We start from the raw sequence: 115343 nt of genomic DNA on the forward strand, positions 1-115343 counted from the left end.
TTACTGAATATTGAGTTTGATTTCCACCCGTCCAACTCATATGTTTAAACGTATGTGTTACATCATAAGCAAAGAATGAGAGCTTTCTTGCTCTATGATAGAAAGCACGAGATCCATTATAAATTGATTTCAAGCTCCTATTTTCCTGCATTTTTTCACGGATGAATTTTTTAAGCATTGTTTAACCTGAGTATCTTAACTAGTTTTGCTGGTAGAACAGATGCCAGCCATTGTTTTTCTTGCAATGAAAAAACACCTGTAAAATAAATCACAACAAAGAAAAAAAGGCCTGAAGAAAAACCCACTAGCAAATCATACGAAACCATAAATGATGTGACTATGTAACCAAAGAGTAATGCAAGAAGCATTGCATTCAATATTTTTAACAGGCCATGATATTCAAACGCTTTCAACGCGTACTCACTTCTAGCCAATAATACATAGCAAGTAATCGACCAAATTAATTCACTAACTCCAAATGCAATTGCGACGCCCACTGCTCCATGTTCACGACCTAAATAAATAGCAATTGGTAAGCCCAGAACACTTAATGCTGTGGCATACAAAGGAGCCCACGATGTTTCTTTGGCCAAACAATACATCGAGAGAGTCGCATGCATGGCGATCGGCAATAGTCCCAACACAATCAAGGAGAGCACCATCCCCGCAGCAGGATAATTACCAGCAGAAACCTTTGATAAAATAAAATCCCCTGAAAAAAACAAACCGCAAAAAATAGGTGCGATAAAGATCCAATTGATCTTTACTAAAAAACTTAACAGCGCTGGGAGGATTTTATCTGAGTCTTCCTTTTTTGATGCTGCGACAAATATTGGTCGAAAAACTCCAGCAAGAATATTAGCCGGAATATAACGTTGCACGACTGCCGCTAAAGAATATGCAAAACCAAAGACCGCCAATGCATTTGCGCCAACCAATCCCGCCAATGTTATTTTTAGCGCATCAGGTCCATATGTTATTCCTAGCAACTGAGCGATAAATGCGGGCAATGCAAACTGTAACATTCTTTTATATGCAATACGTTCATCATTTGAAGCATATTTTGTAGATGAAGCCAACATAATTGCCAGCATCGTAATCGAAACCAAAGCGCCAACTAAAGTTACTCCAACCTCGATATATACAACATTTTGAATATTAAGCTCGCCTTGTAATGCAATAAAACCTATTGCTACCAGCCTTAAAACCGTCCGAATTATTAATGAAATCTGACTCCGCCCCTGGCAGAGCATAGAGTCAAATATAGACTCTATATAGCGAGCCAGACCTTCACCCACGATGATAGCAGCAACAAAAATCCCTAATTTTTCAGAAATATTGTTATTAGGAAATACAAATTTAAATATGCTCGGAAAAAAGGCCAACACACTTGCGACTGCAAGCAATGTCATTATTCTTAACACTACAAAAGATACGACAGGTCCGTGAGCTACTGTGATGCCATTGCTTAATTCACTAGCACTGATATAACGATATGCAGCCTGCAAAAGTCCTAAATTGCTAGCTAAAATTGCGATTTCAGCCACTGCCCAAATTGCAAAATAGATAGCATATTCTTGGGGCTGCAATAATCTAGATAAGAAGACCAAAACTAATAAACCACCAACTGCAGATATAGGGCGGGCAATTAGCATTGACAACATACTTTGTCTAACACGTTGTGTTGTTGCTTTAGTCACAAAAATATCACTAGGTTAATTTAAGCTAAAAGTACTTTTCCCATAAACAAAATTTCTTTTCTCATCTGGTAAAGCACGATACAAATCATTTATGAATTTTTTCTGTACTTCATACTCAGCTACTTTATCCGAACCCAGTGTAGAAACTCGAAACAACAATCCATCAGGTATTTGCCCACGCAAACCATATTTTAATTGGGCTAGCTTCCCTTCAACGCCGGTTGCGATTAAATAATCACCAACTGTAATCCAATAAGTAATTGGCTCAATCCTTGCTGCATTTTTAGCGACAAGCCGTATGGCATCCATTTTTCTTTCATTAATTTGAAATGTGGCTGGTATTTTTTGTTCTACAGTAAAGCCTTGAGCTGGATAACATACCTCTGGCCTATGAACTGAATTACTATCACCCTGGTCTTTGCCATAGGCGATGACCATCATGATTCTTTCACCTTTTTTATTAACATAAGTTCTACTTATCGTTTCAGAATATACTTTATTAAGTGTTGCTTGCATTTCGGCAGGAACCTCAATTACCACCTGATTTGGCTCAACTTTCCATTCTGCAAATTGTTCCGGAATCAATTTCTGAAAATCAATGCTCCTGTTATCCGCTATTTTTTGATACGGTATCAGTTTATAAGCAAGTAATGCAGTCCCCAGCATCATCACCATAAGCAACAACTGCGTCATTGACTTTTTCTTCATTTTTTTTCAGCCTTGTTTCTCATAAAAACGCCTAGTAAGGCATCTAACAGGAACATTCCGATTAGGGCAATTGCAAATAAAGCCATCCCCGCAAAATCATGGATAAATCCTTGCCCGGCTGCATCACCAAAATGAAATGTGACTAAAATTAAAGTCATTACACGAATAATATTGGCGGCAAATGCCATCGGCAAAATAGCTAAAATTAATAAGGTATTACGAATTCGATTGCTGTGATTAGTAATGAAAACGTATAAAGAGCCAACTGCCAGCAAGCTAAACATTGAGTGCATACCTGAGCAAGCATCAGCTACGAGCAATTGATATTGCCCCACTGTAATCAATACCCCACTTCGCGCAACTGGATAGCCAGCGGCATAGAGGACAACCTCTGCAATATGTGAGACTTGCCCCTTTAACGCACCAGTCAAAGCATCTACAACAAATCCTGGCAGTGGAATTAAAAAAAGCATAAATACGAGTGCAAACCAACCCACACTAATCGCACGCCAGCCTTTATTTAGGAGCAGTAAACCAATTACTAGTGGAATGAAAGATCCAATTTCCAACATTAAAATTGCTTGCGATCTGCCTAATATGTAGGCCAGCAAGGCAGGAATAATTACCCAGAAGGCTGCAAATAATTGTGGTTTATTTTCTAACTCAAATAGTTGATCTTTTACCTGCCAAAATAGCCAGAGCACAATTGCCAAAATAATTGGCCCATGTGCTTGATCATCGGTTTGCCACAATCCAATTGATAGACTATAGATAGTTGGTATCACTAATGCTAATAAGCCAAACAATATTAGGATATTCTGTTTCAAAAAAACGGCCAAATCGAATTGGCCATTTTCTGTTGCCGCCTGCAAATTTTGCATACTAATCTTCCTGAGCTAATACGCAACCTAGGATTTTGGCATTTGCAGACTCTATTTGCGTTTTTGCCAACTCCAAACCCTTTATTGGTGTTTTATTGCGTCCGGCCACTAAAATTGCACCTTTAACTCGCGAGGCTACCATTTGTGCATCAGCGGCGTCTTTTAATGCTGAAGTGCTATAAATCACAATATCGTATGCCTGCGCTAAATCGCGTGCTATTTGGCTAAATGTATCGCGAGATAATAATTCTTGTGGGTTTGGTGCTTTCGTGCCCGCACTTAGAATAGATAAGTCTCGGAAGTCAGTAATGCGCTGCACAGAGTCCAAACCGGCACGACCCGCTAATATGTCGCTCAGTCCTTTTCGATTTTCTATGCCAAACAGCTCATGCTGTGTTGCTTCACGCAGATTGGCATCGACCAGCAAAGTACGCTCACCTAATTGTGAAAATACAATGGCCAAGTTTGCAGCAAGTAAATCACTGCTGTTTTTCGCATCATAAGATGCCAATGCTATTGATTTATTACCACTCTCAATCCAACGTAAAACAATTTGACTTCGCAAACTGCGTAGCGCTTCAACCTGAGAATCGAAGGGTGAGTATGCGGCTACAAGCTTTTCGCTAACTTTACTTTGACCAGATACAAGGTAGGGGTATTCAAATTGTTGTGCTAAGACGTCTTGTATATCTTGCTCAGAAATATATCCGAGCTTGATTGCAGCTTCACCGAAGCGTATGCCAGTTTCTTTTTGCAGCAACAATACTTTTTCGGCTTGATTTACAGTTAATTTGTCATTATCAAGCAATTGCTGGCCGATATTGCCTTTGGCCATTTGCGTGATCGTGGTATTTACGTTGGCGTTCATGCTTGCGCTCCTACAGTGCGCCCAAATTTGGTTTTCTTGCTGATTTGCGGTGGCAATAAATCTGCCAAGACCGGCAATCCAAGCATATTTTCAATATCGTCTTTCGAGCGCACTCGGCGATCGATCAATTCAGCCAGCATTGCAAAGCCAATTGCAAGTAGTGCCCCCACAAATACTGCGAGCACTAAATTGAGCAAGGTTTTGGGGCTAGATTTCTTCAGTGGCGCAGTAGCTGATTTGATAATGGCAATATTGCTTTGATTTGATCGACTTTCTAGCATTGTTTGGCTGAAACGCTGCAATGCCTGATCGTAGCTACGCTGCGCATTATCGACGTTACGCTGCAGTACATCGAGCGCTGCACGTTGCGACTTTAACTCCAGCACTTTCTCTTTCTGTGCTTTAAGCGCTTCTTGTAAAGAGGCTTGGCGTGACGCTGAATTACCAGCCACGCTATTGAGGCCACCAGCATATTGAGACATCAGTTCATTAAGCTGGCTTTTTGTCGCATTGAGTTCCGCTAAAGCCTGTTGATTATGTGGATGGTTTGGGCCATTTTTTTCAGACAGCTCTTTATACTTGGCTTCTTGAACTGAAAGTTGGCCTTTAAGCTGTTGAATCAATGGGTTATTTAATACATCAGGCGCACCACTACCACCACGAGCACGCGATTGAGCATCGTAGGTTTGCGCTTGTGCGCCAACTAATTGGCTAGATAATTCATTTAGACGTTGATTTTCAATATCGAGACGTTCATCAGCACCGACAATGCCGTTTTCCTGCTGATATTGGGATAATTTGTTTTGCGCTTTTTCTAAATTAGCCTGCAAAGATTTTAGTTGCTCTTGGAAAAAGGCATTATTTTGTTGTGCGGCAGCGGCTTTGATGTCGACGGTAGTCCGGATATAGGCTTGTGTGAACGCATTTGCGAGTGCCGCGGCGAAATTGGGATCTGTGGCAGTATATTCAAGGTTAATTACATTACTTTCACGACTTGGTTTGACATCCAAACCCTTTAATAATGATTCCGCAAACCAATTTCGGATATCGCCACGTCCTTCTGTCGCTTCCTGAAATTGTGCTTGCGCCTCAGGCAATTGCGTTAACCCCAAAGTATCGACAACTTTCAGCGCCGCATTCTGGCTGCTAATCATGTCGACTTGTGTCGCCATAAAGCTGGGCGCCATATAGCCAGCCACTTGCTGACCCGTTACCGGATCTGCTGCCTTGATATCAATCGCTAAAGTCGCTTCGGCAGTATATTGCTTTGGCAATAGCAGGCTAACAATCAAAGTTGTGAGCAGTACGGTCGCAAAAACCGCCAATGCGATCCATTTGCGTGCGCGCAAGATATTTAGGAATTGTTCAAAAGTCATTTCTTATATCGCTCTAGTTAAATTAGCGCTTGGATTAAATCGCTCGACTTCATTTCACTGGGTATACAGCCAAAGATCTTTCAAAATAAGACTTTCACGCAAATACCCACCTACACATCAATTCTAAAGACCGAATAAAAGCAGAGCCAGAAACTCTGGTCTCTGCATTTAGCGGGGTATAAGACTTAGAACAGACTTTCCTGCACAAACACCGTATCGTTCTCTCGCAGTAAGTCCGTTAATTTTGCATCGGTCTTTTCTAACTTACCGTCTGCATCTACTCGGTGGATTTCTACACTGCGTTTTGCTGCACGATTATTAAAACCGCCGGCAACTGCCAAAGCTTGCATCACAGTCATTTTTGGCTCGAGCTTGAATGCACCAGGGCGATTAACTTCGCCATATACATACATCTGCTTGGCTCGTGGCACAAACAAGGTGTCACCATTTAAAATGCGGATGGTACGCTTTTCTGGATTTGCTAACTGAGTAAGTAAACTGAGTTGAAACTCCAGTTTTTCTTCGCCTCGTAACACAACAACAGTATCGCCCCCCATCGGGTTAATACCGCCAGCAATCGCAAGCAAATCAATTAAATCAGTAGAGCTATCTAGTGCATAACGGCCAGGTTTATTCACCTCACCCAAAACAGCAACGCGCTGACTGCGATATTGCACAATCAATACATTGACGTTTGGCTTTTTAATAAAGCCACCCGCGCTCAGTTTCTTGCTAATTAATGATTCTGCTTCGGTGTAATCCAGCCCAGCTAATTTAACTTCGCCAATGAGAGGGAAAGCTAAAGAACCCTCATTATTGAGTTGTACTTCGGTCGTCAGATCTGGATGATCATAAACCTGAATCTTGACGACATCACCCGCGCCCAATACGTACTCCCCTTTCGGCGCAGCCAAAACTAAAGTACTAATCATGGTTAAGAAGCAAAACCATAAAGCTACACCAAAAGATTTGCGCATTATTTCAACCCTTTCAAACCTGCTTTAAGACTTTCATCCGTCGCCGAGCCTGCTTCTGCATTTGGTTTAGGTGCTTGTGCCGTTTCAGATGCAAAACGCTGTAAATATTCAATCTTAGCTGCACCTTTCAATGCTTTCATTTTTGCCTCAGCTTGCGTTTGGGCTTCGTTATTACCTAAATAACGTTTAATCATTGGCTCTGCTTCTTTTGGTGCTATTGGAGCTGGTACTGTCGCTTTCAATTGCAACAAGACCATTTTGTCACCTTCTTGCAGCGCCAAAATATCACCCATATTCATCGCAGCAAATTTTGGCAGCATAGCCATTGGCAATTGTTCAGCTGCACGTGCAGTTTCATTGGTAGTGAACTGAATATGCGCGGCATCCAAGGCGGATTTAACTTGTGCTGCCGTTGTTGCGGTATCTAGTGATTTTGCTACGGCATCATTGTATGAGGCTTTGTCGAGTACAAATGTGACAAATTCATAATTTTTACGCTCGGCAAATAACGCGGGGTTTTTTGCATAAAAATCATCAATGGCTGATTTTGATGGCTCAGTTGGTTTTCCGATTACACGCTCAGCCGCAGCTTGAGCCAGAATTTGTCGTTTCGCATTTTCAATGGCTTGCAATACATTGGGCTCGCGATCTAATTTAAGTTCAGAAGCCTTTTGTACTAATAATTCTTGATCAATGAGTTGATCTAGTACTTGTTGTTTTTGCGAGGCTTGTGCATTTGGAATTTGGCCCAAGACAAAATTCAACTGATGCACGGTAATTTCTGCATCATTTACTTTAGCCAATACTTGGCTTGGCGATTTTTTTTCATCTTTGTCATTACATGCAGTCAATGAACATGCAATCAGTACAGCAAGAACCAGTGGTTTTACATTCATTGTGATCATCCTAATTTAAAATGCATTCCGATCGCGGAACATCATTGTTGCAGTTTGCCAAATTATCTTTACGTCCAACCAAACAGACCAATTGCGTAAATAATCAAGATCGTATTCAACCCGGCGCTGCATTTTTTCCAGTGTATCAGTTTCACCGCGGTAGCCGTTCACTTGCGCCCAACCGGTAATACCCGGTCTAACTTTATGCCGAATCATATAACCACGAATCAACTGTCGATATTGCTCATTATGTGCATTTGCATGTGGGCGAGGACCGACAATACTCATTTTGCCTTCAAGCACATTGATAAACTGTGGTAATTCATCCAATGACGTTTTGCGAATAAACCCACCAATCGGCGTTAAACGGCTGTCGTTTCTCGTGGCTTGGGTTACTTTATCCCCGTCTTCCATGACTTTCATCGACCGGAATTTATACACCAACACACTTTGACCATCTTCGCCATAGCGTCTTTGCTTAAAGAATACAGGCCCTTTCGAAGTGATTTTTACCGCAATAGCGACCGCCAACAATATTGGCCAGATCAAGCTCAAGATAAACAAGGACAAAATAATGTCAGTGATTCGCTTCACGACACCATTCATACCTAAAAATGGACTTTCACAAATCGCAACTACCGGCACCCCGGCCACATTGTCAAAGCGCGCATTAATGAGGTCAAAGACAAATAAGTCAGGAACAAAATAAATCGACACCGTACTATCTTGCAATTGCTCCAACAAATCGACTACCCGCGGCTGAGCCGTCATCGGTAAAGAGATATAAATTTGCTGAATATTATGTGCCTTGACATAGCTATTAACTTCTTTTAACCCACCAAGCAATTTGCCTTTTTGCACATTCGGTAAACGATCTTCCGTACGGTCGTCAAAAAAGCCGACAAAATCCATTTTTAGGAATGGATGCTCCTGCATATTTTTTGCCAACACCAATCCTGGTTGGTTGGCTCCAATAATGATTACTTTCTTTGCATCTGCTCGTTTATCGCCATCGGGCCTGAGCACTAACCACCGAAACATAGCATGCGTAACCAATAGCGATACTGGCGCAACCACAAACCAAGTCAGGATAAATGGTGGGTAAAAATAATCATCAAATCCCGATAGTCGCCCGAGCAAAGTAAGGCTAACAACCACAGCTAACCATTCGAGTGAAAATCGCCCAACCCCCAGCAAAGGGCGTGAATATCCAGGCACAAAAAGGAAAACACCATCCAACAATAATGCTGTTAGCAAAAAAGCAAATGCAGCGAGCAGTAATTCATGTCCATCAGTAGCAATCTGAAACGGCACGCTTAAAGCATACAAACATGCGACAACCAAAATCGGGTCTAAAAAGAGCTTAAAAAAACTAACCATGGGCGCAGCGTTCGAGAACTCTCGAAAGCGATCCCCCAATAAGCTAGGGCGCTCAATATAATTGTCAAATAACCCAATTTCTGTTGCTTTCATCAAATGGGTGTGATCATCTTGATGCACGTTTATTTCGCTTTTTTCAACTGTCGGGTTAATAAGATAGTTACTCCCATCGCCATCAGCGCCAACGTTTCAGGTTCTGGCACAGGGGTAACTGGTGCTACCGGCTTTTCAACACTTGGCGGAATTACACTTACAGGTGGAATTGTGATCACAGGAGGAACGATCACTGCGGGCGGAACAGCGCCCCCCGGCGTGCTCGGAACAACTCCGAGAGCTCGTGAATTAAAGCTTGATATTTGACGCCCTATTCCTTGTGCAAATGGTAAAGAATCATGCATCGAAATAGTTCGTGCCGTTTGATATTGCCCACCTAATCCCTGCGTCACATTTGTAAACACTTGTTCAATGGCCGTTACGCCATTACGCTGGTTACCACCTAATACCCGAATCAGTGGATCGTTCAGCTCAGTAACAGGCTGACTAATTGCAGCAAAGGCTGAATTAGCAATAATTAGACTTAAAATACAACTTATCGTCTTCATAATAATCCCCTCTTAATAGTCATAGCGCACAAATACACCTGCTTGCGCATCATCGTAATCATCAAGGCCTTTATCCACATTGCTTGTTATATATTGGAAATAAGGATTGATAGATACACTACGTATTGGTCGATATGCTGCACTTAATCTCGTGGTGTTGTAATTTTGCTTACGTCCATTAATGCCTAGAGTACTTTCTCTTTCTTGTTGACGATAATTAAAATTAAATAACCATGACAATTTTTCGGTCATAGCCCATCCGCTAGAGAAATAAGCAGTGCGCTCTAGATTGCGCCCAGCACCATCATTAAATTGCTCAAAGTTTTGACCAACGCCAGCACTTACTTTTGTCTTATCGGTAATCTGCCAATTAAAACCTATATCGCCTTGTGGTTTTGACTCGGTTGAAGCCGTATCTGCTTTTGATTTCCAGCTACTTAATCCAGCATTCGCAGTGAGATTCAAGTTAGCAGTTACAGGCCACAGCAGCGACAAGCGCGTATTTTGCTCATGATATCCGCGTTTATCGGCGGGCAAAAATAAGTTTCTGAGATAGCTATAGTCTTGCCATTGGTGAATCAGACTAATCACCGAGCCTTTATCGGTATTAAACCGCACACCCAGTCCGTAATTGACAACCCTTGCATCTTGATATTTCAAATCACTATGTGTTTGTTCATCGTAACCAATATTTGCAAGCAAAGCCCAGTTGCTACTAAATAGCCAATTTCCATTCCAGCTCGCACTATTATCGTTAATCATGTCGATGATCCCATTACGGACATCTTCAAACGAATTCATGCTGTAACTGGCGCGCGCATTCAAATCACCAGAAAACTGACTGCCAACCTGCCATTTCCAGCCTAATTGGCCATTCCAAGAGGTGTAATTAAGCTCATCAAACTTCAAATATTGCTGCCTAGCTGCATTAGCTGCGACATACAAAACTTGGCGCGAAAGCGGCACATCAATGCGCCCGCCCACAGATGCAACTATGCTTGAATCACCACGCTGCCCATATTCACGGGTGATGCTATTGCTAGAGCTATTTGGTAGCAAAAATACATTGTCGTCATATCGATAATCAATTGCGGCATTCAACTTTAAGGTGTCGTCTGCATCATAAGCCGCAAAGCAGAAGGATGTGACCATCGCGGTGAATAGCCACAACTGGTTTATCGATAACGATGCTTTCAACACAAAATCTCACTTACACATAACATACGAACAAAAAAACAAAAGCTGACGTAGCCAACTCATCCAATTCGCATGCATTCTATCATCACTGAGATTAAAGTGCTGCTACAACAAAAAAACAGTATATAGGCACATACTTATACAGTTTTTTCTGGATTTAGCCCCAAAAAATAGGCTCAACCATTAAATTGACCTTAAACTTCGCACAAACATCCTTACTCACAGCTTCCGATAACAACTTCACCTGTTGTTGCGTTGCATCCCCCAGATTCACCATCACTAGCGCTTGCCGTTGAAACATCGCAACAGAGCCCAATGCACGGCCCTTCCAACCTGACTGCTCAATCAACCAGGCTGCTGCTAGCTTATAAGTTTCTTCACTCACCTTGTACTTGACGAGTGCAGGATATTGCTCGACCAACTCACCTACAAGTTCCTGGCTCACAATTGGATTTTGGAAAAAACTGCCCGCATTGCCAATTTCTGCTGGATTAGGAAGTTTCTGTAACCGGATTTGGCTAATCACGGTTGAGATATTTTTGGCAGTGGCTTGCAAGCTCTGTCTTTCCAATTCCTGTGCGACATCGCCATAATTGGTTTTAGCTTCGTACCGCTTCCTCAACTGAAACGTCACGGCAGTAATGCACCAGTCGCCATAACCTTCATGCTTGAAAACGCTATCTCGATAAGCGAAACAGCACTCTTCCCTAGCAAATTCTTTTTGCGCACCAGTTTTTAGATGAATCGCAGTTAATGAATGAAATACATCCTTAATTTCAATACCATAGGCACCGATATTTTGGACTGGAGATGCCCCTACAGTCCCTGGGATCAATGATAGATTTTCGAGCCCCCCCCAACCTTGCTCCAAGGTCCATTGCACAAACTCATGCCAGTTCTCACCTGCAGCCGCGGTGATATACCAATATTCTTCATCTTCATGAGTGAGCTGTCGCCCTTTGAGGTCCATTTTCAGCACCAGCCCATGAACCAGCTCGGGCAGAATGAGATTGGATCCGCCTCCCAAAATCGACCATTTGAATTGATTTAGTTTTGGGTCAGCAATGCAGTCAAGCAACTGCTGAGGCTGTTCGATCGATATGAAATACTCGGCAACTGATTGCAGGCCAAAAGTATTTAAGGAGGTCAGTGGATAGTGTGATTGGATTTGTGGCATGAGTCGCATGCAAGTGATCGGCAAAACGACATTATCTACTAGCTATTTAGGCTTTGGAAGAAAATATACCCCAATCCCGTATACAATCAAGAAGCACTTAATTACTTGATTTCATGGCAATACATCAAGGCCGATTACCTAGATTCCAGCGTGCGCAATACCATTTAGTCTCTTCTGGCCCCACTTCGACCAAAACACTACCAAATTTCGACAACCAGCGAGGATAAGGACCAGCCAATGCCACGAAGCTCACACCTAGTCTCGTTTCAATATTTTTTTTAACTTCAGCCAGTGGCTTCTTAATTAAGGCACCGACCATCAAAGCGCCCGAGTCGGGTAAGTTTACAAAGACCTCTTCCGCCGGATTACCGGCCAAATCGGCCTTTTGTGCATTAAACCATTCAGCCTCACCCCAAGTTCGTACTGGCTGATTCAGATATTGTCGAAAGTAATTGCGCCAGAATTCGGTGGACCATTCGCTGCGGCAAACCAGCGCATTTTCTACCTTATCGCCAAAATGACTTGGGAGTGCAGCAGAAACTGCAGGCATAAAAAAAGCCACCAGCGAGCCGAGTAAAATCAGTGATTTCAATCGATTCATTGGTGGCTCCTCACATCAGTTTAAATTTATAGGGTTTAAACCAATGATGCGTGCTTAGCCGCTATTACGCAAACCTGCTGACACGCCATTAATTGTCAAATGCACGGCGTGGCGCAATTCTTCGCTGTCATCGCCCGCGCGAATGCGTTTTAGCAATTCAACTTGCAAGTGATTGAGCGGGTCCAGATAAGGCAAACGATTATCCAAGCTGCGTGCCAACATCGGGTTATCGCCCAACAGTTTTTCATGACCAGTAATGGCCAATACCGCATCGACCGAACGCTGCCATTCATCTTTAATGCGACCAAAAATGCGTTTAGCCACATCTTGATCTTGCACCAATTCTGAATAACGAGCTGCGATTGCAATATCCGATTTAGCCAACACCATTTCCATATTAGAAATGGTGGTCTGGAAGAACGGCCATGTTTTGTACAAGTGATTGAGGGTTTGCAAACCTTCATCACCCGCCTCAGCCAGATACTCGCTAATGGCCGCACCAAAACCATACCAACCTGGCAACATCAGACGACACTGCGACCATGAGAATACCCATGGAATCGCGCGCAAATCGGAAATGCTGCTGGTGTTTTTACGCGCAGACGGGCGAGAACCAATATTAAGGTTTGGAATCTCTTTGATCGGCGTTGCTTCAAGGAAATACGTAATAAAGTCAGGCGTCGCGTACACCAAGTCACGATAGAAACGATAAGCCGCGTTCGACAACCGCTCCATCAAAGCGCGACGTGGCATTGGATCGGTATCGTAGGGCACAGGGAAGCTGGCATCCAAAGTGGCAGCCACCAAGATTTCCAAGTTACGGCGACCGACTTCGCGATCCGCATACTTGGCTGTGATCACTTCACCTTGCTCGGTAATCCGAATCTGGCCATTCACTGAGCCCAGCGGCTGAGCCAAGATGGCGTCATAAGCAGGGCCACCACCGCGACCAACAGTACCACCGCGACCATGGAACAGGCGCAGTTTAATGCCCGCAGTTTTGAACACTTCAACCAAGGTCAACTCTGCTTTGTAGAGCTCCCAGTTTGAAGTCAAATAGCCACCGTCTTTATTCGAATCCGAATAACCCAACATTACTTCTTGCACATCCCCACGGCAAGTCAGCAATTGACGCCATTGTGGAATCGCAAACAATGCGGTCATGATCTCGCCACTGGCGCGTAAATCACCTGTGGTTTCGAACAAAGGAATGATATTGACTTTGCTACGTACGGTTGGCGCCAATGACACCAGACCCACATCGTTCAGCAAGACCGCCACTTCCAACATATCCGAAACTGATGCACAGTTGGAAATGATGTAGTTTGGCAATACCGCTTCACCGTAGCGCGCTTGAATTTCAGCCGCCGCCTTCAAGATATCCAGCTCTTGCTGAACATCTGGGCTGTATGAAACATCGTGCGGGCAAATCAGTGGACGTGGACTTGCCAATTCGCGCAGCAACACCACGCGACGGCTGTTTTCATCCAGCGACATGTATTCTTCAAGGCCTGCACGATTGAATAACTCGCTGATCATTTTTTCATGCAAACCAGCAAACTGGCGCATATCGATCGGAGCAAGGAAGAAACCAAATACCGACACAGCACGTTGCAGACGACGCAGACGACCACCGGCCAATTTAGCAGCGCCATGCGCTTTCAATGAACGAGCAATAATGGCCAAATCGGCTGCAAGTTGCTCTGCATTGTCGTACGGCTGAGCATGAGCCACATCACGCAATTGGTGATGGAAAGTGCCGATCTGAATCGCAGTTGCGAAAATACGCGACGTAATTGCTGTCACAGCCAAGCGATATGGCTCTTCAGTTTTACGCACTACATCATCAGTTGCAGTCGCTGCCAGCGCTGACAGATCTTGATCGACCTGAACCAAGCGTGTCGACATCGACAACTCGCTTTCGAGCTTCAAACATTGCTGATAGTAGTAATCAAGCGCAACACCTGCTTGGCGCGATACGGCATAGCGCATAACGTCAGCAGTCACAAATGGATTGCCATCACGGTCACCGCCGATCCAGCTACCGACTTGAATAAAATTGGGCAATGAAACTTGTTCGCCAGTCATTTCAGACAGGCGATCTTCCATATCTTGATACAGACGTGGAATCTCATGCAGGAAGGTATTACGGAAATAAGTTGCGCCGTTCTCGATCTCATCTTGTACGGTCAGCTTCACAGTACGAACTTCACGCGTCTGCCACAAAGTGAGCATGACACGTTCCATCGCCTCTTGATTGGCGGCGATTTCTTCTGGCGTCATTTGACTACGATCGCGCTGAGTCAGCAAATCAGCCAATGCACGGTGACATTCCAAAATCGTCTTGCGCTTTACTTCTGTTGGGTGCGCAGTCATTACTGGCGCAATCAATGTATCAGCCAACATCGCCAACATTTCTGATGGTTTTACATTGCGCTCAGACAATGTCTCGAGTACGGCAGCAATACTGCCACGTTGCGGTTTTGAACCCGCAATTTTGTGTACGCGACGACGGCGATTATGGTGCAAATCCTCTGCTATATTGGATAAGTGCGAGAAATAGCTAAATGCACGCACCAAAGCCATCGTGGTGGGCATATCCAAAATAGATAAAGAGCGCGCTAACGCCTTACCTGCTTCAGGGTCATGAGCCTGAACGTAGCGAAATGCAAGCTCACGGATCGATTCGATCTGCTCAGCAGTGGCCGAACCGGCCTGTTCGCGAATAGTGTCAGACAACAAGGCGGCGAGTAGGTCCAAATCACGCTTAAGCGGAAGATCCTTTTCAGCAAGAGGTTCGATCACAGACATGGCAATCCAATTTCGGCAAATTCAAGACGGAAAAATTTTGAGCATTCTACCAAAAACTCACAATCTCTGCCGCTGATTCAAGCAGAAACTTTCAACGGAAAATTTCATGGCTCGTTACCCTTTTAATTTGCTCAATGTTTTTGCTGAAAAAGCGCAAGCTGGCGACCCATTAGTCGTCTTCGATTTGGCGCAATGGCCCGACGAACACACCATGCAAATGCTGGCTTACCAGATGAATGGCAGCGAAACTGCCTTTGTAGAGCGATCAAGCGGAAAAACTCGCTTTTTTCATCCGCAATATGAACTCCCCTTTTCAGGCAAAGGGCTTTTGGGCGCAGCCGCCGTTTGTTTTACGCACCATATCAGCCCACAAATTCAGTTGCATTGCGCAACGGGTAGCTATCAGCTCAATCAACATTCCGATGGCATTACCTTAGTAAGCTCGGCAGGTCGAACTCGACCCGCATCCAGAGGGCAAGTCGAAATCGCACATGCACTGGGTATCGATGCACGTGAAATTCTCTCACCTCTGCAATTTGTCGACACCGGTGTCGAGCAGCTATTGGTGCAAGTTAAATCTCGCCAAACAGTACTCCAAGCCCATCCTCATCCAGCGTTACTGGCCGAATATGCAGAAAGCCCCAAACAAAATCCTCAAGCGGTGATTTGGAACGCCGATAACGACTTAATTACGCTGCGTAGCTTTGTTGCGGATCATTTTGGAATTTATGAAGATTTTGGCGCGGGCTCCGCGGCACTAAATTTAGGCAGCGCATATCTGGCACAAGGTGGGCGTTTACCCTTCAATATCAGGATCGAACAAGGCCACACCATACAAAGATTAATTAGCCGCCTATCCGTGATTTATCTACAAATTGATACAAAGCTGGATTTACATCTAAAGGGCAAAGTGATGCTTTTAGGGGCGGGAGAACTCACAACATAAGACAAATCTAATATTAAATAGTACCTTTCATAACAATCTTGAACTCTCGCTTGTTTGCCGCAGGAGCAATAAACATGTCATTAAAATTAAAAGCTTGGGCACTCTCTATCGGTGTCTTAATTGCACTCATTGCCGTCATGTTTGTGGGTTTAGGCACCATGCGCGAGATGAGCGCCAAAGACAATCGCGCCCGCATTGAACAATTGATGACCAGTACCTACCTCACCATTGTTCAACTTGAGAATATGGCCGCCAGTGGCAAGATTCCAGAAGACCAAGCCAAAGCCATTGCCACCCAGATTTTGCGCGAAAATAAATATCACAAATCTGAGTATGTCTATGTCACCGACGAAAAATTAAATTTTGTCGCCACCCCGCTCGACCCTCAATTGCACGGCACCAGCTTTAATGAATTTAAAGACTCGAAAGGCGGCAGCGTCGGCGCACTCGCTGTTGCGGCTCTGCAAAAATCTGGCGGCGCACTCACAGAATACCCTTGGACATCCGAGCGCGATGGCAAAGTGGTGGAACTGCTTTCAGTAGCGCAAAAAACGCCGCGCTGGGGTTGGATTGTTGGCAACGGTGTGAGCCAAGCCGAAGCGGATGCTCGCTTCTGGAGCGCAGCTCGCTGGGAAGTTATGATCTGTTTAGCCGTGGCAGCCATTGTGGCCTTCTTTATGCTCACCACCGTGCGTCGCATCCTCAAAGATTTGGGAGGCGAACCAGCTGAAGTACTTAAATTAGTGCAAGCGGTTGCCGACGGTAATTTGCAAGAAAGTCGTGAGCTTTCTAGCGCTTCACCTCAGAGTATCTATGGATCAGTCTTGCGGATGCGTGAATCATTGCGCAGCGTCTTAACCCAGCTTTCACAAGCCGTGACGACCTTACACCACACCAGCGATGACATCGTTTCGCGTGCGCAAGACAGCAACCGTCTGATCGAGGCGCAAGGTCACGCCGCCACGCGTATTGCACAAACCGCCGAGCATTTTGCTGAACAAACTCGCTCAGCAGCCGAACAAGCAACGACCGCGCGCCAGCAAAGCGAATCGGCCACACAGATTTCAGCCAAAGGCTTGAATGTCATTTCATCCGCAGTCAATCGGTTTGCCGATATTGAATTGGCCGTGGGCGATACACAAAGCAGTATTGATGATCTTGCTGATCGCGTAGCCAGTATTTCCGCCGTCATTGCGGTGATTCGCGATGTAGCCGATCAAACCAATTTGCTCGCGCTTAACGCCGCCATTGAAGCGGCACGCGCGGGGGATATGGGCCGTGGCTTTGCGGTAGTTGCCGATGAAGTTCGCAAACTCGCAGAACGTACCAGTGCCGCCACGCAAGAAATTGGCCAAACGATCACTGCAGTACAAGGCAGTGGTCAGAACGCCAAAAGCCGCATGGATGACATGTTTGTGCAATTGAAAGAAGGGATACGCCAAGCAAAAGAAGGTGGCGAAGCAGTTAAAGCGATTAGACATGAAACCGAGGCCACTTCCGTTGTAGTGGGCGCCATTGGTAATGCCCTATCCGAGCAAGTCGGAGCCAGCATGCAAATTCGCAATGATGTGGACGAAGTGGCTCAATCATCCAGCGGCACGATGTCCGCAGCCCAAGGCACGGTGGGTGCTGCGCAATCGATTAAATCTGTGTCCAGCCAGCTAGGCAGCTTGGTCCAGAAATTTAAACTATAAATTGCAGCATCATCTCTTCTGAAAAAAGCCTGCTGTTATAGCAGGCTTTTTTATTGCGGGGGACATTCCCCCGACTAAATACTCCCCCACCGTATACAATCAAGATTATATTTAATAATAAATCTCAGAGATATACCCGCCAAATAAAAAAGCCACGGCAAGATTACCGTGGCTTTCCCTATCCAGCTTCAACGTGATCCGAATATTGACTTAGTTTTTGATATTGGACACGTCGGTTGAGTTACCCACTACTGCTTCAGGTGGCAATGAACTTGGTTGCAAGACCCAATTGCGTGCTATTTCATAGAAAATCGTCAATAACACTGGGCCAATAAACACGCCCAACATACCAAAGGCCAGAGCGCCACCCAACACACCAAACAAGATCAGAATAAATGGCAGGTTGCTACCTTTACCAATCAGTATGGGTTTAATCACATTATCGGCTGAGCTCACGACAATTAACATCCACGCCGCCAAAAAGATTGACCAACCCACATCACCTTGATGATACAACCAAGCCGCTGCAGGCAAACCCAACAAAACAGGCCCACCCGGCAACAAAGCCATAATGAAGCTGGCAAAACCCAAGGACATCGCATTGGGGACACCCGCAATGACATATGCAATCCATGAAAGCAGCGCTTGCGCTACCGCGGTGCCCAAAAAACCATAGACTACGCCTTTGGTGGAATTCACTGACACCGCTAAGAGTTCGGTACTTCGCTCACCCGCAACCCGCTCCATCAGCCCCCGTACCCACTCGCGAATATGTTCACCATCTTGATAAATGAAAAATGCGATGAAAAGACTCATCAGCATCATCACCATGCCACCGCCGACTTGCCCCGCCAAAAAGATAACCCACTCGGTAACTGGACCAATAAAGCCACGGATCATCGCCATGGTTTTTGCATCATGTGCCCCCAAACCGACCCAGAACTCATTGACCTTTTCACCAACCAAAGGCAGGCCCGTTAACCAATCTGGCAGCGCAGGCCATCCAGCATCAAAGCTAGAACGCACTTGGTTAATAAAGTTGACACCCACATTTGCAAAATCGCTCGCTGCAATAATCACAGGCAGCAAAATAAATAAGCACAAGGTGAGCAACATTAAAATTGCCGCCAAAGCTCGGCGGCCGTTTAACTTTTCAACCAAATACAAATAGGGTTTCCAAGTACTCAGCACCAATATAGCGGCCCATAAACTGGCGGCCAAAAAGGGCTTCATGATAGAAAAAACTGTTAAACACAGTAAAAAGATAGCCCCCAGCGCCACCAGAGGCTCGATCAAATCGGAAGTTTTCAGTTTCATTGGGATGATTACAGCTAGAGAATTAGGTAGGCAGAGAATAGCGGAAAAAAAGGAATGCAAGGTGACAAACCGAGCTTGCAAAGTAATTAAGCCACATTAGAAATCAATCAGCAGAAGTCAGCGGCCTTGCCCTGCGCTCATTTTGGCCCGATACACCAAAAGCCCCATCATTTGCGATATATCCAGACGCACTTGCGGAGAATCCACCCGGCCAAAGCGATCAGAAAGTGCCTCGTGCACTTCGCAAGATAAATTAAACAACATGGGTTTTTCTGCCTCAGGGGCGCGGCTGAGATACAAATTAATTTCATCGACAATCTGATCTGCCAGCTCTTCTGGATAGGTCGCATTGGACGTCAAAATACGATCCAATAATCGAACCCCAATCACACCCAAACTTAATAATTGTATGGCCATAACCTAGCTCCAAGCCGCAGAAACCTTATAGTTCAATGTAGTGAGCAAAGCCTGATTTGGCACAACCATCCGTCTAACGGTAAAGCCATATTAGCCCCCATATAAGGTGTTTTGTTTAGCGACATGTCCCCTCGTTTGCCCTACAGTGCATGCTGCATTGCATCATTCAAGGACAGGACTTATGTGTGGAATCGTTGGCGCAGTATCAACCCGCAATGTTGTACCCATGCTCATCGAGGGCTTATCTCGCCTTGAGTATCGGGGCTATGATTCTAGCGGCATTGCCTTGGTGCTCAATCAAGCTAACAGCCCCGAATTTGAACGTGTTCGCGTGGCTGGGCGAGTCGCCGATCTGAACGCCAAGACCACCAATTCCACAGGACAAATTGGAATAGCCCATACTCGCTGGGCAACGCATGGTGCGCCCAATGAAGCCAATGCCCATCCGCATTTAGGCGGCAACGAGATCATGGTGGTGCATAACGGCATCATCGAGAATTTCGCCGACATCAAAAATGAACTCATTGCATTAGGCTATACATTCACGTCCGAAACAGACACCGAAGTCATTGCGCACCTGATTGCATATCAGCAAACACAGACCCCAACTTTTCTCGCCGCAGTTCAGGCCAGCATTCGGCAATTGCATGGTGCTTTTGCCATTGGTGTATTAAGCCTACAAAATCCAACTCAAGTAATTTGTGCCCGACAAGGCAGCCCGCTGGTCATTGGCTTGGGGTTTCAAGAGTTCTTTTTTGCCTCGGATATCGCGGCACTGCTCCCATTGACGCAAAAAATGATCTACCTCGAAGAAGGTGATATTGCGCTCCTGGATTATCAAAAAATACAGATTTGGGATAACACCGGCCTTGCCGTGATTCGCCAACCACGCATGCTCGATGTCTGTGCCGATTCGGCCGAGCTTGGCCCGTATCGGCATTACATGCAGAAAGAAATTTTCGAGCAGCCCACTGCAATTGCCAACACAATCAATCAAGCGCTAAGCCAAGGTTTTAACCCCGATCAATTTGGTGAACAAGCCCAGCAAATTTTACAGCAAGCCACCGCAATCCGAATCATCGCCTGCGGCACCAGCTACCACGCAGGGCTAGTCGCCAGATACTGGATAGAGGCATATACCGGTATGCCAGTCAGTGTGGATATTGCAAGCGAATACCGGTATAGCAACGGCCTAGAGCAACGTGGCACTTTGATCATCGCCATCTCGCAATCAGGCGAAACCGCCGATCTTCTGGCCGCGATCCGAAACGCCAAAGAACGCGGCGAAGTTAAAATTCTTGCCCTTTGCAACGTCGCCCACTCCACCTTAACCCGCGAAGCAGATCTGAGCATTTTGACCCAAGCAGGCATAGAGATTGGCGTAGCCTCAACCAAAGCCTTCACCACCCAACTTGCCGCACTGTATGTATTTGCCGGCTGCCTTGCCCAAGCACGATCCAGTTTAAGCGACGAAAAGCTTGCTGAATTGGCCAACTGGCTACCGCGGCTGCCCGCCATGATTAGCGCAGCACTCAGTCAAGAAAGTGAAATTGAAGGCTGGGCGCAAGCACTGAGCCACCACGCACATACGCTCTACCTAGGCCGCAACACCTTATTTCCGATCGCGCTGGAAGGCGCACTCAAACTCAAGGAAATTGCCTACATTCATGCCGAAGGCTATGCCGCAGGCGAATTGAAGCACGGCCCGCTCGCCCTCGTTGATGAAAATATGCCCGTCATCGTCTGCGCTGCCAACGACGCTTTATTTGAAAAACTCATGTCAAATCTACGTGAAGTTGAGGCGCGTGGTGGACAGATTTATCTGATCGCAGAACCGGGGTGCGAAGCGGCATTACCCTATGTAAAATCAGCCATCTTCTTACCCCTCAACACGGGTCCGCTGGCACCGATTGTATTTACTATTCCGCTCCAACTCTTGGCCTATCACACCGCCCACCGCAAAGGCACCGATGTGGACAAACCCCGCAATCTAGCCAAATCGGTCACGGTTGAATAGTTGGTATGGTAATTATTCCGACTATTGTGGGAGAACAAAATAGTTCTAAAATACACAAAATAATTCTAAATTATGACAACAAAGATCTAAAATACACAAAATAGTTGTAAATTCAGAGAGTCCAGCTATGCTAATGAAAAGCGTACTGGACTTTTTCATGTCGAAATCTCAACAAGCACTAACAGAGCTTCAGATAGCTCGCAGGATTAAAGACGGACGAGGCCAAGGATTTTGTCAAAACTATAAGCCTTGGCTATTTGTTCAAGATGTCCCATCACAGGGTAGATCGCACCGGGTTTTTTCCCAAAAAACAGGTCGTGTGCATCACCTACTATCAGACCTAGAGCTTGCGGTGTTGAGGCGCACTGAATATTGACCAGCAAACTGCGGTTTTGCGCAGTGAATTTTGACCAGGGTAACTAATCTCCAAGCTCATTCATCGAGCAAGGATTTTGAGGTGATTACCATGGCCACATTTGCTAAAGTTCGCCGCATGTATTTTCGCGACCAACTCTCGATCAGCGAGATTGCACGGCGCACCAGCTTAACGCGCAATACCATCAAGAAATGGCTACGTACCGACTCAGCTACCGAGCCGCGCTATCGACGCAAGTCTAGCCAAACCAAGCTGTCTCCCTTTATTCCTCAACTCGTTAAAGCATTACAAACCGATCTACATCGCCCCAAACGAGACCGGCGTACTGCCAAGGTATTGTTCCAGGAGCTAGTGACTGCGGGCTTTGGCGGCGATTACTCCCGAGTCACTGCGTTTATTCGTCACTGGCGCACGCAAACGATGGGGCATCACTTGAAGTCTGCATTTGTGCCACTGCGCTTTGCCTTGGGCGAGGCATTTCAGTTCGATTGGAGCGAAGAGCATGCATTCATTGGTGGTATTCATCGCAAAGTCTTGCTGGCCCACATGAAGCTGTGCGCGAGTCGCGCTTTTGCATTGATGGCGTATCCTAGCCAAAGCCATGAAATGCTGTTTGATGCGCATACTCGCGCCTTTCAGATGTTAGGGGGCGTGCCGCTGCGAGGGATTTACGACAACATGAAGACGGCAGTCGACAAGGTGCTGCCCGGCAAGGAACGCATCATCAACGCCCGCTTTCATGCGATGACTGCCCATTATCTGTTTGATACTGAGTTTTGCAATGTCGCCTCCGGCTGGGAGAAAGGTATTGTCGAGAAGAATGTACAAGACCGGCGCCGACACATCTGGCAAGCCGCATTGGCGCTCAAATTCGCGAGCTTTGACGAGCTCAATGCTTGGCTTGAGCAACAATGTCAGTTGGCTTGGCAGCAATTGCGTCACCCAGAGTATCCTGAGCTCACATTAGCCGAATTACGCCAAGATGAGCAGCTTCACATGATGCCATTTCCAGGTGCATTTGATGGTTACACCGAAGTCTTGGCGCGGGTATCAAGTACGTGTCTGATTACCTTCCAGCGCAATCGCTATTCAGTACCGTGTCATTGGGCCAATCAAATGGTGAGTGTGCGGCTATATCCCAGCCGTCTGGTTATCTATGCCGACCAGCAAGTGATCGCAGAGCATGTACGCAGCTTTGAGCGCAGTCAGACGTTTTATCACTGGCAACACTATCTTCCTTTGCTCGAGCAAAAGCCTGGCGCGTTGCGCAACGGAGCTCCGTTCAATGAAATGCCCGCAGATTTGCGGCAACTACAACAGCGCTTATTGCGCCATAAAGGCGGAGATCGCATCATGGCCAAGGTCTTGGGTTGTGTACCCAAATACGGCTTAGAAACCGTTCAGGTCGCCGTCGCGTTGATGCTTGAAACGGGCAAAGTCAGTGCTGAGCATGTCCTGAATGTGCTGGCCAGACTGCATGAAGCACCTCGGCCAGATGCCCTTGAAGTGGCATTGGCGCTGAATGAGCCACCACTGGCAGATAGCCAGCGCTACGATCAATTGCATCAAGGGTTGGGGGTGTCATGATGAAGTTGGATATTCAAGCCGAACTGAAGCGGCTCAAGCTGCATGGTATGGCCGCCACTTACGCTGAGCTGCAGCAAGCCAGCAGCAGTGGCACGATGGACATCCTCGATGCCAACCTCACGCAACTGATCGATGCGGAACATGCCGACCGACACGTACGCTCCATCAGCTATCAGATGCATTCGGCTCGTTTCCCGCATCATCGGGATCTCGCGGGCTTTGATTTTAGCCAGTCGAAAGTCGATGAACGTTTGATTCGTGTGTTGGCACAGGGTGAATACGTTCAGGCGGCACACAATATCGTCCTGATTGGTGGTACAGGAACCGGTAAAACCCACCTCGCCACTGCGCTGGGTGTTCATGGCATCCAGCAACATAGTTTGCGGGTTCGTTTCTATTCCACGTTGGAATTGGTCAGCCGATTAGAGCAAGAGAAAAGCAAAGGCAAGTTGGCCTATAGCTTAATGCATATGGATGTGGTCATTCTGGATGAGCTGGGCTATTTGCCATTCTCACAAGCGGGTGGCGCATTGCTGTTTCATTTGCTGAGTAAGCTGTACGAGCGCACCAGTGTGATTATCACGACGAATCTGACCTTTGCAGAATGGCCCACGGTCTTTGGCGACGCCAAACTCACCACGGCTTTACTCGATCGACTGACCCATCATTGCCACATTATTGAAACGGGGAATGAATCGTGGCGATTTAAGCAAAGCAGTGCGAATGCAAAATTGAAGATTCAAGAGCGAGAAAGACAAAAAGAACAGTTGCCCGAACGTGGGGAGTTGTTCTGAAGAAGTAGTAAAAAGCAGCAAAAGCCGATAGGCTAAAGAGGGTCGTACACGAGGGTGTACGGCAAAAATGCCTGGTCAAAATTCAACGCGCACAGCTGGTCAATATTCAGTGCGCCTCAACAGGTATCGTTCTTTATGGGCTTCAACCAACAGTGTTTTTTCTCGGTTACTCAGCTTCTGCGGATCAACGCCCAAGCCTTTTTCCAGAATTTCATTGGCAGTTTTCAAAATATCTCGTTCGAGTTGAAACTGTCGCAGGTCGCTTTGTAGTGTTTCGAGCTGGAGCTTTACTTGATCTGGCGAAGAATTGTCGCTGAGTTTCATGGATGCAGGGGTCTCATGACCGAGTAACTGGTTTTTCCAGTTGTACAGCGTCACTCTGCAGACCCCTAATTTCTCAGCAATCGCCTGAGCACTCCCATTTCGAGCGCAAAGTGCCATAACCCCAGCTTGCTTCATTGAATCGGAGTAACTGATTTGTTTAAAGCCGCCAAGAATCCTTTTTCTGGACTCAGGAAATACTTCGCCAATCCAATCGCTTAATACGCTACGACAGGGATAGCCCAGTGCGTGAATGGTGCTCGCAATGCATTGACCATGCATGCGGTAATGCTCAACAGCGACCTTTTTCTGCGTTTGCGAGTATCTTGGTTTCCTGCATGCATAGCCCGCTGGCAAGTCGAGCATTTGTTCGTATTCCCGATACCAGCCTTTCAAGGCATTCTTGGTTGGATAACCCAGCTGGCGTAAAGTTGGCCCGACGCGTTTTCCAAGTTGAATGTATAGCTGAACGGCACGCAATCTATCCTCGTACGAATACATGAACTACCTCCTGGTAGTCCAAGATTTTATCCGCAGCTCCGGTGGGTCAGATTTCAATCGGCGCGAACACAGTCAGCACACTGGGCTTTTTTACAAACACATACACCCAAACACATACACCACCACAGTACCTTCATTGGATTCAATAACTACAGTGCATTAAAGAATATACCCCAATTTACTGCATTTCCTGCACGCAAAGCGCAAAGCAAAAAGCCCAGCTCGTTTGAGCTGGGCTTTCTTTAGGGGAGTCTGGCAATGACCTACTTTCACACGGGCTATCCGCACTATCATCGGCGCTGAGGCGTTTCACTGTCCTGTTCGGGATGGGAAGGAGTGGGACCACCTCGCTATGGTCACCAGACAAAACTGGGTGAATAACTGCTTACCCCATTGGGTTTGCAATCACTCGAAATCAATAGAAGAAGTAATTTTTACTCTTAATCATTGGGTCGATTATACCATCAGTCGCTTAACGCGTCTCAGGTTATAGGATCAAGCCTCACGGGCAATTAGTATCGGTTAGCTTAACGCATTACTGCGCTTCCACACCCGACCTATCAACGTCCTGGTCTCGAACGATCCTTTAGAGGTCTTAAAGACCTAGGGAAGTCTCATCTTGAGGCTAGTTTCGCGCTTAGATGCTTTCAGCGCTTATCTATTCCCGACTTAGCTACCCGGCAATGCCACTGGCGTGACAACCGGTACACCAGAGGTCAGTCCACTCCGGTCCTCTCGTACTAGGAGCAGCCCCCCTCAAACTTCCAACGCCCACTGCAGATAGGGACCAAACTGTCTCACGACGTTTTGAACCCAGCTCACGTACCACTTTAAATGGCGAACAGCCATACCCTTGGGACCGGCTACAGCCCCAGGATGTGATGAGCCGACATCGAGGTGCCAAACTCCGCCGTCGATGTGAACTCTTGGGCGGAATCAGCCTGTTATCCCCGGAGTACCTTTTATCCGTTGAGCGATGGCCCTTCCATTCAGAACCACCGGATCACTATGTCCTGCTTTCGCACCTGCTCGACTTGTCGGTCTCGCAGTTAAGCCGCCTTTTGCCATTACACTATCAGTACGATGTCCGACCGTACCTAGGCGACCTTCGAGCTCCTCCGTTACAATTTGGGAGGAGACCGCCCCAGTCAAACTGCCTACCATGCACGGTCCCCGATCCGGATAACGGACCAAGGTTAGAACCTCAAAGGGGTCAGGGTGGTATTTCAAGGACGGCTCCACTGAAACTAGCGTTCCAGCTTCAAAGCCTCCCACCTATCCTACACAAACCACTTCAAAGTCCAATGCAAAGCTACAGTAAAGGTTCACGGGGTCTTTCCGTCTAGCAGCGGGGAGATTGCATCTTCACAAACACTTCAACTTCGCTGAGTCTCGGGAGGAGACAGTAGGGCCATCGTTACGCCATTCGTGCGGGTCGGAACTTACCCGACAAGGAATTTCGCTACCTTAGGACCGTTATAGTTACGGCCGCCGTTTACTGGGACTTCAATCAAGAGCTTGCACCCCATCATTTAATCTTCCAGCACCGGGCAGGCGTCACACCGTATACATCCACTTTCGTGTTAGCACAGTGCTGTGTTTTTGATAAACAGTCGCAGCCCTCATTTCTCTGCGGCCTCATTGGGCTCCGGTTGTACACCTTCACCTACTAGAGGCACACCTTCTCCCGAAGTTACGGTGTCAATTTGCCGAGTTCCTTCTCCCGAGTTCTCTCAAGCACCTTAGAATACTCTTCCTACCCACCTGTGTCGGTTTGCGGTACGGTTCAATATAAGCTGAAGCTTAGTGGCTTTTCTTGGAAGCAGGGTATCGCTCACTTCGTCTACAAGTAGACTCGTCATCACGCCTCAGTGTTAAAGCAGCCCGGATTTGCCTAAGCCACACACCTACACGCTTAAACCAACTCTTCCAACCGTTGGCTGAGGTAACCTTCTCCGTCCCCACATCGCACTTATACCAAGTACAGGAATATTAACCTGTTTCCCATCGACTACGCATTTCTGCCTCGCCTTAGGGGCCGACTCACCCTGCGCCGATGAACGTTGCGCAGGAAACCTTGGGTTTTCGGTGAGGGGGCTTTTCACCCCCTTTATCGCTACTCATGTCAGCATTCGCACTTCTGATACCTCCAGCATCCTTCTCAAGACACCTTCACAGGCTTACAGAACGCTCCTCTACCATATGTACATCGTACATATCCGCGTCTTCGGTTATCAATTTGAGCCCCGTTACATCTTCCGCGCAGGACGACTCGACCAGTGAGCTATTACGCTTTCTTTAAATGATGGCTGCTTCTAAGCCAACATCCTGGCTGTCTATGCCTTCCCACCTCGTTTTCCACTTAATTGATCATTTGGGACCTTAGACGGCGGTCTGGGTTGTTTCCCTCTTGTCCCAGGACGTTAGCACCCCAGGACTGTCTCCCATGCTCGCACTTGACGGTATTCAGAGTTTGCCATGGTTTGGTAAGTCGCGATGACCCCCTAGCCATAACAGTGCTTTACCCCCGTCAGTGATACATGAGGCACTACCTAAATAGTTTTCGAGGAGAACCAGCTATTTCCAAGTTTGTTTAGCCTTTCACCCCTATCCACAGCTCATCCCCTAACTTTGCAACGTTAGTGGGTTCGGACCTCCAGTGCGTGTTACCGCACCTTCATCCTGGCCATGGATAGATCACTTGGTTTCGGGTCTACGCCCAGCAACTATGCGCCCTATTCGGACTCGGTTTCCCTACGCCTCCCCTATTTGGTTAAGCTTGCTACTGAACGTAAGTCGCTGACCCATTATACAAAAGGTACGCAGTCACGGAACAAGTCCGCTCCCACTGTTTGTATGCATCCGGTTTCAGGTTCTATTTCACTCCCCTCCCGGGGTTCTTTTCGCCTTTCCCTCACGGTACTGGTTCACTATCGGTCGATGATGAGTATTTAGCCTTGGAGGATGGTCCCCCCATCTTCAAACAGGATTTCTCGTGTCCCGCCCTACTTGTCGTACGCTTAGTACCACAATTGTGTTTTCATATACGGGGCTATCACCCACTATGGCCGGACTTTCCATTCCGTTCTATTAACACGACTGCTATCACGTACAGGCTCTTCCCATTTCGCTCGCCACTACTTTGGGAATCTCGGTTGATTTCTTTTCCTGCGGTTACTTAGATGTTTCAGTTCACCGCGTTCGCTTCACATGACCTATGTATTCAGTCAAGGATGACCCAAAAGGGCCGGGTTTCCCCATTCGGAAATCGTGGGATCAAAGCACTTTGCCAGCTCCCCCACGCTTATCGCAGGCTATCACGTCCTTCGTCGCCTATCATCGCCAAGGCATCCACCAGATGCACTTATTCGCTTGATCCTATAACCTCAAACACGTTTTACCGTACTCTTGGTCAGAGTTTCGTATTTACGACTTGTTGAATAGTTTCTCACGCTATTCAACGGCTGACTTTTACATCAGCAGATACAATCAACCCAATTTATTACTGTAAAAACAAGTCACCCTGTTTTCACATTGTTTAATTAGGAGATATTACTTCTTCTATTTTGTTAAAGAACGATACAGATGTCTTTCGACATTCCGATTTAAGAAACCAGAACAAAATCAACAACCCGAATCCCAACTACTGATCCGTCTATTGACTGAATTCTAAATTCTTGACAGTGACTTTTTTGCTGCACCACTGTTTGCACAGTGCTCGCCGCAAGGTGTGGTGGAGGATGACGGGATCGAACCGACGACCCCCTGCTTGCAAAGCAGGTGCTCTCCCAACTGAGCTAATCCCCCAATCTGGCATTACTAAGCTGTTTCCACTTACTAGGTAAGTGGTGGGTCAAGCTGGAATCGAACCAGCGACCCCCGCCTTATCAAGACGGTGCTCTAACCGACTGAGCTACTGACCCAGCTTTTGTCTTCACTAGATCAACCCTAACTTCGAGATTACCTTAGATAATCTACGCCGCCAGAGCGACTGACCCAGCTTCCAACCAAGTCCGTAACCCTGAGATCAATTGCTTCATCTCGCAGTTACTTTCTCTGTATCTTCAAATTCTACAGCCGATGAGTGTGAGTACTTGACCCGCAGGTCTTTCTCTTGAAAGGAGGTGATCCAGCCGCAGGTTCCCCTACGGCTACCTTGTTACGACTTCACCCCAGTCATGAATCCCACCGTGGTAAGCGGCCCCCCTAAGGTTAGCCTACCTACTTCTGGTGAAACCCACTCCCATGGTGTGACGGGCGGTGTGTACAAGGCCCGGGAACGTATTCACCGCGACATGCTGATCCGCGATTACTAGCGATTCCGACTTCATGCACTCGAGTTGCAGAGTGCAATCCGGACTACGATCGGTTTTGTGAGATTGGCACCCCCTCGCGGGTTAGCGACCCTCTGTACCGACCATTGTATGACGTGTGAAGCCCTGGTCATAAGGGCCATGAGGACTTGACGTCATCCCCACCTTCCTCCGGTTTGTCACCGGCAGTCCCATTAAAGTGCTCAACTAAATGGTAGCAACTAATGGCAAGGGTTGCGCTCGTTGCGGGACTTAACCCAACATCTCACGACACGAGCTGACGACAGCCATGCAGCACCTGTGTTACGGCTCCCGAAGGCACTCCTCGATCTCTCAAGGATTCCGTACATGTCAAGACCAGGTAAGGTTTTTCGCGTTGCATCGAATTAATCCACATCATCCACCGCTTGTGCGGGCCCCCGTCAATTCCTTTGAGTTTTAGTCTTGCGACCGTACTCCCCAGGCGGTCAACTTCACGCGTTAGCTGCGTTACTAAGCTCCGAAAAGCCCAACAACTAGTTGACATCGTTTAGGGCGTGGACTACCAGGGTATCTAATCCTGTTTGCTCCCCACGCTTTCGTGCATGAGTGTCAGTATCAGCCCAGGGGGTTGCCTTCGCCATCGGTGTTCCTCCACATCTCTACGCATTTCACTGCTACACGTGGAATTCCACCCCCCTCTGCCGTACTCTAGTTAGCCAGTTCACAATGCAATTCCCAAGTTGAGCTCGGGGATTTCACATCGTGCTTAACAAACCACCTGCGCACGCTTTACGCCCAGTAATTCCGATTAACGCTTGGACCCTACGTATTACCGCGGCTGCTGGCACGTAGTTAGCCGGTCCTTATTCTTCTGGTACTCTCATCCCCGGTGGGTATTAGCCACAAGGATTTGCTCCCAGACAAAAGCGCTTTACAACCCGAAGGCCTTCTTCACGCACGCGGCATTGCTGGATCAGGCTTGCGCCCATTGTCCAAGATTCCCCACTGCTGCCTCCCGTAGGAGTCTGGACCGTGTCTCAGTTCCAGTGTGGCGGATCGTCCTCTAAGACCCGCTACTGATCGTCGCCTTGGTGAGCCTTTACCTCACCAACTAGCTAATCAGCCATCGGCCGCTCCAATAACAAGAGGTCTTGCGATCCCCCTCTTTCCCCCGTAGGGCGTATGCGGTATTAGCTATCCTTTCGGATAGTTATCCCCCATTACTGGGTACGTTCCGATGTATTACTCACCCGTTCGCCACTCGCCACCAGACCGAAGTCCGTGCTGCCGTTCGACTTGCATGTGTAAAGCATGCCGCCAGCGTTCAATCTGAGCCAGGATCAAACTCTTTCGTTTAATCGCTATGCTATTTTTACTACTTGGCTTGTACTTCAATACTCAAAAGAACATCCGAGTTTGAACCGAAGTTCAGACTACAAATATTACTTTTTCAATTGAGTGCAAGCACTTGTTTCGACTTACGAATCAAGCACTCACACTCATCGGCTGTATATTGTTAAAGATCGATCTGAGACTGCAGAAACATCACTTCGTTTCGCTGCGTCATCAGCAGAGAGGCCGAACTATACCCACCGCCTCGAAACCCGTCAACACCTATCGACGAATAAAACCCAACAAAGGCGCTAAGTGGTTGATCTGATTAGCAACCCAGATTGAAACATTTTTGCCGCAAACGCAAGAACCGCGTCTGCAGCACCAGCGGATTCGGTTAGAAATCGAGAAATAGAAGCAAAGGAGCGGTAGAAAACGCACGAAAGGCATGAAAACAGCGAAATCAACACCCCGAAAAGCACACAGCCCGCTAACGCAGGCTGTGTTTATATATGAGAACGCAATTTGGCATCACCGTTTAATCGTGGGAATCAGCGCATACAAGCTCCCATTTAGCATTGCGGCACGACCAGTGCACCAATTTAAATTGCCACCATTGATGAGCGATCTCTTGCATTGCTAAGCAAGATAACGCTGCTCCAAATGCTGCTTAAAATAAACTGGGTTAAGCGCCTCGCCCGTCGCTCGTACTATGAGTTCGCCAGTGTCCCAGCGGCTGGCCTGCGTCCAAATATTTGCTTTCAGCCAATCGAAAATCGGCGCCAAATTCCCCGCTGCGATTTGCTGATCCAAGTCTGGATGCAGCTTGCGGATCATCGCAAAATATTGTGCCGCGTACATTGCACCGAGTGTGTAACTGGGAAAATAGCCAAAACTACCGTCAGTCCAATGAATATCCTGCATGCAACCATTTTTGAAATTATCTTTGGTATCAACGCCTAAATACGCCTGCATTTTTTCATCCCAAAGTGCAGGAATATCATCGGCCTCGATCTCGCCATTAATGAGTGCCCGCTCGATTTCATAGCGCAAAATGACATGCGCCGGATAGGTCAGCTCGTCAGCATCAACGCGGATATAGTCGGGTTTCACACGGGTGTAAATTTTGGCCAAATTATCAGCACTGAACGCTGCTTGCGCGCCAAAGTACTGTTGCACCAAAGGCTGAATCAGCGCCAAAAAAGCTGGGCTGCGACCCAATTGCATTTCAAACGACAGACTTTGGCTTTCATGAATCGCCATTGAACGCGCCCGACCTACGGGCAAATGCACCGTGTCGCGCGGCAAATTTTGCTCATAGCGCGCATGCCCCGTTTCATGCACGATACCCATCATGCTTTGCGTAAAGTCATCTTCGGTATAGCGTGTCGTGATGCGAACATCTTCGGGCACGCCACCGCAAAACGGGTGATGCGACACATCCAGTCGGCCACCATCAAAATCAAAACCCAGTAACTTCATCACTTCCAGCCCTAACTCTCGCTGGGCGGCGATCGCAAATGGGCCTTGTGCGGGAATGAGGGTTTCCTGCGCCTGCTTGGCCATCGCCTGCTGAATTAGGCCTGGGAGCCACTGCTTCACGTCACCAAAAATCCGATCCAACTCGGCACACGTCATGCCGGGCTCATATTTGTTCATCAGCGCTTCATAGGGAGACAAGCCTGTTTGCTCGCTCAGCAATTGCGCTTCTTCACGCGACAAACGCACTACTTCGCGGAAATTGGCTAGAAAACCATCCCAATCATTATTCGCGCGTTGCGTACGCCATTGGTGCGAGCAATGCGATCCAGCCAATGTTTTTGCCTCCACCAAACTTGCGGGTAGTAAATTGGCGAGCTCCCACTGGCGCTTCATCTCGCGCAAGCTGACCTGCTCAGCATCCGTTAAGTACTCACCCGCTGCGGCTGTCATCGCCACGGCCAACAGGGGATCAGTCAAGGTGTTGTGAACCAATACACCCAACTCAGCCATTGCCGCACCGCGCGCATCATTGCCACCTGCAGGCATCATCGCGGCCTGATCCCAGCCCGCTAGCGCCAGCAAATGCTCATAGCGATAAATGCGGGTAAAAATGGCTAACACCGTTTGATAGGCAGTCTGACTCATCACAACACTCTATATATTCATTAGCGATAGCACGATAATGCCAGCCTAGGCAGTAAATGCAATGGTGTTTATCCACGACATAAAAAAAGCCCTGCATGCACAGGGCTTTTTAATCTCAAATGAAGGCAGGATTATTCCCACTCGATCGTTGCAGGTGGTTTGCCTGACACATCGTAAACCACGCGGTTGATGCCGCGTACTTCATTGATGATGCGGTTAGACACTTTACCAAGCAGATCGTATGGCAACTCGGCCCATTTAGCGGTCATAAAGTCGCTAGTTACAACGGCGCGCAGTGCTACTACATAGTCATAAGTCCGGCCATCGCCCATCACGCCGACTGATTTAACTGGCAAGAACACGACAAACGCCTGGCTAGTCAGCTCGTACCAAGTTTTACCGCTCTTCTCATCCACGGCTGCGCGCAGCTCTTCGATAAAGATCGCATCCGCCAAACGCAGCAAGTCAGCGTAGTCTTTTTTCACTTCGCCGAGAATACGCACGCCAAGGCCTGGGCCTGGGAATGGATGACGATAAACCAGTTGCGGTGCCAGACCCAATGCCACGCCCAATTCGCGCACTTCGTCTTTGAACAACTCGCGCAGTGGCTCAAGCAGGCTCAACTTCATCGTTTCTGGCAAGCCGCCCACATTGTGGTGGCTCTTGATCGCGTGCGCTTTGCCGGTTTTGGCGCCAGCAGACTCAATCACATCGGGATAAATCGTGCCTTGTGCCAACCATTTGGCTTGTGGCAGCTTGGCTGATTCGGCTTGGAATACTTCAACGAATTCGCGGCCGATGATTTTGCGTTTTGCTTCTGGATCAGTCACGCCGGACAAGTGGCCCATGAACTGCTCGGTGGCATCAACGTGAATCACGCGTACGCCCAAATGCTCGGCGAAGGTTTCCATCACTTGCTTGCCTTCATTCAGACGCAGCAAGCCATTATCAACAAACACACAAGTCAATTGATCGCCAATCGCGCGGTGAATCAGCGCGGCAGCAACAGATGAATCGACACCACCCGATAAACCCAGAATCACTTCATCACTACCAACTTGCTCGCGGATTTTAGCCACGGCTTGGTCGATGTAGTTCGGCATCGTCCAGCTTGGGGTCGCGCCGCAAATATCGAGCACGAAATGATTAATCATTTCGCGGCCTTTGATCGTGTGCGTTACTTCTGGGTGATATTGCACGGCGTAGAAATTACGCGTGGTATCGGCCATCGCCGCGATCGGGCAAGACGCGTTGCTGGCGATGACTTCAAAGCCTGCGGGCATCGCAGTGACTTTGTCACCGTGGCTCATCCACACTTCAAGGCATACTTTGTCGCCATGAATGCGGTCAGCCAAACCTTTAAACAATGGATTGGTGTTGTTGACTTCGATTTCGGCGAAGCCAAATTCGCGCACTTTGCCGGCTTCAACTTTGCCGCCCAAGCTTTGCGCCATCCATTGCATGCCGTAGCAAATCCCCATGACGGGAATGCCCAGCTCAAACAAGGCTGGGTCAGCTTGGTAATCAGACTCGTACACCGAGTTTGGGCCGCCGGACAAGATAATGCCCTTGGGGTTAAATTCTTTGATGAAGTCGAGCGACACGTCGAACGAGTGCAGTTCACAGTAAACATGCGCTTCACGAACGCGGCGGGCGATCAGCTGCGTCACTTGCGAGCCGAAATCAAGAATCAGAATCTTATCCATACCGTATTAATCCAGTGGGTTGGCGGTAAAACGCGACATTTTACCGTGCTATCGAATTCGAGGCGAGTAGCTTGCTACTAGCGGCAGAAGCTGCAAAACAACTTACTGGGTATTGCCATACAGATCAATCAATAAAAGGATTTGCTGGCAATACCCATTAAATTGCTATTTTTCTAAAACACTGCGAATCACCGCATCGAGCACAGGAACCGCTTTTGGCGCTTCAGGATGGTTCAAAATCGCCACCACCGCCCAATTGCGCCCCTTGCTGTCTTTCACATAACCCGCCGCGGCACGCACATCGCGCAAAGTGCCGGTTTTGATATGCGCCATACCTGCTTGGCCTTTGGCTGTTAGTCGTTTTTTCATCGTGCCGTCCACCCCAACAATCGGTAGCGAACTAATATATTCAGCGGCAAACGGGCCGCGCCACGCGTTAGCGAGTAAGTCGGCCAAATGGCGTGCGCTCACTTGCTCTTTGCGCGATAAGCCAGCGCCATTTTCCAATACCAATTCCGGCCAGTTGAGTCCTGCCGCTTGCAAACCAGCACGGATCGCCTCGGCGCCTTTTTCATCGGTATTGGGCGCGGTTTTCCCAAGCTGCGCACCAAGGGTCAGATAGAGCTGACGCGCCATCAGATTATTGCTGTATTTATTAATATCGCGAATATTGCTCACCATATCGGTCGAGCGCGATGACGCCAAGGTCAGCGCTTTTGCCGGCGTTACACCGTCTTGCGTTTGACCCGAGCCTTTACCGCCGATCTGGTACCACATATACCAAAACAGCGCGGCGGTGTAATTGCGGGCATTGAGCACGGGCACATAACGCTCGGCCTTGCATCCTGCGGGCATTTCACCGACATACTGCAAAATATATTCCACGCCATTGACTTGCCCAGGGCGCTGTTGCACGCGTTTGGCCCAAGTAGCGCAATTGCCCTCACCCAGCGCCAGCTGATTACTCACGCGAACCTGATTGAGCGGCGGCTCGGCGGTCAAGATCACGCGCTCACCGGTGGAATCAAAGCTAATGCGTTGCGTGCGAAAATTAGTCATGAGCGCATCAGGCTCAACCATAAACGCGCGCTCGGTTTCGCCGTCATCGTCATATTCACCCAAAGTCGTGCTGCGCTGGAAATAGCTACCATCCAGCACCAGCGGGCCGCGAATCTCCTCTACACCCGCGGCTTTCAGATCGCGCACCCACAGCCACATCCGCTCCAGCGTGATTTTCGGGTCACCACTACCGCGCAAATAAATTGGCCCATTGAGCACGCCTTTCACTGGCGGCGCGTCGGCGAGTAAATCAGTTTGCCATTGCCAAGCGGGGCCTAATAAATTGAGCCCCGCCCACGTGGTGACCAGTTTCATCGTCGAAGCCGGATTGCGCGGCTGATCGGCCAAATGAAATTGCGCCGTGCCAGCGCCATCGAGCGGCACAATCGCCACACTCAAGGCTTCGCTGGGCAAACCCAGTGACTTCAGGCTTTGCTTAACCGACTCAGGCAACTCTGCCTGCGCCAAGGGGATCGCGTGTAGCGCGAAAACAGCACTCGCCAATAAGGCGCGCAGCGGGGAAAATTTGCGATTCATATTGGTCTTCATCACTGATCGGGTTAAGACTGCGGGGTATTGTTGGCCGCTTGGCGCGCTTTCCACGCCATATGTGCGACACGATAAGCATTTAAATCTTCGGCGTACACGTCAAAAATACAGGGCACGCAACCGCTCGTGCAGCAAGCTTCCAGTGGCGGCTCAATCGGCGCTTGTGGCTCGGGATCATCGGCCGGCGTGGATAAATCGGGCAAATCTTCGGCGTGTGACATCTTTTCTAAATCCATCTTAAATCCATCTCAAATCGATCGGTTGGAATCGCGAATCTGTTAGAATCGCGAAATGGCCTATCAAGTACTCGCGCGCAAATGGCGCCCCAAAACGTTTGCCCAGCTCGTTGGGCAAGAGCATGTGATCAAAGCACTGGCAAATGCGTTTGCCAGCGAGCGACTGCACCATGCGTATTTGCTCACTGGCACCCGCGGCGTGGGTAAAACCACCATCGCGCGGATTATGGCCAAGGCGCTCAATTGCGAAACCGGCATTACATCAACGCCGTGTGGCGTTTGCTCGGCGTGTACGCAGATTGACGCGGGCCGCTTTGTCGACCTGCTCGAGATCGACGCGGCGTCGAACACCGGCATCGATAATATCCGCGAAGTCTTGGACAACGCGCAATATTCGCCCACCGCCGGGCGCTTCAAAGTGTACATCATCGACGAGGTGCACATGCTTTCCAAATCAGCATTCAACGCGATGCTGAAGACCTTGGAAGAGCCGCCTAGCCACGTCAAATTTATCTTGGCAACAACCGATCCACAAAAAGTACCAATCACGGTACTGAGCCGTTGCCTGCAGTTTTCGCTGCGCCAGATGACGCCGCAGCAAGTCACCGGCCATCTGCATAAAGTCCTAGAAGCCGAGCAAGTACAATTTGAGCCACTGGCGCTTAATCTGCTCGGCCACGCAGCCAATGGCTCGATGCGCGATGCGCTCTCGCTGCTCGATCAAGCCATCGCACACGGCGCGGGTCAGGTGGAAGAGTCTGGCGTGCGCGCGATGCTTGGCGCGGTGGATCAAAGTTATTTATTCGATTTACTTGATGCGCTCGCTGCGCACGATGGCCCACGTCTGCTGCACACCGCCGACGCGATTGCCTCGCGCGGCTTGTCGTATGAAGCTGCACTACATGAGCTAGCCAATGTGCTGCATCAGGTGGCGCTGACTCAAGCTGTGCCAAACGCATTGGCAGATGATCTGCCACAACGCGGCCAGATTGTCGCCGCGGCGCAAGCACTCAGCCCGGAAGATACCCAGCTGTATTACCAAATCGCCCTGCACGGCCGTCGTGATTTACCTTTGGCACCGGATGAATACGCAGGCTTTACGATGACGCTGCTGCGAATGCTGGCCTTTGCTCCGGCGAAGCCGGAGCAAATTGCTGGAGCTGTCACTCCGGCCAAGCCAGAGCAAATCACCGGAACGACCACTCCGGCGAAAACAGAGCAAAACTCTGGAGTGATCGCCCCTCCGGCTAATTCCGCACAAGCCCTCAGCAATATCGCACCAGCGCAAGCCGAGCAAATCACAGCAACACCTGCTGCGTCTACTTCCCCCGCAGGAGCTATCACGCCGGGAAAGCCTGAGCAGATCGCGGCCAGCCCTGCGCGGCTTGAATCAGCGAGCGTGGTGCAAATGGCACCATCGGCAACAGAACCAGCACCAGCACCAGCTCAGCCTAGCAACACGGCCCCCGCAGTTGAATCTGCTTCCGCTTACGATGATTTAGAGCCACCACCGTGGCATAGCGAAGCGGCCGAGGCCATTTATCAAGCGAGCGAACCTGCTGCACAGTACGTTTCTGAGCCTGCCCCGACCGCGCCGCACACAGAACCGGCACCAAGTATTGCTACGCCGAGCCAGAGTAAACCAGTTACGCCATTCAATGGCGACTGGCGCGCTTTGGTAGTGCAACTCAAGCTGGGCGCGGCAGGTATGTTGGCGCAGAACGCAGAGCTATTGAGCTATAGCGATATACGTTTCGATTTACAAGTTGCCGAAGCACATCGCGCCGTCGCCACTCGCGATTATCAAGATAAACTGCGCCTAGCGCTCTCCGAACATTTTGGTCGCGACATTGAGGTGAACGTCAATATCGGCACGATTCAGGGCGAAACCCCTGCGGTCATGCTGGTGCGCGAAAATGCAGCGCGGCAGGAAGTCGCCGTGGCGGCGATTCAAAATGACCCATTTATTCAAACCCTCGTTCGGGATTTTGGCGGCACCATCGACGCAGCGTCGATTAAACCGCTGTAACCGATCATCAACCACAAAGGAAAAAGTATGTTCAATAAAGGCGGTTTGGGTGGCTTGATGAAGCAAGCCCAGCAAATGCAAGAAAACATGAAAAAAGCGCAAGATGAGCTGGCCACAGTTGAAGTGGAAGGCCAATCGGGGGCCGGTCTGGTGAAAATCACCATCACCTGCGCCAACGTGGTAAAACGCGTTGCGATCGACGATAGCCTGTTGTCGGACGACAAAGACATGTTGGAAGACCTGATTGCAGCGGCATTTAACGACGCATTGCGCAAAGCCGAAGCAACCAGCCAAGAAAAAATGGGCGCGTTGACGGCAGGACTACCATTACCACCTGGCATGAAACTGCCCTTCTAATTCCGAGGTCTGCGCCCTACGCATATTGCAGTCGGGCGGAGCTCGAAATCCTCATGGACTTCAGTCCATTGCGGTTTCTGCGCTCCGTCCTCCTACACTCTGTGTGGGCTCGCCACTCGGAAACTGTGTAGATACACACCGCAGTATCACATCACAGATCAATTGCGAATTACTCTTCAAGGCAATACCCCATGAGCACACCCCGTTCGCTGAATAATCTGATTGAAGCCTTGCGCGTCCTACCCGGCGTTGGTCCCAAATCAGCGACGCGAATGGCGTTTCATCTGGTGCAGCGCGATCAAGACGGCGCTGGCCGTTTGGCGCAATCGCTGGTCGAAGCGCTGGGCACACTCAAACATTGCCGCCACTGCAATACCTTTACCGAGGCCGATGTTTGCGATATTTGCTCGGACGAGCAACGCAATCATGCCCTGCTCTGCGTCGTCGAGATGCCGACCGACCTGATGTCGATCGAACACACGCGCAGTTTTGAAGGCTTGTATTTTGTCTTGATGGGTCGCCTCTCGCCGCTCGATGGCATCGGCCCCAAAGACATCGCACTCGCGCAATTACTCAAACGCGCCAGCGATGGGATTGTTGAAGAAGTCGTGCTAGCGACCAATTTCACGACTGAGGGCGAAGCGACTGCCCATTACCTAGCCGAAATGCTGCGCGCACGCGGACTCAAAGTCAGCCGCATCGCCCGCGGCCTGCCCGTCGGCGGCGAGCTCGAACATGTAGATCCAGGCACATTAGCGCAAGCGCTGATTGAACGGCGTGGTTTGTAGTCATCGAATAAGTCATCAAGCCCATTGTGTTGTATGCAGCTCAAACGAGCCACCCCATCCATACGGCACAAACGCATTCTGTGCCGATTAAAGCGCTCATATAAAAAAACCGCATTGCGAACAATGCGGTTTTTTTAGATTACGGCTTGAGCGCGCTTAATCGCGGCTGTTACCAGAGAAAGCCATCAGCAGGTTGAGCAAGCTGGTGAACAGATTGTAAATGTTCAGGTACAGGCTCAAGGTGGCCGAAATGTAATTGGTTTCGCCACCATTCACGATGCGACTGACATCAAACAGGATAAAGCCAGAAAACAGCAATACCGCTACGGCAGAGATGGTCAGCGACAGCGCAGGAATGGCGAAGAAAATATTCGCGATCGCAGCCAGCAGCACAATCACCAGACCGATCATCAAGAATTTACCCATAAAGGAAAAATCTTTCTTGGTCACGGTGGCGATGGTGGCCAAGGTAAAGAAGATCGCAGCAGTACCCACTGCGGCAATACCGATCAACTCGGCACCGTTGCTAAATTTGAGCGCGACTTGCAGGATTTGGCTCAGCCACAGACCCATAAAACCAGTCCAAGCGAGCAAAATCGCAACGCCTGCGCCTGATTCTTTGGTTTTTTCAATGGCGTAAAACGCGCCAAAGCTTACCGCCATAAACACGATAAAACCCATCATCGGGCTCATCGCAAATTTCATCGAGATACCCAAAATGGCACCCGCTGCTGTTGGCAACATTGACAGCGCCAACAGGAAATAGGTGTTGCGCAACACGCGGTTGCGTTCAACGGCCAGCGTCGTGCTACCGTAGCTTGCTGGATTGTATTGCATGATCAGACTCTCCTAGACTTTTATCATCGGCTTGCGCCATGCCACTAAGATGCGGGGAAATGAGAAAAGTTTCAAGTCATCGCGGCTAAATTGACAATATTCTCAAGCTTTTGCCATGCCTCATTCAAACACCGGCGCAAACGCCTGCTCGATGGCAGCCAGATCTAATGACTCAATACTTGCTTCGCGCCAGCGGTGTGGCTGATTGCGATCAAATAGCGTGGCGTAAATACCCGCTTGGAAATCACCATAACGCAGTGCACAGGCAGCCATTTGCGTTTCCAATGCCACCGTTTCAGCCAGCGTTTTATCAGCGCAGATGTCTTGCAAGCGCCAGCTAAGGTACAAGGATGTGGGCGAGGCTTTGTGCATACGTTGGGCCACATGCCCTAAATAATCGCAGGTATGACCTGCAAGATCTTTTAAATATTGAACTGCAGATAGATACCCACCACTGGCAGCTAGCTCAAACTCGCCCTGATGGGATAAAAGTTGGGGCTCGATGGCACAGCTCGGCACCGCAATGGACGACAGATATTGAGCCAATCGCTGATGATCCGCCGTGTCACCTTGCCAATCTAAGCCCGCCAGCTCCAACAGCGTCTGGTGCCGGCGCTCATCGGGCAAGAGCCATTGCGCCGCGCCCAATGCTAGCGCGTCTGCCGCGTTCATCGCAGCCCCCGAGAGAGCCAAAAAGCGGCCAGCGCTCCCCATTTGCGGTAGCCACCAACTGGCGGCCACATCGGGAAATAGCCCAATACCCGTTTCTGGCATGGCCAAACGGCTTGTTGGGGTCACGATGCGATGACTCGCGGCTGAAAATAAGCCCCATCCGCCGCCCATCACAATGCCGTGCCCCCACGCCAGCACCGGCTTGGGATATTCGCGGATCGTTTGGCAGAGGCGGTATTCTTCGGCAAAAAAAGCATCGCCTTCGCCGATGGCCCCAGCGCTGGTCATCGCGTGATACAGCGCTTTCAAATCACCGCCGGCACAAAACCCGCGTTCACCCGCACCAATCAAGACGATCGCGACCAACTGCGCATCATGCTCCCACGCGGCGAGGGCGGCGGCCATTTGTCGCACCATCGCCAAATTTTGGGCGTTAATCCGCTCGGGCGCGCTCAGCGCCAAACAGCCAATCTGCGCCCCGCAGCTCGTATTGATGGTTGAAACATGAACGGTCATTCACGACTCCTGCCGAAAGGATATGCGGGCATTTAGCCTGATCCGGCCAAGGCGCAGCAAGCAGTAATTTCCTTTATAGCGGCTGTAACATAAGTAGGACGATGCTGACCTATAGTGGGGAAAATAACCCGCTTGAGCATAGGTATGAATGCGCAGCATGATTTAACAGAATTAGCCGAGCTCGAAGCAATCATCGCCCAAGCGCCATCTTGGCTATCGGTGCAACAACATGGTGTGATTCACGCCCAAACTCATCAATATCCTTTGTATAGCTTAAGTTTAGGCAGCCCTGCTGCCGATGCGCCCGTGCTGGGTTTTTTTGGCGGCGTCCATGGCCTTGAGCGCATCGGCAGTCAGATCTTGCTCGCTTTGCTGCAAAGCCTGCTGGTGCGCATGGAATGGGATAGCAGCCTGCAGCACAAACTCCAAAAGATGCGCATTGTGTTTATGCCGCTGATCAATCCTGCTGGCATGGTCAAAGGCTGGCGCAGTAATGGCGATGGCATTGATCTGATGCGCAATGCGCCAGTCGAAGCAAGCCAGCGTCCCGCCTTGCTCGTGGGCGGGCATCGGATAAGTCGCCACTTGCCTTGGTATCGGGGGAGCGCCGATGGCGATATGGCACCAGAAAATCAGGCTTTGTGTGAAGTCGTGCGCGAGCAGTTATTGTCTGCGCCATTGAGTATCGCGCTCGATTGCCATTCGGGTTTTGGCTTGCGCGATCGGGTCTGGTTTCCCTATGCACACACGCATGAGCCGATCACTCATTTGCCCGATGTCCATGCGCTGGCACATTTGTTTCAACGTAGCTATCCAAATCACCCCTACGTAATCGAGCCGCAGGCGCGGCAATACCTGACCCACGGCGATATCTGGGATTATTTATATTTGCAGCACAGCCAAAGCAGCCAGCGCATCTTTTTGCCGCTCACCCTTGAGCTCGGCTCTTGGTTGTGGATTAAAAAAAACCCGCGCCAGATGCTGTCCTTGGGCGGCTTATTCAATCCAATTGTGCCGCATCGCCAGCAAAGGGTATTGCGCAAGCATTTAATCTTGTTCGAATTTTTAATCCGTGCGGTGCATGATTATCAACATTGGCTGACGCAGCCAGACAATCGTGCCCAGCACCAGCAACTAGCGCTGCAACAGTGGTATCAGCCATGAAAACATGGGTGCTATTACGCGGTCTGATGCGCGAAACGCGGCATTGGGGGCATTTCGTCGATCAACTACAAACTCGTTTTCCGCAGGATCAGATTATTTGTATTGAATGGCCAGGCAATGGCCTGCTCCACCAGCAACAAAGCCTGACTTCAATTGGCGACATGGCAGAGTATGTGCAGCAAAGCCTGATTGAGAAAGGCATTGACGGGCCATACCATGTGATCGCTATTTCACTTGGCGCCATGGCGGCGATCGAATGGGCGCATCGCCACCCGCACTGCTTGGCCAGTTGTACGCTAATCAATACCAGTTTGCGTCGCTACAACCCCATCCATCAGCGCTTGCGCTGGTCACAATGGCCAGTGCTCATCAGGCTTGCCTTACTAGCCCCCGCCGAACGTGAAGCCATGATCATGCGGCTCACGAGTCAGCGACAGCACGTGCCCCCCCTGCTGGCATGGCAAAATTATGCGCAGCAATACCCTATTAGCACGGCCAATGCATTGCGCCAGCTTTGGGCTGCCAGCCATTATCGTGCGCCGAGCTGCGCGCCAGCGGTGCCGCTGCTGATGCTCAATGCCTTGGGGGATCAACTGGTCGATCCGCGCTGCAGCGCGCAAATTGCCGCGCAATGGCAGGTACCGCTGCAAACGCATCCCGATGCAGGGCATGATTTGCCACTGGATGACGGGGAATGGGTACTGACGCAAATCGCGGCAACATTCTTCAATAAAACTGAAGATGCCAGTCAAAACTCTTTGCTATCCGAAGCGCAAATTCATGCTTTATGATGAATGCAACTCACCAACCTGTAAGGGATCAAACCATGAAAGTTTTGGCCATCTGCGGCAGTTTGCGCGAAAAATCGACCAATAAAGGCTTGCTGCGCTTTGCGCAAGCCAATGCGCCCGAAGGCATGGAAATTACGATTGCCGATCTGAGCCAAGTACCTTTTTATAATGCTGATATCACCGAGCAACCTGCTGCGGTCAAAACCTTGTTAGCACAATTTGACGCGGCTGATGCATTTATTTTTGGTGCCACCGAATACAATTATTCGATTGCCCCTGCGTTGAAAAACGCAATTGATTGGGCTTCTCGTGCTGAAGGCAACACATTACTTGGCGGCAAAGCGGCGGCGATTATGGGGGCGGCAGGTGGCATGGGCTCTTCGCGTTCGCAATATCACTTGCGTCAGGTTTGCACTTTTATCGACGTGCATCCACTCAATAAGCCCGAAGTATTTGCCAATGCATTTGCCGGCACATTTGATGCCGATGGCAACCTGACCGATGAGAAAATTAAAGAGAATATTCGCCAACAATTGATCGCGCTGGCGGCCTGGTCAAAGAAAATTAGCGCCTAACCAAGGGGCATGTTCAGATTATGTGTTGATATGAACAGTACTTGGTTTGACTAGGAAAAACGATATTCGTAGGGTGGGTTAGGCTAAGCCGTAACCCACCGTTACGCTGCTTTTCTTTATGTCGCGTCACTACGATTCTTGTTATCAACACGTTATCTGAACATGCCCTAACCAAGTGGGGTATATCTACAAAATCTAATCAATTAAATGATTTTTGAGATATACCCATCAATCTAGCACAACCCACTCACCTTTTACCCGCCCCTCGATGGGGCGGTACTGGGTTTTGTAGGACATTTTGCGACAATCTTTGATCCAGTAGCCGAGATACACATAGGGCAAACCCAACTGTTTGGCCAAACCCACTTGCCACAGCACGTTATACACGCCCAAACTGCGGCTGCTTAAATCGGGATCAAAGAAGGTATACACCGATGAAATACCATCATTGAGCTGGTCAATCAGGCTCACCATCCGCACGACACCGTCTTCGATAAATTCGGCCAGGACGCTGGCGACATTACTTTTGAGCAAAAAACTCTCATATTGCTCGCGATTATCCTGATCCATCCCACCACCCGCATGGCGCGACTGTTGATAACGCTGATAGAGCTGAAAATGCTCATCGCGAAAACTCAGCTCGATCAATCTGACTTTAAGATTGTGGTTGCGCTGCTGCACTCGGCGCTGGGTACGATTGGGCTGAAATTGCGCGACGGGCAGGCGCACTGGCACACAGGCTTGGCAATGGTCACACCACGGACGATAGACAAACTGACCGCTACGGCGAAATCCTTGCTCGACTAACTGGCTATAGACATCAGTGCCAATCAAATCAGAAGGCACGGCCACTTGCGAGCGCGCATACTGCTGATCCAGATAGCTACAGGGATAAGGAGCCGTTGCATAAAACTGGAGCTGGACCGTGTGCTTGCGAAAGGTATCGTTCATATTGGCCTCGCCTGTCGTCTACGATGGTTCACCTGTTGAATCATAGCGATAAGACCATGGGCCGAGCAGATCGTATTGGTCGATCAATTGCCCTAAATGCCTCATAAACTGTTTACGCTCGATCTCTTTAGCGCCAAAGCGTGCCAGATGATCGGTGTACATCTGGCAATCAATCAGGCCAAATCCCTGTTCTTTAAGCCATCGTACCGCATGGACAAAGGCAATTTTAGAGGCATCAGCGCGTTTGGCGAACATAGATTCACCATAGAACATTTTTCCGATCGCCATGCCATAAAGCCCACCAACGAGCTCATCATCCATCCAGCATTCGAAACTATGCGCATAACCCGCCTCATGCAGCGCAAGGTAGGCCGACAGCATATCAGCAGAAATCCAAGTACCTGTTTCTGCGCCACGCGGTGCTGCACAGCCTTGCATGACCTCAGCAAACGCGGAGTCAAAAGTAATACGGTAGGCGCGATTACGAATGACCTTGTCCAATGATCGATGCACATGCAAATCATCAGGAAATAGCACCATCCGCGGGCTCGGGCTCCACCACAAAATGGGTTCGCCCGGCATATACCACGGAAAGATCCCTTGCCGATAAGCCGCCAAAATGCGCCCTGGCGCCAAATCGCCCCCCGCCGCAAGCAAGCCGTTTGGCTCGGGCAAGGCTTGCTCTAACGGCGGAAACTGGTGGCGATGATCAAGCCAAGGAATCATGACTTCACTTATTTTTTATTCGTTTTAGTCTGGCAATCGGCGCATAAGCCATATAGATACATTTCATGCTCTTGAATTTGAAAGCCATGCTTTTCTGCAATGGCATCTTGGCGCGCTTCAATTTCAGGATCGTAGAATTCTTCCACTTTGCTGCATTTCACGCACACCAGATGATCGTGGTGCTCACCGTGATTGAGCTCAAATACCGATTTGCCCGTTTCAAAGTGATGGCGAACTAAGATACCAGCCTGCTCAAACTGCGTCAGAACGCGATATACCGTCGCTAAACCCACGTCGATTTCTTCGGCCAGCAACAGACGATAGACATCCTCAGCCGTTAAGTGACGCTCGGCGCTGGTTTCAAATAAATTAAGAATTTTCAAACGAGGCCCGGTCGCCTTTAAACCCATACCTTTTAATTCAGCCGCTTTGCTCATTTTAATTTTCCCACTTCCCAATATGTGCGGTGTTGGCGCAATACGGTTATCATATAGCGTTTCTCGGTGCCGCGCACCGACCCCAACAGTGAAGCGTACGAGCATGAAGGCTAGAATTTTAACTGTAATCATCAGCGGCAGCCTGCTTTTATCGGGCTGCAGCGTAGTCAATTTTTTCACGCCCTATAAGCTCGATATTCCACAGGGCAATGAAATCACGATCGATCAAGTCGCCAAGCTCAAAGTCGGCATGTCACAAAATCAAGTACGATTTGTACTTGGCACCCCTTTGCTGGTAGACCCATTTCATCAAACTCAATGGGTTTATTTATCGCGTGACACGCGTGGCGATACGCTACTAGAAAGCAAGCGCCTCACGCTTTACTTCCAAGAAAACAGCTTGGTGAAATGGGAAGGTGACGCGCTACCAGAGCCGATTGAGCGTATTGAGGCGAGGAAAGCTGATCCAGCACAAGTCAATGACACTAGCTCCAAGTCTAACAACACAGTCCCCAGCAATAGTGCAGCACCGAATGCTGAAACTGAAGTCAAACCACTGATTGATAAAGGATTTTAAATGACGATGAAAATCGCCATTGCCGGTAGCAGCGGTCGTATGGGCCGCATGTTGATCGAAGCAGTAGTTAATGCACCTGATGCACAATTGTTTGCGGCGCTAGATCGCGTCGGTAGCGATAGCATCGGCACGGATGCGACGGCCTTTTTGGGCAAAAATAGCGGCGTACTGATCAGCAGCGATTTAGCCGCACTAAATGGGGCTGACGTTATCATCGATTTCACTCGCCCTGAAGGTACGCTTGAACACCTTAAAGCCTGCCAAGAATACGGCGTGAATATGATTATTGGCACCACGGGGTTTGATGAAGCCGGTCGCGCCGCAGTAAAAGCGGGCAGCGAAAAAATCGCGATTGTGTCGGCGTACAATATGAGTGTTGGCGTCAATTTGGTTTTCAAACTACTGGAAATTGCGGCCGGCGTACTCAATCAAGGCTATGACGTCGAAATCGTTGAAATGCACCACAAGCACAAAGTCGATGCGCCCTCTGGCACGGCCATTGCGATGGGTGAAGCGGTGACTAAAGCTTGGGATAAAGCATTAAAAGATGTGGCCGTTTGGTCGCGTGAAGGCATTACGGGCGAGCGCGAAGATGGCACGATCGGCTTTGCCACCCTACGCGGCGGCGATGTGATTGGGGATCATACGGTGGTTTTTGCCGGAGCTGGCGAGCGAGTTGAAGTCACCCACAAAGCGAGCAATCGCACCATTTATGCGCAAGGCAGCTTGCGTGCGGCACGTTTTCTGGCCAACAAAACCACCGGGCATTATGATATGCAGGATGTATTGGGCCTTAAAAACATCACCTAATGCCTTTGCCGCTGGCGAGCCCATCAGAAATTTGGCACGAAAAAAAAGCGAGGTCAGATGGCCTCGCTTTTTATTTACCCTGCAATGATGAATGAATAATCAGTCCTACCAAACACATCACATCAACTGCTGATTATCCGCCCTTTCCTGCCACATTATCATTTCGTAGATCAAAAACCACTGCTACTAACTACGTCATATCACACTACATACAAAGTTAATCAAAACCACTTAACCTGACTACTGTATTGCGAAGATCTACGACCATGTTGCAAAGAACATCATTAAAGATCAACGAGGTGCCCGATCGACACCTCGTGGCTGGCTCGGTATTTAATTGATTGAGGCGAGTACTATGACTGCCTTATACCGTACACCTTATGCTACGAGATCACAATTGATCAGGGTTTAGCCTTTGCGGCTGGGTACTAAAACGAACAGAAAACGCTTAAACAAATTTGGCCTCCTGTAATTTAGTTAGACAACAACACATCGAATCCAAAACTAGCCTCCTGTTTTGTTGCTGTAGTATTACTCTAGTCCTAAATATTCATTCCTGCAACATATCCCGACGACCAGGCCCATTGAAAATTGTAACCGCCCAGCCAGCCGGTCACATCGACGACCTCACCAATGAAATACAAGCCCGCGACATTGCGCGACATCATCGTCTTCGAGAGCAGCTCGTCGGTATCGACCCCACCGCGTGTGACCTCGGCTTTTTTGTAGCCAACCGTACCCGAGGGTTTGACCTGCCAAGCGTGCAGCTCCGCCTCTAAGCCTTGCAATACCTTAGGCGAGTATTGCTTCAAAGGTTTTATTTCACCTAGCTTTTGCAGCCATACCTGCACAAAACGTTTAGGCAACACATCCGAAAGTATCGTTGACAGTAGCGCTTCACGGCTGGCATTGGCAAAATAATCTTGCAAATCCAGATCAGGAATCAGATCAATTTCAATCGTGTCGCCCGCCTGCCAATAGCTGGATATTTGCAAAATCGCAGGGCCAGAAACCCCTTTGTGCGTGAACAAAATCGCCTCGCGAAACTGTTGCGTTTTGCAGCTCACAATGGCATCTTCGATCGCGACACCCGCTAATTCAGCCCATAAATCTTCGGCTTGAAAGGTCAGCGGCACTAAAGCTGGCGCTTGCGGCACAATTTTCAGGCCAAATTGCTTGGCGATTTCATAGCCCATCGGCGTTGCGCCGATTTGCGGAATCGACAATCCGCCCGACGCAATGACTAAGGATTGGCAATGCCAGGTTTCCTGGCTGGTTTCAACGATAAATCCACCCGACTCGCCCTGCGCCACGCTCAAGACGCTCGTGCCCATGCGCCAAATCACATCACCTTGCTCGACCTCGTCTTTGAGCATTTGAATAATGCCTTCTGAGTTTTGATCGCAAAATAATTGCCCCAGCGTTTTCTCATGAAAACTCAGCCCGTGCTTGTACACCATCGCAATAAAATCGTGCTGGGTATATTGCTTGAGCGCCGACTTCACAAAGTGCGGGTTGTTCGAGAGATAGCAATCAGGGTGAATATTCAGATTCGTGAAATTGCAGCGCCCACCGCCAGAAATACGGATTTTCTCGGCCAGCTTGGTGCTGTGATCGACCAGAACCACGCGTCGGCCACGCTGGCCCGCCGTTGCGGCGCACATCAAACCGGCGGCGCCCGCGCCAATAATCACTACATCCGTTTCTTGCATTCTTTACCCCTCAGAAGGCGACTATTGTACCTCTAAGCGCGCAGCACAGGCTTTTGCGTTGTACAGCCAATCTGAGTCGCGAGTAAGGTCAAACCCCATTGGCATTATTACAGCGACAATCTACTGTCGCGCTAGCGTAAAATAGCAGGACTTATTCTGTGGGAGCACCCAATGCACACGATGATTGTTACCGACCTAGATGGCACCCTGCTCGACTCTGAACACAAAGTCGATCCATACACCGCCGAGACCTTTCAGGCGCTGGCGGCTCAAGGTATCAACATCACCATCGCGACCGGTCGCCATTTTTTGGATGTCAAAGGTATTCGCAGCGTGCTTGGTGTGCCCGCGCATCTGATTACGTCCAATGGCGCGCGCGTGCACGCACCAAATGATGACGAAATCTACGCTGAGAATATCGACCCTGCTTTGGCGCGTGCGCTATTGCAGCCTGAATTTTCAGCAGGTTCTTTGCTCAATATGTACACCGATGAGGGTTGGTTGGTTGAACGCGAATGCCCAGAGCTGGTTGGCGTGTATTACAAAGATTCAGGCTTTGGCTATCAGGTCGTTGATCTGGCCAATCACCACGGCGCAGGCGTTGCGAAAATTTTATACATCGGCGAACACGAAGCACTGAGCGCGATTGAAGCCAAAATTCTGGCTCAATATCGCGATCAGGTTTACATCACGTTTTCGGCGCATGATTGCCTAGAGGTGATGGCTCCGACCGTTTCCAAAGGCCATGCGCTACAAGCGGTGCTGGCGCGCCTTGATTCGGACAAATCGCATTGCATTGCCTTTGGCGACGGGCAGAATGACATTGAAATGCTAGCCGTGGCGGGAACGGCGTTTGTCATGGCTAACGCCAGCGACAAGCTCAAAGCCGCGCACCCTGATTTACCAGTTATCGGCAGCAATGAAAATCATGGCGTAGCGACTCAATTAAGGAGTATGTTTAAACTCTAAACCCCAATTCCAAATCACCCTGGGCGAGTTTAAATCATGCGTATCAGCTTATTTTTAGGGAGTATCTTGCTCAGTGGCTTAGCTAACGCCGCTTGCAGCCCGATACTCCAGCATCAATTCAAAACACTGCAAGGCCAGCCTTTTGATCTGTGCCAGTATGCGGGTAAGCCGATTTTGGTGGTCAATACCGCGAGTAAATGCGGCTTTACCAAGCAATTTACCAAGTTGGAAAAGATGTACGCGCAGTACAAAGCGCGTGGACTGTTGGTGATTGGCTTTCCGTCGAATGATTTTAAGCAAGAGCTGGAAAGCAACGCCGAGATTGGCGAGTTTTGCAAACTCACCTACATGGTCGAGTTTCCAATGATGGAAAAATCCAGCGTCACGGGCAAAACGGCCAATCCGCTCTACCAGCAATTGATCACCGCCAGCGACACCAGCCCGAAATGGAATTTCTATAAATACCTGATCGCACCCGATGGCAAAACGGTGACTGCGTACAGCTCGCTGACCGAGCCCGATGATAAGGAAATCATCGGTAAAATCGAGAGCTGGCTACCAAAAAAATAAGCCATAAAAAAAGCCCGCACATCGCGGGCTTTTTATTCAGATCTCAATACTTAAGTCGCCGAAATTGACGTCACCAAAGGACGGAAACGATTGATTTCCTGGTCAAAGTCGTACAAAGAGCCTTGCTGAATATCGAAATACCAACCAATCAGACTTAGCTTGCCCGCCTCAACGCGCTCGGCGATGAATGGAAAGCTCATTAGATTGTCGAGCGAAACAATAATCGCCGCCATTTCGCAAGCGCGAATCTGGCGCTCTTCATCTTTATGCGCCAACTCGCGTTTAACTTGCTCACGCGCTGAATCGGCAATCCGCACCCAACGACCGACAAAGTTGGCCTCAGTTTTGGATTCTGGATTTTGCATCAGCGCACGAATACCACCGCAAGCCGAATGCCCCAAGATGATGATTTTGCTGACTTCCAGATGCACTACCGCGTATTCAATCGCCGAAGATACACCGTGAAAAGCACCATCGATTTCATACGGCGGCACCATATTGGCCACATTGCGCACGACAAACAAATCACCGGGATCACAGTCCATCAGCAAAGCGGGGTCAACACGCGAATCGGAGCAGCCAATCAGCAGCGTCTTTGGGTTTTGCCCTTGTTTGAGCTCTTCGAATAATGTGCTGTGTTCACCAAAATATTTATGTTGGAAGCGGCGAAACCCACCGATAAATTTTTCAATGTCTTCCATCTTCCCTCCCTGATGATGAATTTTATTTTCGCGCAATTCTACTGGTTTTCCCGCAGTCATGCGCTAGCAATTTTGATCTGCTATCAAACACTGCTAGCCGAGCACTTGCTGCGCACAGCAAAACGCTCATGTTCAATTTTTTTGAATAGTCAATACAAGTATTTTTGCTATGAATCAATACACAAGACTTTTATTATTCAACTCACATTCAGATTTACTGAATAAGGAAACGCAATGACAAAGAAATCCCCCAGCAATTACAACGCGCTGCAAATCGGTCTGCACTGGCTGGTGGCGCTGCTGATTTTGGCGGCTTTTATTTTGGTCTGGACTTTTGACAATACGCCTCTGGCGCCAGACACCTTTAAGCTCAAACTGCAATTGATTGCTTGGCATAAATGGGCAGGCATCACGGTATTGATGCTGTTTTTTGTGCGCCTGATTTACAAGCTGATCCGCGGCACACCGGCGATTGACCCGGAGCTCAAACCGATTGAACGCAAGATGGCGGTCAGTGTCCATCACTTGCTGTATCTGCTGATGCTGGTCTTGCCCATGGTTGGCTGGATGCTCAGCTCAGCCAAAGGCTACCCAGTGATGCTGTACGGCGTATGGCAAATGCCCGACTTAGTGGCCAAAGATGAAGCGCTGGCGCATACCTTGAAAGAAATCCATGAATTACTCGCCAATGGCTTGATGGTCTTGGTCGGTTTGCATGCTGCAGGTGCATTGAAACATTACTTTATTGACAAGGATGGTACGCTGGCTCGCATGCTACCTTTCTTGAAGCGCTAATTAAAATTGCGAATTAACTGGAGAAATCAATGTTGCGTCCTTTATTACTCGCCGCCCTGCTCGCCACCTCCATCGGTGCACAAGCAGCCCAAACCTTGGTGCCGCAAAAAAGTAAACTCGGCTTTGTATTTAGCCAAATGAATACGCCGGTTGATGGCTCATTCAAAAATTACACCGCCACCATCGATTTTGACCCCGCCAAGCCGGAAGCGGCCAGCGCGCAAATCGTCATTGATTTGGCCAGCATTGATGTCGGTGGCCCTGACGGCAACGCCGAAGCCAAGAAAAAAGCTTGGTTTGACGTGGCCGCCAATCCAAAAGGCACGTTCACCGCGACCACTGTTAAAGCGCTAGGCGGCGGCAAATTTGAAACTAAAGGCAAACTCACGATCAAAGGCATTAGCCGCGAAGTTGTCGGCCAAATGACCGCCAAACAGCAAGGCGCGGAATTGGTGCTGGAAGGCACTGTGCCGCTCTTGCGTCTGAACTACAAACTCGGCGATGGCGCTTGGGCTGATACAGGCACCGTAGCTGACGAAGTTGCAGTGAAATACAAGCTGGTATTAACCGGTAAAGCAGGTAAATAAAGAAGTCTACGACCATACCCACTAGGAGTACACATAATGAAGAAACTGATTCTCGCCTCTATCCTGTCTGCGGCCACTTTGACTGCTGTTGCAGCCCCAGAAACCTACAACGTTGATCCATCGCATACGTTTGCTAGCTTTGAAATCAACCACTTGGGTTATTCAACCCAGCGCGGCGCTTTCCAAAAAACCGCCGGCACGATCACGCTCGATAGCGAGAAAAAAACTGGCAGCGCCGACATCACCATCGACACGGCTAGCCTGAACACTGGCTGGGAAGCGCGCGACAAACACTTGAAAAGCGAAGATTTTTTCAATGTAGCTAAATTCCCAAGCATCACGTTCAAAGGCAAAACTTTCAAATTTGACGGTGACAAATTGGCTAGCGTCAGCGGCGATTTCACCTTGCTCGGCGTGACCAAGCCTTTGACTTTGAACGTCGTCAATTTCAAATGCGCACCACACCCAATGAGCAAAAAACCAGCTTGCGGCGCGGATGCGGTGGCCACGATCAAACGTAGCGATTTCGGCATGGCAGCGTATGTACCAGCAGTCAGCGACGAAGTGACTTTGCGCATTCAGGTTGAAGCCAGCAAATAAGCCGTTTTTTCACGCCCAAGCCCTTTGCGCCCCAAGTGCAAAGGGCTTTTGTCATTGTTGCGCGGGCAAGACCTGCGCTTTCTGCGCCCCACATGCGCGTCAATCTTGCAGCGCGCGCTTTCCGCAGTAAAATACGGCACCGCCCAAATTAACTAGGTTTACCTTATGGAATTTCAACCATCTCCTGATCGCCCCACGCCGTTGCTGGGCAAAATCATCTTCGCCAGCCGCTGGCTACAATTACCGATTTACCTTGGCCTGATCGTGGTACAAGGCGTGTACGCGTATAAGTTTCTGGCTGCGCTGTACAATATGATGAGCAATCTGACGACGCTATCCGAAACGCAAATCATGCTGGCGGTGCTGGGCTTGATCGACGTGGTGATGATTGCCAATCTGCTGCTGATGGTGACGGTGGGTGGCTATGAGACCTTCGTGTCGCGCCTGCGCATTGACCGCCACCCTGACCAGCCCGAATGGCTCGATCATGTGAACGCGACGGTATTGAAAGTGAAGCTGTCGATGGCGATTATCAGTATCTCGTCGATCCACCTTTTGCAAACCTTTATCAACGCCGCGCAAATGGCCGAAGCCACGATGAAATGGCAAGTGATCATCCACCTCGCCTTCCTCGTTTCGGCAGCCTCGCTGGCTTATACCGATAAGCTATTGCATTCGGTATCGCAGCCACAGCACTAATACCCCCGCATAGTATTGCCATGAAATCAAAATATTAATTTATATTCATGGCAATACCTGCAGGATTCAATCGCCACAAGTAATAGGCAGCAGCAAAGCGATTATCTTATTGCAGCCAATCCTGAATCGCCGTCGATTGACTGAGCGCCTCCACCCACCACTTCATCGCATGCCCTGCCCCTTGGCTGCGCCAAGCATTGCAGAGCCGCGCTTGCGGGTTCACTTCCGAGACGGTTTTGACGATCAATTCACCACGATCAAGGTAAGGCTGGGCCCACGCCAGCGGCAAATAGCCGCAGCCCAGCCCCGCCACTTGTGCGGCGACTTTTTGCGGCATATCGGGCACACGCAACACATCCTGACCCGAGAGAATATTGTAGGAATACGTCGGCATTTGCCGCGCAGTATCGGGGATCACCACTGCGCGATGCTGCGTGATGGTTTGCGGCGACAGTGGCTCGGGCTGACTAGCAAGCGGATGATGTGGCGCGATGGCAAATACACTTTGAAACCCGCCCAAAACCTGCGTTGAATAGCCACCACCCGCAGGGCCTTGCGCGATGGCACCCACGACAATATCGGCGCGGCGCTCCAGCAGCGCCTCCCAAGTACCGCCCAGCGACTCGTGCAAAAACCGAATCCGCGTGCCTGAGCCCAATTCATCAAATTGTTTGAGCAAGGGAAACATCAGCGCGAGCGGAATAATCGTATCGACCGCGATCGTCAGCTCGGTTTCCCAGCCGGTCGCCACGCGCTTGATACGGCATTCGAGTTCATTGGCGGCGCGCAGCAAGTGGCGGCCTTCGTTGAGCAATTCCAGCCCCGCCTCGGTCAACGTCGCGCGATGGCCGCTGCGATCAAAGATCGCCACGCCAATATCGTCTTCGAGCTTGCGCACCATATAGGTGACGGCCGAAGGCACGCGATGGACTTCTTCGGCGGCAGCAGCAAAGCTGCCACGGCGTGCGATCGCATCCAAGATTTCCAAGGCTTCCAGACTTAATCGCAACATGCCGCACCTATATCGAAATTTTTGAACGAATTCAGCGAATATTTTTGCTATCAACATAGCAAACTGCCGCTTATTATGGCACGAATCATTCAAATATCCCGAAGGAGCACAGCATGATCACCCTACGCAAAAGCGACGAACGCGGCCACGCGAACCACGGCTGGCTCGATTCCAACTTTAGCTTTTCATTTGCCGAATATTACGATCCTGCGCATATGCATTTTGGCGCGCTGCGCGTCATTAACGACGACCGCATCGCGGCAGGTATGGGCTTTGGCATGCATCCGCATCAGGATATGGAAATCATCACCTATGTGCTGTCGGGCGCGATTGAACACCGCGATAGCATGGGTAATGGCTCGATTATTCGCCCCGGCAATGTGCAACGCATGAGCGCGGGCACTGGCGTGCGCCATAGCGAATTTAACCCCAGCAGCAGCGAAGAAACGCATTTGCTGCAAATCTGGATCATGCCCAATCAAAAAGGCATTCCACCTTCGTACGAAGAGAAAATCTTTGCCGAAGCCGAAAAGCGCGGGCAATTGCGACTGGTCGCCAGCCCGAACGCCGAACAAGGCTCGGTGCTGATTCATCAAGATGTACGGCTGTATGTCGGTCTTTTTGACGGCGACGAGGCGCTAGAGCAAGCGATTCAGATGGGGCGCAAATTGTATGTGCACATTGCCCGTGGTCAGGTCGAAGTCAATGGCATTGCGCTCAAAGCCGGTGATGCCGCCATGCTGACGCAAGAAAGCAAGCTGGCCCTGAAAAACGGCCAAGCAGCCGAAGTACTGGTTTTTGATTTGTTTTAAATGCAGCTGCAAAATGGACTCGGGCCATTTTGAGCATGTGTAAATCCAGCGTTTTATGCAGATAGAGCGCTGGATTTCCTCATATACCCACATTATGTATATGCCAAAAATCAATACCCAAAAATTACTTCAGCCATATACCCTCAATTAAATGAGCATGTTCAGATAAAGTGTTGATAACAAGAATCGTAGGGTGGGTTAGCCCCTTAGGGCGTAAGCCACCGTGACGCGACATAAAGAAAAGCAGCGTAACGGTGGGTTACGGCTTAGCCTAACCCACCCTACGAATATCGTTTTTCGTAGTCAAACCAAGTTCTGTTCATATCAACACACAATCTGAACATGCCCAATTTAATTAGTACAGCCTTGTGAGCCAACTCACGAAAGCGCGTTTTGGACAAATCCAAAGCGGCTTTCGGACAATGCCATCTACATACTTCCACCGTACAATCGTTTCCATAACAAGGAGACAGATTGATGCACAAATTAATTCTCGCCACGGCCATCGCCGCCAGCGCATTTGCCTACTCAGCCGCCCATCCTGCCGAGCCCGCATCACCCACCGTACTGGCCTCGGGGCGCTGGGCGCAATCGGCGGAGCGCCCCAATCAATTTCAAGCCACTTGGCCAGGCGTTTCGCTGGCCGCCAACTTTAGCGGCAGCGCTGTCGGCGTAGTGCTCAATGATGAACGCAGCTATTACGCGGTTGAAATTGACGGCAAAGCCGTGCAGCAAATTGCGCCAGCCAGCGGCAAACGCACCATTTGGGTCAAAAACCTGACCCCGGGCGAGCATAAAGTCGAGCTAATCCGACGCAATGAAACGCCCGACTACGTTGGCACTGTGTATGGCTTTACGCTCGACGGTACGAACAGCAAATGGCTAGCCGCCCCCGCCACGCCCAAACGCAAAATCGAATTTATCGGCGACTCATTCACTGCCGCGCTGGCCGATTTATCGACCAAACGCGAATGCAATGATGCCGAAATCAGCGCCAGCACCGACATCAGCCAAGGCTTTGCGATCAAAGTTGCCCGCGAGCTGGGCGCGCAATGGCAAACCAACGCCATGTCCGGCATGGGGCTGATCCGCAACTGGAACGGCAACCTGCCTGACCGCGATTTCCGCACCTTTTACGCGCGCCAATTGCAAACCGACGCAGGCAGCAAGCCCGATTTTGCCAACTGGCAACCGCAGCTGGTCGTGATTGGGCTTGGTATCAATGACTTTTCCACGCAGGTGAACGCAGGCGAAAAACGCAACGCCGAACAACGCGCCACCGATTTTCAGGCAGCCTATCGCCAGCTGATCAAAGAGATCAATGGCCGCTACAAACAGCCGCACATCATCGTCACCGCGATGAAGCTGTGGCCAGATGATCAACAGCGCCCCAATGTCCGCGCCGTCGTCGAATCCGAGCGAGCGGCAGGCAACACCCGCATCCACTACCTCAGCCTTGATCCGATGCAACTGACTGGCTGCCAATGGCACCCCAATCTAGAAGATCACAATCTCGTCGCCAGCCAGTTAAAGGCCGAAATTAACGATTTGAAATTGGCTTGGTAAGGAAAAAGCTCAGCCATCGCCAACAATGATTGAGCCATTAATTTCATAAAGGGTATATACCCAAAGGTATTATTTTTATTAACCTCTAAAGACATACCTAAAGAAGATCTAATTCTAAGCCCCACTCATGGGATGTACTTCTCACCTTGTTACTGAAACAAGACAAGTACTTGGACTACTGAGACCGAGATTGCGGACTAGAGGTAAACTGGGTGAGTAGCGCTGGTCGACCTCAACCGGCCTTTCAGCCTCACGCAACAATAAATATTCAACTGACGGCCCCAAATCCGAGAGTCGCCGCATCGACAATTCGTGTTACTCGGCCAAAGCGGGCGATATTACAGGGTTCATAGGAATTGATTTATAAGTTACATTCAAATTAGTTTGAATTGTTGTGACTATCCGAGGGGTGTAGCAAGTCTATAAGCAGCATAAGGGAAAGTTATTGAGCTCTTCTCAAACGGAATTAACAAATCAACTTTCGAGAGAAATTATGAGTAACATTATTTTGCGCAAGCCAGAACAAGATGGATTTATAAAAGCTCGTAATGCATGTTCACAATGGGCGAATAATCACCAAGCCGAAATAGGCGTTGTAGAAATGGCTTTCGGAGCAGGACTTATTGCTTGGGGAGTTCATAACGGGTTTATCGATATTGGACGTGATATTGTCGGAAGCAAGCTGGCGGATTTGGGCGGCTCTATTTCGGCTGGAATTGGGGCAATTGCCGGCCCTTTGATTGCCAATACCATCCTGAAGTCTGTCTTCATCGGAGGTGTGACTTGTATTCAAGGCGTCACGCTTGTTCCTGCAATCCCCATTATTGCCCTTGCCGGAGGCTCTGCGGCCATATTGGGTATGTTTGGTTACACAACATCAGGGTTGGCGTCAAAGTTTCTTGAAACTGACTTTGCCGACTTCGTTAAAGATGCCTCGATTGTTGCTGTTGGTTTGGCTCTTTTGGTTGATGGCGCTCGTCGAGTTATTGGCGACGATAGGGTACAGACGGTTGTTTCTGAGATAAAAAATGGAGTTCTCAAACTTAGCCAGAACGCAGGTGAAATTGGCGTATCTTCTATGGACGATTTCCAAAAAATCATAAAGGAGCTGAGGCAGTCCCCCTCAGGTAGTGTGAGCGCTGGAGCTGGCATGGCTGCTGGCGCAGCGGTTGGTGGTAGTTTAGCGACAGGTTCAGTTGCTGTACTTGGCTCACATGGGTTAGGTGCTCTTGCTCTTTCTCTCGGCATAGTTTCTGCTCCGGTATGGCCGATTGTCGCAGGTGGCGCTGCTGGATTAGCAGCAGGTGTGGCTGCCTGGAAGGGTATAAAACATCTTAAATCAACACGTAACGATGACTACCCCCCTTTGCTTTTAGGCGCACCGAATGAAGACGACAAATAGCGTATTTTGAGCCTTGCTGTGTGCGTAAATTCTAATTTACGCATACAGGGAAAATGCTATTTCGGGAGCGCAACACTTCGCGTTTCGCACTCTACGATATTCAATTTAATAACAACTTTGAGTTGATTTCGGCTTACATTACCGATTACCACCCAATAAAAAAGGCAACCTAAGCTGCCTTTTTTATTCGCAATTCATGCTGCCTAATTAGTATTCAACACCACGTGGCAAGTCTTTGGCTTCGGCAATCCATTTTTCAACTTGTGCCAAGCTCGGCGTCGTACCCGCGAGTTTTTTCTCTTCGTTGGTTTTAGCCAAAGCGTCGGCCAGATTGGCGGCGTTGCGGCGGGCTAGCTCGGCGACGGTGTCGACACCAGCGGCTTCGAGCAATTCGGCAAATTGACCCGCTACGCCTTTGATGCGGAATAAATCGGCATGATTAACCCATTTCAGGATCAATTTGCCCGAGATGCCTGTCGCTTCGGCCAATGCATCACGGCCTTTGGGCGTGTTGCCTTTTTCGAGCAAGGCTTCAACGGTATTCACGCCAGCGTCTTTCAGCTTGGCCGCGTACGCTTCGCCTACACCTTCAATATCAACGATTGCAGTCATTTATTGCTCCTGTGGTTTAATTTAACGGTTTCACTACCCATTTGAGGCCATCATCTTCGGGATGCGGGCCAATGCTAAAGCCTAAATGTTTCATAAATGCCAGCATGGTTTTATTGCTGGTGAGCACTTCGCCTTCGATGATTTTCAGATTCATATCACGGGCGGCGGCAAAGAGCGCGTCCATCAATCTTACCCCAAGCCCTTTGCCTTGCCAGCGATCGTCGATGACAACGGCAAATTCGCAACTATCGCGATCAGGATTGGCGGTAAAGCGCGCCACACCGATGATCATTTCGCCCCCGCCCGTTTCCACCGTGGCCACAATCGCCATTTCCCGCGTGTAGTCGAGCTGGGTAAAGCGCGCAAGCAAGGCTTGCGGCAAGGTTTTGAGCGTGCTCATAAAGCGGTTGTAGCGGCTTTCATCCGACAAATTGCTCACAAAGGTCGCCACCAGCTCGGCGTCTTCGGGGCGAATCGGGCGCAAGCACATCGGCATGCCATTTTTAAGCTGCGTGACGCTGGCCAGATGCGCCGGATACGGGTGAATCGCCATATGGCTGTAGCGGCGCGCTTGCTCGGGTACGGGCGCAATAATGATTTTGGCATCAACGGCCACGACGCCATTTTCATCGGCGACCAGTGGGTTGATGTCCATTTGCTGAATTTGCGGCAGCTCGCACACCATTTCGGATACGCGCATCAACACCATTTTGACGGCGGCCATATCGACAGGCAGCTGGTTGCGGAATGCGCCGAGCATTTTTTTAACGCGTGTGCGGCGAATCAAGTTTTCGGCGAGGTATTCGTTCAGAGGCGGCAGTGAGACTGCTACATCGTTAAATACCTCAACTGCAATGCCACCAAAACCGAAGGTAATCACCGGGCCAAAGGCGCGATCACGCGAGACACCGACCATTAATTCCCGACCCGATTTTTTGCCGTGCATCGGTTGGATCACCAAGCCGCGCACCTGCTCCGAGCCGAGCCGATCATGCGCTCTTGCCAACATTTTGTTCGATTCAGATGCCACCTGCACCAAGCTATTCAAATTAAGCACAACGCCATCGATATCGGTTTTGTGCAAAATGCCTTCGGCGTCGATTTTCAGTGCGACGGGCAAGCCCAAGCCCATGGCCGCCGTCACCGCATCGTCGGCCGTTTTGGCACGCACGGTCAGCGTCACTGGAATATGAAAGGCGCGCAGCAAAGCTTTGGATTCGACTTCGTCGAGCACTTCGCGCCCGCTGGCAAGCACGCCATCGATGATCATGCGGGCTGTTTCGAAATCGGGCTCTTCCATTTCGCCAATCGGGGCCGGCGTTTGCAGCAAAAGCTGCTGATTGTATTGCCACGAGGCGAGTGAATAGAACACCTCTACGGCGTTTTCCGGCGCGCTAAAGTGCGCACATTGGGCTTTGGAAAGTAATTTGCGGCTGCCTTCGACTTTCTTGCCGCCGATCCACGATAGTAAAATCGGCTTGTCGCTGGTTTTGCGCAGCGCAATCATGGCCTCCGCAGTGGCCATATCGTCGGTACCCGCTTGCGGCGTAAAGACGACCAGTACGCCATCAATATTCGGGTCGCGCAGTACAATTTCGGTAGCGGCCTTGAAGCGCTCTGGCCCTGCATCACCCAGAATATCAACCGGATTGCGGTGCTGCGCTTGCGGCGGTAAAAGTTGATCGAGTTCGGCGATGGTTTGCTCGCTCAGCATCGGCATTTGCACATGCAGCTCATGTGCGCGATCCACCGCCATCATGCCCGCGCCGATACCATTGGTGATAATCGCGAGGCGACGACCTTTGGTTTTGTACGAGCCATCGAGCACGCGCGCGGCGGTGAATAATTGATTGATCGAGCGCAGACGCAAGACACCGGCGCGTTTGAGCGCGACGTCAAAGACATCATCACTGCCGATCAAGCGCTCGGAATGCGTACGCCCGATTGATACATCATTATCAAAGCGCCCTACTTTGAGCGCCAGCACGGCTTTGGAGCGTGAAGCGGCGCGCAGGGCCGACATAAACAAACGCGCGTCTTTCAAATCCTCGATATACAGCAAAATGGATTTGGTTTTGGGATCGGCCACCAGATAATCGAGCACATCACCGACATCAATATCGGCCGCAGTCCCCAAGGACACCACCGATGAAAAGCCCAACTCGTGCGATTCGGCCCAATCGAGAATCGCCGACGTCACCGCCGATGATTGCGACACCAGTGCCATACCGCCATTTTTGATTTTGCCTTGGTAATTACACGCCAATAATTTGCTGGGCGCGCGCGCAAAGCCAAATGCTGTTGGCCCCAATACGCGGATGCCATATTGCCGTGCACGCGCCAGAATCTTATCGAGCAAGACTTTGCCCTTGGTATCGGTGCCGACAAAATCCCACGACATAATCATGACAAAACGGATGCCCTGCTTGCCACAGCCTTCGATTAATTCAGGTAGCGTTTTGCTGGGCGTCGTCAAAATCGCCAGATCGACTTTTTCAGCTACTTTGGCAATGCTTTTGACCGTATCGAGGCCAAACACTTTTTGATTGCGTAAATTGACCGGAAAAGTTTTGCCGGTAAAGCCCGACTCAACCAAATTACGCATTACCTTTTCCCCGACCGAGCCCGGCGTTTCCGAGCCCCCGATCACGGCAATCGAGCGAGGATCAAATAGGGCAGATAAATAATGAGGTTTCATCGGAGTTTCCAATAGTGAGGCGCGCTATTCATTGTATATCTTCGCCTTGCAATGCAATATATATTGCACTGCAAAATACATGAAACTCTGTAGTTAAAATCATCAGAAGCTATCAGTCTGGGCGACTCGCCGTTATAATCGCGAGGTTTTATTCAAACTACATCCTCAGGATTGAAGCTCATGGACATCAGCAAAATTGCTGCAGGCAAAAACCTGCCAGAAGATTTCAACGTAATTATTGAAATTCCGGCCAATGCACCACCGGTAAAATACGAATTCGACAAAGAATCTGGCGCGATCATCGTTGACCGTTTCGTGGGTACTTCGATGTCTTACCCAATGAACTACGGTTTTGTGCCACACACCCTGTCATTGGATGGTGATCCTGTCGATGTATTGGTTTACACCCCATTCCCATTGGCACCAGGCATGGTCATCAAATGCCGTGCAGTTGGCGTATTGGGCATGGAAGACGAATCAGGTATGGACGCGAAAGTGATCGCTGTACCAGTACCTAAAGTTTGCGCGATGTTTGCTCACATCGAAAAACTGGAAGACATCCCAGAATTGCTGTTGGCTCAAGTGAAACACTACTTCGAGCACTACAAAGATCTGGAAAAAGGCAAATGGGTTAAAGTGACTGGCTGGGGCGATAAAGCCGCAGCTGAAGCTGAAATCATGACCAGCTACGAGCGCGCGCAAAACGCCTAAGCGGCGTGCCACGGGAGTCTGGGCTTGGTAGGTCTCGGCCTAGCCCTAGAACAGGCAACGATGTATCTGCCGCTGATGTTCTATACCCACTCCCCCCCGCCCTCTCCTTGAGAGGGTGCCTCGCTTGGCGAGTCTGGCTTTATTTGAAAACCCGCCTCGGCGGGTTTTTTTACGTCCTTCCAAGGTATAGCCTTCAAATCTATATTGCATATAGATTACAAAGCAATACCCCACCATCACCAGATCTGCATTCCTTCAAGCAAAATCAATTGCACCATCATTGTGCAAATTTTAGTTCACGCACCAGATCAAGGCGCACATCTCGCTCCCCTTCAGCATTAATTCACCGCAACGCCTGCATTTGCACCACTTCTGCGCACTGGCATAAATATTGCTAGCTAAACCGCCATAATAATCACCAATATGGAGCACACATGGACGCACTTCGCACCAGTACGGACGTACTGTTTATTTTACTTGGCGCCATTATGATTTTGGCGATGCACGCCGGCTTTGCATTTTTGGAGCTGGGCACCGTGCGCAAGAAAAATCAGGTCAATGCCTTGGTCAAAATCCTGACTGATTTTGCCGTATCGGCGATTGCCTATTTCTTTGTTGGCTACACGATTGCTTACGGCGTTCACATGCTGGTGCCCGTGAGCGAGCTCAACGCCGCCAGCGGCTATGGCATGGTGAAGTTTTTCTTCCTGCTGACCTTCGCCGCCGCGATCCCTGCGATTGTGTCGGGCGGGATTGCCGAGCGCGCCAAGTTTCACCCGCAATCGGCGGCGACCTTTTTGTTGGTTGGTCTGGTCTATCCCTTCTTTGAAGGCATGATGTGGAATAATAATTTTGGCGTACAAGACCTGTTCAAAGCCTGGTTTGGCGCGAATTTCCACGACTTTGCTGGCTCAGTGGTCGTACATGCCGTTGGCGGCTGGATCGGTCTGGCAGCCGTGCTTCATCTTGGTGCACGTCGTGGTCGCTACACCAAAGAAGGCCGCGTTGCGGCGCATCCGCCTTCAAGCATTCCATTTCTAGCACTCGGCGCGTGGATTTTGATCGTTGGCTGGTTTGGCTTTAACGTGATGAGCGCGCAGAAAGTCGAAGGTATTTCTGGTTTGGTGGCGATGAACTCGCTGATGGCAATGGTGGGTGGCACTTTGGCGGCCACCGTGCTCGGCAAGAATGACCCCGGCTTTATCCATAACGGCCCACTCGCAGGCCTGGTTGCGGTGTGTGCGGGTTCCGACATCATGCATCCGCTGGGCGCTTTGGTCGTGGGCGTAATTGCGGGCGGGATGTTTGTGTATCTGTTCACCATCACGCAAAACAAATGGAAAATCGACGACGTACTCGGCGTATGGCCTTTGCACGGTATTTGCGGTGCATGGGGAGGTATTGCCGCAGGGATCTTTGGTAGCCAAGCCTTGGGCGGTATGGGTGGGGTGAGTATCCTTGCGCAAATCGTCGGTACGCTACTGGGTATCGTGATTGCCTTTGTTGGCGGCTATGTGGTGTATGGCGTATTGAAGAAAACTGTCGGCATTCGCTTGTCTGATGAAGAAGAATTTAATGGCGCGGATTTGAGCATCCATCAGATTTCCGCCAGCCCAGAGCGTGAAACCAACTGGTAATTTCGCCTTGGCGCATCGGTAAAAATAAAGGGGCTTACGCCCCTTTATTTATTTCTGCAACTTTTACACCGTCAATTACATCCGTGGATTTGGCGTTAAGCGTCCTACCGTCATCCATTTGGTGGCGAGCAATTGCTGCGCGCCCTGCTGAATATCGGCGATAGTCAGGTTTTTTACCGCCTTGCGCAGCGCGGATAAATCACTGAGCGAGAGCCCAGCTTGGTTCATCACAAAAGCGCGTTCCAGCAAGGTATCAGGCTCACTTAACTCACTTGTGAGCTCACAAACATCTAACCAAACCATGCTGGCGAGCGAGCGACATCAATCGCGAAAAAAAACCGCCCCAGTAGCCAAGCTAGTGGGGCGGTTTGGATCAGGTCAAGCCACACTCAAGTGCGGCTTAGCTTGAAAACACTGCTGATTATTTCTTGATCATGCCGTTGTAAATCGTTGTTACCAACTCAGCATCTGGCGTGTCTTGAGAAATTTCCCAAGCCATAATGCCGCCGAGTTTTTTCTTCTTGGCGTACTCGATTTTCTCTTTGAGCAACTCAACGTCGTCATACACCCAAACGTCTTTGCCATTCACTTTCCACATCGCGCGAGTTTTATCGTCGCGATACACTTTGCCTGGCAAGGTTTTCAGGTAAGAGTATGGTGCAACGCCCGCTTCGAGCGGACCTTTTGCTTTAGCAATCGCAGGCTGGTACAAGCCATTGTTTTCCATACTGTTGACAGTCCAACCATAACCGTAGAATGGCACGCCCAGCACCAGCTTATTCGACGGTACGCCGCGACCGAGGTATTCATCGACGGTGCTATCGACTGAAACACGATCTTTGGCACTACCCACCAAGGTCGAATGCGGCGCAGTCGTGCCTGACCATGGACCTGAGAAATCATAGGTCATCAAGTTGATCCAATTGAGCGATGGAATGATTTTTTCCAGCTCAATTTTTTCAGTTTTGTTCGCCGAGGCTGGGGTTGCCACGGTCAACAAATAGCCCGGCTTGATCGCGTCGATTTGCTTGCGGAATTCTGCCAGCAAGGCGGTGTAGTTTTTCGTGTCGTCTTCACGCACGATATTGCCATCATTACCCGGTGAGCCTGGGTATTCCCAATCGATGTCAAAGCCGTCAAAGACGCCTGCCGCCATACCCGCAACAACTTTGCCGTTTTTATCCGGTACATTGCCTTTGATATAAGCATCAACGCATGATTTAACAAATGATTCGCGGTTCGCTGGCAAGGCCGCATCAGAGAAATGTTTCGACCAATTCCAGCCGCCCAAGCTGATCACAACTTTGAGATTGGGGTATTTTTTCTTCAGTTGCTTGAGCTGATTCCAGTGTCCATAAAGGCCGTTATCGCCTTTATCTTCTTTACCATCCAAAGTGTATTCTTTGGGTACTGGATTCCAGTAATCATCGCTAGCCGCACCAACGCCTTCTTTATCAACGCCCACCACGCAGCGATTGTCTTTCACATTACCAAACGCGTATTCAACCACGGTGATTTTGCCCGCAGCGCCGCTGGTATCAAGGTTTTTAACGTAGTAACCCTGACCTTTACCCCAAGCGGTAAAGTACATCACCGATTGCGGTGAAGTTGGGCCTGCGACGCCAGCCGTAATCGGCGTCACTGCAGCCGCCGCAGCGGCTGCTGGCGCGGCTGTTTCCAGGCTCACGAGTTTCACATTATCGATAAAGGCGTCTTTACCTTCACCCTTGGCCGAATCCCATTGCTCCCATTTCAAATGGAAATCAAATTTACCTTTGAATTCAAATTCGTAGTGTTCCCATTTTTTGGTGTCATCCAAACGGTTTGGGAAGCCATTGGCAGTACTGGCCAGCCATTGCTCTTTGCGACCGGGTTGACCTTCATCCAAGCCTAAAGTACCACCGCAATTGCGGCACATACCAAGGTAGTCAAATGAGATTTTGTATTTGCCCGCTGGGAATTTCTGGCGGCTGAAAATATCGCCAATATTGACGGGCTTATTAAAGCGCGCCACTTTATTGGCAGGATTGAGCGGATCCACTTCAATCGAGGTGTACATTGGCGAGTTATCTTGCCCACCAAGGCCGACCCATTTTTTGAGATCGGTATTGAAATCTTCTTCAAACACTACGGTTTCTGCGTGCGCAAATGCAGAAGCAAGTAGCAAAGGTATTAATAGTTTTTTCATTGTCGACTCCATCTTTGTTAAATACCAGCTAGTGGCAAATCGTATAGGAATAGACTGAAAAAAGACGAATTTAATTGGTACAGTGTCCGATTTGTAGCAGTCAGAAAAGAGCACCCAAACGAGAAAACACCATAACAAACGCCAGTCATCGACTGGCGTATTAGTCTTTACTCCAAAGTGTTCAAGCCTTTGCATTCACGAACAAAAATCACACAAGGCCAGAGTCAACGCTATTTACATTTTTTACGCTTGGGGCACTGCGTACAATCTTTGACCTCGTTCATTTTTTCCAAACTTTGGCTTAAGGCACACACCGAGCGGCGGCAGGCCACAAAACGCACATTTTCTTCATTGGCCAATTCGCGGTAGGCCTTCATCACGTTGTGGCTTAAAAAATCGGTAAATAGGATCAAAAGATCTGCGCCATTGAGGCTGGGCGGTTTGCGTTGGTGCGCGACATTGCGGCCATTGACGTGCTTTTGTACCGTAATGCCATGTTGGGCCAAGACTTGCGGAATATTGCCCAATACATCTGCACCGACCAGATATGCGTTCATGACCATCACCTTGTAAGCTCTAAATAAGATGAGAATGATTCTCACATAAATGATAATAATTATCAATACGGATAAATGAAGATTTGATGGCACGCAAATCTTTGACCGCAAGCCAACGGCAACAACTTGCTGCGACATAAGGTTTTACCCTGATTTGCGCTGTGTCAAACAGCGCCAAGGCCAGATGGGGCTAAATGGTTGCATCAGGGTCTGTTGACGTTTGGTTTGCCGTCGCGCTGGAGCGCGTTTTGCGATGAACCAAGGCATAGGCCGCGACACAATAGTCATTCTATGTGAGCGGCATATAACGCAGAGTCATCGAAAAAATCGCCCAGCCCAGAGGGTTTGGCTGCTTTTGACCTGACCCTGCGTTGCAAAAACCTTACATAGAATGACTATGCGGCGGTTTTCGCGCCTGGCTTCAGGTCAAAATCAGCACAAACGCGATCTGTAAACCAAACGTCAACAGACCCTAAACGAAATGGTATTTATGCCACTACGCCATTGCTCTCTACGCCCTGCCCAGAAGGAAAGTCGACGATGCAGATCGTGATCCCCAAAGAAACCCTGCCCGGCGAAACACGGGTCGCCGCCTCGCCCGATACGGTAAAAAAACTTTGCCAGCAAGGCCATCAAGTGCTGGTCGAACACAATGCTGGCCTCGCCGCGACCTGGAGCGATCAGCTGTATATCGACGCAGGCGCAGCCATTGCCACAGATACCACCCAACTGTATTCATCTGCAGCCCTTATTTTGAAAGTTAATCAGCCCAATACCCAAGAAATCGACTTATTCAAACCCAAGTCGGCGCTGGTTGCGCAAATGAATATTCATCGTTTTGCATCCTTGCCGGCCTTGGCGGCGAAGGAAATTGACACTTACGCGCTAGAACTCATCCCACGCATCACCCGCGGCCAGAGCATGGATATTTTATCCAGCCAAGCCAATATCGCGGGCTATCGTGCAGTGCTCCTCGCGACGCATTACTTCCCACGCTTTATGCCAATGTTTATGACCGCAGCGGGCTCGGTCAAACCCGCTCGCGTCTTGATTCTGGGCGCCGGTGTTGCGGGTTTGCAGGCAATTGCCACCGCCAAACGTCTTGGCGCAATTGTAGAAGTTTTCGACGTTCGCCCTGCCACGCGCGAGCAAGTTGAATCGCTGGGGGCAAAATTTATCGAAGTGGAATTGAACGATGAAGAACGTGCCGCGTTCGAGCACACCGGTGGCTACGCCAAAGAAATGTCGGATGACTATAAAGCGCGCCAAAGCGCACTGATTGCACAACAAGCCGCCGCGGCCGACATCATCATTAGCACCGCCCTGATTCCCGGCAAACCTGCACCCGTGCTGATTACGCCAGAAACCGTTGCTGCGATGAAGCCGGGCTCTGTGATTATCGACTTGGCTGTAGCCGCAGGTGGCAATTGCCCGCTGTCGCGTAGCGATGAAGTGGTGAAGTCCGCCAACGGCGTCACCATCGTCGGCCAAGCCAATTTACCCGCTTTGGTCGCCACCGATGCGTCGAGCATGTTTGCCCGCAATGTCCTGACTTTCTTAGGCTTGGTGCTCAATAAAGAAGGTCAATACGCGCCGCAACTGGATGACGAAATTATCAAGGCCACGCTCGTGACCCACGCTGGCAGCATTTACTTTGGCAGCGAAGCTGCGCCTAAAGCGGCAGCACCAGCCAAACCAGTTGTAGAGACCGTCGTCGCAGCGGCGGCCATCACTGAAACCGTTTAAGGAAGCATTATGTCGAGTTTATCCATCGCCGCTTCAGCGGTTGCCCAGCTCCCCGTGACTGAACACGTGGCGAGTGATCCTTTTATTGCCAGCCTGACAATTTTTGTGTTGGCGATTTTTGTTGGTTATCACGTGGTGTGGAATGTCACCCCGGCTCTGCACACGCCGCTGATGGCGGTGACCAACGCCATTTCCGGCATCATCGTCGTCGGCGCGATGCTGCAAGTGGTTGATATCAATTCGCAGCAAATTACGCTGACCAGCGTGCTGGGCGCGCTGGCGATTTTCCTCGCCAGTATCAATATTTTTGGTGGCTTTTTAGTTACCCAGCGCATGCTCGATATGTTTAAAGCCAAAAAAGGAGGTAAATAATCATGGCCAGCCTCACTGCCCTGCTTTACCTCGTCGCCGCCGTGCTCTTTATCTTGTCACTGCGCGGATTGTCATCGCCGAAGACTGCTTTGCGCGGCAATCTGTACGGCATGATCGGGATGGCGATTGCCGTCGCGACGACCTTTTTTGTTGCCAATAAACCCGTCGTCTGGCTGATCGTCGGCGCGATGGCTGCCGGCGCGATTGTGGGCGCTTACAAGGCGCGCACTGTCGCGATGACGGCAATGCCGGAATTGGTGGCCGCGATGCACTCGCTGGTTGGCCTATCAGCGGTCTTGATCGCGGTTGCGGCCGTTTTTCACACTGGCGTTGCCCACACTGGCGCACAACAAATTGAGCTGTTTATCGGCGCCTTTATCGGCGCAATTACGTTTACGGCGTCGGTCGTTGCCTACGGCAAGCTATCGGGCAAATTTGGCGCGCGGGCGATCAATTTTGGTGGCCAACATTTACTCAATCTGATTTTGGCTTTGGCCATGGTTGGGCTGGGCTTTGCCTACTACGCAACGGGGAGCCAAGCGGCTTTCCTGATGATGTTGGCGATTGCCTTGGTGCTGGGAGTGTTGTTGATTATCCCGATTGGCGGCGCCGATATGCCCGTGGTGGTGTCGATGCTGAACTCGTATTCGGGTTGGGCTGCGGCGGGGATTGGCTTTACGCTGGATAATCCGGTGCTGATTATTGCCGGTGCCTGCGTGGGAGCTTCCGGTGCGATCCTGTCTTACATCATGTGTAAAGCGATGAACCGTTCAATCGTTTCGGTGCTGCTTGGTGGCTTTGGTGCCGAAGTGGCAGCGGCTGGCGCAAGTGGCAGCGGGCAGAAAAACTACCGTTCCGGCTCGGCCGACGATGCGGCCTTCCTGATGGAAAATGCCGAAAAAGTCATCATTATCCCCGGCTATGGTTTGGCGGTATCTCGTGCGCAGCATGCCCTGCAAGAGCTGACCGATTTGCTGACTGAGCGCGGCGTTGATGTGCGTTATGCGATTCACCCGGTCGCTGGCCGTATGCCAGGTCATATGAATGTCTTGCTCGCGGAGGCTGAAGTACCTTACGAGAAAGTCGTTGAGATGGAAGAAATCAACAGCGAGTTTTCCAGTGCCGATGTCGTGCTGGTGATTGGCGCCAACGACGTGGTGAACCCCGCAGCGAAAAATGACCCGAATAGCTCAATCTACGGGATGCCGATTCTGGACGCGTACAAAGCGCGTACCGTGATGGTGGTAAAACGCTCAATGAGCGCGGGCTACGCCGGCTTGGATAATGATCTGTTTTATATGGACAAAACCATGATGGTATTTGGCGACGCCAAAAAAGTCGTCGAGGAAATGCTGCAAGCCGTTCACTAATAATATGAACGACGCTCAGGGAAACTTGGCCGCGACTCGCACGAGTCCGCGGCTTTTTTTTGCCTTTAATCAGCCCAAGCCCATGCACAGTTAAATCGGGCTTGTCGCCCAGTCAGCCTGCCATATGATGAGTTCAGTGGCTAAATTAAGCGGTGAAATTTGTTAGCCAACGCGTTATCCTTGTCGACTAAGTTAATGTGAGGAATATATGAGCGATCAAGCCCCTGCCATCCAACCCCAAGCCTGCCCCAAATGTGGCGCGCCCGCCGAACAACACAAAGCAGGTTCAAACCGCTTCTGGGTGCAATGCAGTAAATTAGGTCGCCAAGGCAATTGCAGCGCAATTGGCCAGCAAGGCACGAATAAGAAAGAAGCCATTGCGGCGTGGAACAAACTCAAATAGGTATTACTCTGTAAATCATTATTTACAAAGCATTCGAGCACATACCCTCGTCAAAATCTACAATATCAAATGATGTATGGCCAGTTAAGCCGCGCCATGGCGAGGGGTGCGGCGAAATAGCAGTCGATGTAGCCAAGTCGATACACCGAGCAAAAATAAAAACGCCCCAAGCACAAATACCGGCGCCCAAGGTAGCCAATTGAGGGCTGGACGATTGATTATGGCGTTGCTGGGCTGACGTGGGTCATAAATCACTGACACGGTTTCTGGCACGCCACCTTGATATTCGCGCCCATTCCAGTCCTGAAAATAAATCGTTTGAGCATCATTGCGAAAAACCACTACGGCAGTAAACCAGCGCTCTGCGCCGGGTGTGGCAGCGCCACGCTCGAGGTATTGCACGACTTGCCCTGTCGTTTGCTCGCCACGCACCATGAGCGCAAAGCGATCAATACCCGTCCAATAACCAAATCCCATCAGCAATAGCCCAACGCCCATTTGGATATACACGATAGCACGCAGATAGGACGCGCCCACTTTGGCGACATCATGATTGAGCGTAGTTTCATCGGGCATAGGCATGGCTAAGACATCGAGCAGTCAATATCTTTGCATCTTAGTGGTAATAGATGACGTTGAGATAGTTAATTGACGTATTTTGTAATTGTCGTCGCCCATAAAAAAACGCCTTCGATGAAGGCGTTTTGGTCATTTCATATTGCAAATTACTGGCAGGTGCCTAAATCAGCCCACACGCCCCACTGACCAGTCAGGCTTGGGTTTTCATTCACAGTCCACCATTTAGACTGGTAATTGTGCTTGCCATAAGACACCACCGTGCCAGCCTTATCGTAAGACGTCGTCGCTGACCATGCTGGCGCGCACACCGTGATACCCGCTGCTGGCGTCGCCGTTGGTGCTGTGGTTGGAGCTACAGTTGGCACAGTGGTAGGTACGGCCGTTGGTGCAACTGTTGGTACTGCAGTTGAAGCAGGCGTAGGCGCTGTCGTTGGTGCTACCGTCGGCGCTGGTGTTGGCGTTACAACTGGTGCTGTAGTGGCTGTCGGTGCTGGTGTCGCAACCGCAGTTGGCGCAGGGGTTGCACCACTGGTCGTGCTGGTACGCCATACTTTGCCGCTACCATCAGCGCCAGAATTGGTCGCAGGATCATCACCGACGGTATACCACATCGCAGTATAGGTCTGACCGCCTTGCGTTACGCAAGCGCCAGCCTGATACACCATGCCAACTTGCCATGCGGCACAGTTGCTGCCAGCAACTGGCGTCGCTGTGGGCGCCAAAGTAGGCAATGGTTTAGTGCTGCCTTCGCCGTTGTTCAGACCGAGAGCTTTAATTCGGTTCCACAACCAGCCACCATCGTCTTTCACATTATCCGTGCCAGCAATCGACGTGGTTGAACCACCACCCCAGATCACAGAAAACACATTGGCGGCTTTCAATTGATTTAGGTGGCCCGTTTGCCAGCATGAGGCTTCAGTGCTTGGACATTTGAGGAAATCTTTTACAGTAACCGCGCCATTGAGCACATACGAGCTATTGGTCGGCATGGCTTTATCGCCGTAGTACGCTTGCAGATTGCTCGCTGCCGAATTCACATTGGCATCGCCCAAGATATAGGTCGCATCGCTGCTGGCGTGGTCGCCGCGGCTATCCACATCACCAGTCACTTGCAAATGACCGCCAGGCATTTGCCACAGCATCACCGGCTTGTCACCCAGTTGCTGCGACACTTGCTTCACGTACTCGGTATACACGCCATACGTTGGCGCGTTATACAAATAGCCGCCTTGCAAACCATTTTGCGCCATGGTCGAAAACACATCGCGTTCCCACTTATCAAAGGCGATAAAGTCAGGATTCATATTTGCTTCTGGATTGCCATACACCTTCATGGTTTGCAGGAAGTTTTTCACTGCAGTGGCATGTGGCGTAATCAGGCTAGCGTCTTGGCTGGCTTGATGCAACCAGCCGTGACCAGTTTGATCGCCAGCCCAGACGTTGTAATGCCAGCCATAAGGGATATTCGGGCCAAATTTGCGCACCAGCCAGTTCAATGAACGGATGTAATTAGGCAATGTGGTATTGCTGGCCATAAATTCAGCTGGAATATCAGCTTTGCTCAGACCCAAATAATCAAACGCCTCGTTCAAACCGCTCGCAACGGGTACGGCGTAATCAAATGGTGTTGGGCAATAGCCGGGTTGGCAAGATTTGTGCATCTCGCCCAAGAAATCGGGGTTCAGCAACAGCGTTGCTGGCACTGGGTGCTTCGCGTCTTTATAGCTTTCAAGCTGTTTGAGCATGCTAATCAGGTTGATATAGTGATTGCGCAAATAGTGCTTGGTGCTGTCATTGCTCAAATCAAGCTGAATGGTGTAGTGGCTAGAGCTGCCATCCACGGTGTAGAACACAATCGTCGGCATAAAAGTTTGCCCGGCCAGATTGCTTTCCATGCCGCGTACATACTGCATGATTTTTTGAATTTTGGTGTCGTTGGTAATAATCGTCTCACGATCACCATCACCGCCTTGACCCGCATAGGTAAATAGCGCGTCCACTGGGCGCTGCTGCAATAATGGCAATTCAGAGCCACCATTGATCACGCCGCCCATTGATATCTTACTACTAGACCAGCCAGGCACTGCGGCCATCACAGGCGTTGCAATTTGGCTCGCCAGTAAACAGCTCAATACTGCGGTACGAATTTTATTGTTTGTTTTGCGCATGTCTCATCCTCTCATGAATGGTTTTATTGCTCGCCTTTTGCTGACAAAAAGCTTGCAATTTTTATGGCGCAATTGATTTTTAAGCCGATTTGAAATCGTTTTTTACCTGAAAAATCAATCACGTAAAACCATCATTACGAGGGTTAATTCGCTTGTCAACTTTATTGCAGCACAGCCATAAACAGGTATTAGCTGGCTTACAAGATTGGTATCTTGAATAAGCGCTTTATTCAATTGGCATATGCAATTGGTTGCAGCAAAGCCTTAACTTCAATACCAGCAAAAATATCAAATTTTGCGCAAAAACAGCTCATCGCGAGCGAGCGCCCAGCGCTATTGATGTAACCTGTAAGTAAGCAAACAACAAAGCCATACCCCAATCGGTATGGCTTTGTATTTATTATGAACCATCACTTTCAGGGCAATACATCCAAAGCTATTCGTTGAGCATAGATAGTAGCGGAATATCTGTAATCCCCACATCGACGCCATATTGCTTGAGCAAGGTTCCGACTTGCCCGCGATGATGGGTTTGATGATTAAACAGGTGCTGTACCTGCACCCAGCGCGGTATCGTTTGGGTAAAACCATACAGCTTGCTCGTCCAGGTCACGGGCTCGTTCAACCAGGCCTCAGTCAGCCCCGCAGCCCAATCGATCAGCCGCGCATCAAGCGCTTCGCGAGCGGCACGCAGTTGCTCAAATTGAACATACAGCGCTTCGCTCGACGGCGTCGTGACCAGCTCCTCGCCCGTAAAACGCGAGAGCCACATCAAATCACCCCATAAAATATGATCCAGCGTACGCTGCACCGAGCCAAAAAACGCGCCCCGATCGGCTTTGCGCTGCTCATCAGTGAGGCTGGCAGCCGCCGCGTACACTTGCTGATTTTGCCATTGATTATAAGCCGCCATCAGTTGCGGCATATTGCCCTGAAACATCGCCATCACCCCTAGTTTGAACCTCAGTATTGTTCACTATCGCCAAGCTATTTCAATTTCTAAGCTAAAACAAAAACAAAAACAAAAACTATTGCCAATCAATCAGTCGCTTAGATACCAGCAACCACTAATCAGCTTACAGCCAGCTATCTTCAATACCTTTATATACTGCAATAGAACCAGCCCAATTGGAGGACATCATGAACCCCAAAATTCTCGACACCACCGAACTGATCACCCTCGAAGATCAAGCTCAAGCCGTGATGCAGCAAAGCAAACCACAAAGCTATCTGTATGAAACAGCCAGTCGCTTAATGATGATTATGAAAATGGAGCAAATCCGCCGCGGTATCTTTGCCAGCCAAAGTGCGCAGCTACGCCAGAAAACCGATTGAGCAGTCACATACAGACCACTTGGTCTCACCTCCCGTCGCTTGCTGCCGCTCTATAGCGAATCAAGCGCGGCGTACCCAAAGGCGATAGCAATAATTCGCCTTGGGTATTTTTCAAGCTCACAAGCCAACCACCATCCCAATTGCGCCGTAGCGTGGCAAAATCAAACTCAAATGGCAGGTGATTCAACAGCTCTGCAGACTGCAACATCTGTTGAGGCTGACCAACCGCATCAACACGGACAAAGATATTATTCGAATATATTCCTGCATTTTGATACAAACGCCACTCTATAGGCTGATTGCCCAACCATGCAGGTAGCACAAGCACCTGAGCTACGCGGCTTTGATCAATATTCTGACGTGAATGAAACACATCAATATTAGCTACTTTACACTGCGTTTCTAAGGCACAACTTAATCGTGGAGCCAACCAATAAGCGCTGGCCAGCAAAACACACAAAACCAGCCCCAGCCGTACTTTGAGCGCCATTTTTGGTGCCAAGATTGGCAAATGACTTGGCCAAACGGAGAACCAAGCCATTCCCATGCGGGCAAAAGGACTATCCATTTTCCGATCAATCAAGGTCTTTTTGTCATTTAGCATAGTAAGTTCCTCTGGAAATCATCTGCGCCATCCTTGCGCGATGTGCACTCAAACTATATCCAACGCAGCAATAATTTATCCTGATGAAGCTTCAGTTTATTACTGATGATTTACCAGCTAACATCACTTGACAGAGCCAAAAGTCTGCAAGACCACTTTCCCAATATTATGGTTTTGCGCCAGATACTCATGCGCGGCCGCCGCTTCGCTGAACGCAAAAGTCCGATCAAGCGTGACACGAAATTCGCCGCTGCTAATGCGCGGCAGCACATATTCTCGTAGCGCTTGTGTTAATTGAGCTTTGCGCCCCAGCGGCAGGCTGCGCAGCGTCGAGCCCGTGATGCGCTGACGCTTCACCAGCAATAGCCCCAAATTGAGCTGCGCCTCAACGCCGCCCAAGAGGCCAATGACGATCATCTGCCCATCCTGATTCAAACAACGTTGATTACCAGCCAGATACGCGCCACCGATGGTATCCAAAATAAGATCAGCACCGCCCGCCGCTTTGACCTCGGCAGCAAAATCTTGCCTGCGATAATCGATCACCAAATCTGCCCCCAATTCGCGACAGAAGGCTTGTTTTTCAACAGAGCTGGTCGTGATCGCCACCCAAGCGCCGCAGGCTTTGGCCAGCTGAATTGCTGCAGCTCCCACGCCGCTAGCACCAGCATGAATCAACACACGCCGCTCATTGCTGCTGCCGTCCAAACGCAAAGCGCCAAGCTCGATCAAATTCAGCCACACCGTCAGCCATGCCTCGGGCAAGCTTGCCGCAGCAACATTACTCAGGGTATCTATCAGCAAGCAAGATAATGATTGCTCTAGCAGGCAATACTCCGCATAAGCACCACCCGCCACTAAGCCAAAAACCCGATCACCAACACGAAAATCACTGACGCCCTCGCCCAGTGCTAGCACCTCACCAGCGATTTCCAGCCCCAGAATTTCCGACTCGCCCGGCGGCGGCGGATATTTGCCGCTGGCCTGCACCAGATCGGCTCGATTGAGGCCCGCTGCGGCCACCTTCACCAGCAATTGGCCTGCAGCCGGCGTCGGTATCGGCGCGTCCCCTAGCAATAGCTCGCCTTGTTCGGCTGTCCAAGCTTGCATTACCGTCATGGCCATTGTCCTTGTGTTACAGCATTTTGCTCATTATGAGTTGGCTCGGACACACCTAATGGCTTAGCCAAACCACTCGCTCGTCGTTTAAGTGTCATTGAATCTGCTCGGTTTAATCACAAAGCCTTTTTCAATGCCGCTTTTAAAGCCCACCGACTCGTATACCGAATGCGCCGCGGTGAGCTGCTCACCCGACAGCAGCATCACTTTGTAGCAATCTCGCTGCCACGCTAGCACCAGCGCAAATTCCAACACTTGGCGACTCAGCCCGCGGCGGCGATAGGCGCTGGCGGTGATCACATGTTCGATGATGCCAAACGGCCTAGCGCCATTGGCGATGCTGCGATTGATACTCAAAGCACAGGTCGCTGCCAACTCACCATCAAAGTCGGCAACGACGATCTGCGTTTGCGGATCATCGATGATTTGCCGCCAGCGCTCTTGCGCCAAGCCCTTCTCCAATACCGGATCATGGGGGCGGAGTTCTTGATACAAGCGCAGAACGCCCGCTAAATCATCATAATGCGCAACTCTAATCATAAGTTCCAAAGTCCATTTAACTCAGAGGTGGTAAGCATCAGCACAGTGAAGCCCAAATCATTAGGCTGGGCTTAGCCCATATCAGGCAGAATTCTTATCCTGGCTGCACCCCGTCATACCCTTCCACAATCACCAAATCAATCTCACAGGCTCCGTCGCGCAGTGCTTTGGCGTTTTGATACGGTACGGAGTTATAGCAATCAAGGGCGGCTTGGTAGCTGGGGAATTCAACGATGGTGTTGCGTGAACGGGTATTGCCTTCTACGCATTGATACTGGCCAGCTCTAGCCAGATACTGGGCGCCGTACTCTGCGAGAGCTGCGCCGTTGGCGGCGATGTAGGCTTGAAAGGTTTCTAGCTGGGTGATGTCGAGGCGGACGATCCAATATCCTTTGGCCATGGCCTTGCCCTGATTTTTAGCGAAAGCAAAACCATAGCACAAAGTCAGATTCTTTCGTCACAAGCGATCAGGTTTCGACTAGCCCTGCTTGCGCCTGCTCGACGCTCTGATGCGCCAGTGCGAGGTATTCTTTCGATTGCATTTCGGTCATGCGGCTGGCGGTACGGAAAAACTCACTGGCTTGCAGGCCGGAAACGTAGACCTCTTCGACCGGCACATCGGCGGCAATGATCAGCTTAACCCGGTGGTCGTAAAACACATCGACCAGCCAGGTAAAGCGGCGCGCCAGATTGCTTTGCTCGGGTTTGAGTTTGGGTAGGCCCGATAAAAACACCGTGTGATATTCCTGCGCCAAGGCCAGATAATCAGCCTGACCGCGGCCATCGCCGCACAGTACGGCAAAATCAAACCAGATCGCGCCCCCTGCGCGGCGGCGCGCTTTGACTTTTCGGCCTTCGATGGTGATATGCGGGTCTTCGTCGTGGGCGGTACTCATTTTGGCAAATAGCTCGGCCATTTCGCGCTCGGTCTCGGGCGATTGCGGCTGCAAATAGGTGCGCGCGGCAGTGAGCGTGCGCAAGCGGAAATCTTGCCCTCCATCGACATTCAGCACATCCAGCTTGGCTTTGAGGAGCTCAATCGTTGGCAGGAAGTTGGCGCGTTGCAAGCCATTGGGATACAGGCCATCGGGTGGATAATTAGAGGTCGTCACCAGCACGACATCACGGTTAAACAGTTGCTCCATTAGGCGGCCAAGTATCATCGCGTCGGCGATGTCGGAGACGTGAAACTCGTCAAAACACAATACGCGCACGGCTTTGGCCCATTTGTCGGCCACTTTGGCGAGCGGGTCATCACTGCCTTGCTGCGCGCGCAATTCGCGGTGCACTTCTTGTATAAAGTGGTGAAAATGCAGGCGCTTTTTACGTTTGTAGGGCAGCCCGGCGTAAAACGCATCCATCAGAAAGCTTTTGCCGCGCCCTACGCCACCCCAGAAATACAGGCCGCGTGGCAAATCTGGCGTCGGTAGCAGCGTTTTGCCGAATAAGCGATTGCGCTTTTGTTTAAATACCACCAGCAATTGCCACAAGGCTTCGAGCTTTTCAATTGCGGCCGCTTGTGATTCATCGGCAATAAAACCGGGTTGGCTAGCGAGCGATTGATACCAAGTCTGCGGGCTAACACCTGATTGGGGCGGGGCAATGACGTGCTGCGACATGGGCAATTCCGTGTATTTGATCGTGGCGATTATAAAGTCAAAAAGTAAAAAAGCCCCGAAATCGGGGCTTTTCTTTGCAATTGCAGAGCAAATTACAGTGCAGCTGCGTTTTCTGCCAAGTAGCTAGCCACGCCATCAGCGTCAGCTTTCATGCCTTTTTTACCTTTGTTCCAGCCAGCTGGGCAAACTTCGCCGTGCTCTTCGGTGAATTGCAATGCATCAACCACGCGCAACATTTCGTCGATATCACGACCCAATGGCAAGTTGTTGATCACTTGGTGTTGTACCACGCCTGATTTGTCGATCAGGAATGAGCCGCGCAATGCAACGCCAGCATCAGCCAATTCAACATCGTAGGCTTTGCAAATTTCGTGTTTAACGTCGGCCACCAAGGTGTAGCCCACTTGGCCAATGCCACCTTTTTCAACTGGGGTGTTGCGCCATGCAGCGTGGCTAAATTGGCTGTCGATCGACACGCCGATGACTTCAACATTGCGTTTTTTGAATTCTTCCAGACGGTGATCAAATGCGATCAACTCAGATGGGCACACGAAAGTGAAATCGAGTGGGTAGAAGAAAATAACAGCGTATTTGCCAGCAGTAGCAGCTTTCAGATTGTAGCTATCTACGATCTCGCCAGAGCCCAATACAGCAGCAGCGGTGAAGTCAGGGGCTTGCTTTGCAACGAGTACAGCCATGTTAATACTCCTAGTGGGTGTGTTTAAACAAATGTGGCATCACTTTAGACATCGGGGCGAGGTGCGTCAAATCAAGAGTTTTCATCTAGCCAATAGGCAATTTCTATTTATACAACATTTAGGGAAAACACCGTTTGCCTTTTTCCTTACAAGTTGCCATGATGGTTAGGTTGCGATTTTTCGAGATACCGCCATGCACATCTTTAAACAGCTTGCGCTATCCCTCACTGTGGGTCTAATTGCGATCAGTACCCCAGCCATGGCTGAGGACAAAGTGATCACCATCTTAACGCAGCAAGATGTCTTTAATGACTATCAAAAATTCATCGGCCAGCGCGATCCATTATCCCTCACCCAATACGGTGGCCCAGCTTCGCGCCGCGATGTAGTGGAGCTGGTTTTGGTGCAACAAGCCCTCAAAGCCGGCGGCAATGAGCTGCCGATCAAGATCGTCAAAGTCGATAACACCAGTGACTCGTATAACCGCTACATTAAGGAAATCACCAGCGGCAGCGCGACGATGGGCGGCAACTCGGCTTGGCTCATTGATTTGAAGCCATTGGCGGATAAAGTACTGATTAGCGAGCCCGTGATTCGCAATGGTGAATTCGAAGCGGGCCTCTACACCACCTCTGATAATGCTGAAGCGCGCTTATCGCGCACATTACCCGAGATTCAAAAGCTCACCGCCGTGGTGGCCGAGAGCTGGAAACCCGATGTGGCCACACTGGAAAGCCTTAAATTCAGTATTTTGCTCAAAACACATAGCTGGGATTCAATGGTCGGCATGTTATTTAAAAAGCGTGCCGATGTGCTGCTCGCGCCTTTCCAGCCTACGCCTGATATGTCGATGGATGTGGGCGGCAAAAAGCTCGTACCGATCCAGAATGTCAAAGTTGGCCTGCAAGGCAGCCGCCATTTCTTTGTGAGCAAAGTTGATCCAATGGGTGCCCAAGTGTCGAAGCAACTCAATGCCGGCTTGGAAAAACTACGGGAAAAAGGTCTGATCGATAAAGCCTATCGGGATGCCGGATTTTTTAACTCCGCCACCAAAAGTTGGAATCGTTTGAACTAAACCAAAGTGCCAAGCAAAAAAAACCGCCACAGGAAGGATGGCGGTTTTTTTATTTTGATTGAATTGCTTAGTGGCCTGAGCCGCCCAATGGCATCACGTCGCGGCCGTAGATTTCATTTAATACCTGAGCCATTGCCGCATAAATGGCCGATGCGCCGCAAATAATGCCTTCAACGCCAGCAATCTGCTTAATCGTGGCGCTGCCAGTGAAATCGCCTAAGGCCAGCAAAAAGAACAATACGGTGAGTGAGCCAAAAATAAATTGGGTGGCGAAATTCATTCTCAAAGTACCGATAAACAGGAAGGCAGTAAAAATACCCCATACCAGTAAGTACCAAGCCATGGCTGTTTCACTGGCTTTTGCAGCAATACCCATCTGAGGCATTACAATCAGCGCCACTAAGGTCAGCCAGAACATCCCATAAGACGTAAATGCGGTCATACCGAAGGTATTATTTTTCTTGGATTCCATGATCCCGGCAATGACTTGGGCAAGACCACCGTAGAAAATACCCATGGCTAAGATCATCGCGTTGAGCTCAAACAGGCCTGCATTATGCAAGTTGAGCAAAACGGTGGTCATACCAAAGCCCATCAGGCCTAGCGGTGCGGGGTTGGCGGATGTATCGGTGACTGTAATTTGAGATGCTTGGGACATTTCGCTTCCTTGCGAATTAAAATTTGCTCGCATTCTAACCCTTACAGCTCGCTCCGTCCTTTGGGCATCATCAATGTTTCATATCAGAACGACATATTTTCTTGGTAATAATGCCGTATATCAAAATCCCCCTTAAAACCTGAACCCAAATCCCGCACGCTCATTACATATGCCCTGTGCTTCTGCACGGCACAATCACAAGTGCTACCGACAGCGCCTATCAATTAGCAGCCTATGAAATATTTCCCTTTACGTCTTCAGTCAGTATTTCTTCTCATTCTGGCAACATCGATCGCTTAAGCTGACGTAACTGATTATTAATGAGCCGCACTGATGTCTATCCATTCAAGTACCCTCAATCAGGTGTATTACAAGCTGCCACGGGGATTAAAGGCAATCCATACTCGCGATGATAGTAATGCCCTGAATGCCCAGCAGCGCCGCTTGTTGATCTTAATTGATGGGGAACGTACAGTTGCTGACCTCATGCAGATGTTGGGTACCGTTGAATTAATTGCATCACTGCAATTACTCAATGAACAAGGCTATATTGGGACAGAGCCGAGCAGATTAAGTGAACTATCTCTGACCCCAACCCCCGCCGCAGCCACCGAAACGACCCGTACGATTGACCCAGAGCGTATGGAAGCGGTCAAACAACTGATGTTGAGCAGTAGTCAGCAATGCTTAGGGCTAATGGCCAAGCCGCTGATTCGAGAAATCGAAGAAATTCGCTGTGAAAAAACACTAAAAACCACGCTGGCGCGCTGGAATATGGCGCTGCGTGAGTCACGTACCGCAACACAACATGCTGATCAATTCTTGAAAGCGGCAAAAACCCTGCTGAGCTGAGCGAGGCAAGATATACTGCCAATCTTTAGCATCTTGAATAAGGTTTGGCAGCATGTTTGCACGTTTACGTCCTTTAGTGGTCCTGGCATTCACCTCATGCTTAATGCTGATGGGGTGCTCCGCAAATTCTGAAAAGTCTTCCGCCAGTAATGCGGTGTTGTGGAAAATCGAAAAGTCAGGAGTTCCTGAATCTTGGCTATTTGGCACCGCCCATATCAGCGACTCGCGCGTTGCCAAATTCTCCCCTGCCGTTGAAGCTGCACTCAATCAATCAAAACACATCGGTACCGAGATCAAAATCGACTTTGGCTCCATGATGGCCATGGGCAACGCCATGCTGACCAAAGAGCCAACGCTGCCTGCAAAATTAAGTGCAGAACAATATACCAAGCTACTTCCCGAATTAGCTGCGCGTGAATACCCTGAAGTTGCAGCGGCAAAATTTAAACCTTGGGCTGCAGCCATGCTGCTGATGACCCCTGCGAAGGTCAAAGGTGAAATACCAATGGATATGCGCGTGATGAAACACGCCATGGAAAATGAAAAAGATTATTTCGGCGTTGAAACGGTTGATGAACAGCTGAGCTACTTCCAAAATATACCTGAAGCAAAACAAATTGTTCTGCTCAATGCCCTTATCAGTCAACAAGACAAATTGGCAAAATCCTACGAGCAATTGCTGAATGCCTACGTTAAGCAAGACCTAGATGCTTTACAAAAATTAGCTGAACAAGATGAAATTAGTTTGCCCGAGGCTGATCAAGCTTGGTTTAAGGAATGGCAAACTAAATTAATCTCTGAGCGTAACCCAGTGATGGCCAAGCGCATCCAAGAACATTTACTCGAAGGAAATGCTTTCATTGCTATTGGGGCACTTCATTTACCTGGTAAAGATGGCTTGATCGAACGCCTGCGCGCAGCTGGCTATACCGTAACGCCCGTATTGAAATAAGGACTCAAGATGGAACTGCGTACATTGCATGGTACTGATTTACAGGTATCCAAAATTTGTCTCGGCACCATGACATTTGGCGAGCAAAACAGCGAGTTGGAGGCACATCAGCAACTCGATTATGCGGTTGATCAAGGGATCAACTTCATTGATACCGCCGAAATGTACCCAGTTCCGGCAAAGGCCACGACACAAGGGCTGACCGAAGCGTATATTGGCACTTGGTTGGCTCGCCAAAAACGCGACCAGCTAATCATCGCGAGTAAAGTAGCGGGCCCCAATCGCGGCATGGAATGGATGCGAGGCGGACCACAACTGACTAAAAGTCAGATTATTTCGGCGTGCGATGACAGCTTAAAACGACTGCAAACTGATTATTTGGACTTATACCAAATCCACTGGCCAGCGCGCCACGTTCCGATGTTTGGCCAGACGTATTATGAACCCGAGCAAGAATATCCCAATGCACCGACGATTGAAGAGCAACTCGACGCCATGGCGCAGCTCGTTCAAGCAGGCAAGGTGCGCTATATCGGTGTTTCCAATGAAAGCGCATGGGGTGTTTCGGAATTTATCAAAGTTGCTGAGATCAACAACTTACCGCTAATTAAGACTATTCAAAACGTCTACAACTTAATCAACCGAAATTACGATCACAATTTAAGTGAAGTCTGCCATCGAGAAAACATCAGCCTTTTGGCTTATAGCCCCTTGGCTTTTGGCCTGTTATCAGGGAAATACCTCGATAACCCACAGGCTCTAGGTCGCATGACGCAATTTGCTAATTTTGGGGTACGCTACCTCAAACCACATGTACCACCAGCGATTGCGGCCTATCACCAACTCGCCCAGCAGCATGGTTTGAATACGGCACAAATGGCCCTCGCGTGGCTCTATAGCCGCTGGTATGTCGCAAGCACGATTATTGGTGCGACCAATATGACGCAATTAGCACAAAATATCTCGTGCCATGATTTAGCGCTAACAGAAGAAGTAATTACCGGGATTGAAGAGATTCACCGCCGTTGCACTAGTCCTGCCCAGTAAGGGGTATAGCCCTAAGATCTCGCATAAGTATTGATTTCACAGCAATACCCCAGCAACACTCAAGATCTAACTCACGACAATCAGAATATATGGACATAAAAAAACCCGCCGAAGCGGGTTTTTTTCTTTGTCTGAAATTATTTTTTCAGACGTTTGAATGCCAGACCTTCAGCATCAAACAACATGCTGTGAGCTTCTGGGAATTTCACGCGAATTGCATCGCCGTATTTCAGACCAGTCATATTTGCAGGTAATTTCATGCAAATAATTTCGTTGATACCAGGGATTTCGATGTAAGCCAATACGATATCGCCCAAGTGTTCAGTCAAATCAACACGAGCTGGAATACCATCCGCATCACCATCAGCACACAATTCAATGTGTTCTGGACGAATACCCAAGGTCACTTTGTCGCCGACTTTAGCGCGGCCAGCTTCTACTGAAGCGCGAACCGTGATGCCTTTTGGCAAGCGAACAACCGCAACACCTTGCTCAACGCCAACCAATTGAGCTTCAAACAGATTCATTTTTGGTGAACCCAAGAAGCTAGCTACGAACAAGTTAGATGGATTCTCGTACATTTCCAGCGGAGAACCAACCTGCTGAATGATACCGGCATTGAACACAACGATACGGTCAGCCAGAGTCATCGCCTCTACCTGGTCGTGCGTTACGTACAGCATGGTAGTTTTCAATTCTTGGTGCAGTTTTGACAACTCTACGCGCATATTTAAACGCAAAGCCGCATCCAAGTTAGACAATGGTTCGTCAAACAAGAATACTTTCGGGTTACGAACAATTGCACGACCAATCGCTACACGTTGACGCTGACCACCAGACAAAGCTTTTGGTTTACGTTCAAGCAAGTGAGTCATTTGCAAGATTTCAGCGGCTTTTTTAACGCGCTGATCAATCTCAGCTTTTGGTGTGCCAGACAATTTCAAGGCAAAAGCCATGTTGTCATACACGCTCATGTGTGGGTACAGAGCATATGACTGGAATACCATCGCAATACCACGTTTAGAAGCGTGGATATCATTAGACAATGTGTCACCGATGTACAACTCACCCGCAGTGATGTCTTCCAAACCTGCAATCATACGCATCATGGTTGATTTACCACAACCAGATGGACCGACGAATACAACGAATTCGCCGTCTTTAATTTCAAGGTCTACACCTTTAATAACGCATACGTCTTTGGTGTAGTTCTTTTTAATATTTTTCAGTGTAACCGAAGCCATTTTTCGATTCCTTAGTGTCTTTTAGAAGCAGTCTGTGCCCAATGATTAATTAACCAGCTCTTATTTCACTGCGCCATCAAGGCCAGAGATAAAGTAACGCTGCGTAAAGGCGAAGAAGATCAGAACTGGGATAATGGTCAATACAACTGCAGCCATCACCAAGCTGGTTGAAACAGCAAATGGACCAGTCAAGTCGTTAAACACACCCACTGCCAATGGCATTTTCTCGCGGGTAGACAAGATCAACTGAGGCCAAACGTAGTCATTCCAAGCATTTACCAAAGTAAAGATCGCCAGAGCAGCAATAGAAGGAGCTGTAACTGGTACCATCACACGCCACAAGATTTGTAACTCAGTCGCGCCATCAACACGCGCGGCATCGATCAAATCTTGAGGAATCTGCTCAAACGCCTGCTTCATCAAAAAGATACCAAATGCGCCAGCCAAATTCGGCAAAATCGCACCAGTCAAGGTATCACCCAAGCCCAAATAACGAGTCATTGTAATGAAGTTAGGGATCATACCCACTTCCATTGGCAACATCATCGTAGCGATGATGGCAACGAAAATCAGGTTTTTACCAGGAAACTTCAGACGCGCCAGAGGATAACCTGCCAATACTGAAATAATAACTACACCAACAATCGTGCCAATTGACATCAATGTTGAGTTTTTCAGGTAAGTCATGAATGGGATTTCAGCAAATACGCGCTGGAACCACATCAGACCTGGGTCAGTCGGAATAAAGGAGCGTGGGAACAACCATGTATTAGATGGATCTTCCGACAAACCTACCGATACAGCCCACCAGAATGGGAAAATGGTGAAGATAGCAAACAACACCAACCCAGTGTATTGACCAAAGAGCTCAAGCGCTTTGGTAATTGTTTTACTTTTAGCCATGATTATCTAGTCCTCGCTGTATTAGTTCTTATCGCCGAAGAAACGGAACTGAATGATCGCCAAGATCATGCAGAAGAACGTCACCACGAGGCCAGCGGCAGCAGCACGACCGAAGTTGTAGTTGCGGAACGCCTGATCGATTACATAGTAGAGCGCGGTATAAGTATCAGCTTGCCCTTTCGTCAATACCATTACCTCTTGGAAGGATTTGATCGCAGCAATGGTAGAGAGCAAAGTACACAGCAGAATAGTTGGCTTAACCAGCGGTACAGTAATTTTCCAGAAACGTTGCCAAGCATTGGCACCATCCAGAATCGCAGCTTCTTCGATCTCAGGAGAGATCGCTTGCAAACCTGCGAGATACAGCACCATGTAATAACCAATACCTTTCCAGAAGGTAAAGACCATCACCATATACAAGGCGGTATCAGGGTTGCCAATCCAGTCAATTTGACCATCAACGCCTTCTGGCAAGACATGGATCATTTGGAAGAACCAAGTCAAAATACCATCGTATTTGTAGACGTTTTGCCAAACTACGGCTGCAATTGAAACAGCAGCAATAACTGGAATGTAGTAAATAGCACGGAACATTGTCATGCCTGGTAATTTATTATTTACCAGCTTGGCAACGACCAAGGCAGAAATTTGAATAACCGGAACGATTAGCAAATAGAGTAAAGAATTTTTCAAGGCATGATGAAATAACTCTTCTTTGTATAAATACTTGAAGTGTTCAAAGTTATTCCATGTGACATGACCGGAACCCAGATCGTAATTACCGAATGCTAGGTAGGTGTTAAATGCCACTGGCCAGAAAGTGAATATACCCATCAAGATCAAGGCAGGAGCCAAGAAGAGATAGGCTATGGCGGTATAGCTATTGGAATTTTTCACGGCGCCACTCGACTGTTGTTTTTGATTTTTTTAGGAGAGAAACGAGACTGCCGCGAGGGCAGTCTCGTTCATAAAAAACTAACTAAAATTACTTAGCCAGTTTTTCGTTCCAAGCTGCAACAGCAGCGTCCAGAGCAGCCTTAACTGGCTTGCGACCTTCGATCGCGTTCTGAACTTCGTCTTGCAGTTTTTTGGTCATTGCTGCCTCATCAGGCAATACACCTGGTGGAATAGTCAATGTACGAGCGTTGTCCATAGACTTAGCAGCTACAGCACGTGCTTGGTCAACTGGGTCAGCGCTGTTAGCACCAGTTTGGAAGTATGGATCCAAGTTGCCTTTCTTAGTCGATGGGAAGGTAGTTTCAGTAGCTTTAGAGAAAGCAACTTGAGACTCATCGTTAGTCAGGAACAAGCCCAATTTAGCAGCAGCGGCTGGGTTTTTAGTACCTTTAGGTACTACAAAGTCCATCAACCATGCGCCGAATGCCATTTTACCTTCGCCAACTGGGAATGCAGCAACGCCAGTTTTACCGTAGATAGCTTTAGCATCAGTTTCAGTACGTTTCAGAGCTTGAGGAGCTGTAGTCATCATGGCGATTTTGCCTGAGTTGTACAAAGCGATCTCTTGTTCGAATTCGATTTTGAATGCGTCTTTAGGAATTACGCCTGATTTGTAAGCATCAGCAAATTTCTGAACGAAAGCAACGTGTTTAGGACCGTTAAATACAGCCTTGCCACCTTCGATCATTGGCAAACCAGCATAGTAGAACATGCCAGTGAAGTTAGACAATTTAGGAGCGAATGCAGCTACGCCAGTTTTGTCTTTGATTTGTTTACCAATTGTCATCAACTCGTCGAAGCTTTTTGGAGCAGCTTTAACACCAGCTTTTTCAAAGATGTCTTTGTTGTAAGCGATGATAGATACAGAGTTGTAGAATGGGAAAGCGTAAACTTGACCTTTAACAGTTACGTCTTTCAACGCAGCTGGCAGGTAGTCGTTTTTAGCAGCGCCCATGTACTGTTCAACTGGCAAGATGTTGCCTTGAGCAGCGAATTCGTGAACCCAAGGCACGTTGAAGTTAACCAACGCAGGTGGGCTACCAGCAGCGATTGCAGCTACGAGTTTAGGCTGGATTTGATCCCAGTTCATGTCAACCCATTTAGCTTCAACGTCTTTGTTTGCTGCATTGAATTTAGCAACACGCTCTTTGAAGAATGGCTCGAATTTTGGAGCCAAGTTCATGGTCCAGAATTCCAAAGTTTCAGCAGCTTGCGCTTGAGCAGCTACTGCAAATACTGCAGCACCAACAACCAACATTTTCTTCAGCTTCATCTTGTCTTCCTCTTGAGTTATCGACAAAACGCTCGGAATTTCTTCCTCGCTTAAAAGTACACCCACTTCAGCCACCCTTGGCCTTGCGGATTTTTATTTGTGACGGCAGTTTACCAGAAAACTGCCGTTACAAAATTTGACAAAGAACAGAGCTAGCTAATTACTTAGCTAATTTCTGGTTCCACATAGCAACAGCAGCATCCAGCGCTTCTTTAGCAGACTTGCGGCCAGTGATTGCTGCTTCAACTTCTTCATCCATTTTCTTGTTCATTGCTGCTTCATCAGGCAAACCTGAAACAGTCAGAGTGCGCGTATTTTTAATTGATACCGCAGCAACTGCCAGCGCTTTCTTAACTGGATCGGTAGATTTAGCACCTTCTTGGAAATAAGCATCATCTAGCGCTTTATTCGTAGATGGGAATGTTGCAGAGGCCTTAGCAAAAGCCAACTGTGATTCATCGTTTGTCAGGAATTTACCCAACTGAACTGCTGCGTCAACATTCTTCGCGCCTTTAGGTACAGACCACAGGAACAGGAAGCCGCCGAACGGGGTTTTACCACGCGCTTCTGGGAATGGAGCAACTCCAGTCACTGCATAAGTTTTTGGCGCATCAGTTTGAGTGCGTTTCAGAGCATGCGCACCTTCAGCAAAGATGGCGATTTTGCCAGCGCCAAAGCCGTTAACTTGAGACTCAAAGTCCATTTTGTACGCGTCTTTTGGAATCGCACCAGACTTATATGCTGCAGCAAACTTCTCAACCAATTTAACGTGCTCTGGGCTATTGAATACCGCTTTGCCGTCTTTAATAACTGGCAAGCCATCGTACAAGAACCAACCAGAGAAACCATCGTTTAATTTTGGAGCAAATCCAGTCACACCTGTTTTTTCTTTAACTTGCTTAGCAACAGCCAGCAATTCATCAAAAGATTTTGGCGCTTCTTTGACGCCAGCTTTAGCCAACAAATCTTTGTTGTAGAACATAACGCCAGTAACTTGGTACCAAGGCAGGCCGTAAACTTGGCCTTTAGCAGTTACGTCAGCTAAAGCGCCTTTGGTGTATACATTTTTAAAAGAAGCCGCTTGCTTTGTAATCGGCAAGATCAACTCTTTTTGAGCAAATTCATCCATCCATGGTTTTGGCAGGTTAACCAAACCTGGCACATTACCTGATGCTACAGCAGTAACCACACGTGCTTGGAATGCATCCCAACCTACATCAACCCATTTCGCTTCAACTTGGGTTTGTGACGCATTGAATTTAGCAGTCAAATCTTTCATTACCGCATCAAACTTCGGCGACAAGCTATTTGACCAGTATTCAACAGTTACTTTATCTGCAGCTTGAGCATTCATCATTGTGGCGGCAAACAGAGCAGCACCAAGAACCAGAGTACGTTTGAGTTTCATTGCGAAGATCCTTCAGTAGGTTGCATTGCAAGTGTGTTCAATACCGGAACGACAATAATCGACTCAAAATCGGGTAGTCAATCAAATCCGTCGTTACCAAACAAAAACTGTATCTACTTCGTCAAAATGGCTTACGTTTCATGACGAAGGTATTTTCTCACCTACATCTAAGGAGTGTCCAAGCAAGGTAAAGTCTTATTTGCGCTTTAAGAAGTTGTTGAACCTAACGCATCACTGCGCATGGATTCCCACCCCTGTTCGTTCAGATCCATATTGCGGTTTTTATGTATGCGCACAGAGATTACAACAAAAATGCGGTCCGGTGAACTAAGTCACAAGGCATCCAATTTTGCTTACAGCAGAACCAATTTTTGGATTTTTAAACTTTTCAAAAAATAAAAAAAAAGCGCCTGTAGTCAAGAGCAGCAAATTAATGCCGCCAAACTACAAAACGCCTTCCACGAAAAATAAAATTACATTAAATTTCAATACACTACTTATGCAACTCAACCACGAAGTCGTAGTAATCACTTCTAAACCAAGAGTGAGTCAGCTCAATAGCAACACCATTCTCTAGATAACCAACACGAGTCAAATGCAACATTGCAGCTCCTGGCTCTACACCTGTAAGCCTAGCCAGCTCCTCTGTCGCATTTACTGCCCCCATGTTCTGTATCGCACGTACAACACTAATTCCTTCTTCCCGCATGAAGTCATACAAAGACTCGCCGATCAACTCTGGATCGGGCACATAGTGATAGGGCAAAGATGTGTATTCAACCGCCATAACAGCATCATTTGCATACCGCAAGCGCGCCAAACGACTCACCCGACTATTGGGTGAGAGATTTAGCTTGAGCAACTCCTCAGTATTGGCCAACGCCACCTCACGGCTCAGCCATTTTGACGATGGGCGAAATCCGCGCTGCTTGAGCATTTCCGACAGATTCGTCAGTCGGGTTAGTGGCTGCTCCAATTTCGGCGTGATATAGGTGCCAGAACCTTGCCGACGTAGGATGAGTCCTTGCTCAAAAAGAAGGTCTAGCGCTTTTCGCGCGGTCACACGAGAAATGCCAAGAACATCACAAAATGTCCTCTCGGAAGGAAGAGGGTCGTCCGCTTTCCAAAACCCGGCATGAATTGCTGCGGCCAATTTGTGGCCAAACTGCAAATACAGCGGTGTTGCACTGTCATTATCTGGCTTCAACACCAGTAATTTATTCAGATTTTGCATTCCACCCTCACCATTTACCCAATGCTTATTTATATTCACGTGCGATCAAAATCAATGCGCCTGCACATGAATCTTTTTGTGGACGCGCAGTGGTCGCCAAGAACTCAGCAGGAATGTAGGGGCGCAACGCTTCAGACAATCCGCCACCACAAATCGCAATGGGTAACTCTGGTGCAGTAGCTCGTAAAGCTGAAGCGATATTGACAATCTCTTGCCCTGCATCATTGAGAAAGCTGCGAGCAACATCATCTGTTTGCCCAAACTCAACCACAATTGGAGAGAGTGAAGCGCATTCAGTTTGCTTCATTGCGCCCATCCACTCGAATACTTTTTCACGCGTATCGCCCGTCACAGTCAGTAGCTTACGACCAAAATCGGTCATTGGGCGACGGCCATCCATAATGCGTTGGACATGGTTGATTGCTTTGAGGCCTAAAAATGCGCCTGAACCTTCATCGGAAGTTGGAAAGCCCCAGCCGCCAACTTCGAGTCGCTCTCCGCTTGGCAACCAAGCCTCACCAATAGAACCTGTTCCAATGGCAATAATTGCGCCATGCGCACCATTGTGTGCGCCCAATAAAGTTGAATAACCATCGGTTTCTACGATTATGCGACCAAAACCAGGGTTTTTATTTTCAAATTCTTGTGCCCAGGCTTTGACTGTTACACCTGACAATCCAAAACCCACGGCACATTTACTAAAATCGCACTTTTCGATGCCCAGTTTTTTAAAAGCTTCGCGGACTGTTAAAGTGATATTGGTCCATGCTTTATCGATACCCTGACCCAATGCCGATGGACCGCCTTCAGCACGAACTTTTTCAACACCATCCAGACCAGCAATCGTTACTCGGGTACCTGTACCACCACCATCGACACCAATCAGAAATTCGATTTGACTCATAATCACTCCCCTCCACTGCGAAAATCACTTAATACGGTTAATGGACTCAAACTCTTTTAGTTTGGAAAAACACATACCAGTTGATCAGTGTCATTTAGGACGAACTAGACCAACACCAACAAAATCACGGCGTTAAAATGCAATATAGCTGATGTTACATTCAACGCAAGCATACCAATTTAGAGATGCACACCATGAGTGTCAATCGCCAGACATAAAAAAACGCCCAAATTATTGGGCGTTTTGCGTTTAGCCAAAAAAAAACTGCTTTTAAATCTTCTTCGCGTGCAGACCACACTCTTTATTTTCAGGGTTTTCCCACCACCAGCGACCTGCGCGAACATCCTCACCCATAGCAATTGGGCGTGTACAGGGTGCACAGCCAATCGACGGAACTCGTTGATCATGTAACTTGTTATACGGGATATTTTCGGCGCGTATGTATGCCCAAACTTCCTTTTCCGTCCACTCGATCAGTGGATTGAATTTTTCCAGACCATTGCCCGTATCAAACTCTTGGTAGCCTAAGTCAGTTCTGGTCGGGGACTGCTCACGGCGCAATCCTGTAACCCAAGCTTTACGATTTTTCAATGCACGCTGCAGTGGCTCAATTTTGCGCACATGGCAACAAGCTTTCCGTAATTCAACGGAATCATAAAATGCGTTAATGCCATTTTGATTCACGTATTGCTCAACCGAGGCCGTGTTTGGAAAATAAACTTGAATTGGGTGCGAAGGATAAGCGGCCGCAACTTCTTGCATCAATGTGTATGTTTCAGCAGGAAGACGTCCGGTATCTAAACTAAAGACATCAATTGCCACTTGATGCTTTGCCAGCAAATGCGTAATCACCATATCTTCGGCACCAAATGAATTGGCAAAAATGGCAGGTGAGAAATCAGCAGCAATACGCTGTAGCAAGGCTACGGTTTCAGTTAATTTTTCTTCGAAATTCATCTCAATCTCGTCTTGTGAAATTTAAAAAGCAAGTTTCCAGCCAATAAACACCAACATTGCCGCCAAGCACGGACGCAATACTTTATCAGAGACCCGACCCGAAAGATGGCTACCCAAGTAAATCCCTGGCAATGAGCCCATTAATAGATATCCCAACAAACTCCAATCCATATTACCCATGCCCGCGTGACCCAAGCCTGCAACCAAGGTCAGAGGTACTGCATGGGCAATCTCGGTTCCCACCAAACGCTTAGTCGGCAGTAATGGATACAAAATAAATAATGCGACAGTACCCAATGCACCTGCACCAATCGATGTTAACGTCACGATAGATCCCAGCAATACTCCAACGAGAACCGTCAGAGCATTCAGGCGTGGGCCTGCCACATGAAAAGCATCGCCCGCATGTTTTTGTGAGAATGCGATCATTTGCGTTTTAAACACAATAGCCACCGCAGTAAACAACAAAGCAAAACCTAAACCTTGCTTAATGATGCTATTGAGCACCTTGGTATCAGTGTGCAAATTATGTAAAACCAGCAAAGTCAGCGCTGCAGCTGGCACACTACCTAGCGCCAACCAACCCGTGATTTTCCAGTCGATATTTTTATTTTTCTGATGGACATACACCCCACCAGCCTTAGTGATGGCGGCATATAACAAATCGGTGCCCACCGCTGTCGCTGGATTGATCCCGAAAAATAAAAGGATGGGCGTCATTAAAGAGCCACCTCCCACGCCGGTCATCCCAACGATAAAACCAACGACTAATCCCGCGACGACAAAACCATACCAAGCTACGTCCATCTCTTACACCCGTTATTTTTATGAGTGTGGACATGATAACGCCCACAAATAGAAGCCTTTAGACTATTCTGTTACCATGATAGAAGGATTCGTTCTTTTGATTTGGGGTGAGTGATGAAACTGCAGCAACTGCGTTATCTGGTCGAAGTCGCCAAACAAGGTCTCAATGTCTCGGAGGCAGCTGAAAAACTGCATACCTCACAACCTGGGATCTCAAAGCAAATTCGCCTGCTTGAAGACGAGCTGGGTGTACAAATTTTTATTCGTAATGGCAAACGAGTCGTCGATATTACCGCACCGGGACGCGAGATTTTACGAATTGCTGAACGCATTTTAATGCAATCCCAAAACCTTAAACGTATTGGTGAAGAATTTATCCAAGTTGAAAATGGCAGTCTCACCATTGCCACAACGCACACCCAAGCGCGCTACGCCCTGCCGAAAGTGATTCATGCTTTTTTGCAGCGCTACCCTAAAGTTCGCCTTTCCATCAAGCAAGGCAGCCCCACTCAAATCAGTGAAATGGTGGTTGATGGTAGCGCGGATCTTGCAATCGCCACAGAAGGGATTGATCATTACCCAGAGCTGGCCATGCTCGACTGCTATGACTGGAATCGCTGCATTATTGTGCCCAAGCAGCACCCTCTAACACAGCTTAATCGCAAGCTCACAATGCAAGATATCGCAGCATGGCCGCTCATTACCTATGATTTTGCTTTTGCTGGCCGTTCAAAAATAAACCGCGCATTTGAAGAGCAAAACCTAACGCCCAATGTGGTGCTGACCGCGATCGACTCGGATGTGATCAAAACTTATGTTGAGCTTGGTTTGGGCATTGGTATTTTGGCTGGCATGGCGTTTGAGCCTGAACGCGATGTTGGACTGACCGCCATTGATGCCAGTCACTTATTCGAAAAATCCACAACCCATATCGGGATGCGCAAAGATGCGTACCTGCGTGGGTATGCGTATGACTTTATCGCTTTATTCGCACCACACTTAAGCCGCGCAGTCGTACAAGAAGCATTACTCTGTGAAGATATTGAAGACTAATTGCTAGGTATATCGCTACAGTCATTTTAGAACAATGACTTTAGCGATATACCCCAACTTCACTTCAACCCTTTCTGCTGCGCCCAAAAAATCCCACTGACGGTTTTAGCATCGGTAATCGAACCATCCATCACGCCAGTAACCAGCTCATCCATACTCATCGAAATACATTCTACAAACTCGCCAGCATCCAACTTGGCTTCACCAGCGCTGAGATCTTTGGCGAGGAAGAGTTTAATTTCTTCATCGGTATAACTAATAATGGGATGCAATACGCCTAGGTATTCCCAATGCTGAGCGGTATAACCCGTTTCTTCGAGCAATTCACGTTGCGCACACTCTAGCGGGTCTTCCCCTGCTTCAAGCTTACCCGCAGGAAACTCAATGAAGACGCGGTGCAAGGGATAGCGATACTGGCGCTCCAGCAGTAATCGACCATCGGGGAGTTGCGGAATGACCATGACCGCACCGGGGTGCAAGATATATTCGCGAGTCGCTTCAGAGCCATCAGGCAGGCGAATAGTGTCACGGTTTACATGCAATAAATTTCCATCAAATACCCGCTGACTGCTCAGCGGCTCTTCATACAAATGGCTATCCTGTGGGGGCTGATTTTCGCTCATTATTTTTCTCAAGTTCTCGACTGATTTAGACAATAAAAACGGCAGCCCAAAAGGCTGCCGTGAGTTTACTGCAAAAAGTAAAATTAAAGTTTGACCGGCGTCGTATGCCAGATTTTCTCTGCATATTCCGAAATAGTGCGATCAGAAGAAAAATACCCCATCCCCGCCACATTCAGAATGGCTTTTTTCGCCCACTCTTCAGGCTTGGCATACAGTGCATCGACTTGATCCTGCGCGGCAATGTAGGACTCATAATCAGCCAGCAGTTGATAATGATCGCCCCAATTCACTAGCACATCGAAAATCACGCGATAGCGCTCTGGATCTTGCGGGCTGAAAAAGCCGTTGGCCAATTGATTGAGCACCTCACGCAATTCACTATTACTCTCGTAAATAGCACGTGGGTTATATCCATCGCGGCGCAGTGCATTCACTTCTTCGGTGGTATTGCCAAAGATGAAAATATTATCCGCGCCCACCGCCTCTTGCATTTCAACATTGGCACCATCCAGCGTACCAATTGTCAAAGCGCCATTGAGACCAAACTTCATATTCCCCGTACCAGAAGCTTCAGTCCCTGCGGTGGAAATTTGCTCGGATAAATCAGCGGCCGGGATAATAATCTCGGCCAAACTCACGCTGTAATTGGGGATAAACACCACTTTAAGTTTATCGCCGACGCGTGAATCATTATTGATTTTGATACCCACATCATTAATCAACTGAATCACTAATTTAGCCATGCGATAAGCGGATGCCGCTTTACCAGCAAACACAACAACACGGGGTTGAATCGCTGCATCTGGGTCACGCAAGATGCGGTTGTACCGCGTAATCACATGCAGCACATTTAACAACTGGCGTTTGTATTCGTGAATTCGCTTTACCTGTACATCGAACAGCGCATCAGGATTAATCACCCCGCCCAGATTGCGCGCCACATATTTCGCCAGTCGCTCTTTATTCGCATGCTTCGCATCGCGGAAATCTTGCACAAATTTAGGAAAGTCGATGTGCGATTTCAACTCGGCCAATTCATCCAAGCGCACGCGCCAAGTTTGGCCGATTTCACGATCGATCAAGCTCGATAATTGTGGATTAGCCAAGGCCAACCAGCGACGTGGGGTAACACCATTAGTGACATTGGTGAAACGCTCAGGATAGATTTTGGCCAGATCAGCAAAAATCGACTCCACCATCAAATCAGAATGGAGCGCAGAAACACCATTTATCGTGTGGCTGGCCACCACGGCCAAATAAGCCATCCGGACTTTGCGATCACCATGCTCTTCAATCAAAGAAACATTACGCAGTAAATCATGATCACCGGGGAATTTAGCCGCAACTTCTTTGAGGAACTTTTCGTTAATATCAAAAATAATCTTCAAATGACGCGGCAGTAAATGTCCCAACATGTCGACAGGCCAAGTCTCCAAAGCTTCAGACATTAAGGTGTGATTGGTATAACTAAAGACCTTGGACGTAATCGCCCAAGCTTCATCCCACTCGTAATTGGCTTCATCGATCAAAACCCGCATCAACTCAGGAATCGCCAGCACGGGATGCGTGTCATTCAAGTGGATAGCGACCTTGTCATCCAGATTATCCAGATTGTCATGCGTCATGCGATAGCGGTGCAGGATGTCCTGCACGCTCGCCGCAACAAAGAAATACTCTTGGCGCAAACGCAACTCTTTGCCGCTGTAGGTTGAGTCATCGGGATAGAGCACGCGCGATACATTTTCTGACAAGTTTTTCTCAGCAACCGCAGAAAAATAATCCCCCTCATTAAATTTAGAGAGGTTAATTTCACGAGTTGATCGGGCAGTCCACAAGCGCAAGGTATTGGTGGCCGTGGTATCAAAACCTGGAATAATAATGTCGTGCGCGACCGCGAGTACGTCATTTTGCGTATCTAGCCAGCGCACCTTTTTACCATCAGTTTCCAAGCGCCCGCCAAAACGGACACGGTAGCAAACTTCATCGCGCGGAAAGTCGAGAATATTGACCGAGCCCAGCCAAGTATCTGGCACTTCAACCTGACGACCTTCAATAATCCGCTGCTTGAACATCCCGAATTGATAACGGATACCATAACCCATGCCAGGGATACCCAATGTTGCCATCGAGTCGAGAAAGCATGCCGCCAGACGACCTAAACCACCGTTGCCCAGCGCGGCATCAGGCTCCATATGCACCAGATCATCATAATCAATACCCATCTCATCGAGTGCGGTACGAACGGTTTCTTCCATATCAAGTGCAAGCAGCGCATTTGATAGTGCACGACCAATCAAAAACTCCATCGAGAGATAGTAGACGCGTTTAACATCTTGTGAATATTGGGCACGCGTTGTTTGCATCCAGCGCTCAACCATTTGATCGCGCACGGTCAGAAAAGTCGCATCGAGCCAGTCTTTGGGTTGGGCGGCGACCGGGTCTTTGCCGATGGTGTACATCAGTTTATTGGCAATCGCTTTTTTAACTTCACTGACATCATGATGATTCGTTACATCATATTGAAACGGCATGCTCATCAAGTGTTCTCCGTAAATTCATTATTATTTAAGTCAATCAACTCAATGATTGATTTGGCATCGCCCGTCTAAAAACGTATTAAGCACCTAAGGCACGGTACAGTTGCAGATACTGCTCGGCGGCGGCATGCCAGGCAAAATCACGGCTCATCGCCGTTTTTCGTACTGCTTTCCACTCTTTGGGTCGAGCCCATAGCGCAAACATGCGACGTATACCCCTAGCCAGTTCATCGCCAGAAAATCCATCAAATACTGCACCTGTAGCAATACCCTCTTGCAAATTCTCAAGACTGCAATCAACCACCGTATCGGCCAAGCCGCCAACTCGTCTCACCAAAGGTAATGCGCCATATTTCAAACCATAGAGCTGCGTCAGCCCACAAGGCTCGAAGCGGCTGGGCACCATAATGACATCACTGCCGGCCATAATCTGATGGGAAAACGCTTCGTCATAGCCTATCTTGACCGCAATTTGCGTCGGATTTGCTGCCGCAGCGACACGGAATGCCGCCTCCATATTGGCATCCCCACTGCCGAGCAAGACAAATTGACCACCTCGCGAGGTAATTTCGTGCAATCGCTCTAGCACTAAATGCAAACCTTTTTGCTCGGTGAGTCGGCTGACCACGGCAAATAAAGGGGCATCGCTGTTTTCCTGCAAACCCATGCTCAATTGCAACGCAGCTTTGCACTTAGCCTTAGCAGTTGGTTTTTCCGCGCTGTAGCTGGTCGCAATGAGTGCATCATTGGCTGGATTCCAAATCGCATCATCCACACCATTGAGTACCCCAGACAAAGCTTCGCCGCGATCACGCAGCAAACCATCCAAACCGCAACCTTGCTCTGCCCCCGCAATTTCATGCGCATACGTTGGCGATACGGTCGTGACGCGGTCGGCAAAATAAATGCCCGCCTTCATAAACGATAAATGCCCGTGAAACTCCACGCCATTCACGCTAAAGAAATGAGCAGGCAAATCGACGGCAGCAAAATCAGACGGCGAAAACACCCCCTGATAGGCCAGATTGTGAATCGTAAATACCGTACGCGCTGGATGACCCACTGCAGCAATATACGCAGGCGCTAAACCTGCATGCCAGTCATGTGCATGCACCACGCTCGGACGCCAAAATGGATCAACACCTTCGGCTAGGCGTGCAGCGACCCAACCCAAGACTGCAAAGCGCACATGATTATCCGAATACGGATGCTGATTGCCATCTTGGTAAGGATTGCCACCCCGTGCATACAAATGCGGCGCATCAATCACGTAGACTCCGACACCCTCGGCGGTTTGCCCAAACAAGATACGCAACTCACCTGCGAAGCTGTGTAGGCTAACGACCTCGCCGCTGATGTCCAGACCTTGCATAATGGCAGGAAAGCCTGGCAGCAAAACACGGACATCCGCACCGAGCGGGCGCAGTGCAATCGGCAAAGCGCCGCTGACATCGGCTAAGCCCCCTGTTTTGAGCAGCGGAAACATCTCGGCGCAAACATGTAAAATCTGCATCAATCTATCCTCTTATCGTCATCAGCACGCATTGACTCTCATTATTGATAGAGAAAATGACCGACTGATGGCAAGGTGCAATTATTTCAATTTCGCCAACATATCTTTGGTAATCAACGTCACGCCACCTTCCGAGCGATAGAAACGGCGCGCATCTTCTTCGGCATTTTCCCCAACGATTAGGTTTTCAGGGATTTCGCAGCCGCGATCAATCACGCAACGGCGTAAACGCGAACCACGCCCAATCACGACTTCGGGCAAGATCACCGCTGAATCAATCGTGCAAAATGAATGCACGCGAACTTGTGAGAATAGAACAGAGTTAATCACTAGTGAGCCAGAAACAATACATCCCCCTGACACCAGCGAATTGAGCGTCATCCCGTGGCTGCCGTTGCGGTCTTGCACAAACTTAGCGGGTGGCAATTGCTCTTGTAGCGTCCAGATGGGCCAGTTTTTGTCATAGACATCGAGCTCTGGCGTAACGGATGCCAAATCCAGATTGGCAGCCCAGTACGCATCAACTGTGCCAACATCACGCCAGTAAGGGGCTGCATTTTGATCTTCGAGTACGCAAGACAGGCCAAATGGATGCGCAAATGCTTTACCTTCAGATACTGCTTTTGGAATCAGGTCTTTACCAAAATCATGCGTCGAGCCTTCGAGCTTGATGTCTTCTTCCAGCAAACGTTCCAGATAGGCCGTATTGAAAATATAAATACCCATCGACGCCAGCGACACAGCGTCATTCCCCGGCATCGCGGGTGGATTATCGGGTTTTTCAACAAAAGCGGTAATTTTACGGTCTTCGCTAATGGCCATGACGCCAAAAGCACTCGCTTCAACCCGTGGCACTTCGATACAAGCGACGGTGACTTCTGCGCCCAGCAGGACATGATCGACCAGCATGCGCGAGTAATCCATTTTATAAATATGATCGCCCGCCAGAATCACGACATAGTCTGAGCGGTAGGTGCGCAAAATATCCAGATTTTGATAAATTGCATCTGCGGTACCGCGATACCAGTGCTCTTCGTCAACACGCTGCTGCGCTGGCAGCACATCAACAAACTCATTCATTTCATTACGCAAAAACGACCAACCGCGTTGCAAATGGCGCATTAAGGAATGCGATTTATATTGCGTAATCACGCCGATGCGGCGAATGCCTGAGTTAATGCAATTGGACAAGGCAAAATCAATAATCCGAAATTTGCCGCCGAAATACACACCCGGCTTGGCACGATGATCGGTGAGTGCTTTGAGCCGTGAACCCCGCCCACCGGCCAACACCAAGGCCACAGCACGGTTTGGTAGTTGGCGGGCTAAGGTTGCTTTGTCAATTAACTGAACTTCCATGATTCCTCTCCTGATTTTGAGCCGTGCTCGGCCTTGCGCATTATTAGAGTTGAGTTATTGTTGGTCGAAATTAGGTCACAACCGTTGGTTGCTCACGGCCGCTGCGCTCAGTAATTTGTGCCACTTGCCCAGCGATCACAATTAAATCAGCCAATGCAGTTTGCGTCGGGATGGCATGTTGGCTGGTATCGGCCTCATATTTTTCTAGATAAACACGCAAGGTCGCGCCTTCCGTACCTGTCCCCGACAGGCGAAATACAATACGGCTGCCATCAGTGAAAATAATGCGGATACCTTGCTTTTCGCTGCGTGAACCATCCACCGAATCGTCATAAGCAAAATCATCAGCCAAGGCGACAGCCCATTGCTGACTCAAACCATTGAATGACTGACCAGCCAAGGTCGGCAACTGCGCCCGCAAGTGCGCCATCAAACCATTCGCGGCATCGGTGTCGAGCGCTTCATAATCGTGGCGAGAGTAGAAATGACGACCGTACGTTTGCCAATGTGCAGTCACGATCTCTTCAACCGACTTGCCAGTCACGGCGAGCAAATTGAGCCAGAACAGCACAGCCCAAACACCGTCTTTTTCGCGCACATGGCCAGAACCGGTGCCGTAGCTTTCTTCACCGCACAAAGTTACTTTGCCCGCATCGAGCAAATTACCAAAAAACTTCCAACCCGTTGGCGTCTCAAAACACGGCAAACCCAATTTTTTCGCTACGGCATCGACCGCACACGACGTTGGCATCGAGCGCGCAACACCCGCGATACCAGCGGCATAGCCTTTGATCAAGGTCGCATTGGCGGCCATTACCGCCAAACTATCTGACGGAGTCACAATAAAGTTGCGGCCCAAAATCATATTGCGATCGGCATCCCCATCGCTGGCCGCGCCAAAATCGGGCGAATCAGCGGCAAACAAGTGGCTTACCAAATCTTCGGCATACACCGGATTGGGGTCGGGATGCAGGCCGCCAAAGTCTTCCAGCGGAACGCCATTTACAACCGTGCCTTTGGGCGCGCCAAGCAGGCCTTCGATAATACGGGTGGCATAAGGGCCTGAGGCGGCGCACATCGCATCAAAACGCATCCGCTTGCCCGAGGCAAACCAAGCGCGAATGGCGGCAAAGTCAAACAAGCTTTCCATCAACTCGGCGTAATCACTCACTGGGTCAATCACTACCACCTGCATACCACCAAGGGTATATTCACCTAGAGATTCAATATCAATATCTTCAGCAAGATACGCATGGTATTCAGTAATATTCGTTGTACGAGTGTAGATCGCCTCAGTGATTTTCTCTGGCGCTGGGCCGCCGTTGGTTACGTTGTATTTAATCCCGAAATCGCCATCGGGGCCGCCTGGATTATGCGAGGCAGACAGTACAATGCCACCCACAGCGCCGTGCTTGCGAATCACACAACTCACCGCAGGCGTCGATAACAAAGCGCCTTGACCGACCAAGACTTTGGCCACGCCATTGGCAGCCGCCATTTTCAGGATGGTCTGTACTGCGGCGCGATTGTGATAACGGCCATCGCCGCCCAGCACCAGCGTGCCGCCTTTGAGCTCGGGCACCACATCAAAAATGGCCTGCACAAAGTTTTCCAGATAACCGGCCTGCTGAAATACCGTCACCTTCTTGCGCAAACCCGAAGTACCTGGGCGTTGACCAGCAAATGCTTGAGTTGAAACTGTTGTGATACTCATTACCTACCCTCTTCAATCTATTCTTTAGTTTGTTTTTAATTGCAAAATCGTAATACTGCGCGCCGCCACTCGGCAGTCGCGACCAGAAAAATCCGATTGGGTATCACCCGTACTCGCCAAGCGCATCGTCCATTCGCCCACAGACAATGGTGGCAAGTGAAAATGCACCTGATGCGCAGACGCATTAATTAGCACGAGAAATTGATTCGACAACAACACCATCATCGCGCGCCCACCATGGTCATCCCAGTCGTGGGGCTGCATTGGGCTAGCGGATGGATTAAGCCAAACCACATCGGTGATGCCCGCCGCATCGGGCTGGCTGGTCCACCAATCATTTATGCTTAATGCATGACACTCGCGTCGAATGGCGATCAATTCGGCGATATAGTTGGTCAATTCTGAATTGGCGTTTTGCCAATTGAGCCAAGTTATTTCATTGTTTTGGCAATAGGAGTTGTTATTGCCTTGCTGGCTGTGCCCCAGCTCATCGCCCGCCAGCAACATCGGCGTGCCTTGGCTTAACAATACGGTGGCGAGCAAAGCCTTGCTGGCACGGAGCCGCAGTAAATTCACGCCTTCATCCGTCGACGGGCCTTCCAAGCCGCAATTCCAGCTCAGGTTGTGGCCATGGCCATCGCGGTTGTGTTCTTTATTGGCGTGATTGTGTTTGTGGTTGTACGACACCAAATCGCGCAGATTAAAACCATCGTGTGCGGTGATGAAATTCAAACTCGCTTCGGGGCGACGGTGACCTTTATGAAAGGTATCACTTGAGGCGGCAAAGCGGCGCGCAAACATCGCGCGCGTCACACCATCGTGCAACCAAAATTTGCGCATTACGTCGCGGTATTGGTCGTTCCACTCGACCCAACCAACAGGGAAATGCCCCAGTTGATAACCGCCAGCGCCAATATCCCACGGCTCGGCGATCAATTTCACACTCGATAATTGCGGGTCTTGCGCAATGGCGGAGAAAAACGGCGCAAACGTCGTATATTTGCCATCCAAGCGTCCCAAAATCGGCGCCAGATCAAAACGGAAACCGTCGACGTGACATTCATTCACCCAATAGCGCAGGCTATCCATCACCAGCTGCAATACGCGAGGATGGCTGATATTCAATACATTGCCGCAGCCAGTCCAATTCTCGTATTGATCGGGGTGTTGTGGATTTAGAACGTAGTAACTGGCATTGTCGATACCACGAAATGACAAGGTCGGACCGAGTTCATCGGTCTCGGCAGTGTGGTTAAACACCACATCCAAAATCACCTCAATGCCCGCGCCGTGCAGCGCTTTGACCATCTCGCGAAATTCAGACAAGGGCGTAGTGCCGACCCGACCTGACCAATATGTTGATTCCGGCGCAAAAAAACTTTGCGTGTTGTAGCCCCAGTAATTTTGCAATCCGAGCTTTTGCAAACGCGGCTCATCGGCATGCAAATGCACGGGCAATAACTCGATCGCGCTAATGCCCAACTTCTTGTAATGCGCCAGCATCACGGGGTGAACCAAAGCCGCATAGCTGCCGCGAATTTCCGCCGGAATATCGGGGTGTAGTTGTGTCAAGCCGCGGACATGCGCTTCATAAATGACCGTTTGTGCCCATGGTGTTTTTGGCGCGGCATCGGCGCCCCAATCAAAAGGCTCGGAAACCACGACTGCCTTTTGTGCCACATGGGTATTATCTTGCGCATCAGGCTGATTATGATCTAGCGAGCTATACCCTAGGCTAACATCATCGATCACATAGCGACCCAATACCGCCTTGGCATATGGATCGAGTAGCAATTTATTGGCATTAAAACGATGACCACGCTGCGGCAGATATTCGCCATGCACCCGATAGCCATACACCTGCCCCGGTTTGGCATCGGGTAAATAACCATGCCACACCCCATGCGCACATTCGGGCAAAGCCAGCCGCGCCGTTTCGTTAATGCCATTCGCATCAAACAAGCACAGCTCGACCTTGCTGGCGTGCTCGCTAAACAGCGCGAAATTAACCCCGTCGCCATCAAAGGTTGCACCGAGCGGATAAGGAGTGCCAGCCTCTAGCATTAATCTTTACTCCAGCGCAGATACACTGTCGCTAATGGGGGTATTGTCATGCAAACTGACTCTGGTCTAGCGTGAGCAGCAATACATTCGGTAGGTAACTTCAAATTACCGGTATTGCTGCCGCCATAATATTCAGAATCTGTATTGAGAATTTCACGATATACACCGGCCCGAGGCACACCGAGGCGATAGCCGTGGCGTGGTACAGGGGTGAAATTACTCACGACCACGATAAATTCATTCTCGTCTTCACCCTTGCGGATAAAGCTGAAAATCGAATTATCGGCGTCATCATGGCTAATCCACTCAAAACCGCGATGATCGAAGTCAATTTGATAGAGCGCAGGCGAATCGCGATACACCTGATTCAAATCGCGCACCAGATGTTGCACGCCACGGTGCCAGCCATTATCAGGATCATCGACTAAATGCCAATCGAGGCTAGTATCGTGATTCCACTCGCGGCCTTGCGCAAATTCGCACCCCATAAACAGCAATTTCTTGCCCGGATGCGCCCACATATAGGCGTAGTAAGCGCGCAAATTAGCAAATTGCTGCCAGCAATCGCCGGGCATCTTGGCCAGCATCGAGCCTTTGCCATGCACCACTTCATCGTGCGAAATTGGTAGTACAAAATTCTCACTAAATGCGTACACCAAGCCAAACGTCAGCAAATGATGATGATATTTGCGATGCACCGGGTCTTGCTGCATATAGCGCAGCGTGTCGTTCATCCAGCCCATATTCCATTTGTAATGAAATCCCAGCCCGCCCATCGCCGGTGGGCGTGACACCGATGGAAACGCAGTTGACTCTTCGGCCAGCGTAATCGCTTCAGGCCGCTCAACACCAACGACTTCATTCATCCGGCGCATAAAATCAATGGCTTCCAGATTTTCGCGCCCGCCAAATTGATTCGGAATCCATTCGCCGTCTTTACGCGAATAATCGCGATACAACATCGAGGCCACAGCATCGACGCGCAGACCATCAATACCGTAACGCTCAATCCAATACAGCGCATTGCCAATTAGGTAATTGCGTACTTCATTGCGTCCAAAGTTGTAAATCAGCGTGTTCCAGTCCTGATGAAAACCTTCGCGTGGATCGCTATGCTCATACAGATGCGAGCCATCAAATTGCGCGAGGCCATGGCTATCGGTCGGAAAATGACCAGGCACCCAATCGAGGATGACACCGATGCCGTTTTCATGTGCGGTCAATACTAAATGACGAAAATCATCAGGGGTACCAAATCGAGATGTCGGCGCATAAAGACCTAGCGGCTGATACCCCCACGAACCATCAAATGGATGCTCGTTCACTGGTAATAATTCGATATGGGTAAAGCCCATATATTTCACATAATCGATCAGCTCGACCGCCAGCTCGCGGTAGCTCAACCAGCGATTACCTTCTTCGGGGCGACGGCGCCACGAAGCCAGATGTACTTCATAAATCGAAACGGGCGCATTCAGAGCATTGGCGGCTTTACGCGTTTGCGTGCCTTCAACCCAAGCAGGCAGGCGTGCGACACGCGACGCAGTTGCGGGCCGCATTTCAGCCGAAAAACCATATGGGTCGGCTTTAATTTGCAACGCGCCATGTTGATCGATGATTTCGTATTTATAACCCTGCCCTTCCTGGACGTTCGGCAGGAAGATTTCCCACACGCCACATTCACGGCGCAAACGCATCACATGGCGGCGACCATCCCAGTAATTAAAATCGCCCACTACCGAAACACGGCGCGCATTCGGCGCCCAGACGGCAAAAGCCACGCCATCGACGCCATCCATAGTGCGAAAATGTGTACCGAGGCGCTCGTACGGACGCAGCTGATTGCCTTCTCCGAGCAACCATAAATCCATATCCCCCAACACCGGCGGAAAACGATAAGGATCTTCGATATCCACCGTTTCGCCACGCCAAGTCACCTGCAAGCGATACGCAAAGTGATTCTTCCGCCGCGGCACCACTACGCTAAAAAAACCACGATCATCAATGCGCTCTAGCTGAGCGAGTTTTTTGCCGGTTTTACTTTCAATCAAGCTGCATTCACTAGCATTGGGTAGCCAAGCTCGAACTTGCAAAGCACCATCGCAAAGATGCATACCTAAAAAAGAAAATGGATCAGCGTGCAGGCCAGCACATACGGCGGCGATTTGTGCAGAATCGACAGGAATCATTCATGCCTCGAGGTAAGATTTGTTTTCTTGCGCAATTATTATTTATAGTCAAAGCTAACTAGTTTGCACTGCACAAGAATCTTATGCGCTCGGCTTACGATGACGCAAGCAAAGTACGGAAAAACCCGCATAATTCCGTAAAACTACACACAAATTCTGCAAGGATATTGGCCATGGCAAAAAAGAACCCTGACTGGTGGCGTGGCGCGGTGATTTATCAGGTTTACCCCAGAAGTTTTCAAGATAGCAATGGCGATGGTGTGGGCGATTTACCCGGCATCATCAGCAAAATGCCCTATCTGGCCGACCTAAACATCGATGCGATATGGATTTCGCCTTTCTTCAAATCACCGATGGCCGACTTTGGCTACGACGTTAGCGACTATCGCGATGTCGACCCCCTGTTTGGCACGCTAGCTGACTTCGATGTTCTGCTCAAAGCCGCACACAAGGCCAAGCTCAAAATCATCATTGACCAAGTTTTGTCTCACACCTCAGAAGAACACGCCTGGTTTAAAGAAAGTCGCAGCTCACGCACTAACCCAAAAGCAGACTGGTACGTCTGGGCCGACCCCCAGCCCGATGGCACGCCTCCGAATAATTGGCTATCGGTCTTTGGCGGCAGCGCGTGGCAATGGGATAGTCGCCGCTGCCAATATTATTTGCACAATTTCCTCACCAGCCAGCCCGACTTGAACTTCCATCATAAAGAAGTGCAAAAAGCCATTTTGGGCGAGGTGGAATTTTGGCTTAAACGTGGCGTGGATGGCTTTCGCTTTGACGCCTGCATTTTCCATTTTCATGATAAAAAACTGCGCAACAATCCAGCCGCCCTCGTTGCCGACACCACCAGCGTTGCGGCGACCAATCCTTACGGCATGCAGCAACACAAATACGATAAATCGCAGCCAGAAAATATTAAATTTTTGAAAAAACTGCGCAAGTTGCTCGATAAATATGGCGCCGCCAGCGTGGGCGAAATTGGCGACGATGATTCACCGAGCCGCATGGCCGAGTACACCGAAGGTGGCGATAAATTTCATCAGGCCTATAGCTTTGATTTGCTCACTGAAACCTTTACCGCCGCACACATCCGTCAGCAAGTCGAAACGATGGAGCAGAAATTTGCTCAGCTCGATAAACCAGGCTGGATGTGTTGGTCCATCGGCAATCACGACGTACCGCGCGTTGCAACGCGCTGGGGGAAAAATGCAGGCGGCGCTCAATTTGCCAAGCTGATGATCGCACTGCAAGGCAGCTTGCGCGGCTCATTTTGCATGTACCAAGGCGACGAACTCGGCCTGATCGAAGCCGATATTCCGTTTGAGTTATTGCAAGACCCCTACGGCAAAGCCTTCTGGCCCGAATTCAAAGGGCGCGACGGCTGCCGCACGCCGATGCCGTGGGAAGCGGGCAAACCCAATGCGGGCTTTTCCAGCGGCACACCTTGGCTCCCCATTCCCGCCGAACACGTCTTGGCCAGCGCCGACACGCAGGAAAAACCTCGCGAATCAATCTTGAATTTCACACGGCGTTTTTTGGCTTGGCGCCGCAAGCAGGCCATCATCGTCAAAGGCGAAATTCAATTCCTCCCCGCCCCCGAGCCTTTATTGCTGTTTGAGCGCGTCGATGACAAAAACAAAGTACTGATCGCCTTTAACCTCAGCGACAAGCCACAAAAAATCGACCCCCCCAAAGGCTGGGAAAAAATCACCGCCATGGATGGGCACGGTTTGATGGGCGGCGCGGTGAATAAAAAGCAAATTGTGCTGCAAGCTTGGGGCGGGTATTTCGGCATCATCTAAGCACCGCTGCCTTCTAGAACCATATGCAACACTTAGACCTAGAACACAGACTTTGCGCCATACCCGTGGCAAAATCTGACTCTCGGCTTAAGAAAAAAACTAGGAATAGAAATGAAACTGATCAAACTAGCAGTTTTGCTAAGCACTTTAGTAGCAGCAAGCTTTGCGCAGGCCTCCTTTAGCAACGCCAGCTTTGAAAACAACAACGTTAGCGGCGGGTATTTATATGCTCCCCAAGTTGTCGCCACCGGCTGGAGTTTTGCCAATGGCGCAGGAGTTTCCGCTAATAGCACGGCGTGGGGTGGTATCACCCAGAGCGGCAATTATTTTGCCTTCTTGCAAAATACAGCTTCAATTAGCCAGACTTTCAATAATACGAATGCGGCTAACTTGAGCTTCAGCTTCGATTTGGCGCAGCGTAGCGCATGGAATAATGGCGGAGCGCAAACGATTGACGTGCTGTTTGATAATCAAAAATACGCCAGCTTTACTCCAAAAAACAGTTTGGGCTGGGATACGTGGGGCAGCTTTAGCTTTACGGTTAACAATGTAAATGCAGGTAGCCACACACTGGCCTTTATCGGGGTAAACCCACTCCATGCGGGCGATACTGCGGCATTCCTTGATAACGTCGCAGTCAATGTTGCGCCTGTGCCAGAGCCAGAGACCTATGCCTTAATGGGTATGGGTTTAGTTGCATTAATCGCCGCGCGCCGTCGCAAAATGAAGGCAGCTTGATTGGCGTTTGATTGAAGCGATTCATCACTAGTATCACAACGGCTCGCCTTGCGAGCCGTTTTTCCTTCCTTACCTAGTAGAGTATTGCCATGAAATCACTATAAATGTTGATTTTTATGGCAATACCCCACCCACCTAACCAGCACGTCCACCGTAAACTTTCGGCATGGGCAGAAACCGAGTAAAATAGTCAGTCTTTCTAGCCAGACCGAAATCACCGCCATGCTAGCCCGTTTGCGTGAAAATATTCGCGTGGTTTTTGACCGCGACCCTGCAGCCCGCTCGACACTGGAAGTGGTGATCTGTTATCCAGGTTTTCATGCATTAACCCTGCACATCGTGGCGCATGGATTGTGGAAGCGTGACTGGAAACTATTGGGGCGTATAGTCTCGCACGCCTCACGCTTCTTGACTGGCATCGAGATACACCCCGGAGCCACTATCGGCCGACGGGTTTTTATCGATCACGGCATGGGCATTGTCATCGGTGAAACGGCCGAAATTGGCGACGATTGCACGCTTTACCATGGTGTCACACTGGGCGGCACCTCATGGAATCATGGCAAGCGCCACCCGACCTTGGGCAAGGGCGTCATCATTGGCGCGGGCGCAAAGATACTTGGGCCAATTACGCTGCACGACGGCGCTAAGGTCGGCTCAAACGCTGTTGTGGTCAAAGACGTACCAGAAAACGCCACTGCAATTGGCATTCCAGCTCGCGTACTGGCGGCGCAAATCGAACAAGCTCGTGAAGAAAAAGCCGAACAACTCGGTTTTTCTGCTTACGGCGTGGGCGCTGATATGAACGATCCGATGGTGAAAGCGATCCATGGCCTGCTCGATCATTCGGTCACCACCGACAAACGCCTGGAAATGGTGCTGGCTCGTCTTGAAGCCTTGGGCGTTGACTGCGCCGAAGAAAGGGCAACAGCCGATAAGTTTGACCCAACTTACCTCAATAAAATCGTTGATTAAGACCACCTAGCCCCCAAGAATATAGTTGACTGAACTAGTCGGGTTTTTACTTGACTAAAACACTAGGTTATTTTACGATTCGCTCTATGCTTTTCACCAAGGATGCACCATGCGCTTGACCACAAAAGGCCGCTTCGCCGTTACTGCGATGCTGGATTTGGCCCTTCGCCAAGCCAATGGCCCCGTCACGCTAGCGGGCATTAGCGAGCGGCAACATATTTCGCTGTCTTACCTGGAGCAATTGTTCGGTAAGCTGCGCCGTCGTGAATTGGTTGAAAGCGTGCGCGGCCCCGGCGGTGGTTACTGTCTGGCGCGTGCCGCCTGTGAGATCACCGTCGCCGAGATTATCCAAGCGGTCGACGAGCCCATTGATGCCACCCAATGCGGCGGCCGCGAAAACTGTCGCGACGAATCGCGCTGTATGACGCACGATTTATGGACCGAACTAAACACCACGATCCATGGCTTTTTATCGGGCGTCACGCTCGCCAGCCTGATCGAGAAACAGCAAGAGAAAACCAAACGTTGCGCGGACACACTCACGGTAGTGAAAGACCAGCGCCTTAGCGTTTTGAATGCCCATTAATTTATCGCCTAATTTAGTCGTATTGCATCCGGAGCAAAGCTCATGACTCAGCAAAAACCAATCTATCTTGACTACTCAGCAACGACACCAGTTGATCCGCGCGTTGCCGCCAAGATGATTCCTTACCTCACCGAAATGTTTGGCAACCCAGCCAGCCGTTCGCACCCATTTGGTTGGGAAGCAGAAGCCGCGGTGGAAGAAGCCCGTGAGGAAGTGGCCAAGCTCGTCAATTGCGATCCGAAAGAAATCGTCTTCACCTCTGGCGCGACTGAATCGATCAATCTGGCGCTCAAAGGCGCGGCGCACTTTTACCAGACTAAAGGCAAACACATCATCACGGTAAAAACCGAGCACAAAGCAACGCTCGACACCGTGCGTGAACTGGAGCGCGAAGGCTTTGAAGCCACCTACATGGACGTGCAAGAAAACGGTTTGCTCGATCTAGAAGCACTGAAAGCTGCGATCCGTTCAGATACGATTTTGATCTCTGTCATGTCAGTGAACAACGAGATCGGCGTGATTCAAGATATCGCGACGATTGGCGAAATCTGCCGCGAGCGCGGCATCGTGTTCCACGTGGATAGCGCACAAGCCACGGGCAAAATCGCGCTTGATTTGTCGAGCTTAAAAGTTGACTTGATGAGCTTCTCTGGCCACAAAACGTACGGTCCGAAAGGCATTGGCGCTTTGTATATTCGCCGCAAACCACGTATCCGTCTAGAAGCGCAAATGCACGGCGGCGGTCACGAGCGCGGTTTCCGCTCTGGCACTTTGGCGACGCACCAGATCGTCGGTCTGGGCGAAGCATTCCGCATTGCGCGGGAAGATATGGTTGAGGAAAACAAACGCATCGGCGCGTTGCGCGATCGTTTGTGGAATGGCTTAAAAGCCATCGAAGAAACGCATTTGAACGGTGATATGGCGCAACGCGTGCCGCACAATCTGAACGTGAGCTTCAATTACGTTGAAGGCGAATCGCTGATTATGGCGCTGAAAGACTTGGCGGTATCGTCAGGCTCGGCCTGTACCTCTGCTTCGCTGGAGCCATCTTACGTATTGCGCGCCTTGGGTCGTTCGGACGAATTGGCGCACAGCTCGATTCGCTTCACGATTGGCCGCTTTACCACGGAAGCCGAAATCGACTACGCGATTGAGCTGATCAAAGGCAAGATCGACAAGCTGCGTGCGTTGTCGCCGTTGTGGGATATGTACAAAGAAGGTATCGATATCAGTACCATCGAATGGGCAGCCCACTAAAAATTGACTGCGGCTCGTGACGCCATACGGCGTTGCGAAACCGCTTGTTTACAGCAGTAAACGGCGCGGCTCCGCGCCTTGTCTGGCATCACGATCCACGCCAATTTGCTTGGCTTAAATCAGATTCAGGCAACTGATAAAATTTGAGAACAATACAAAAATTCGCTGGCAAGAAGCACAGCCGCAGACAGTACAAATAGTACGGCAAGGCGAAGCGACCCAGACAGCGGATTTTTGGCTTATTACGAAGAGGCACACGAAATGGCATATAGCGAACAAGTACTCGACCACTACGAAAACCCGCGCAACGTTGGCGCTTTTGATAAAGGCGACGACACCGTAGGTACTGGCATGGTCGGCGCGCCAGCCTGTGGCGACGTGATGAAGCTGCAAATTAAAGTCGGCGAAGACGGCTTGATTACCGATGCAAAATTCAAAACCTACGGCTGTGGCTCGGCGATTGCTTCATCATCACTCGTGACTGAGTGGGTGAAAGGCAAAACGCTCGACGAAGCTTTGGCGATCAAAAACACCCAAATCGCTGAAGAATTGGCCTTGCCACCGGTTAAAATTCACTGCTCGATTCTCGCTGAAGACGCGATCAAAGCGGCGGTTGAAGATTACAAGCAAAAGCACGGCAATTAATTCCCTGGGTATAGCGCCAAAGATCTTTCATCAATTGATTTTCGGCGCAATACCCTACTGGAGTAAAACATGGCACTGACATTAAGCGAAGCGGCAGCCAACCACGTTGCCAATTTCCTCAAAAAACGCGGCAAAGGCCTTGGCATTCGTCTAGCGGTGAAAACCTCAGGCTGCTCAGGGATGGCGTACAAGCTCGAATTCGTTGACGTTGAAAGCGAAACCGATCTGGTATTCGAGAGCTTTGGCACCAAGATTTATACCGATGCCAAATCATTGGCGTATCTTGATGGCACCGAGCTCGATTACACCAAGGAAGGCTTGAACGAAGGTTTCAAATTCAACAACCCGAACGTGAAAAACGAATGCGGTTGTGGTGAAAGCTTCGGCGTTTAAGGGCTTGCAACGTAGGGGGCAATAAGGCGTGAGCCGCATTGCGCCATCGTCCTAAAAATCGGTGCAATGCGCGTAGCTTATTGCACCCTACCAGCTCACTATTCCCATGATAGATTTCGCGCAATCCCATTTTGTCCTGTTTGGCCTCACCCCCGCGTTCAGCATCGACACGAAAACCCTCGATGCGCATTATCGTGAGCAAGTTGCGCAGTATCACCCCGATCGCTTTGCGACTGCCGCCGATGCCGAGCGTCTCGCTAGCCTGCAAGCGGCCACGCACATCAACGAAGCCTACCAAACGCTGAAATCCGCCCTGCCCCGCGCGCGTTATTTGCTGCAATTGGCGGGCGTTGATACGCAGGAAGAAACCAATACCGCAATGCCGATGGATTTTTTGATGGCGCAAATGGAATGGCGTGAAAGTATTGCCGATGCCAAAGCCAGCCAAAATGTCGATGCACTGGAAAATCTAGCGCGCGAAATGCGCGCTGAAATGCAAGCCTTAGAAGATAAACTCGCCACACAAATCGACGCGCAACAAGACTTTGTCAATGCAGCGATGAGCGTGCGAAAATTACGTTTTATGGAAAAGCTGGATCAGGAAATTGGTGACGCGATAGAAGCGGTTTTGTATTAAACGCTCTCGCACACCCCAGCCAGGGTATATGCCTGAAATCGTTTTAGATAAATAATTTCAGGCATATACCCTAATTATTCTTCACTGATTATTTTAGGATTTAAGCCAATGGCTTTGTTGCAAATCTCCGAACCCGGCCTTTCAGCCGCACCTCATCAACACCGATTGGCGGTGGGGATCGACTTGGGGACGACCAATTCATTGGTAGCGACAGTCAAAAGTGGCAGCGCCGCTTGCCTGCCCGATCACGATGGCCGCGAGCTGCTGCCTTCGGTCGTGCATTACGGTCGTGAAGGCGATTTGTTAGTCGGTCGCAGCGCACAAGCCAAGCAAAACGAAGATCCCAGCAACACCATTGTGTCGGTGAAGCGCTTTATGGGCCGCGGCATTAACGACATCGCCGACCTGGCAACGCCGTATCGCTTCGCCGATCCATCTACAAATCAGTCAGCCGAACAGTCGGCGGGCGAATCGGGCATGCTCAAACTAGTAACCCGCGCCGGCGTGAAAAGCCCGGTAGAAGTTTCAGGCGAAATCCTGAAAGCCCTGAAAGCACGTGCCGAAGAAAGTCTGGGCGGCGAACTCGTTGGCGCCGTGATCACCGTGCCCGCCTATTTCGACGACGCGCAGCGCCAAGCGACTAAAGACGCGGCAAAATTGGCGGGGCTAAATGTCTTGCGCCTACTGAACGAACCGACCGCGGCCGCGATTGCCTATGGTCTGGATAATGCCTCCGAAGGCACGTATGTGATTTACGACCTGGGCGGCGGCACGTTTGACGTGTCGATTCTGGAGCTAACGCGCGGCGTGTTTGAAGTGCGCGCGACCAGCGGCGACAGCCAACTCGGTGGCGACGATTTTGACCACCGTATTTATTGCTGGATTTTGGAGCAGGCCGATATTCACGGCCCGAACGCCAACGATC

General features: G+C 49.5%; 102 protein-coding genes, 2 tRNA genes, 3 rRNA genes and 1 pseudogene (2 of these 108 running past the window's edge). 43 read left to right on the forward strand and 65 right to left on the reverse strand.

Going from position 1 to position 115343, the window contains the following annotated elements; translation table 11 throughout:
* The 14 genes from HQ393_RS08120 to ppc all read right to left on the reverse strand — a co-directional run.
* Positions 1-178 carry the beginning of a nitroreductase family protein gene (locus HQ393_RS08120; protein ID WP_179358296.1) on the reverse strand. It extends 857 nt beyond the left edge of the window, so only the first 178 of its 1035 coding nucleotides appear in the window; it begins with the start codon at positions 176-178; the stop codon falls past the left edge of the window.
* A complete protein-coding gene (locus HQ393_RS08125; protein ID WP_179358297.1) occupies positions 171-1700 on the reverse strand; it encodes an oligosaccharide flippase family protein in 1530 nt (509 codons plus the stop codon). The genes HQ393_RS08120 and HQ393_RS08125 overlap by 8 nt, the downstream gene beginning before the upstream one ends.
* Positions 1701-1715: 15 nt before the next feature.
* Complete coding sequence (epsI, locus tag HQ393_RS08130) at positions 1716-2408, reverse strand: exosortase-associated protein EpsI, B-type (RefSeq protein WP_179358298.1); 693 nt, start codon at positions 2406-2408, stop codon at positions 1716-1718.
* A complete protein-coding gene (xrtB, locus tag HQ393_RS08135) occupies positions 2405-3289 on the reverse strand; it encodes an exosortase B (protein WP_179358299.1) in 885 nt (294 codons plus the stop codon). Before xrtB ends, epsI begins: the two co-directional genes overlap by 4 nt.
* A 1-nt stretch (position 3290) precedes the next feature.
* Positions 3291-4157, reverse strand: a complete 867-nt coding sequence (locus HQ393_RS08140; protein WP_179358300.1) for a polysaccharide biosynthesis tyrosine autokinase — start codon at positions 4155-4157, stop codon at positions 3291-3293.
* Complete coding sequence (gene epsF / locus HQ393_RS08145) at positions 4154-5533, reverse strand: chain length determinant protein EpsF (RefSeq protein ID WP_179358301.1); 1380 nt, start codon at positions 5531-5533, stop codon at positions 4154-4156. Before epsF ends, HQ393_RS08140 begins: the two co-directional genes overlap by 4 nt.
* 185 nt (positions 5534-5718) lie before the next feature.
* Entirely contained in the window at positions 5719-6510 is a 792-nt protein-coding gene (locus HQ393_RS08150; protein WP_179358302.1) for an SLBB domain-containing protein, read from the reverse strand.
* Positions 6510-7406, reverse strand: a complete 897-nt coding sequence (locus HQ393_RS08155) for an EpsD family peptidyl-prolyl cis-trans isomerase (RefSeq protein WP_179358303.1) — start codon at positions 7404-7406, stop codon at positions 6510-6512. Before HQ393_RS08155 ends, HQ393_RS08150 begins: the two co-directional genes overlap by 1 nt.
* Positions 7407-7421: 15 nt before the next feature.
* The gene (locus tag HQ393_RS08160; RefSeq protein WP_246307985.1) at positions 7422-8906 is read right to left on the reverse strand and encodes an undecaprenyl-phosphate glucose phosphotransferase; all 1485 of its coding nucleotides are present in this window, start codon (positions 8904-8906) and stop codon (positions 7422-7424) included.
* A 2-nt stretch (positions 8907-8908) separates the two neighbouring features.
* The gene (locus tag HQ393_RS08165) at positions 8909-9388 is read right to left on the reverse strand and encodes a PEP-CTERM sorting domain-containing protein (RefSeq protein WP_179358304.1); all 480 of its coding nucleotides are present in this window, start codon (positions 9386-9388) and stop codon (positions 8909-8911) included.
* 12 nt (positions 9389-9400) lie between these two features.
* Positions 9401-10588, reverse strand: coding sequence for a hypothetical protein (locus tag HQ393_RS08170; protein ID WP_179358305.1), 1188 nt, complete (start codon positions 10586-10588; stop codon positions 9401-9403).
* 154 nt (positions 10589-10742) lie between these two features.
* The gene (murB, locus tag HQ393_RS08175; protein WP_179358306.1) at positions 10743-11762 is read right to left on the reverse strand and encodes a UDP-N-acetylmuramate dehydrogenase; all 1020 of its coding nucleotides are present in this window, start codon (positions 11760-11762) and stop codon (positions 10743-10745) included.
* A 124-nt stretch (positions 11763-11886) separates the two neighbouring features.
* Positions 11887-12363, reverse strand: a complete 477-nt coding sequence (locus HQ393_RS08180; protein ID WP_179358307.1) for a hypothetical protein — start codon at positions 12361-12363, stop codon at positions 11887-11889.
* A 54-nt stretch (positions 12364-12417) separates the two neighbouring features.
* The gene (ppc, locus tag HQ393_RS08185) at positions 12418-15174 is read right to left on the reverse strand and encodes a phosphoenolpyruvate carboxylase (RefSeq protein ID WP_179358308.1); all 2757 of its coding nucleotides are present in this window, start codon (positions 15172-15174) and stop codon (positions 12418-12420) included.
* A 106-nt stretch (positions 15175-15280) separates the two neighbouring features.
* Here ppc and HQ393_RS08190 point away from each other — a divergent pair, with 106 nt between their 5' ends.
* Together HQ393_RS08190 and HQ393_RS08195 are read left to right on the forward strand one after the other, a co-directional pair.
* A complete protein-coding gene (locus HQ393_RS08190; RefSeq protein ID WP_179358309.1) occupies positions 15281-16120 on the forward strand; it encodes a PhzF family phenazine biosynthesis protein in 840 nt (279 codons plus the stop codon).
* A 74-nt stretch (positions 16121-16194) separates the two neighbouring features.
* Positions 16195-17814, forward strand: a complete 1620-nt coding sequence (locus HQ393_RS08195) for a methyl-accepting chemotaxis protein (RefSeq protein WP_179358310.1) — start codon at positions 16195-16197, stop codon at positions 17812-17814.
* Positions 17815-18024: 210 nt separating this feature from the next.
* Here the strand turns inward: HQ393_RS08195 and HQ393_RS08200 are convergent, their stop codons facing one another.
* On the reverse strand, positions 18025-19131 hold the full coding sequence (locus tag HQ393_RS08200; RefSeq protein WP_179358311.1) for an AI-2E family transporter: 1107 nt from the start codon (positions 19129-19131) through the stop codon (positions 18025-18027).
* Positions 19132-19248: 117 nt separating this feature from the next.
* Positions 19249-19548 (reverse strand): hypothetical protein, encoded by a 300-nt coding sequence (locus HQ393_RS08205; protein ID WP_179358312.1) that lies wholly within the window; start codon positions 19546-19548, stop codon positions 19249-19251.
* Positions 19549-19729: 181 nt separating this feature from the next.
* Here HQ393_RS08205 and glmS point away from each other — a divergent pair, with 181 nt between their 5' ends.
* The 3 genes from glmS to istB all read left to right on the forward strand — a co-directional run bounded on the left by glmS (position 19730) and on the right by istB (position 24322).
* Positions 19730-21565 (forward strand): glutamine--fructose-6-phosphate transaminase (isomerizing), encoded by a 1836-nt coding sequence (gene glmS, locus HQ393_RS08210; RefSeq protein ID WP_179358313.1) that lies wholly within the window; start codon positions 19730-19732, stop codon positions 21563-21565.
* A 466-nt stretch (positions 21566-22031) separates the two neighbouring features.
* Positions 22032-23528, forward strand: coding sequence for an IS21 family transposase (istA, locus tag HQ393_RS08215; protein ID WP_179354847.1), 1497 nt, complete (start codon positions 22032-22034; stop codon positions 23526-23528).
* Positions 23525-24322 (forward strand): IS21-like element helper ATPase IstB, encoded by a 798-nt coding sequence (istB, locus tag HQ393_RS08220; protein WP_281361488.1) that lies wholly within the window; start codon positions 23525-23527, stop codon positions 24320-24322. The genes istA and istB overlap by 4 nt, the downstream gene beginning before the upstream one ends.
* Positions 24323-24421: 99 nt before the next feature.
* Here istB and HQ393_RS08225 read toward each other — a convergent pair whose 3' ends face one another.
* From HQ393_RS08225 to HQ393_RS08270, 10 genes are all read right to left on the reverse strand, one after another.
* Positions 24422-25009: a hypothetical protein gene (locus HQ393_RS08225; RefSeq protein WP_179358314.1), complete on the reverse strand. Its 588-nt coding sequence runs from the start codon at positions 25007-25009 to the stop codon at positions 24422-24424.
* A 385-nt stretch (positions 25010-25394) separates the two neighbouring features.
* Positions 25395-25508 (reverse strand): 5S ribosomal RNA (rrf, locus tag HQ393_RS08230).
* A 127-nt stretch (positions 25509-25635) separates the two neighbouring features.
* Positions 25636-28522, reverse strand: a 23S ribosomal RNA gene (locus HQ393_RS08235).
* 353 nt (positions 28523-28875) lie between these two features.
* Positions 28876-28951 (reverse strand) — tRNA-Ala (locus HQ393_RS08240).
* A gap of 39 nt (positions 28952-28990) precedes the next feature.
* Positions 28991-29067, reverse strand: a tRNA-Ile gene (locus tag HQ393_RS08245).
* A gap of 194 nt (positions 29068-29261) precedes the next feature.
* Positions 29262-30795: ribosomal RNA gene (locus tag HQ393_RS08250) — 16S ribosomal RNA — on the reverse strand.
* Together the 16S, 23S and 5S rRNA genes with 2 tRNA genes alongside form the textbook arrangement of a ribosomal RNA operon.
* A gap of 615 nt (positions 30796-31410) precedes the next feature.
* Positions 31411-32898, reverse strand: coding sequence for a carboxypeptidase M32 (locus HQ393_RS08255; protein WP_179358315.1), 1488 nt, complete (start codon positions 32896-32898; stop codon positions 31411-31413).
* Between the two features lie 131 nt (positions 32899-33029).
* Complete coding sequence (gene guaA, locus HQ393_RS08260; RefSeq protein ID WP_179358316.1) at positions 33030-34604, reverse strand: glutamine-hydrolyzing GMP synthase; 1575 nt, start codon at positions 34602-34604, stop codon at positions 33030-33032.
* A 165-nt stretch (positions 34605-34769) separates the two neighbouring features.
* Complete coding sequence (gene dacB, locus HQ393_RS08265; RefSeq protein WP_179358317.1) at positions 34770-36200, reverse strand: D-alanyl-D-alanine carboxypeptidase/D-alanyl-D-alanine endopeptidase; 1431 nt, start codon at positions 36198-36200, stop codon at positions 34770-34772.
* Positions 36201-36223: 23 nt separating this feature from the next.
* Positions 36224-36448, reverse strand: a complete 225-nt coding sequence (locus tag HQ393_RS08270) for an oxidoreductase-like domain-containing protein (RefSeq protein WP_246307986.1) — start codon at positions 36446-36448, stop codon at positions 36224-36226.
* A gap of 55 nt (positions 36449-36503) precedes the next feature.
* On the opposite strand from HQ393_RS08270, the gene dnaX reads away from it, so the two are divergent.
* The 3 genes from dnaX to recR all read left to right on the forward strand — a co-directional run bounded on the left by dnaX (position 36504) and on the right by recR (position 39622).
* On the forward strand, positions 36504-38477 hold the full coding sequence (dnaX, locus tag HQ393_RS08275) for a DNA polymerase III subunit gamma/tau (RefSeq protein WP_179358318.1): 1974 nt from the start codon (positions 36504-36506) through the stop codon (positions 38475-38477).
* Between the two features lie 27 nt (positions 38478-38504).
* The gene (locus HQ393_RS08280; RefSeq protein WP_179358319.1) at positions 38505-38834 is read left to right on the forward strand and encodes a YbaB/EbfC family nucleoid-associated protein; all 330 of its coding nucleotides are present in this window, start codon (positions 38505-38507) and stop codon (positions 38832-38834) included.
* A gap of 191 nt (positions 38835-39025) precedes the next feature.
* Positions 39026-39622, forward strand: a complete 597-nt coding sequence (gene recR / locus HQ393_RS08285; protein ID WP_179358320.1) for a recombination mediator RecR — start codon at positions 39026-39028, stop codon at positions 39620-39622.
* Positions 39623-39778: 156 nt separating this feature from the next.
* Here the strand turns inward: recR and HQ393_RS08290 are convergent, their stop codons facing one another.
* Complete coding sequence (locus HQ393_RS08290; RefSeq protein WP_179358321.1) at positions 39779-40459, reverse strand: Bax inhibitor-1/YccA family protein; 681 nt, start codon at positions 40457-40459, stop codon at positions 39779-39781.
* A 120-nt stretch (positions 40460-40579) separates the two neighbouring features.
* Positions 40580-41647: an enoyl-CoA hydratase/isomerase family protein gene (locus HQ393_RS08295; protein ID WP_179358322.1), complete on the reverse strand. Its 1068-nt coding sequence runs from the start codon at positions 41645-41647 to the stop codon at positions 40580-40582.
* A 144-nt stretch (positions 41648-41791) separates the two neighbouring features.
* Here HQ393_RS08295 and HQ393_RS08300 point away from each other — a divergent pair, with 144 nt between their 5' ends.
* From HQ393_RS08300 to HQ393_RS08310, 3 genes are read left to right on the forward strand one after another with little or no spacing between them, the layout of a single operon-like run.
* Complete coding sequence (locus HQ393_RS08300; RefSeq protein ID WP_179358323.1) at positions 41792-42811, forward strand: M14 family zinc carboxypeptidase; 1020 nt, start codon at positions 41792-41794, stop codon at positions 42809-42811.
* On the forward strand, positions 42808-43602 hold the full coding sequence (locus tag HQ393_RS08305) for an alpha/beta fold hydrolase (protein ID WP_179358324.1): 795 nt from the start codon (positions 42808-42810) through the stop codon (positions 43600-43602). The genes HQ393_RS08300 and HQ393_RS08305 overlap by 4 nt, the downstream gene beginning before the upstream one ends.
* 35 nt (positions 43603-43637) lie before the next feature.
* Positions 43638-44177 carry an NADPH-dependent FMN reductase gene (locus HQ393_RS08310; RefSeq protein WP_179358325.1) on the forward strand — a complete coding sequence of 180 codons (540 nt, stop codon included), beginning with the start codon at positions 43638-43640 and terminating at the stop codon, positions 44175-44177.
* 228 nt (positions 44178-44405) lie between these two features.
* Here HQ393_RS08310 and HQ393_RS08315 read toward each other — a convergent pair whose 3' ends face one another.
* Genes HQ393_RS08315 through fur form a run of 3 tightly spaced genes read right to left on the reverse strand, consistent with a single transcriptional unit; the run spans position 44406 to position 46333 of the window.
* On the reverse strand, positions 44406-45128 hold the full coding sequence (locus HQ393_RS08315; RefSeq protein ID WP_179358326.1) for an arginyltransferase: 723 nt from the start codon (positions 45126-45128) through the stop codon (positions 44406-44408).
* Positions 45129-45146: 18 nt separating this feature from the next.
* Positions 45147-45854, reverse strand: a complete 708-nt coding sequence (gene aat, locus HQ393_RS08320) for a leucyl/phenylalanyl-tRNA--protein transferase (protein ID WP_179358327.1) — start codon at positions 45852-45854, stop codon at positions 45147-45149.
* A gap of 8 nt (positions 45855-45862) precedes the next feature.
* Complete coding sequence (gene fur, locus HQ393_RS08325; RefSeq protein ID WP_438833123.1) at positions 45863-46333, reverse strand: ferric iron uptake transcriptional regulator; 471 nt, start codon at positions 46331-46333, stop codon at positions 45863-45865.
* 61 nt (positions 46334-46394) lie between these two features.
* Here fur and HQ393_RS08330 point away from each other — a divergent pair, with 61 nt between their 5' ends.
* Both HQ393_RS08330 and dapB read left to right on the forward strand, forming a co-directional pair.
* Entirely contained in the window at positions 46395-46868 is a 474-nt protein-coding gene (locus HQ393_RS08330; RefSeq protein ID WP_179358329.1) for an outer membrane protein assembly factor BamE, read from the forward strand.
* The gene (gene dapB / locus HQ393_RS08335; protein WP_218871341.1) at positions 46869-47678 is read left to right on the forward strand and encodes a 4-hydroxy-tetrahydrodipicolinate reductase; all 810 of its coding nucleotides are present in this window, start codon (positions 46869-46871) and stop codon (positions 47676-47678) included.
* 542 nt (positions 47679-48220) lie between these two features.
* Here the strand turns inward: dapB and HQ393_RS08340 are convergent.
* Positions 48221-49390, reverse strand: a complete 1170-nt coding sequence (locus tag HQ393_RS08340; RefSeq protein WP_179358330.1) for a BaiN/RdsA family NAD(P)/FAD-dependent oxidoreductase — start codon at positions 49388-49390, stop codon at positions 48221-48223.
* Between the two features lie 171 nt (positions 49391-49561).
* Here HQ393_RS08340 and HQ393_RS08345 point away from each other — a divergent pair, with 171 nt between their 5' ends.
* Both HQ393_RS08345 and HQ393_RS08350 read left to right on the forward strand, forming a co-directional pair.
* Positions 49562-50359 carry a Cof-type HAD-IIB family hydrolase gene (locus HQ393_RS08345; protein WP_179358331.1) on the forward strand — a complete coding sequence of 266 codons (798 nt, stop codon included), beginning with the start codon at positions 49562-49564 and terminating at the stop codon, positions 50357-50359.
* Between the two features lie 36 nt (positions 50360-50395).
* The gene (locus HQ393_RS08350; protein ID WP_179358332.1) at positions 50396-50929 is read left to right on the forward strand and encodes a glutathione peroxidase; all 534 of its coding nucleotides are present in this window, start codon (positions 50396-50398) and stop codon (positions 50927-50929) included.
* A 50-nt stretch (positions 50930-50979) separates the two neighbouring features.
* Here HQ393_RS08350 and HQ393_RS08355 read toward each other — a convergent pair whose 3' ends face one another.
* On the reverse strand, positions 50980-51630 hold the full coding sequence (locus tag HQ393_RS08355) for a carbonic anhydrase (protein ID WP_179358333.1): 651 nt from the start codon (positions 51628-51630) through the stop codon (positions 50980-50982).
* Between the two features lie 234 nt (positions 51631-51864).
* On the opposite strand from HQ393_RS08355, the gene HQ393_RS08360 reads away from it, so the two are divergent.
* From HQ393_RS08360 to HQ393_RS08375, 4 genes are all read left to right on the forward strand, one after another.
* Positions 51865-52425 (forward strand): cytochrome b, encoded by a 561-nt coding sequence (locus tag HQ393_RS08360; protein WP_179358334.1) that lies wholly within the window; start codon positions 51865-51867, stop codon positions 52423-52425.
* A gap of 29 nt (positions 52426-52454) precedes the next feature.
* Positions 52455-53012, forward strand: a complete 558-nt coding sequence (locus HQ393_RS08365) for a YceI family protein (protein ID WP_179358335.1) — start codon at positions 52455-52457, stop codon at positions 53010-53012.
* Between the two features lie 36 nt (positions 53013-53048).
* Positions 53049-53612: a YceI family protein gene (locus tag HQ393_RS08370; RefSeq protein WP_179358336.1), complete on the forward strand. Its 564-nt coding sequence runs from the start codon at positions 53049-53051 to the stop codon at positions 53610-53612.
* A 165-nt stretch (positions 53613-53777) separates the two neighbouring features.
* Positions 53778-54311: a TIGR00645 family protein gene (locus HQ393_RS08375; RefSeq protein ID WP_179358337.1), complete on the forward strand. Its 534-nt coding sequence runs from the start codon at positions 53778-53780 to the stop codon at positions 54309-54311.
* A gap of 106 nt (positions 54312-54417) precedes the next feature.
* On the opposite strand, the gene HQ393_RS08380 is transcribed toward HQ393_RS08375, so the two are convergent.
* Positions 54418-55323: a LysR family transcriptional regulator gene (locus HQ393_RS08380; protein WP_179358338.1), complete on the reverse strand. Its 906-nt coding sequence runs from the start codon at positions 55321-55323 to the stop codon at positions 54418-54420.
* 113 nt (positions 55324-55436) lie between these two features.
* On the opposite strand from HQ393_RS08380, the gene HQ393_RS08385 reads away from it, so the two are divergent.
* The 3 genes from HQ393_RS08385 (at position 55437) to HQ393_RS08395 (ending at position 59103) form a co-directional block, all read left to right on the forward strand.
* The gene (locus HQ393_RS08385; RefSeq protein WP_179358339.1) at positions 55437-56135 is read left to right on the forward strand and encodes a pirin family protein; all 699 of its coding nucleotides are present in this window, start codon (positions 55437-55439) and stop codon (positions 56133-56135) included.
* Between the two features lie 477 nt (positions 56136-56612).
* A complete protein-coding gene (locus HQ393_RS08390) occupies positions 56613-57701 on the forward strand; it encodes an SGNH/GDSL hydrolase family protein (RefSeq protein WP_179358340.1) in 1089 nt (362 codons plus the stop codon).
* A gap of 445 nt (positions 57702-58146) precedes the next feature.
* Positions 58147-59103: a hypothetical protein gene (locus tag HQ393_RS08395; RefSeq protein WP_179358341.1), complete on the forward strand. Its 957-nt coding sequence runs from the start codon at positions 58147-58149 to the stop codon at positions 59101-59103.
* A gap of 207 nt (positions 59104-59310) precedes the next feature.
* On the opposite strand, the gene HQ393_RS08400 is transcribed toward HQ393_RS08395, so the two are convergent.
* Positions 59311-59715: a DUF4332 domain-containing protein gene (locus tag HQ393_RS08400; protein ID WP_179358342.1), complete on the reverse strand. Its 405-nt coding sequence runs from the start codon at positions 59713-59715 to the stop codon at positions 59311-59313.
* Positions 59716-59731: 16 nt separating this feature from the next.
* Positions 59732-62413, reverse strand: coding sequence for a bifunctional acetate--CoA ligase family protein/GNAT family N-acetyltransferase (locus tag HQ393_RS08405; RefSeq protein WP_179354783.1), 2682 nt, complete (start codon positions 62411-62413; stop codon positions 59732-59734).
* 180 nt (positions 62414-62593) lie between these two features.
* On the opposite strand from HQ393_RS08405, the gene ppa reads away from it, so the two are divergent.
* The gene (gene ppa, locus HQ393_RS08410; protein WP_179354784.1) at positions 62594-63124 is read left to right on the forward strand and encodes an inorganic diphosphatase; all 531 of its coding nucleotides are present in this window, start codon (positions 62594-62596) and stop codon (positions 63122-63124) included.
* Positions 63125-63558: 434 nt separating this feature from the next.
* Entirely contained in the window at positions 63559-64761 is a 1203-nt protein-coding gene (locus HQ393_RS08415) for an ammonium transporter (protein ID WP_179354785.1), read from the forward strand.
* A 75-nt stretch (positions 64762-64836) separates the two neighbouring features.
* On the opposite strand, the gene HQ393_RS08420 is transcribed toward HQ393_RS08415, so the two are convergent.
* From HQ393_RS08420 to HQ393_RS08430, 3 genes are all read right to left on the reverse strand, one after another.
* Positions 64837-65064, reverse strand: a complete 228-nt coding sequence (locus HQ393_RS08420) for a hypothetical protein (protein ID WP_179354786.1) — start codon at positions 65062-65064, stop codon at positions 64837-64839.
* Between the two features lie 118 nt (positions 65065-65182).
* Positions 65183-66949: a glycoside hydrolase family 18 protein gene (locus HQ393_RS08425; RefSeq protein WP_179354787.1), complete on the reverse strand. Its 1767-nt coding sequence runs from the start codon at positions 66947-66949 to the stop codon at positions 65183-65185.
* A 230-nt stretch (positions 66950-67179) separates the two neighbouring features.
* On the reverse strand, positions 67180-67506 hold the full coding sequence (locus tag HQ393_RS08430) for a DUF2325 domain-containing protein (protein WP_179354788.1): 327 nt from the start codon (positions 67504-67506) through the stop codon (positions 67180-67182).
* A 540-nt stretch (positions 67507-68046) separates the two neighbouring features.
* Here HQ393_RS08430 and HQ393_RS08435 point away from each other — a divergent pair.
* The 4 genes from HQ393_RS08435 to HQ393_RS08450 all read left to right on the forward strand — a co-directional run bounded on the left by HQ393_RS08435 (position 68047) and on the right by HQ393_RS08450 (position 71397).
* Positions 68047-69252, forward strand: a complete 1206-nt coding sequence (locus tag HQ393_RS08435; RefSeq protein WP_179354789.1) for a Re/Si-specific NAD(P)(+) transhydrogenase subunit alpha — start codon at positions 68047-68049, stop codon at positions 69250-69252.
* A 9-nt stretch (positions 69253-69261) separates the two neighbouring features.
* Positions 69262-69624 (forward strand): proton-translocating transhydrogenase family protein, encoded by a 363-nt coding sequence (locus tag HQ393_RS08440; RefSeq protein WP_179354790.1) that lies wholly within the window; start codon positions 69262-69264, stop codon positions 69622-69624.
* A gap of 2 nt (positions 69625-69626) precedes the next feature.
* Positions 69627-70994 (forward strand): NAD(P)(+) transhydrogenase (Re/Si-specific) subunit beta, encoded by a 1368-nt coding sequence (locus HQ393_RS08445; protein ID WP_179354791.1) that lies wholly within the window; start codon positions 69627-69629, stop codon positions 70992-70994.
* Between the two features lie 208 nt (positions 70995-71202).
* Positions 71203-71397 (forward strand): Lar family restriction alleviation protein, encoded by a 195-nt coding sequence (locus HQ393_RS08450; RefSeq protein WP_179354792.1) that lies wholly within the window; start codon positions 71203-71205, stop codon positions 71395-71397.
* Between the two features lie 84 nt (positions 71398-71481).
* On the opposite strand, the gene HQ393_RS08455 is transcribed toward HQ393_RS08450, so the two are convergent.
* The 3 genes from HQ393_RS08455 to HQ393_RS08465 all read right to left on the reverse strand — a co-directional run bounded on the left by HQ393_RS08455 (position 71482) and on the right by HQ393_RS08465 (position 75090).
* Complete coding sequence (locus tag HQ393_RS08455) at positions 71482-71979, reverse strand: DUF3592 domain-containing protein (protein WP_179354793.1); 498 nt, start codon at positions 71977-71979, stop codon at positions 71482-71484.
* A 143-nt stretch (positions 71980-72122) separates the two neighbouring features.
* A complete protein-coding gene (locus HQ393_RS08460) occupies positions 72123-74144 on the reverse strand; it encodes a hypothetical protein (RefSeq protein ID WP_179354794.1) in 2022 nt (673 codons plus the stop codon).
* Positions 74145-74580: 436 nt separating this feature from the next.
* Positions 74581-75090 (reverse strand): DinB family protein, encoded by a 510-nt coding sequence (locus HQ393_RS08465; RefSeq protein WP_218871098.1) that lies wholly within the window; start codon positions 75088-75090, stop codon positions 74581-74583.
* A gap of 194 nt (positions 75091-75284) precedes the next feature.
* Here HQ393_RS08465 and HQ393_RS08470 point away from each other — a divergent pair, with 194 nt between their 5' ends.
* Positions 75285-75479 (forward strand): hypothetical protein, encoded by a 195-nt coding sequence (locus HQ393_RS08470; protein ID WP_179354795.1) that lies wholly within the window; start codon positions 75285-75287, stop codon positions 75477-75479.
* A gap of 25 nt (positions 75480-75504) precedes the next feature.
* Here the strand turns inward: HQ393_RS08470 and HQ393_RS08475 are convergent, their stop codons facing one another.
* The 6 genes from HQ393_RS08475 to HQ393_RS08500 all read right to left on the reverse strand — a co-directional run bounded on the left by HQ393_RS08475 (position 75505) and on the right by HQ393_RS08500 (position 80059).
* Complete coding sequence (locus tag HQ393_RS08475) at positions 75505-76083, reverse strand: hypothetical protein (protein ID WP_179354796.1); 579 nt, start codon at positions 76081-76083, stop codon at positions 75505-75507.
* 123 nt (positions 76084-76206) lie between these two features.
* Positions 76207-77202, reverse strand: coding sequence for an NAD(P)H-quinone oxidoreductase (locus tag HQ393_RS08480; protein ID WP_246307863.1), 996 nt, complete (start codon positions 77200-77202; stop codon positions 76207-76209).
* Positions 77203-77289: 87 nt separating this feature from the next.
* Complete coding sequence (locus HQ393_RS08485; RefSeq protein ID WP_179354797.1) at positions 77290-77742, reverse strand: GNAT family N-acetyltransferase; 453 nt, start codon at positions 77740-77742, stop codon at positions 77290-77292.
* A 94-nt stretch (positions 77743-77836) separates the two neighbouring features.
* A complete protein-coding gene (locus HQ393_RS08490; protein ID WP_179354798.1) occupies positions 77837-78142 on the reverse strand; it encodes a DUF1330 domain-containing protein in 306 nt (101 codons plus the stop codon).
* Between the two features lie 67 nt (positions 78143-78209).
* Complete coding sequence (gene zapE / locus HQ393_RS08495; RefSeq protein ID WP_179354799.1) at positions 78210-79361, reverse strand: cell division protein ZapE; 1152 nt, start codon at positions 79359-79361, stop codon at positions 78210-78212.
* Positions 79362-79453: 92 nt separating this feature from the next.
* Entirely contained in the window at positions 79454-80059 is a 606-nt protein-coding gene (locus tag HQ393_RS08500) for a peroxiredoxin (protein ID WP_179354800.1), read from the reverse strand.
* 193 nt (positions 80060-80252) lie between these two features.
* Here HQ393_RS08500 and HQ393_RS08505 point away from each other — a divergent pair, with 193 nt between their 5' ends.
* Complete coding sequence (locus tag HQ393_RS08505) at positions 80253-81134, forward strand: hypothetical protein (protein ID WP_179354801.1); 882 nt, start codon at positions 80253-80255, stop codon at positions 81132-81134.
* Between the two features lie 67 nt (positions 81135-81201).
* Here the strand turns inward: HQ393_RS08505 and HQ393_RS08510 are convergent, their stop codons facing one another.
* Entirely contained in the window at positions 81202-81792 is a 591-nt protein-coding gene (locus HQ393_RS08510) for an acetate uptake transporter (RefSeq protein ID WP_179354802.1), read from the reverse strand.
* Between the two features lie 333 nt (positions 81793-82125).
* On the opposite strand from HQ393_RS08510, the gene HQ393_RS08515 reads away from it, so the two are divergent.
* The 3 genes from HQ393_RS08515 to HQ393_RS08525 are packed head-to-tail and all read left to right on the forward strand — an operon-like array spanning position 82126 to position 84643.
* Complete coding sequence (locus HQ393_RS08515) at positions 82126-82644, forward strand: hypothetical protein (protein ID WP_179354803.1); 519 nt, start codon at positions 82126-82128, stop codon at positions 82642-82644.
* 52 nt (positions 82645-82696) lie between these two features.
* Positions 82697-83596, forward strand: a complete 900-nt coding sequence (locus HQ393_RS08520) for a TraB/GumN family protein (RefSeq protein WP_179354804.1) — start codon at positions 82697-82699, stop codon at positions 83594-83596.
* A gap of 9 nt (positions 83597-83605) precedes the next feature.
* Entirely contained in the window at positions 83606-84643 is a 1038-nt protein-coding gene (locus HQ393_RS08525; RefSeq protein WP_179354805.1) for an aldo/keto reductase, read from the forward strand.
* A gap of 137 nt (positions 84644-84780) precedes the next feature.
* Here the strand turns inward: HQ393_RS08525 and HQ393_RS08530 are convergent, their stop codons facing one another.
* From HQ393_RS08530 to HQ393_RS08570, 9 genes are all read right to left on the reverse strand, one after another.
* Complete coding sequence (locus HQ393_RS08530) at positions 84781-85887, reverse strand: ABC transporter ATP-binding protein (protein ID WP_179354806.1); 1107 nt, start codon at positions 85885-85887, stop codon at positions 84781-84783.
* 60 nt (positions 85888-85947) lie between these two features.
* Positions 85948-86790: a carbohydrate ABC transporter permease gene (locus tag HQ393_RS08535; protein WP_179354807.1), complete on the reverse strand. Its 843-nt coding sequence runs from the start codon at positions 86788-86790 to the stop codon at positions 85948-85950.
* A 21-nt stretch (positions 86791-86811) separates the two neighbouring features.
* Positions 86812-87687, reverse strand: coding sequence for a carbohydrate ABC transporter permease (locus HQ393_RS08540; protein WP_246307864.1), 876 nt, complete (start codon positions 87685-87687; stop codon positions 86812-86814).
* Positions 87688-87775: 88 nt separating this feature from the next.
* Positions 87776-89086 (reverse strand): ABC transporter substrate-binding protein, encoded by a 1311-nt coding sequence (locus HQ393_RS08545; protein WP_246307865.1) that lies wholly within the window; start codon positions 89084-89086, stop codon positions 87776-87778.
* Positions 89087-89180: 94 nt separating this feature from the next.
* Positions 89181-90428 (reverse strand): ABC transporter substrate-binding protein, encoded by a 1248-nt coding sequence (locus HQ393_RS08550; RefSeq protein ID WP_179354808.1) that lies wholly within the window; start codon positions 90426-90428, stop codon positions 89181-89183.
* Positions 90429-90921: 493 nt separating this feature from the next.
* Positions 90922-91662: a GntR family transcriptional regulator gene (locus HQ393_RS08555; protein ID WP_218871100.1), complete on the reverse strand. Its 741-nt coding sequence runs from the start codon at positions 91660-91662 to the stop codon at positions 90922-90924.
* Positions 91663-91687: 25 nt separating this feature from the next.
* A complete protein-coding gene (locus tag HQ393_RS08560; protein ID WP_179354809.1) occupies positions 91688-92566 on the reverse strand; it encodes a glucosamine kinase nucleotide-binding domain-containing protein in 879 nt (292 codons plus the stop codon).
* A gap of 270 nt (positions 92567-92836) precedes the next feature.
* Positions 92837-93523, reverse strand: a complete 687-nt coding sequence (locus HQ393_RS08565) for a phosphoadenylyl-sulfate reductase (RefSeq protein WP_179354810.1) — start codon at positions 93521-93523, stop codon at positions 92837-92839.
* A 21-nt stretch (positions 93524-93544) separates the two neighbouring features.
* Positions 93545-94330, reverse strand: a complete 786-nt coding sequence (locus HQ393_RS08570; RefSeq protein ID WP_179354811.1) for a sulfite exporter TauE/SafE family protein — start codon at positions 94328-94330, stop codon at positions 93545-93547.
* A gap of 114 nt (positions 94331-94444) precedes the next feature.
* Here HQ393_RS08570 and cysB point away from each other — a divergent pair, with 114 nt between their 5' ends.
* Positions 94445-95383, forward strand: coding sequence for an HTH-type transcriptional regulator CysB (cysB, locus tag HQ393_RS08575; RefSeq protein ID WP_179354812.1), 939 nt, complete (start codon positions 94445-94447; stop codon positions 95381-95383).
* Between the two features lie 59 nt (positions 95384-95442).
* Here cysB and HQ393_RS08580 read toward each other — a convergent pair whose 3' ends face one another.
* The 7 genes and pseudogenes from HQ393_RS08580 to glgB form a co-directional block, all read right to left on the reverse strand.
* Positions 95443-96006, reverse strand: coding sequence for an NUDIX domain-containing protein (locus HQ393_RS08580; RefSeq protein ID WP_179354813.1), 564 nt, complete (start codon positions 96004-96006; stop codon positions 95443-95445).
* A gap of 83 nt (positions 96007-96089) precedes the next feature.
* Positions 96090-98543 carry a glycogen/starch/alpha-glucan phosphorylase gene (locus HQ393_RS08585; RefSeq protein WP_179354814.1) on the reverse strand — a complete coding sequence of 818 codons (2454 nt, stop codon included), beginning with the start codon at positions 98541-98543 and terminating at the stop codon, positions 96090-96092.
* Between the two features lie 79 nt (positions 98544-98622).
* A complete protein-coding gene (glgA, locus tag HQ393_RS08590) occupies positions 98623-100056 on the reverse strand; it encodes a glycogen synthase GlgA (RefSeq protein ID WP_179354815.1) in 1434 nt (477 codons plus the stop codon).
* Positions 100057-100137: 81 nt separating this feature from the next.
* Positions 100138-101415, reverse strand: a complete 1278-nt coding sequence (gene glgC / locus HQ393_RS08595) for a glucose-1-phosphate adenylyltransferase (RefSeq protein WP_179354816.1) — start codon at positions 101413-101415, stop codon at positions 100138-100140.
* 70 nt (positions 101416-101485) lie between these two features.
* Positions 101486-103129 (reverse strand): alpha-D-glucose phosphate-specific phosphoglucomutase, encoded by a 1644-nt coding sequence (locus HQ393_RS08600; protein ID WP_179354817.1) that lies wholly within the window; start codon positions 103127-103129, stop codon positions 101486-101488.
* 24 nt (positions 103130-103153) lie between these two features.
* Positions 103154-105193 carry a glycogen debranching protein GlgX gene (glgX, locus tag HQ393_RS08605; protein ID WP_179354818.1) on the reverse strand — a complete coding sequence of 680 codons (2040 nt, stop codon included), beginning with the start codon at positions 105191-105193 and terminating at the stop codon, positions 103154-103156.
* A pseudogene (gene glgB, locus HQ393_RS08610) lies at positions 105193-107373 on the reverse strand (1,4-alpha-glucan branching protein GlgB); the annotation flags it as partial. The pseudogene glgB and the gene glgX, both read right to left, overlap by 1 nt.
* A 182-nt stretch (positions 107374-107555) precedes the next feature.
* On the opposite strand from glgB, the gene HQ393_RS08615 reads away from it, so the two are divergent.
* From HQ393_RS08615 to hscA, 9 genes are all read left to right on the forward strand, one after another.
* Complete coding sequence (locus HQ393_RS08615) at positions 107556-109187, forward strand: alpha-glucosidase (RefSeq protein WP_179354820.1); 1632 nt, start codon at positions 107556-107558, stop codon at positions 109185-109187.
* 111 nt (positions 109188-109298) lie between these two features.
* Complete coding sequence (locus HQ393_RS08620; RefSeq protein WP_179354821.1) at positions 109299-109925, forward strand: PEP-CTERM sorting domain-containing protein; 627 nt, start codon at positions 109299-109301, stop codon at positions 109923-109925.
* A 222-nt stretch (positions 109926-110147) separates the two neighbouring features.
* On the forward strand, positions 110148-110900 hold the full coding sequence (gene cysE / locus HQ393_RS08625) for a serine O-acetyltransferase (protein WP_179354822.1): 753 nt from the start codon (positions 110148-110150) through the stop codon (positions 110898-110900).
* A 109-nt stretch (positions 110901-111009) separates the two neighbouring features.
* Complete coding sequence (gene iscR / locus HQ393_RS08630) at positions 111010-111486, forward strand: Fe-S cluster assembly transcriptional regulator IscR (protein ID WP_179354823.1); 477 nt, start codon at positions 111010-111012, stop codon at positions 111484-111486.
* A gap of 42 nt (positions 111487-111528) precedes the next feature.
* The gene (locus tag HQ393_RS08635) at positions 111529-112743 is read left to right on the forward strand and encodes an IscS subfamily cysteine desulfurase (protein WP_179354824.1); all 1215 of its coding nucleotides are present in this window, start codon (positions 111529-111531) and stop codon (positions 112741-112743) included.
* A gap of 261 nt (positions 112744-113004) precedes the next feature.
* Positions 113005-113388, forward strand: a complete 384-nt coding sequence (gene iscU, locus HQ393_RS08640) for a Fe-S cluster assembly scaffold IscU (protein ID WP_157669733.1) — start codon at positions 113005-113007, stop codon at positions 113386-113388.
* Positions 113389-113457: 69 nt separating this feature from the next.
* Complete coding sequence (gene iscA / locus HQ393_RS08645) at positions 113458-113781, forward strand: iron-sulfur cluster assembly protein IscA (RefSeq protein WP_179354825.1); 324 nt, start codon at positions 113458-113460, stop codon at positions 113779-113781.
* A 106-nt stretch (positions 113782-113887) separates the two neighbouring features.
* Positions 113888-114418, forward strand: coding sequence for a Fe-S protein assembly co-chaperone HscB (gene hscB / locus HQ393_RS08650; RefSeq protein WP_179354826.1), 531 nt, complete (start codon positions 113888-113890; stop codon positions 114416-114418).
* A 108-nt stretch (positions 114419-114526) separates the two neighbouring features.
* Positions 114527-115343, forward strand: the 5' portion of a protein-coding gene (gene hscA, locus HQ393_RS08655; RefSeq protein WP_179354827.1) for a Fe-S protein assembly chaperone HscA. The gene runs 1076 nt beyond the window's last position; only the first 817 of its 1893 coding nucleotides appear in the window; the start codon lies at positions 114527-114529; its stop codon lies beyond the right edge, outside the window.

The organism is Chitinibacter bivalviorum, assembly GCF_013403565.1.
GTDB lineage: Bacteria > Pseudomonadota > Gammaproteobacteria > Burkholderiales > Chitinibacteraceae > Chitinibacter > Chitinibacter bivalviorum.

What these genes read in the sequence shown, in the direction of transcription:
- HQ393_RS08180 (WP_179358307.1), bottom strand. Translation starts at nt 12,363, where the DNA reads ATGAATCGATTGAAATCACTGATTTTACTCGGCTCGCTGGTGGCTTTT.
- HQ393_RS08450 (WP_179354792.1), top strand. Translation starts at nt 71,203, where the DNA reads ATGAGCGATCAAGCCCCTGCCATCCAACCCCAAGCCTGCCCCAAATGT.
- istB (WP_281361488.1), top strand. Translation starts at nt 23,525, where the DNA reads ATGATGAAGTTGGATATTCAAGCCGAACTGAAGCGGCTCAAGCTGCAT.
- epsF (WP_179358301.1), bottom strand. Translation starts at nt 5,533, where the DNA reads ATGACTTTTGAACAATTCCTAAATATCTTGCGCGCACGCAAATGGATC.
- HQ393_RS08370 (WP_179358336.1), top strand. Translation starts at nt 53,049, where the DNA reads ATGAAGAAACTGATTCTCGCCTCTATCCTGTCTGCGGCCACTTTGACT.
- HQ393_RS08465 (WP_218871098.1), bottom strand. Translation starts at nt 75,090, where the DNA reads ATGGCGATGTTTCAGGGCAATATGCCGCAACTGATGGCGGCTTATAAT.
- HQ393_RS08295 (WP_179358322.1), bottom strand. Translation starts at nt 41,647, where the DNA reads ATGACCGTTCATGTTTCAACCATCAATACGAGCTGCGGGGCGCAGATT.
- guaA (WP_179358316.1), bottom strand. Translation starts at nt 34,604, where the DNA reads ATGGATAAGATTCTGATTCTTGATTTCGGCTCGCAAGTGACGCAGCTG.
- HQ393_RS08305 (WP_179358324.1), top strand. Translation starts at nt 42,808, where the DNA reads ATGAAAACATGGGTGCTATTACGCGGTCTGATGCGCGAAACGCGGCAT.
- HQ393_RS08585 (WP_179354814.1), bottom strand. Translation starts at nt 98,543, where the DNA reads ATGAGCATGCCGTTTCAATATGATGTAACGAATCATCATGATGTCAGT.
- HQ393_RS08555 (WP_218871100.1), bottom strand. Translation starts at nt 91,662, where the DNA reads ATGCAAAATCTGAATAAATTACTGGTGTTGAAGCCAGATAATGACAGT.
- ppa (WP_179354784.1), top strand. Translation starts at nt 62,594, where the DNA reads ATGGACATCAGCAAAATTGCTGCAGGCAAAAACCTGCCAGAAGATTTC.
- HQ393_RS08505 (WP_179354801.1), top strand. Translation starts at nt 80,253, where the DNA reads ATGCACATCTTTAAACAGCTTGCGCTATCCCTCACTGTGGGTCTAATT.
- HQ393_RS08405 (WP_179354783.1), bottom strand. Translation starts at nt 62,413, where the DNA reads ATGAAACCTCATTATTTATCTGCCCTATTTGATCCTCGCTCGATTGCC.
- cysE (WP_179354822.1), top strand. Translation starts at nt 110,148, where the DNA reads ATGCTAGCCCGTTTGCGTGAAAATATTCGCGTGGTTTTTGACCGCGAC.
- HQ393_RS08140 (WP_179358300.1), bottom strand. Translation starts at nt 4,157, where the DNA reads ATGAACGCCAACGTAAATACCACGATCACGCAAATGGCCAAAGGCAAT.
- HQ393_RS08500 (WP_179354800.1), bottom strand. Translation starts at nt 80,059, where the DNA reads ATGGCTGTACTCGTTGCAAAGCAAGCCCCTGACTTCACCGCTGCTGCT.
- HQ393_RS08380 (WP_179358338.1), bottom strand. Translation starts at nt 55,323, where the DNA reads ATGTTGCGATTAAGTCTGGAAGCCTTGGAAATCTTGGATGCGATCGCA.
- ppc (WP_179358308.1), bottom strand. Translation starts at nt 15,174, where the DNA reads ATGTCTGTGATCGAACCTCTTGCTGAAAAGGATCTTCCGCTTAAGCGT.
- HQ393_RS08195 (WP_179358310.1), top strand. Translation starts at nt 16,195, where the DNA reads ATGTCATTAAAATTAAAAGCTTGGGCACTCTCTATCGGTGTCTTAATT.
- HQ393_RS08430 (WP_179354788.1), bottom strand. Translation starts at nt 67,506, where the DNA reads ATGAACGCATATCTGGTCGGTGCAGATGTATTGGGCAATATTCCGCAA.
- epsI (WP_179358298.1), bottom strand. Translation starts at nt 2,408, where the DNA reads ATGAAGAAAAAGTCAATGACGCAGTTGTTGCTTATGGTGATGATGCTG.
- HQ393_RS08570 (WP_179354811.1), bottom strand. Translation starts at nt 94,330, where the DNA reads ATGGACGTAGCTTGGTATGGTTTTGTCGTCGCGGGATTAGTCGTTGGT.
- HQ393_RS08565 (WP_179354810.1), bottom strand. Translation starts at nt 93,523, where the DNA reads ATGAATTTCGAAGAAAAATTAACTGAAACCGTAGCCTTGCTACAGCGT.
- glgC (WP_179354816.1), bottom strand. Translation starts at nt 101,415, where the DNA reads ATGGAAGTTCAGTTAATTGACAAAGCAACCTTAGCCCGCCAACTACCA.
- dacB (WP_179358317.1), bottom strand. Translation starts at nt 36,200, where the DNA reads ATGAATCGCAAATTTTCCCCGCTGCGCGCCTTATTGGCGAGTGCTGTT.
- HQ393_RS08480 (WP_246307863.1), bottom strand. Translation starts at nt 77,202, where the DNA reads ATGACGGTAATGCAAGCTTGGACAGCCGAACAAGGCGAGCTATTGCTA.
- glmS (WP_179358313.1), top strand. Translation starts at nt 19,730, where the DNA reads ATGTGTGGAATCGTTGGCGCAGTATCAACCCGCAATGTTGTACCCATG.
- HQ393_RS08190 (WP_179358309.1), top strand. Translation starts at nt 15,281, where the DNA reads ATGGCTCGTTACCCTTTTAATTTGCTCAATGTTTTTGCTGAAAAAGCG.
- HQ393_RS08485 (WP_179354797.1), bottom strand. Translation starts at nt 77,742, where the DNA reads ATGATTAGAGTTGCGCATTATGATGATTTAGCGGGCGTTCTGCGCTTG.
- dnaX (WP_179358318.1), top strand. Translation starts at nt 36,504, where the DNA reads ATGGCCTATCAAGTACTCGCGCGCAAATGGCGCCCCAAAACGTTTGCC.
- HQ393_RS08200 (WP_179358311.1), bottom strand. Translation starts at nt 19,131, where the DNA reads ATGAAACTGAAAACTTCCGATTTGATCGAGCCTCTGGTGGCGCTGGGG.
- HQ393_RS08470 (WP_179354795.1), top strand. Translation starts at nt 75,285, where the DNA reads ATGAACCCCAAAATTCTCGACACCACCGAACTGATCACCCTCGAAGAT.
- glgX (WP_179354818.1), bottom strand. Translation starts at nt 105,193, where the DNA reads ATGCTAGAGGCTGGCACTCCTTATCCGCTCGGTGCAACCTTTGATGGC.
- HQ393_RS08355 (WP_179358333.1), bottom strand. Translation starts at nt 51,630, where the DNA reads ATGGAAGACATTGAAAAATTTATCGGTGGGTTTCGCCGCTTCCAACAT.
- HQ393_RS08440 (WP_179354790.1), top strand. Translation starts at nt 69,262, where the DNA reads ATGTCGAGTTTATCCATCGCCGCTTCAGCGGTTGCCCAGCTCCCCGTG.
- HQ393_RS08390 (WP_179358340.1), top strand. Translation starts at nt 56,613, where the DNA reads ATGCACAAATTAATTCTCGCCACGGCCATCGCCGCCAGCGCATTTGCC.
- HQ393_RS08425 (WP_179354787.1), bottom strand. Translation starts at nt 66,949, where the DNA reads ATGAAAAAACTATTAATACCTTTGCTACTTGCTTCTGCATTTGCGCAC.
- HQ393_RS08315 (WP_179358326.1), bottom strand. Translation starts at nt 45,128, where the DNA reads ATGAACGATACCTTTCGCAAGCACACGGTCCAGCTCCAGTTTTATGCA.
- iscU (WP_157669733.1), top strand. Translation starts at nt 113,005, where the DNA reads ATGGCATATAGCGAACAAGTACTCGACCACTACGAAAACCCGCGCAAC.
- xrtB (WP_179358299.1), bottom strand. Translation starts at nt 3,289, where the DNA reads ATGCAAAATTTGCAGGCGGCAACAGAAAATGGCCAATTCGATTTGGCC.
- HQ393_RS08420 (WP_179354786.1), bottom strand. Translation starts at nt 65,064, where the DNA reads ATGGTTTGGTTAGATGTTTGTGAGCTCACAAGTGAGTTAAGTGAGCCT.
- istA (WP_179354847.1), top strand. Translation starts at nt 22,032, where the DNA reads ATGGCCACATTTGCTAAAGTTCGCCGCATGTATTTTCGCGACCAACTC.
- HQ393_RS08560 (WP_179354809.1), bottom strand. Translation starts at nt 92,566, where the DNA reads ATGAGTCAAATCGAATTTCTGATTGGTGTCGATGGTGGTGGTACAGGT.
- HQ393_RS08300 (WP_179358323.1), top strand. Translation starts at nt 41,792, where the DNA reads ATGAATGCGCAGCATGATTTAACAGAATTAGCCGAGCTCGAAGCAATC.
- HQ393_RS08635 (WP_179354824.1), top strand. Translation starts at nt 111,529, where the DNA reads ATGACTCAGCAAAAACCAATCTATCTTGACTACTCAGCAACGACACCA.
- HQ393_RS08415 (WP_179354785.1), top strand. Translation starts at nt 63,559, where the DNA reads ATGGACGCACTTCGCACCAGTACGGACGTACTGTTTATTTTACTTGGC.
- HQ393_RS08535 (WP_179354807.1), bottom strand. Translation starts at nt 86,790, where the DNA reads ATGGCTAAAAGTAAAACAATTACCAAAGCGCTTGAGCTCTTTGGTCAA.
- murB (WP_179358306.1), bottom strand. Translation starts at nt 11,762, where the DNA reads ATGCCACAAATCCAATCACACTATCCACTGACCTCCTTAAATACTTTT.
- recR (WP_179358320.1), top strand. Translation starts at nt 39,026, where the DNA reads ATGAGCACACCCCGTTCGCTGAATAATCTGATTGAAGCCTTGCGCGTC.
- HQ393_RS08460 (WP_179354794.1), bottom strand. Translation starts at nt 74,144, where the DNA reads ATGCGCAAAACAAACAATAAAATTCGTACCGCAGTATTGAGCTGTTTA.
- HQ393_RS08530 (WP_179354806.1), bottom strand. Translation starts at nt 85,887, where the DNA reads ATGGCTTCGGTTACACTGAAAAATATTAAAAAGAACTACACCAAAGAC.
- HQ393_RS08290 (WP_179358321.1), bottom strand. Translation starts at nt 40,459, where the DNA reads ATGCAATACAATCCAGCAAGCTACGGTAGCACGACGCTGGCCGTTGAA.
- iscA (WP_179354825.1), top strand. Translation starts at nt 113,458, where the DNA reads ATGGCACTGACATTAAGCGAAGCGGCAGCCAACCACGTTGCCAATTTC.
- HQ393_RS08360 (WP_179358334.1), top strand. Translation starts at nt 51,865, where the DNA reads ATGACAAAGAAATCCCCCAGCAATTACAACGCGCTGCAAATCGGTCTG.
- zapE (WP_179354799.1), bottom strand. Translation starts at nt 79,361, where the DNA reads ATGTCGCAGCACGTCATTGCCCCGCCCCAATCAGGTGTTAGCCCGCAG.
- HQ393_RS08385 (WP_179358339.1), top strand. Translation starts at nt 55,437, where the DNA reads ATGATCACCCTACGCAAAAGCGACGAACGCGGCCACGCGAACCACGGC.
- glgA (WP_179354815.1), bottom strand. Translation starts at nt 100,056, where the DNA reads ATGCAGATTTTACATGTTTGCGCCGAGATGTTTCCGCTGCTCAAAACA.
- HQ393_RS08615 (WP_179354820.1), top strand. Translation starts at nt 107,556, where the DNA reads ATGGCAAAAAAGAACCCTGACTGGTGGCGTGGCGCGGTGATTTATCAG.
- HQ393_RS08515 (WP_179354803.1), top strand. Translation starts at nt 82,126, where the DNA reads ATGTCTATCCATTCAAGTACCCTCAATCAGGTGTATTACAAGCTGCCA.
- HQ393_RS08525 (WP_179354805.1), top strand. Translation starts at nt 83,606, where the DNA reads ATGGAACTGCGTACATTGCATGGTACTGATTTACAGGTATCCAAAATT.
- HQ393_RS08490 (WP_179354798.1), bottom strand. Translation starts at nt 78,142, where the DNA reads ATGGCCAAAGGATATTGGATCGTCCGCCTCGACATCACCCAGCTAGAA.
- HQ393_RS08345 (WP_179358331.1), top strand. Translation starts at nt 49,562, where the DNA reads ATGCACACGATGATTGTTACCGACCTAGATGGCACCCTGCTCGACTCT.
- HQ393_RS08550 (WP_179354808.1), bottom strand. Translation starts at nt 90,428, where the DNA reads ATGAAACTCAAACGTACTCTGGTTCTTGGTGCTGCTCTGTTTGCCGCC.
- iscR (WP_179354823.1), top strand. Translation starts at nt 111,010, where the DNA reads ATGCGCTTGACCACAAAAGGCCGCTTCGCCGTTACTGCGATGCTGGAT.
- HQ393_RS08580 (WP_179354813.1), bottom strand. Translation starts at nt 96,006, where the DNA reads ATGAGCGAAAATCAGCCCCCACAGGATAGCCATTTGTATGAAGAGCCG.
- HQ393_RS08365 (WP_179358335.1), top strand. Translation starts at nt 52,455, where the DNA reads ATGTTGCGTCCTTTATTACTCGCCGCCCTGCTCGCCACCTCCATCGGT.
- HQ393_RS08310 (WP_179358325.1), top strand. Translation starts at nt 43,638, where the DNA reads ATGAAAGTTTTGGCCATCTGCGGCAGTTTGCGCGAAAAATCGACCAAT.
- HQ393_RS08150 (WP_179358302.1), bottom strand. Translation starts at nt 6,510, where the DNA reads ATGCGCAAATCTTTTGGTGTAGCTTTATGGTTTTGCTTCTTAACCATG.
- HQ393_RS08165 (WP_179358304.1), bottom strand. Translation starts at nt 9,388, where the DNA reads ATGAAGACGATAAGTTGTATTTTAAGTCTAATTATTGCTAATTCAGCC.
- aat (WP_179358327.1), bottom strand. Translation starts at nt 45,854, where the DNA reads ATGATTCCTTGGCTTGATCATCGCCACCAGTTTCCGCCGTTAGAGCAA.
- HQ393_RS08330 (WP_179358329.1), top strand. Translation starts at nt 46,395, where the DNA reads ATGAAGGCTAGAATTTTAACTGTAATCATCAGCGGCAGCCTGCTTTTA.
- HQ393_RS08155 (WP_179358303.1), bottom strand. Translation starts at nt 7,406, where the DNA reads ATGAATGTAAAACCACTGGTTCTTGCTGTACTGATTGCATGTTCATTG.
- HQ393_RS08475 (WP_179354796.1), bottom strand. Translation starts at nt 76,083, where the DNA reads ATGCTAAATGACAAAAAGACCTTGATTGATCGGAAAATGGATAGTCCT.
- HQ393_RS08340 (WP_179358330.1), bottom strand. Translation starts at nt 49,390, where the DNA reads ATGCAAGAAACGGATGTAGTGATTATTGGCGCGGGCGCCGCCGGTTTG.
- HQ393_RS08510 (WP_179354802.1), bottom strand. Translation starts at nt 81,792, where the DNA reads ATGTCCCAAGCATCTCAAATTACAGTCACCGATACATCCGCCAACCCC.
- HQ393_RS08620 (WP_179354821.1), top strand. Translation starts at nt 109,299, where the DNA reads ATGAAACTGATCAAACTAGCAGTTTTGCTAAGCACTTTAGTAGCAGCA.
- HQ393_RS08445 (WP_179354791.1), top strand. Translation starts at nt 69,627, where the DNA reads ATGGCCAGCCTCACTGCCCTGCTTTACCTCGTCGCCGCCGTGCTCTTT.
- HQ393_RS08280 (WP_179358319.1), top strand. Translation starts at nt 38,505, where the DNA reads ATGTTCAATAAAGGCGGTTTGGGTGGCTTGATGAAGCAAGCCCAGCAA.
- cysB (WP_179354812.1), top strand. Translation starts at nt 94,445, where the DNA reads ATGAAACTGCAGCAACTGCGTTATCTGGTCGAAGTCGCCAAACAAGGT.
- HQ393_RS08255 (WP_179358315.1), bottom strand. Translation starts at nt 32,898, where the DNA reads ATGAGTCAGACTGCCTATCAAACGGTGTTAGCCATTTTTACCCGCATT.
- HQ393_RS08205 (WP_179358312.1), bottom strand. Translation starts at nt 19,548, where the DNA reads ATGGCCATACAATTATTAAGTTTGGGTGTGATTGGGGTTCGATTATTG.
- HQ393_RS08435 (WP_179354789.1), top strand. Translation starts at nt 68,047, where the DNA reads ATGCAGATCGTGATCCCCAAAGAAACCCTGCCCGGCGAAACACGGGTC.
- HQ393_RS08400 (WP_179358342.1), bottom strand. Translation starts at nt 59,715, where the DNA reads ATGACTGCAATCGTTGATATTGAAGGTGTAGGCGAAGCGTACGCGGCC.
- dapB (WP_218871341.1), top strand. Translation starts at nt 46,869, where the DNA reads ATGACGATGAAAATCGCCATTGCCGGTAGCAGCGGTCGTATGGGCCGC.
- HQ393_RS08520 (WP_179354804.1), top strand. Translation starts at nt 82,697, where the DNA reads ATGTTTGCACGTTTACGTCCTTTAGTGGTCCTGGCATTCACCTCATGC.
- HQ393_RS08600 (WP_179354817.1), bottom strand. Translation starts at nt 103,129, where the DNA reads ATGAGTATCACAACAGTTTCAACTCAAGCATTTGCTGGTCAACGCCCA.
- HQ393_RS08270 (WP_246307986.1), bottom strand. Translation starts at nt 36,448, where the DNA reads ATGGATTTAGAAAAGATGTCACACGCCGAAGATTTGCCCGATTTATCC.
- HQ393_RS08225 (WP_179358314.1), bottom strand. Translation starts at nt 25,009, where the DNA reads ATGCTCGACTTGCCAGCGGGCTATGCATGCAGGAAACCAAGATACTCG.
- HQ393_RS08455 (WP_179354793.1), bottom strand. Translation starts at nt 71,979, where the DNA reads ATGCCTATGCCCGATGAAACTACGCTCAATCATGATGTCGCCAAAGTG.
- HQ393_RS08350 (WP_179358332.1), top strand. Translation starts at nt 50,396, where the DNA reads ATGCGTATCAGCTTATTTTTAGGGAGTATCTTGCTCAGTGGCTTAGCT.
- hscB (WP_179354826.1), top strand. Translation starts at nt 113,888, where the DNA reads ATGATAGATTTCGCGCAATCCCATTTTGTCCTGTTTGGCCTCACCCCC.
- HQ393_RS08375 (WP_179358337.1), top strand. Translation starts at nt 53,778, where the DNA reads ATGGAATTTCAACCATCTCCTGATCGCCCCACGCCGTTGCTGGGCAAA.